At 74.5% G+C, this 105,124-nt stretch carries 73 protein-coding genes and 2 pseudogenes (1 of these 75 running past the window's edge); 26 read left to right on the forward strand and 49 right to left on the reverse strand.

Annotated features, from left to right (window positions below):
* A protein-coding gene (locus tag ACIRRH_RS16015) for a class I SAM-dependent methyltransferase (RefSeq protein ID WP_403067065.1) crosses the window boundary here: on the reverse strand, positions 1-372 show its 5' portion. Its footprint begins 303 nt before the window's first position; only the first 372 of its 675 coding nucleotides appear in the window; its start codon is at positions 370-372; its stop codon lies beyond the left edge, outside the window.
* Between the two features lie 315 nt (positions 373-687).
* Between ACIRRH_RS16015 and ACIRRH_RS16020 the strand changes: the two genes are divergently transcribed.
* Positions 688-3,024, forward strand: a complete 2,337-nt coding sequence (locus ACIRRH_RS16020) for a glycosyl hydrolase family 18 protein (protein WP_403067067.1) — start codon at positions 688-690, stop codon at positions 3,022-3,024.
* A gap of 72 nt (positions 3,025-3,096) precedes the next feature.
* On the opposite strand, the gene yidD is transcribed toward ACIRRH_RS16020, so the two are convergent.
* From yidD to ACIRRH_RS16055, 7 genes are all read right to left on the reverse strand, one after another.
* Positions 3,097-3,654: a membrane protein insertion efficiency factor YidD gene (gene yidD, locus ACIRRH_RS16025; RefSeq protein WP_403067069.1), complete on the reverse strand. Its 558-nt coding sequence runs from the start codon at positions 3,652-3,654 to the stop codon at positions 3,097-3,099.
* 98 nt (positions 3,655-3,752) lie between these two features.
* The gene (locus ACIRRH_RS16030; RefSeq protein WP_403067071.1) at positions 3,753-4,523 is read right to left on the reverse strand and encodes a hypothetical protein; all 771 of its coding nucleotides are present in this window, start codon (positions 4,521-4,523) and stop codon (positions 3,753-3,755) included.
* Between the two features lie 162 nt (positions 4,524-4,685).
* Entirely contained in the window at positions 4,686-5,537 is an 852-nt protein-coding gene (locus tag ACIRRH_RS16035) for a hypothetical protein (protein ID WP_403067073.1), read from the reverse strand.
* 250 nt (positions 5,538-5,787) lie between these two features.
* Positions 5,788-7,194: a family 2B encapsulin nanocompartment shell protein gene (locus ACIRRH_RS16040; RefSeq protein ID WP_403067075.1), complete on the reverse strand. Its 1,407-nt coding sequence runs from the start codon at positions 7,192-7,194 to the stop codon at positions 5,788-5,790.
* 580 nt (positions 7,195-7,774) lie between these two features.
* Positions 7,775-8,290: a hypothetical protein gene (locus ACIRRH_RS16045; RefSeq protein WP_403067077.1), complete on the reverse strand. Its 516-nt coding sequence runs from the start codon at positions 8,288-8,290 to the stop codon at positions 7,775-7,777.
* 169 nt (positions 8,291-8,459) lie between these two features.
* Complete coding sequence (locus tag ACIRRH_RS16050; protein WP_403067079.1) at positions 8,460-9,914, reverse strand: PLP-dependent aminotransferase family protein; 1,455 nt, start codon at positions 9,912-9,914, stop codon at positions 8,460-8,462.
* Between the two features lie 59 nt (positions 9,915-9,973).
* Positions 9,974-10,567, reverse strand: a complete 594-nt coding sequence (locus ACIRRH_RS16055) for a universal stress protein (RefSeq protein WP_403067081.1) — start codon at positions 10,565-10,567, stop codon at positions 9,974-9,976.
* 208 nt (positions 10,568-10,775) lie between these two features.
* On the opposite strand from ACIRRH_RS16055, the gene ACIRRH_RS16060 reads away from it, so the two are divergent.
* Complete coding sequence (locus ACIRRH_RS16060) at positions 10,776-11,171, forward strand: transglycosylase family protein (protein WP_403067083.1); 396 nt, start codon at positions 10,776-10,778, stop codon at positions 11,169-11,171.
* Between the two features lie 186 nt (positions 11,172-11,357).
* On the opposite strand, the gene ACIRRH_RS16065 is transcribed toward ACIRRH_RS16060, so the two are convergent.
* Positions 11,358-11,942, reverse strand: a complete 585-nt coding sequence (locus ACIRRH_RS16065) for a pyridoxamine 5'-phosphate oxidase family protein (protein WP_403067085.1) — start codon at positions 11,940-11,942, stop codon at positions 11,358-11,360.
* A 156-nt stretch (positions 11,943-12,098) separates the two neighbouring features.
* Here ACIRRH_RS16065 and ACIRRH_RS16070 point away from each other — a divergent pair, with 156 nt between their 5' ends.
* The gene (locus ACIRRH_RS16070) at positions 12,099-13,031 is read left to right on the forward strand and encodes a helix-turn-helix domain-containing protein (protein WP_403067087.1); all 933 of its coding nucleotides are present in this window, start codon (positions 12,099-12,101) and stop codon (positions 13,029-13,031) included.
* A 138-nt stretch (positions 13,032-13,169) separates the two neighbouring features.
* Here ACIRRH_RS16070 and ACIRRH_RS16075 read toward each other — a convergent pair whose 3' ends face one another.
* Positions 13,170-13,604 carry a CBS domain-containing protein gene (locus tag ACIRRH_RS16075; protein ID WP_403067089.1) on the reverse strand — a complete coding sequence of 145 codons (435 nt, stop codon included), beginning with the start codon at positions 13,602-13,604 and terminating at the stop codon, positions 13,170-13,172.
* Between the two features lie 331 nt (positions 13,605-13,935).
* On the opposite strand from ACIRRH_RS16075, the pseudogene ligD reads away from it, so the two are divergent.
* A pseudogene (gene ligD, locus ACIRRH_RS16080) lies at positions 13,936-14,805 on the forward strand (non-homologous end-joining DNA ligase); the annotation flags it as partial.
* Positions 14,806-14,871: 66 nt separating this feature from the next.
* A complete protein-coding gene (locus tag ACIRRH_RS16085; protein WP_403067421.1) occupies positions 14,872-15,726 on the forward strand; it encodes a DNA ligase in 855 nt (284 codons plus the stop codon).
* Positions 15,727-15,759: 33 nt separating this feature from the next.
* Here ACIRRH_RS16085 and ACIRRH_RS16090 read toward each other — a convergent pair whose 3' ends face one another.
* The 7 genes from ACIRRH_RS16090 to ACIRRH_RS16120 all read right to left on the reverse strand — a co-directional run bounded on the left by ACIRRH_RS16090 (position 15,760) and on the right by ACIRRH_RS16120 (position 20,647).
* The gene (locus ACIRRH_RS16090) at positions 15,760-16,344 is read right to left on the reverse strand and encodes a type 1 glutamine amidotransferase domain-containing protein (RefSeq protein WP_403067091.1); all 585 of its coding nucleotides are present in this window, start codon (positions 16,342-16,344) and stop codon (positions 15,760-15,762) included.
* A gap of 11 nt (positions 16,345-16,355) precedes the next feature.
* On the reverse strand, positions 16,356-16,652 hold the full coding sequence (locus ACIRRH_RS16095; protein ID WP_403067093.1) for a PRC-barrel domain containing protein: 297 nt from the start codon (positions 16,650-16,652) through the stop codon (positions 16,356-16,358).
* Positions 16,653-16,656: 4 nt separating this feature from the next.
* Positions 16,657-17,061 carry a DUF3040 domain-containing protein gene (locus ACIRRH_RS16100; protein WP_403067095.1) on the reverse strand — a complete coding sequence of 135 codons (405 nt, stop codon included), beginning with the start codon at positions 17,059-17,061 and terminating at the stop codon, positions 16,657-16,659.
* A 65-nt stretch (positions 17,062-17,126) separates the two neighbouring features.
* Positions 17,127-17,573: an HAD family hydrolase gene (locus ACIRRH_RS16105; RefSeq protein WP_403067097.1), complete on the reverse strand. Its 447-nt coding sequence runs from the start codon at positions 17,571-17,573 to the stop codon at positions 17,127-17,129.
* Between the two features lie 146 nt (positions 17,574-17,719).
* Entirely contained in the window at positions 17,720-18,319 is a 600-nt protein-coding gene (locus ACIRRH_RS16110; protein WP_403067099.1) for a GNAT family N-acetyltransferase, read from the reverse strand.
* Between the two features lie 136 nt (positions 18,320-18,455).
* On the reverse strand, positions 18,456-19,112 hold the full coding sequence (locus ACIRRH_RS16115; RefSeq protein ID WP_403067101.1) for a TNT domain-containing protein: 657 nt from the start codon (positions 19,110-19,112) through the stop codon (positions 18,456-18,458).
* Positions 19,113-19,324: 212 nt separating this feature from the next.
* The gene (locus tag ACIRRH_RS16120) at positions 19,325-20,647 is read right to left on the reverse strand and encodes a geranylgeranyl reductase family protein (protein WP_403067103.1); all 1,323 of its coding nucleotides are present in this window, start codon (positions 20,645-20,647) and stop codon (positions 19,325-19,327) included.
* A gap of 432 nt (positions 20,648-21,079) precedes the next feature.
* Between ACIRRH_RS16120 and ACIRRH_RS16125 the strand changes: the two genes are divergently transcribed.
* A complete protein-coding gene (locus tag ACIRRH_RS16125; RefSeq protein WP_403067105.1) occupies positions 21,080-22,147 on the forward strand; it encodes an LPXTG cell wall anchor domain-containing protein in 1,068 nt (355 codons plus the stop codon).
* A 381-nt stretch (positions 22,148-22,528) separates the two neighbouring features.
* On the opposite strand, the gene ACIRRH_RS16130 is transcribed toward ACIRRH_RS16125, so the two are convergent.
* The 3 genes from ACIRRH_RS16130 to ACIRRH_RS16140 form a co-directional block, all read right to left on the reverse strand.
* Entirely contained in the window at positions 22,529-23,629 is a 1,101-nt protein-coding gene (locus ACIRRH_RS16130; protein WP_403067107.1) for a calcium:proton antiporter, read from the reverse strand.
* Positions 23,630-23,719: 90 nt separating this feature from the next.
* Complete coding sequence (locus tag ACIRRH_RS16135; protein WP_403067109.1) at positions 23,720-25,243, reverse strand: serine/threonine-protein kinase; 1,524 nt, start codon at positions 25,241-25,243, stop codon at positions 23,720-23,722.
* Positions 25,240-26,001 carry a serine/threonine protein kinase gene (locus ACIRRH_RS16140; protein ID WP_403067111.1) on the reverse strand — a complete coding sequence of 254 codons (762 nt, stop codon included), beginning with the start codon at positions 25,999-26,001 and terminating at the stop codon, positions 25,240-25,242. Before ACIRRH_RS16140 ends, ACIRRH_RS16135 begins: the two co-directional genes overlap by 4 nt.
* A 75-nt stretch (positions 26,002-26,076) precedes the next feature.
* Here ACIRRH_RS16140 and ACIRRH_RS16145 point away from each other — a divergent pair, with 75 nt between their 5' ends.
* The 3 genes from ACIRRH_RS16145 (at position 26,077) to nagB (ending at position 28,417) form a co-directional block, all read left to right on the forward strand.
* Entirely contained in the window at positions 26,077-26,691 is a 615-nt protein-coding gene (locus tag ACIRRH_RS16145; RefSeq protein WP_403067113.1) for an SDR family NAD(P)-dependent oxidoreductase, read from the forward strand.
* 171 nt (positions 26,692-26,862) lie between these two features.
* A complete protein-coding gene (locus ACIRRH_RS16150; RefSeq protein WP_403067115.1) occupies positions 26,863-27,270 on the forward strand; it encodes a hypothetical protein in 408 nt (135 codons plus the stop codon).
* A gap of 364 nt (positions 27,271-27,634) precedes the next feature.
* Positions 27,635-28,417, forward strand: coding sequence for a glucosamine-6-phosphate deaminase (gene nagB / locus ACIRRH_RS16155; RefSeq protein WP_403067117.1), 783 nt, complete (start codon positions 27,635-27,637; stop codon positions 28,415-28,417).
* A 125-nt stretch (positions 28,418-28,542) separates the two neighbouring features.
* Here nagB and ACIRRH_RS16160 read toward each other — a convergent pair whose 3' ends face one another.
* The 3 genes from ACIRRH_RS16160 to ACIRRH_RS16170 form a co-directional block, all read right to left on the reverse strand.
* Complete coding sequence (locus tag ACIRRH_RS16160; protein ID WP_403067119.1) at positions 28,543-29,673, reverse strand: aminotransferase class I/II-fold pyridoxal phosphate-dependent enzyme; 1,131 nt, start codon at positions 29,671-29,673, stop codon at positions 28,543-28,545.
* A complete protein-coding gene (locus tag ACIRRH_RS16165; protein ID WP_403067121.1) occupies positions 29,670-30,326 on the reverse strand; it encodes a transcriptional regulator in 657 nt (218 codons plus the stop codon). The genes ACIRRH_RS16160 and ACIRRH_RS16165 overlap by 4 nt, the downstream gene beginning before the upstream one ends.
* Positions 30,327-30,439: 113 nt before the next feature.
* Positions 30,440-32,050, reverse strand: coding sequence for a beta-propeller fold lactonase family protein (locus ACIRRH_RS16170; protein WP_403067123.1), 1,611 nt, complete (start codon positions 32,048-32,050; stop codon positions 30,440-30,442).
* 297 nt (positions 32,051-32,347) lie between these two features.
* Here ACIRRH_RS16170 and ACIRRH_RS16175 point away from each other — a divergent pair, with 297 nt between their 5' ends.
* From ACIRRH_RS16175 to ACIRRH_RS16195, 5 genes are all read left to right on the forward strand, one after another.
* A complete protein-coding gene (locus ACIRRH_RS16175; RefSeq protein ID WP_403067125.1) occupies positions 32,348-32,809 on the forward strand; it encodes an RrF2 family transcriptional regulator in 462 nt (153 codons plus the stop codon).
* 73 nt (positions 32,810-32,882) lie between these two features.
* The gene (locus tag ACIRRH_RS16180; protein ID WP_403067127.1) at positions 32,883-34,064 is read left to right on the forward strand and encodes a globin domain-containing protein; all 1,182 of its coding nucleotides are present in this window, start codon (positions 32,883-32,885) and stop codon (positions 34,062-34,064) included.
* A gap of 185 nt (positions 34,065-34,249) precedes the next feature.
* Positions 34,250-35,014: a (Fe-S)-binding protein gene (locus ACIRRH_RS16185; protein ID WP_403067129.1), complete on the forward strand. Its 765-nt coding sequence runs from the start codon at positions 34,250-34,252 to the stop codon at positions 35,012-35,014.
* A complete protein-coding gene (locus tag ACIRRH_RS16190) occupies positions 35,011-36,471 on the forward strand; it encodes a lactate utilization protein B (protein ID WP_403067131.1) in 1,461 nt (486 codons plus the stop codon). The genes ACIRRH_RS16185 and ACIRRH_RS16190 overlap by 4 nt, the downstream gene beginning before the upstream one ends.
* Positions 36,468-37,178 (forward strand): lactate utilization protein C, encoded by a 711-nt coding sequence (locus ACIRRH_RS16195; protein WP_403067133.1) that lies wholly within the window; start codon positions 36,468-36,470, stop codon positions 37,176-37,178. Before ACIRRH_RS16190 ends, ACIRRH_RS16195 begins: the two co-directional genes overlap by 4 nt.
* Here ACIRRH_RS16195 and ddaH read toward each other — a convergent pair.
* Together ddaH and ACIRRH_RS16205 are read right to left on the reverse strand one after the other, a co-directional pair.
* On the reverse strand, positions 37,165-37,992 hold the full coding sequence (gene ddaH / locus ACIRRH_RS16200; RefSeq protein WP_403067135.1) for a dimethylargininase: 828 nt from the start codon (positions 37,990-37,992) through the stop codon (positions 37,165-37,167). The two genes, ACIRRH_RS16195 and ddaH, sit on opposite strands and share 14 nt — an antisense overlap.
* 218 nt (positions 37,993-38,210) lie before the next feature.
* Complete coding sequence (locus tag ACIRRH_RS16205; protein ID WP_403067137.1) at positions 38,211-39,104, reverse strand: 4Fe-4S domain-containing protein; 894 nt, start codon at positions 39,102-39,104, stop codon at positions 38,211-38,213.
* Between the two features lie 217 nt (positions 39,105-39,321).
* Between ACIRRH_RS16205 and ACIRRH_RS16210 the strand changes: the two genes are divergently transcribed.
* Entirely contained in the window at positions 39,322-40,104 is a 783-nt protein-coding gene (locus ACIRRH_RS16210; RefSeq protein ID WP_403067139.1) for an SGNH/GDSL hydrolase family protein, read from the forward strand.
* A gap of 7 nt (positions 40,105-40,111) precedes the next feature.
* On the opposite strand, the gene ACIRRH_RS16215 is transcribed toward ACIRRH_RS16210, so the two are convergent.
* A complete protein-coding gene (locus ACIRRH_RS16215; RefSeq protein WP_403067423.1) occupies positions 40,112-40,471 on the reverse strand; it encodes a DUF2809 domain-containing protein in 360 nt (119 codons plus the stop codon).
* A gap of 360 nt (positions 40,472-40,831) precedes the next feature.
* Between ACIRRH_RS16215 and ACIRRH_RS16220 the strand changes: the two genes are divergently transcribed.
* Positions 40,832-42,277: a DUF2252 domain-containing protein gene (locus ACIRRH_RS16220; protein ID WP_403067141.1), complete on the forward strand. Its 1,446-nt coding sequence runs from the start codon at positions 40,832-40,834 to the stop codon at positions 42,275-42,277.
* Positions 42,278-42,358: 81 nt separating this feature from the next.
* Here ACIRRH_RS16220 and ACIRRH_RS16225 read toward each other — a convergent pair whose 3' ends face one another.
* The 4 genes from ACIRRH_RS16225 to ACIRRH_RS16240 all read right to left on the reverse strand — a co-directional run bounded on the left by ACIRRH_RS16225 (position 42,359) and on the right by ACIRRH_RS16240 (position 45,763).
* Entirely contained in the window at positions 42,359-43,054 is a 696-nt protein-coding gene (locus ACIRRH_RS16225) for an alpha/beta fold hydrolase (protein ID WP_403067143.1), read from the reverse strand.
* A 28-nt stretch (positions 43,055-43,082) separates the two neighbouring features.
* Complete coding sequence (locus ACIRRH_RS16230; protein ID WP_403067145.1) at positions 43,083-44,618, reverse strand: MFS transporter; 1,536 nt, start codon at positions 44,616-44,618, stop codon at positions 43,083-43,085.
* Positions 44,615-45,178: a helix-turn-helix domain-containing protein gene (locus tag ACIRRH_RS16235; RefSeq protein ID WP_403067147.1), complete on the reverse strand. Its 564-nt coding sequence runs from the start codon at positions 45,176-45,178 to the stop codon at positions 44,615-44,617. The genes ACIRRH_RS16230 and ACIRRH_RS16235 overlap by 4 nt, the downstream gene beginning before the upstream one ends.
* A 189-nt stretch (positions 45,179-45,367) precedes the next feature.
* Positions 45,368-45,763: a hypothetical protein gene (locus tag ACIRRH_RS16240; protein ID WP_403067149.1), complete on the reverse strand. Its 396-nt coding sequence runs from the start codon at positions 45,761-45,763 to the stop codon at positions 45,368-45,370.
* A gap of 347 nt (positions 45,764-46,110) precedes the next feature.
* On the opposite strand from ACIRRH_RS16240, the gene ACIRRH_RS16245 reads away from it, so the two are divergent.
* Positions 46,111-47,361 (forward strand): DUF5685 family protein, encoded by a 1,251-nt coding sequence (locus tag ACIRRH_RS16245; RefSeq protein WP_403067151.1) that lies wholly within the window; start codon positions 46,111-46,113, stop codon positions 47,359-47,361.
* Positions 47,362-47,368: 7 nt separating this feature from the next.
* On the opposite strand, the gene ACIRRH_RS16250 is transcribed toward ACIRRH_RS16245, so the two are convergent.
* Complete coding sequence (locus ACIRRH_RS16250; RefSeq protein ID WP_403067153.1) at positions 47,369-47,566, reverse strand: hypothetical protein; 198 nt, start codon at positions 47,564-47,566, stop codon at positions 47,369-47,371.
* Complete coding sequence (locus tag ACIRRH_RS16255; RefSeq protein ID WP_403067155.1) at positions 47,559-47,702, reverse strand: hypothetical protein; 144 nt, start codon at positions 47,700-47,702, stop codon at positions 47,559-47,561. Before ACIRRH_RS16255 ends, ACIRRH_RS16250 begins: the two co-directional genes overlap by 8 nt.
* Before the next feature lie 346 nt (positions 47,703-48,048).
* Here ACIRRH_RS16255 and ACIRRH_RS16260 point away from each other — a divergent pair.
* From ACIRRH_RS16260 to ACIRRH_RS16270, 3 genes and pseudogenes are all read left to right on the forward strand, one after another.
* Positions 48,049-48,279 (forward strand): annotated as a pseudogene (locus ACIRRH_RS16260) (DUF1348 family protein); the annotation flags it as partial.
* A 129-nt stretch (positions 48,280-48,408) separates the two neighbouring features.
* The gene (locus ACIRRH_RS16265; protein WP_403067157.1) at positions 48,409-49,476 is read left to right on the forward strand and encodes a TolB family protein; all 1,068 of its coding nucleotides are present in this window, start codon (positions 48,409-48,411) and stop codon (positions 49,474-49,476) included.
* Positions 49,477-49,606: 130 nt separating this feature from the next.
* A complete protein-coding gene (locus ACIRRH_RS16270) occupies positions 49,607-50,674 on the forward strand; it encodes a trypsin-like serine peptidase (protein ID WP_403067159.1) in 1,068 nt (355 codons plus the stop codon).
* 59 nt (positions 50,675-50,733) lie between these two features.
* On the opposite strand, the gene ACIRRH_RS16275 is transcribed toward ACIRRH_RS16270, so the two are convergent.
* Positions 50,734-51,318, reverse strand: a complete 585-nt coding sequence (locus tag ACIRRH_RS16275; protein WP_403067161.1) for a hypothetical protein — start codon at positions 51,316-51,318, stop codon at positions 50,734-50,736.
* A 59-nt stretch (positions 51,319-51,377) separates the two neighbouring features.
* Positions 51,378-51,899: a MarR family winged helix-turn-helix transcriptional regulator gene (locus ACIRRH_RS16280; protein ID WP_403067163.1), complete on the reverse strand. Its 522-nt coding sequence runs from the start codon at positions 51,897-51,899 to the stop codon at positions 51,378-51,380.
* Here ACIRRH_RS16280 and ACIRRH_RS16285 point away from each other — a divergent pair.
* Entirely contained in the window at positions 51,885-52,883 is a 999-nt protein-coding gene (locus ACIRRH_RS16285) for an MFS transporter (protein ID WP_403067165.1), read from the forward strand. The two genes, ACIRRH_RS16280 and ACIRRH_RS16285, sit on opposite strands and share 15 nt — an antisense overlap.
* Before the next feature lie 15 nt (positions 52,884-52,898).
* On the opposite strand, the gene ACIRRH_RS16290 is transcribed toward ACIRRH_RS16285, so the two are convergent.
* Positions 52,899-53,783: an alkaline phosphatase family protein gene (locus tag ACIRRH_RS16290; protein WP_403067425.1), complete on the reverse strand. Its 885-nt coding sequence runs from the start codon at positions 53,781-53,783 to the stop codon at positions 52,899-52,901.
* 338 nt (positions 53,784-54,121) lie between these two features.
* Here ACIRRH_RS16290 and ACIRRH_RS16295 point away from each other — a divergent pair, with 338 nt between their 5' ends.
* Positions 54,122-55,384, forward strand: a complete 1,263-nt coding sequence (locus ACIRRH_RS16295) for a serine hydrolase domain-containing protein (protein ID WP_403067167.1) — start codon at positions 54,122-54,124, stop codon at positions 55,382-55,384.
* Positions 55,385-55,500: 116 nt separating this feature from the next.
* On the opposite strand, the gene ACIRRH_RS16300 is transcribed toward ACIRRH_RS16295, so the two are convergent.
* Both ACIRRH_RS16300 and ACIRRH_RS16305 read right to left on the reverse strand, forming a co-directional pair.
* Positions 55,501-57,870: an ATP-binding protein gene (locus ACIRRH_RS16300; RefSeq protein ID WP_403067169.1), complete on the reverse strand. Its 2,370-nt coding sequence runs from the start codon at positions 57,868-57,870 to the stop codon at positions 55,501-55,503.
* A gap of 267 nt (positions 57,871-58,137) precedes the next feature.
* Complete coding sequence (locus ACIRRH_RS16305) at positions 58,138-60,771, reverse strand: BTAD domain-containing putative transcriptional regulator (protein WP_403067171.1); 2,634 nt, start codon at positions 60,769-60,771, stop codon at positions 58,138-58,140.
* A gap of 282 nt (positions 60,772-61,053) precedes the next feature.
* Between ACIRRH_RS16305 and ACIRRH_RS16310 the strand changes: the two genes are divergently transcribed.
* A complete protein-coding gene (locus tag ACIRRH_RS16310) occupies positions 61,054-63,882 on the forward strand; it encodes a BTAD domain-containing putative transcriptional regulator (RefSeq protein WP_403067173.1) in 2,829 nt (942 codons plus the stop codon).
* Positions 63,883-63,959: 77 nt separating this feature from the next.
* Here ACIRRH_RS16310 and ACIRRH_RS16315 read toward each other — a convergent pair whose 3' ends face one another.
* Both ACIRRH_RS16315 and ACIRRH_RS16320 read right to left on the reverse strand, forming a co-directional pair.
* Entirely contained in the window at positions 63,960-64,598 is a 639-nt protein-coding gene (locus ACIRRH_RS16315; RefSeq protein WP_403067175.1) for a sigma-70 family RNA polymerase sigma factor, read from the reverse strand.
* A gap of 286 nt (positions 64,599-64,884) precedes the next feature.
* Positions 64,885-65,262 (reverse strand): hypothetical protein, encoded by a 378-nt coding sequence (locus ACIRRH_RS16320; RefSeq protein ID WP_403067177.1) that lies wholly within the window; start codon positions 65,260-65,262, stop codon positions 64,885-64,887.
* A 275-nt stretch (positions 65,263-65,537) separates the two neighbouring features.
* Here ACIRRH_RS16320 and ACIRRH_RS16325 point away from each other — a divergent pair, with 275 nt between their 5' ends.
* The gene (locus ACIRRH_RS16325) at positions 65,538-66,524 is read left to right on the forward strand and encodes a MinD/ParA family protein (protein WP_403067179.1); all 987 of its coding nucleotides are present in this window, start codon (positions 65,538-65,540) and stop codon (positions 66,522-66,524) included.
* 467 nt (positions 66,525-66,991) lie between these two features.
* Here ACIRRH_RS16325 and ACIRRH_RS16330 read toward each other — a convergent pair whose 3' ends face one another.
* The 4 genes from ACIRRH_RS16330 to ACIRRH_RS16345 all read right to left on the reverse strand — a co-directional run bounded on the left by ACIRRH_RS16330 (position 66,992) and on the right by ACIRRH_RS16345 (position 73,660).
* Positions 66,992-68,251 carry a S8 family serine peptidase gene (locus tag ACIRRH_RS16330; protein ID WP_403067181.1) on the reverse strand — a complete coding sequence of 420 codons (1,260 nt, stop codon included), beginning with the start codon at positions 68,249-68,251 and terminating at the stop codon, positions 66,992-66,994.
* Positions 68,248-71,613 carry a right-handed parallel beta-helix repeat-containing protein gene (locus tag ACIRRH_RS16335; protein WP_403067183.1) on the reverse strand — a complete coding sequence of 1,122 codons (3,366 nt, stop codon included), beginning with the start codon at positions 71,611-71,613 and terminating at the stop codon, positions 68,248-68,250. Before ACIRRH_RS16335 ends, ACIRRH_RS16330 begins: the two co-directional genes overlap by 4 nt.
* Before the next feature lie 72 nt (positions 71,614-71,685).
* A complete protein-coding gene (locus ACIRRH_RS16340) occupies positions 71,686-73,143 on the reverse strand; it encodes a hypothetical protein (protein ID WP_403067185.1) in 1,458 nt (485 codons plus the stop codon).
* Positions 73,144-73,222: 79 nt separating this feature from the next.
* Positions 73,223-73,660, reverse strand: a complete 438-nt coding sequence (locus ACIRRH_RS16345) for a hypothetical protein (RefSeq protein WP_403067187.1) — start codon at positions 73,658-73,660, stop codon at positions 73,223-73,225.
* A 155-nt stretch (positions 73,661-73,815) separates the two neighbouring features.
* Between ACIRRH_RS16345 and ACIRRH_RS16350 the strand changes: the two genes are divergently transcribed.
* Positions 73,816-74,250, forward strand: coding sequence for a DUF4259 domain-containing protein (locus ACIRRH_RS16350; protein ID WP_403067189.1), 435 nt, complete (start codon positions 73,816-73,818; stop codon positions 74,248-74,250).
* Positions 74,251-74,266: 16 nt separating this feature from the next.
* On the opposite strand, the gene ACIRRH_RS16355 is transcribed toward ACIRRH_RS16350, so the two are convergent.
* Positions 74,267-76,657 carry a hypothetical protein gene (locus tag ACIRRH_RS16355; protein WP_403067191.1) on the reverse strand — a complete coding sequence of 797 codons (2,391 nt, stop codon included), beginning with the start codon at positions 76,655-76,657 and terminating at the stop codon, positions 74,267-74,269.
* Complete coding sequence (gene eccCa, locus ACIRRH_RS16360; protein WP_403067193.1) at positions 76,657-80,619, reverse strand: type VII secretion protein EccCa; 3,963 nt, start codon at positions 80,617-80,619, stop codon at positions 76,657-76,659. Before eccCa ends, ACIRRH_RS16355 begins: the two co-directional genes overlap by 1 nt.
* Before the next feature lie 184 nt (positions 80,620-80,803).
* On the opposite strand from eccCa, the gene eccD reads away from it, so the two are divergent.
* Positions 80,804-82,162: a type VII secretion integral membrane protein EccD gene (gene eccD / locus ACIRRH_RS16365; RefSeq protein WP_403067195.1), complete on the forward strand. Its 1,359-nt coding sequence runs from the start codon at positions 80,804-80,806 to the stop codon at positions 82,160-82,162.
* A 66-nt stretch (positions 82,163-82,228) separates the two neighbouring features.
* Here the strand turns inward: eccD and ACIRRH_RS16370 are convergent, their stop codons facing one another.
* From ACIRRH_RS16370 to ACIRRH_RS16385, 4 genes are all read right to left on the reverse strand, one after another.
* Positions 82,229-101,608, reverse strand: a complete 19,380-nt coding sequence (locus ACIRRH_RS16370) for a hypothetical protein (RefSeq protein ID WP_403067197.1) — start codon at positions 101,606-101,608, stop codon at positions 82,229-82,231.
* Between the two features lie 97 nt (positions 101,609-101,705).
* A complete protein-coding gene (locus ACIRRH_RS16375) occupies positions 101,706-102,005 on the reverse strand; it encodes a hypothetical protein (protein ID WP_403067199.1) in 300 nt (99 codons plus the stop codon).
* A complete protein-coding gene (locus tag ACIRRH_RS16380; RefSeq protein WP_403067201.1) occupies positions 101,998-102,447 on the reverse strand; it encodes a YbaB/EbfC family nucleoid-associated protein in 450 nt (149 codons plus the stop codon). The genes ACIRRH_RS16375 and ACIRRH_RS16380 overlap by 8 nt, the downstream gene beginning before the upstream one ends.
* A gap of 173 nt (positions 102,448-102,620) precedes the next feature.
* Positions 102,621-104,999, reverse strand: coding sequence for a hypothetical protein (locus ACIRRH_RS16385; RefSeq protein ID WP_403067203.1), 2,379 nt, complete (start codon positions 104,997-104,999; stop codon positions 102,621-102,623).
* Positions 105,000-105,124: the final 125 nt, after the last annotated feature.

Consider the following 105,124-nt stretch of genomic DNA (forward strand, 5'->3'; position numbering starts at 1 on the left):
CCGGCCCAGCGCGGCCCGGCGGTCCGCGGCGGGGATCTGCAGGTAGGCGATCAGGACGAGGTCGTAGCCGGCGGCGGGGGCCTCCAGCGTGCGGGCGTCGCCGTGGCGCCAGGTGAGCCGGTCGGCGACCTCGTCGGGCAGGTCGGCGGTGAGCCGTTCGGCGCGTTCCAGGGCGACGGCGGAGAAGTCCAGTCCGGTGACCTCCCAGCCCTGGGCGGCCAGCCAGATGGCGTTGCGGCCCTCTCCGGCGGCCAGGTCGAGGGCATGGCCGGGGGCCCTGCCCTCCAGTTCGCGGACCACCCACTGGTTGGGCCCGGCTCCCCACACCAGCTCGCTCGCGGCGTAGCGGTCGTCCCAGTCCTGGCTGTCCATCGCGCCTCCTCCGTTCGACGGGCCTGCTCGTTCCGGCCAACCTACCGGGCCACCGTCACCCCGGCCGCCGATACCCGGGCCGCCGCCGCCCGGGCCGGAGGCGGTCCAGCGGGCGGACACCCTTGACGGCGAATATTGGTCCAGTCCAATCTGTTCAGTCGTGACGTGCACGGGTCGGCCGCCCGGCGTGTCCGCGCACCACTCGTCCCACGCGTCACCAGCCCGCGCGCCCCCATCGCGCCCGGGTCGGCTCCCCTCGGCCCGTCCGGGCCACCGCACCGCCGGAACCCCCCACACATCCGGAGGACCCACCGCATGCACGACCGTGTCCTGCCCGCAGCTCAGCCCGCCGGGGAGCGCGCCGGCCGCCGGGCCGCCCAGCGCAGAAGAGCCACCGCACTGGCCCTGGCCGCCACCCTGACCACCAGCGGCGCCGCCATCGCCCTGACCTTCGGCTCCGCCTCGGCCGCCCCGGTCAACCTGCTGGCCAACGGTGACTTCGAGGCCGGCACCCTGGCCGGCTGGACCTGCTCCAACGGGTCGGTCGTCACCACCCCGGTGCACGGCGGGAGCCGCGCGCTCAGCGGCGCCGCCTCGGCCGCCGACACCGCGCAGTGCCAGCAGACCGTCACCGTCCTGCCGAACACCACGTACACCCTGGCCGGCTGGGTCCAGGGCAGCTACGTCTACCTGGGCGCCACCGGCACCGGCGTCAACTCCTCGGTCTGGACGCCGGGTGGGACCGGCTGGAACCAGCTGAGCACCACCTTCACCACCGGCGCCACCACGACCTCCGTCACGGTCTTCACCCACGGCTGGTACGGCACCGGCACGTACTACGCGGACGACCTCACGCTGACCGGACCGGCCGGACCGACCGCCACCGGAAGCCCGACCGCCACCGGAAGCCCGACCGCCACCGCGAGCCCCACCGCGACCGGGAGCCCCACCGCCACCGGAAGCCCGACGGCGACCGGGAGCCCGACGGGCACCCCCACGACCACCACCCCGACCCCGACGGGCACCGCGAACGGCCCGGCCGGGGACGGCAAGGTCACCACCCCGACCGGGTTCGCGGTCACCAGGACCACCTCCAACGCGGTGGTGCTCACCTGGCAGCCGTCCACCCTCACCAGCGGTGACGGCCCGGTGGCCTACAAGGTGTGGTCCAACGGCCAGCTGGTCGCCACCTCGATGGGCACCTCGGTCGCGGTCAGCTCGCTGCTGCCGGGCAGGAGCTACACCTTCAGCGTCCAGGGCTACTCCGGCAGCCACGCCTCCGCCCAGTCCGCGCCGGTGAGCACCACGACCGCGGCCGCCCCCGCGCAACAGCCGATCCGCTCGGCCTACTTCGACCAGTGGGGCGTCTACGAGAACGCGTACCACGCGAAGAACGTCGACACCAGCGGCGCGGCGGGCAAGCTGGACGTCATCCACTACGCGTTCGCCAACATCGACCCGACCAGGTTCACCTGCTTCCAGGCGGTGAAGGCCTCCGACTCGGCCAACGAGTCCAACCCGAACGCCGGCGACGGCGCGGGCGACGCCTACGCCGACTACCAGGCCGACTACAACTCCGGCACCAGCGTGGACGGCAGCAGCGACACCTGGGAGCAGCCGCTCAAGGGCAACTTCAACCAGCTTCGCCAGCTGAAGGCCAAGTACCCGAACCTGCGCTTCACCATCTCGATCGGCGGCTGGACGTACTCCAAGTACTTCTCCGACGCGGCGGCCACCGACTCCTCCCGGAAGGCCTTCGTCTCCTCGTGCGTCGACATGTTCCTCAAGGGGAACCTGCCGACCGGCGTGGCGGGTGACGCCTCCGGCGGTCCGGCCTCGGCCGCGGGCCTCTTCGACGGCATCGACCTCGACTGGGAGTACCCGGGCTCGGCCGGCGGCCACACCGGCAACCACTACTCCGCGGCCGACAAGCAGAACTACACCCTGCTGCTCAAGGAGTTCCGCACCCAGCTGGACGCCCTCGGCGCCGCCCAGGGCAAGCGGTACCTGCTGACCGCCGCGCTGCCGAGCGGCCAGGACAAGGTCGCCCAGCTGGAGACCGACAAGATCGGCGCCTACCTGGACTACGCCGATGTGATGTCCTACGACATGCACGGCGCGTGGGACGCCACGGGCCCGACCAACCACCAGGACCCGCTGCACGACAGTCCGGCCGACCCGACCACGCCGATCACCCCGGGCACCCGCAAGTACAACGTGGACACCACGCTCGCCGCGTACACCACCGGCCTGCCCGAGTACGGGATTCCCGGCGGCTTCCCGGCGAACAAGATCGTGCTGGGCATCCCGTTCTACTGGCGCGGCTGGACCGGCGTCCCGGCCGGCACCGGCTACGGCCTGCACCAGAGCGCAACCGGCCCGACGGCCAAGAAGCCGCTGAGCCAGGAGTCCGGCCTGGCCGCCTGGAAGGAGCTCAACCCGACCGCGGCGCAGACCCACTGGGACCCGGTCACCGAGAGCAGCTGGGTCTACGACGGCACCAACTTCTGGACCGGCGACACCCCGCAGGCCGTCCAGGCGCGCGGGGCCTACGCCAGGAGCAAGGGCCTGGGCGGGCTGTTCGCCTTCTCCCTGGAGAACGACGACGCCTCCGGCACGATGCTCAACTCGATGGACAGCAGCCTGCGCTGACGATCCGCCAGAATTCCCCTCGGAACGAACTGCGACGGCCCGCACGGAACCTCCGCGCGGGCCGTCCGCGGCTCAGCGCGGCGGCACCGGGTCCGCCCCGCCCGCGCCCGGGCGGCAGCGCAGCAGCCGTCCAACCGTCAGCCCGGCCCCGCGCAGCGCGCCGTGCCGGTGCAGCGCCTGCACGGCGTAGGTCGAGCAGGACGGCGTGTACCGGCAGCAGGCCGGGCGGCGGGGGCTGACCTCGGTGCGGTAGTAGCGCACCGCGCCGTACAGCACCCCGGCCGCGAACCCGCGCGGGGCGGGGGCGGACGGATCGGCCGTGCGGCGTCCGCGCGCCCCGGTGAGGGCGAAGCGGACGCCGGAGACCATCATCACCGGGATCAGGGCGATCAGGCAGGGGTCGGCGAACTCGCAGCAGCCGTCGGCACAACAGTCCGCGGACTCGTTCCGGATGTGCTTCTTCCGCTGGGCCCTGGCGTGGTCCTCCTTGCGGTAGCGCTCCCGGTAGTCCTCCCAGGCCCAGCGCTGCTTCCTCCGCCGGAGCCGCTCCGAGGCGGGCAGCCACCACCAGGCGCGCTCCGGGCGGGCCGGCGGGAAGTGGGCGCCGAGATCCGGCGTCGGGTCGGACACGGCTGACGATCTCCTCGTTCGCTCCGCCGAGGGCCGACCCCCGACGATCCGGGCAAGATTATCCGAAGATCATCTGCCCGGATCCGCCCCCGCCCCGCTCAGCCGCCGAGGTTGAGCGAGGGGAAGAGGTCCTCGAACGGCTGGGTGGTCACCGAGACGGTCCGCGAGAACGGATTGTCGAAGTCCCAGATCATGAACAGCAGGAAGGCGATCAGCGCGCTGAAGCAGAGCGCCAGGATCAACTCCCGCGGCGTTCGCCGGATCTGGAGCGCGAACAGCATGCCGACGGTCACCACCGCACCGCCGATCAGGCCGAACCAGACCACCCCGGGCATCGTCGGCCCGGCGTTCTGCCCGCGCGAATTGCGGGCCTCGGAGGCCTGACTGACCCGGTCCATGATCGACTGGTAGGCCTGCGACTCGAGGTCGGAGGCGGGCGACCGGGTGGCGACGTCGTCGTGGAGCTTCCGGAGCAGCTGGTCACCCTTCTCGGTGATCGCGCCGTTCTCCTTCATGTAGTCCCACTCGGTGTTCACCACGTACGTGACGTAGGCGTCCACGTCGGCCCGGACCTGGTCACGGAACTCCACCGGGTAGATCACCGCGCGGTCGCTCACCTCGCGCAGCGACTGCGCCTCGCGGAACAGGTCGTCCTGGGCGGCGCCGCGCGCCTCCCAGACACCCGCGATGGCGAGACCGAGGACGATCGCGTAGACCACCCCGATCATCATCGTGATGTACTCGATGACGTCCGGGGTCTCGTCGGTGCTCCCCTCCACGATCGGCCGGCGCCGCCTCAGCAGCATCACCGCCACCACGACGGCACAGGCCGACGCCATCGCGATGATCAATGCCACCCACTCGGACACGGTAACTCCCTTCTCTGGCTTGGCTTGTGACGCAACGGACAGGTCGACGGGGCGAACCCCGGCCCGGTCCGGACCGGCTCTCCCGGGTTCTGCCCGGGCCGGGCGGCGGGCCGGGACCCTCCGCCGGCCGGGAAATCGGTCGGCGGCGCGTCGGGGGAAAGGTCAGGAGGAACTCGAACGGCCGCCGCGGCCTCGGCCACCACCGCCCGGACGCAGGGCCGCCGCCGCGATCACGGCGGGGACCGTGACCAGCAGCATCGTGGTGGTCATCGAGATGCCCTGCTGGTGCCGGGCCATGGGCATGGGTTTCGTCGCCGTGGCGTGGAACACCGGTCGCGCCGACGGGGTCGGCCGTAGCGGGCTCGGACGAGCCGGGCTCGGCGAGGCTGCGGGAGCGGACGCGGCCGGACTCTGGGCCGCCGGCGCGGGGGCCGCCGGGACCGGGGCGGGCGCGGCCGGCGCGGGGGCGGGCGCGGCGGGGGCCGGAGCTGCCGGGGCAGGCGGCGGTGCGGGCGATGCCGGGGGCGCGGGCGGCGGGGTGGGGTCCGGCGTCGTCGGGCTGGGGGACGCCGGCGTCGGTGACGGCGTGGGGGTGGGAGTCGGGGTCGGGCTCGGCGTAGGCGTGCGGGTGGGCGTCGGACTCGGAGTGGGCGTCGGGGTGGGCGTGTGGCAGGGGTGGTGGTGCCCGTGCGGGGGCCTGGGCCCGTGGTGCTCCGGGCCGGCGCTCGGCGCGACGCCGACCGCGACCTGGACGTCCAAGTCCACGCCGACGCTCACCTGCCCGCCCGGCCGTACCGACATCGACACGTCGGTCTCGCTGCACACGCAGGTGTCCACCACCGGGCCGTGCGGGTGTCCGCCGGGGTGGCCGGCGCCGGAGGCGGTCGCACCGCTGACCAGCGCGCAGATCGCGACCACGCCGAAAGTCGCGCCGGTCAGCCGCACCCGCCCCCAGGGGGCCGCGCCCCCACCACCGCCGGGCGATATCCGGCGGATCTGCCGACGCTGGGGCATGGGCTCCACACACCTCTCGGGTCATCCGGGGAGGACGGAACGGGCTCGGCCGAACGGCCGCGCGGGAAGGGGCAGAACGGGCAGGACCGTCGGATGAGGTCGCATTCCCCAGAGGGGTTCCGTCGGGTACGACCAGAAATGATCAGACATGGCCAGGCGGGCGACCCGCTCTCAGGGGCGGGCCGCCCGCCATCAGATCAAACGATCTTCGAGCCGACCGGTTACGGCCCGCGCTCGCCGTTCTGCGCGCTCAGCTGCGGCGGTTCGCGATCTCCACGTTCTCCAGCACGCCGACCGCGTCCGGCACCAGGATGGCGGCCGAGTAGTAGGCGCTGACCAGGTACGAGATGATCGCCTTCTCGTCGATGCCCATGAAGCGGACCGACAGCGACGGCTGGTACTCGTCCGGGATGCCGGTCTGGTGCAGACCGATGACACCCTGGTTGTCCTCACCGGTACGGATCACGAGGATCGAGCTCGTGTTGTCCTTGGTGATCGGGATCTTGTTGCACGGCAGGATCGGTACCCCGCGCCAGGCCGGCACCTGCTGCCCGCCGAGGTCGACGTGGGTGGGGTACAGCCCGCGGGCGTTGAACTCCCGGCCGATGGCGGCGATGGTCCGCGGGTGGGCGAGCAGGTAGTCGGGGTCGCGGCGGCGGCTGAGCAGCTCGTCCAGGTCGTCCGGGGTGGGCGGGCCGGACTGGGTCTGGATGCGCTGGTCGAAGTCGGCGTTGTTGAGCAGGCCGAACTCCGGGTTGTTGACGATCTCGTGCTCCTGGCGCTCGCGCAGGGCCTCGATCGTCAGCCGCAGCTGGTGCTCGGTCTGGTTCATCGGCTGGTTGTACAGGTCCGCGACGCGGGTGTGGACCTTCAGGACGGTCTGCGCGACGCTCAGCTCGTACTCGCGGGGCTTGAGCTCGTAGTCCACGAAGGCGCCGGGCAGTTCGTACTCGCCGTGGTGACCGGCGGACATGGCGATCTCCGCCTCACCGCGCTCGTTCTGCGCCTGGAGCGGCAGGGCCAGGAAGGCCTGGAGGTGCTCCTGCAGACTGGGCGCGTTGTCCCGGATGGAGGCGAAGTCCGCCCGGGTCAGCGTCAGGGCGACGCCGGCGGTGGCGGTCTTGGCCGTGAACTCCCAGGCGGCGTCCGGGTTCAGCAGCGCGTCCTCGCCGAAGCGGTCGCCGTCGCCGGCCACACCGACCACGGTCTCGTCGCCGTACTTTCCGGTGCCGATCTTGTTGATCTTGCCGTGCGCGATCAGGAAGATCTTGTCGGCGGCCTCGCCCTGGGTGGTGAGCACCTCGCCGGGGCCGAAGTCCCGCTGCTGGCAGCGGTCGGCCAGGGCGGTGAGGACGTCCTCGTCCTCGTAGCCGCGCAGCAGCGCCAGCTCGCCCAGCTCGGCCGGGATCACCCGGACCTGGGAACCGGTCTTGATGAACTCCACCACGCCGTTGCCGACCGCGTAGGTGAGCCGGCGGTTGACGCGGTAGGCGCCACCGGCCGCCTGGACCCAGGGAAGCACCTTGAGCAGCCAGCGGGAGGTGATCTCCTGCATCTGCGGTGCGGACTTGGTCGTGGTGGCAAGGTTCCGGGCAGCAGCCGTCGCAAGGCTCTGCTGCTTGGCCTGCGCTGCCTCCGGGCTCGTGTCCACGGTCATCGGCAGGGCTCTCCATTCCTGTGATCGGGTCACGCGTCCAGGGCCGTACCAGCCTGCCCTGACGAACGCATGCCATGACGGATCACCAGATCCGCTTATGGGTGGGGGCGTTGGCGAATTTCGCGAAGTGCGACCACCGTCTCCCGGCGGCCCATGCGGAACCCTAGATCACCAGGACCCGGCCGAGCCCGAACGGAGGCCGACTACCCCCCGATAGGGTGAATCTTGCCCGGTCCGCCCCCGCAGCCCCACAAACTCCGGGAACATCCGTTCGCCCCTGCGGGCCCCGCGCCGCCATCGGCTTTCCCACCCCGGCCAGGGCCCGGCCAGGGCCCTGGCCGGGCGGCCCGGAGGCCGTCGCCCGGCGTCAACCCGGCGCGCCGTCCCGGCGCCGCGGACACCCGCGCGGGGCAGCGGCCGGGCTCCGGCGACCGGCCACGGAGACACGAACGGCCCGTCGGGTGCCGGCACGGGGGAAGCCGGCACCCGACGGGTGAACGGGGGGTGCGCAGTGGGGGTCTGCGCCGGGGAGGGCGGCGCGCCTGCGGCCTCCGCCGACGGCACCGGCGGCACCGGCGGGTCAGGCGCAGGCGACCTGGGTGCCGGGGATGCCGACGATGCCCGAGTTGTTGGACTCACCGCCCCGGTACTCGTAGTACAGGTGGGAGTAGAAGTCGATCCGGGTGTCGGGGCCGCAGGCCGAATCGGGGGCGATGGTGTACGTCACCGTGAAGGCGCTGCTGGCACCGGGGGCGAGCGGCACGTCGTAGCGGGCGATGCCGCCGTGGACGTTGTCACTGCACCCGTTGGTCTGGGTGCCGCAGGCGGTCGCGGTGAACTTGAGACCGGTCTCCAGGCTGGTGCCGTAGGTCTCCTGGACGCTCTGGTAGACGAACTGGATCGGGGTGTCGTACGGGTTGGTGAGCGTCAGGGTGAGTGTGAACTCGCCGCCCCTCACGGTCGTCCGTTTGTCGGAGACGGCCGTCAGGGGCAGTCGGCTGTCGGCCCGGGCGGCGGGGGCGGCGGAGAGGAGCAGACCGACGACGAGGGCCGGACACGCGGCGAGCGCGGCGCGGCTCAGATGTGTTCTGCGCATGACCATGGAGCGTAGGCGCCGCCTCCGCCGGGGTTGTGTGCCTCGGCCCCGGTCCGTACCGACGCAGGAGCGGCGAGCGGACACCACGCACCCGCCGCTCGCGTTCCTCCCCCGCGGGCCCGCCCGGGGGCCTGTGCTTCGCCGCCCTCCCGACGTCCCGGATCCGTCCTCACGCACACGGCGGCAGGATGTCGCAGAGCGCGTCGAGCGCCGCCGGGTAGGCGTGGTCCGGTGGCGCGGCGTAGCCGACCACCAGGCCGTCGACGGCGGGCATCGCCTCCTCGCCGATCGCCGGGTGCCGGTAGTCGGCGAGCCCGTCGACGGCCAGGCCCCGGTACGCGGCGGCCTTGAGCACCGAGCGCTCGGTGCCCGGCTCCAGGCGCAGCACCGCGTGCAGCCCGGCCGCGATGCCGGACACCTCGACGTGCGGGGCGCGGGCGGCGAGCGCGGCCACCAGCTGGTCGCGGCGGTCCCGGTAGCGGCGGCGCATCCGGCGCACGTGCCGGTCGTAGCCGCCCGAGTCGATGAACTCGGCGAGGGTCAGCTGGTCCAGGGCGCTGGCCCAGCCCTCGCGTTCGCCCTTGGCGGCGAGCGCCCGGTCCACCAGGTGGTCGGGCAGCACCATCCAGCCGAGCCGCAGGGCGGGGGTCAGGCTCTTGCTGGTGCTGCCGAGGTAGACCACCCGTTCGGGATCGAGCCCCTGGACGGCGCCGACCGGCTGGCGGTCGTAGCGGAACTCCCCGTCGTAGTCGTCCTCCAGGACCAGCCCGCCGCGCCCGCGCGCCCAGTCGACCACGGCGGCGCGGCGGCCCGGATGCAGCGGGCCCCCGGTGGGGAACTGGTGGGCGGGGGTGAGCAGGGCCGTCCGGACGTCCGGACGCTGCGCCAACTCGCCCGTCCGGGCGCCCCGTTCGTCGATCGGCAGCGGCACGGTGGTGACGCCCGCGGCGGCCAGCAGCCCGCGGTGGAAGCCCAGCCCGTACGCCTCGACGGCCAGCGGGCCGTGCTCGGCGGGCGGCAGGACGGGCGTGACGCCGTCGAAGAGCAACCGCAGCGCGTGGGCGAAGCCTGAGCAGACCACGATCCGGTCGGGGTCGGTGCGCACCCCCCGGGCGCGCGCGAGGTAGTCGGCGAGGACGGTGCGCAGTTCGCGCCGGCCCTGGGGATCGCCGGGCCCGAAGGCCTCGTTGGGGGCGGCGACGAGCGCGCGGCGGGCGGCGGCGAGCCAGGCGCTGCGTGGGAAGGAAGCGGCGTCGGGCTGCCCCTGGCGCAGGTCGTGGCCGGGACCGGGACGGCGGGAGGGCCGGCGGGCCCGGGCGCGCGAGACGGGTTCGGCGCGTTCGGCGACGGTGGTGCCGGAGCCCTGACGAGCCGTCAGCCAGCCCTCGGCGACGAGTTCGGCGTAGGCCTCGGCGGCGGTGTTGCGGGCCAGGCCGAGGTCGGCGGCGAGGGCGCGGTAGGGCGGCAGCCGGGTGCCGGGGGCCAGTCTGCCGCTGCGGATCGCCTCGCGCAGGGCCGCCATCAGCGCGGCGCGGCGGCCGCCGCCGGCGGGGAGGTCGAGGTGCAGGTCGTTGCCGGTCGGGTGGGCGGGCTCGGAGGGGTGCGTGCCCCGCGTGTCCGTCATGGTCACGCACCCTACCGGCCGCCACCCCGGCCCCTTTCGGGCGGTCGCCCGGCCGCGGGCTACGGCACGACGGTGACCGGCCAGCGGCCTGCCTTCACCAGCCGGACCGCCACCGAACCGATCACCTTGTGCCCGGCCTGTTCGGAGACGCCGACCACCACGGCGTCGGCGCGCAGCTCGTCCGCGAGCTTGGCGAGGCCGGTGTACGGGTCGCCGCGCACGGTCAGGAAGCGCCACTCCACCCTCCACACCTCACGCACCCGGTGCTCGGCCTCGCGCAGCGCGGTCAGCAGTTCCTCGGCGATCTCCTGGGTGGTCTCCTCCACCGCGGCCCCGGCCAGGGCGGTCGCGGCGCCGAGGATCGGCTGGATGTACGCCACCGCGAGGACGGCGCCCTGGCGGCGGGCCAGCCCGGCGGCGTAGGCGGTGGCGCGCCAGGAGGAGTCGGAGCCGTCCAGACCGGCCAGGACCACCTTGGGGCCGTCGGTGCCAAGCTCGAAGCCCGTGGGCGCGGCCGCGGCCTCGTGCTCCTCGGCGCCGATCGGCGCCCCCGCCGCGGCAGCCCCTTCTCTGCCGGCGGCCGCCGCCCCACCCGTACCGGCGGCCGCCTCTCCCGCGTCCGCCGTGTCCGCTGCATCGCTGTCGTTGCTCATGGGGCCGAGGCTATGCCCGCCACCGGAAGTGGGGGCAGGGGGCACTCCGGGTGAGGGCTGTGGTGCGGGCCACCCGGGCCGGCGGAATCGGCACCGGCGGCCCCCGAGCAGGACGGTGCAGGACCACGCGAGTGGCTTGTCCCCGAAACCGACGGCCTTCCGAGGGCCTGGTTCCGCGCGCTCGCAGACCCCTCCGAAAGGAACCCCCATGACCTTCCGTAACGAGACTGCCGCTGCCACCACCACTGCCACCCCGAAGCGCCGCAACCGCGTCCGGATGGCTCTGATGGCCGGGGCGGTCACCGCCCTGCCGGTGGCCGGCCTCGTCACGGCCACCGGTGCCTCTGCCGCGCCGGCTTCGGTCTGGGACAAGGTCGCCGCCTGCGAGGCGACCGGCAACTGGGCCGTCAACTCCGGCAACGGCTTCTACGGCGTCCTCCAGTTCACCTCCAGCACCTGGGCCGCGTTCGGTGGCACCGCCTACGCCCCGCAGGCCCACCAGGCCACCAAGGACCAGCAGATCGCCATCGGCGAGAAGGTCCTCGCCGCCCAGGGCCCCGGCGCCTGGCCGGTCTGCTCCGTCAAGGCCGGTCTGGGCAAGTAGGACCGCGTGCCATGAGGCCGCCGCACCCCGCCACGGGGTGCGGCGGCCTCGTCGCGTTCCGCCGGGGGAACCCTGAACGCCCACGAGGTGTACGCCGGAGGGTTCGTACCGGTCCCCGGTCCGGAGGAGCCGGCGATCCTCGGCCCCGATCCGATCGGCTGACAGGCCATCGGGAAGGTACGACCGTCAGGACGGCCGCGGCGGGAGCGGCAGCGGGACGGCCGGCAGGCCGTCGATGCTGGTGCCGACCAGCGGCTTGCGCTCGCAGTAGGCGCCGAACTCCTCCTCGTCCTTGCGGTCGAAGTACTGGGCGTGCAGGTCGCGGTCGGCACGGTAGTCCATGAACGGCACCGCGTACCCGCAGGAGTCGCTGACCCGCTCGGCCCTGACCAGCACGATCGCCCGCAGGCCGGAGCCGTCCGCGGCCGGGTCGAAGTGGCCGAGCAGTGCGGCGAACCTCGGGTCGTTCCGGAAGACCGGCTCGCCGCGCCCGTGCACCCGCACCACGGTCGGCGGGCCCTCGAAGGCGCACCACATCAGGGTGATCCGGCCGTTCTCCCGCAGGTGGGCGACGGTCTCGGCCTGCGAGCCGCCGAAGTCCAGGTAGGCGAGGGTGAGTTCGTCGATCACCGCGAGCGTCCCGGAGCGCCCCTTGGGCGAGAGGTTGACGTGCCCGTCGGCGTCCAGCGGGGCGGTGGCCACGAAGTAGACCGGCTGACGCTCGATGAACTCGCGCAACCGACCGTCGATGCATTCGTACTGCTTTCCCATGTGCGCGATTGTGCCCGTATCTCGACTGGCAAGAAAGAAGGATCCGGCCCCTGAGACAGCCCGCCACCCGGGTAGCACGAGGCCTCCCGGAGGCCGACCGGCGCCGCCTACCATGGCCCGTGCATGCCACCCGCCAGGCCGAGCAGGGGAGTTGCGATGACCCGGAACACCCTCCTCATCACCTCGCCCGGGACGGTCGTCGGCACCCCCGCCGCACCGCTGCGCGGGTACGTCCTCGGCTACCGCGGCTACCGGCTGGCCCTGCGGCAGCCGCTGCGGCGGCTGGAGGTGCCGACGGACGTGGTCACCGTCGCACTCGCCTTCGAGGGCACGTTGAGCCTCATCGACGCCGTCTCCCCCGCGCCCGCCGCCGCCTTCGGCTCGGTCGCGGCCGGGCTGCGCCGCACCGCGACGATCGCCGAACACGCGGGCGTGCTGCACGGGTTGGCCGTCTCGCTCACCCCGCAGGGCGCCTTCCGGGCGTTCGGGCCGCTGGCCGGCGAGCTCGGCGGGCACTGGGCCGAGGCCGGGGACGTCCTGGGCCCGCGACTGCGGTCGCTGACCGACCGGCTGGCCCACACCCCGGGCTGGCCGGCCCGGTTCGCCATGCTGGACGGCTACTTCGGTGCGCTGTTCGCGTACGGGCCGGACTGGGACCCTTCGGTGCACTGGGTCTGGCGGCAACTGCGGCACTCGCACGGGCTGGTGCCGATCGGCACCCTGGTCAAGGGCAGCGGGTGGAGCCGACGCCGGCTGGAGCTGCGCTTCCGCGAGCACCTCGGGCTGGCCCCCAAGCAGGCGGCGGGCATCCTCCGGCTCCAGCGCACCCTCAACGTCCTGACCGCGCACGAGGACCGCCCCGCCGAGGACCGCCCCACCGAGGACCGGCCCACCGGCGCCGACCTGGCCGCGCGCTGCGGCTACTACGACCAGTCCCACCTTGACCGGAGCTTCCGCGCCATGGTCGGCTGCTCGCCACGCGTGTTCCTGGCCTCCCGTCGCACCGCCGCCCTGCCCCAGCCCGCCGGCCGGGTCACCGACCGGGTCACCGGGCGGGTGACCAGCACCGTCCTGGGCACCGGAGGCTGAGGCGTGCGCCCTCGCAGCCGTGCGCATTCGTACAAGACGCACCGGTGCCCCGCCCGGCACGCTCGAAGGGCCCGGCCGGTACGGGGGACCGGCCGGGCCGGAAGCATTCGCGGACGGGGCGCGCGGGGTGTCAGCCGGTCACTGCTTCATGTAGACGCTGTCCATGAACTCGATGATCTGCTGATCGGTCAGCCGCTGGCCCTGACGGTGGCCCATCGCCAGGTCCGCCTCGCTGATCATGCCCACCAGCCGGTCCCCGTCGATCACCGGGATGCGCCGGATCTGGTGCTGCTCCATCTTGCGCAGTACCAGATCCATGCTGTCCTCGGCGCGCACGCAGTGCAGATGGCCGGAGAGCTCCATGGCCGTCATCGTGGCCGGGTTCTTGCCCTCCGCGATACATCGCAGCACGATGTCGCGGTCGGTGATGATGCCCTTCAGCTTCTGGTCGTCGCCGCAGATCGGCAGCGCGCCCACGTTCTTGTCGCGCATCATCTGCGCGGCCTCGGCCAGCGTCTGATGGGCGCCGATGCACTGGGCACCGGTGTGCATGATGTCTCGGGCAGTGGTCACGGGGACTCCTTCGTCGATGGTTCCCCCCGGCTGGCCCCCCGCATCCCCCCGGCGGCGCATCCGGGCTCCCGCCGTCGGAGCGGAAGGCGTGTGACCGCGCCCTCACCATAAGCAACCCCGTCTCCGTCCGCGACCCCGGCCGGTCGCTCACCCGCGGGGGTGAGCGGTGCGCACGCCGGTGGAGCGGCTGCGCGCGCCGTACCTGGCGCTGCCGGACGTCGCGGAGCGGGGCGGCCACGGAGCGCCGGGCCCGGGGCGGGCACGCCCGAACCGGGGCAGACTGGCTGCGGGGGCCACCAACCGGAGGCATCGGAGGCGGACCGTGCCGCGGATGACGGTGGACGGGCGCACCCTCGCCCTCTCCCACCTCGACAAGGTGTACTACCCGCGCACCGGCACTCCCAAGGGCGAGGTGCTGCGGTACTACGCCGCCGTGCACACCGCGCTGCTCCCGCACCTGCGCGACCGCCCGGTCTCCTTCCTGCGCTGCCCAAACGGCGTCGAGGCGGAGGTGTTCGTCGCCAAGAACCCGCCGCCCGGCACCCCGGACTGGGTGCGCACGGTCGACGTGCCGAGCACCACCGGCGAGCTGCGCCAGGTGGTGCTGACGGACGGTGCGGCCCTGCTGGCGGTCGCCAACCTGGGCTGCCTGGAACTGCACGTCCCGCAGTGGCACGCCGCCGCGCCCGCCCTCGCCGACCGGCTGGTGCTGGACCTCGACCCCGGCGAGGGCGCCGACGTGCTGACCTGCCGTACGGTCGCGCTGCTGCTGCGCGAGCGGCTCGCGGCGGACGGCCTGGCGGCCTGGGCGAAGACGTCCGGCTCCAAGGGACTGCACCTGCTGGTCCCGATCGAACCCACCCCGAGCACTCGGGTCTCCGCGTACGCGAAGGCGCTGGCCGCCGCCCTGGAGGCCGAGCACCCGGACCTCGTGGTGCACACCATGGCCAAGGCCCGCCGCCGGGGCCGGGTGTTGGTCGACTGGTCGCAGAACAACGCCAAGAAGACCACCGCCGCGCCGTACACCCTGCGGGCCCGACCGCTGCCGACCGTCTCCACCCCGCTGGCCTGGGCGGAGCTGGAACGGGCCGGCCACGAGCAGGACCTGGTCTTCACCCTCGCCGAGGTGCCCGACCGGCTGGCCGCGCACGGCGACCTGCTCGCCCCGCTGCTGGACCCGGAACGGGCCCGGCCGCTGCCCGGCGTGCCCGCGGCGGCGCCGCAGCCGGGGCCCTCGCGCCAGGTGCTGCGCCCGCCCGTCGAGGTGATGCGTCCGGCCGCCGTGACCGCCGTCCCGCCCGCCGACGGCCTGGGCGGCGGAGGCGTGCAGTACGAGCTGAAGCTGGACGGCTTCCGCTGCGTCGCGTTCGCCCGGGGCGAGCGCCCCGCGTACCTCCAGTCCCGCAGCGGCCGCGACCTCGCCCCCGAGTTCCCGCCGATCGCCGCCGCCGTCGCCCGGCTGCCGGAGGGGCTGGTGCTGGACGCCGAGCTGGTCGCCTGGCACGGCGGCCGGTTCGCCTTCGGCGAGCTGCTGCGCACCCGCCGGGCCCGCGCCGCCGCTCCCGAGGTGGCGCTCGGCCTGATCGCCTTCGACCTGCTGGCGCTGCCCGGCCGCGACGTCCGCCGGCTGCCGCTCGCCGACCGCCGCCGCCTGCTGCTCGCCGCCCTCGCCGACGTCCCGCCGCCGATCCAGCCGGTCATGGCCACCACTGACCGGGCGGAGGCGCTGGAGTGGATGGAGCGGCTCGCCGACACCGGGGTGGAGGGCCTGGTCTGCAAGGCCGCCGCCGCCCCGTACCGCCCGCGCGGCGCGGGCCGCGTCTGGGTCAAGTACCGTCGCAACGACACCCTCGACGCCACCGTCCGCGCCGTCACCGGCCCGGCCGCGCACCCGCAGGCGCTGATCCTCCAGCTCGACGACGGGCGGGTGTTCCTGACCACCCCACGGCTCACCCCGGTCCAGTCCCGCGAGGTCGCCGAGGTCGCCCGCCCCCTGCTCGGCCCGCCCACCACGGACCCCGACCACGGCCCGGTCCACCCGCTGACCTCACCCCTCCGCGCCGAACTCACCCTCACCGGCCGCCCGCCCACCGCCACCTTCGTCCGCCTCCGGGGCGACTGACGGCCGATTGCGATCGCGCGGTGCCGCCGGCGTTCACGTCCGCCGCTTCGCCGCGGCGTGGGCGAACTCCGTCACGAAGGCGTCGTCGAACAGCGGCAGGTCGTGCGGTTTGCGACTGGTGACGAGCGGGCCGGGCCCGTCGCGGCAGACGTGGACGGGCTCGTCCACCCAGTGCGCGCCGGCGTTGACCAGGTCGGTGCGCAGGCTGGGCCAGGAGGTCAGGGTGCGGCCGCGCACCGCGTCGGCCTCGATGAGCGTCCAGGCCGCGTGACAGATCGCCGCGACCGGGCGGCCGGCGGCGCAGCAGGCGTGCACGAAGGCTACCGCCGGGCGGTCCAGGCGCAGCCGGTCGGGGTTGGCGACGCCGCCGGGAAGGACCAGCCCGTCGTAGTCGGCCGGGTCGGCGTCGGCGACCAGGGCGTCCACGGCGAAGGTGTCGCCCGGGGCCCGGTGCCGGACGGCCTGGACCCGCCCCTCGGCGGTGGACAGCAGCCGCGGGGTGCCGCCGGACTCGGCGACCGCCTGCCAGGGGTCGGTCAGTTCGACCTGCTCGGCCCCGTACGGAGCGACCAGGAAGGCGATCGTCCGGCCGGTGAGCGTGGTGGACGGCCAGCCCATGGCACGGTCGCTCAGCGCGGGTGCGGGGCGGTCAGGTCGACGGCCGCGGGCGGGGCCGAACTGAGCCTGGCACGCGGGCAGTCGAGGTGGACGGCTCGGTCGAGGTGGTCGAGCCGGGCGACCAGTCCGGCCGGAACGAGCACCCGGGCGCCCGGCACCCAGGGCTCGGCGTCGACCAGCAGGTGATCCCCGGCGTCCTGTTCGACCCGGCCGACCGGGCCGTCGGTGGCGTGCACCTCGTACCCGACCAGCGTGAGGTCGGCGGCGGGATGGGAGCCCGGGCGGTACTCCCACAGGTCGGTGGTCATCGCATCACGCCTCCGGACGGTCCCAGGGGCGCCGCTCCCGGCGCTCCCGTGTCTGCGCCGGGTCCGCCGCGTCGGTGGGGCTGCGGGCCGCGCGCCGGCGGCGCAGCAGCTCCGAGGTGGCGATCGCGGCCGTCACCGTGGCCACCCAGACCACGCCGAGCGCGACCAGCACGGCGGTGACCGGGGTCCGTACGCCCACGCCGAGGCAGATCGCCGTCATCACCAGGGCGGTCAGCACCACCCCGGCCGAGATCCTGCGCCCGATGCCGCGAACCACACCCCGGGCCCGGCTGGGCGGCTTGCCGCCCATCGTGCTCAGCTTCCGGTCGAGCCGTGTGTCCTGGCGCAGATCGGACTCGATCTCCTCGAGGAGCCGCCGCTCCCATCCGCTCAACGCGGGTCCGTCCATCTCGGTCACCTCCGACACTTCGGGTGACATGCTCACACCCGGCGGTTGCCCGGTACGGGCTGGTGCTAACCGTTCAGGGCGCCGCCCGTTGCGGCGCCGGCGGGCCCGAAGGCCCGGGGGCGGGCGAGCAGGCTGTCGTCCAGGACGCTCAGCAGTGCGGCGGCGTCGCGGTGCACCTCGACCGCGCCCTCCGCCCGCAGCTCCTGGTCGGTGTCCGGGCCGGCCGCCAGGGCCACGCACGGCACCCCGGCCCGCCGCGCCGCCCGTACGTCGCGCACGCTCCCGGCGACGGCCACGGCGTGCGAGGGCCTGCCGTCCACCAGCTCCAGCGCGGCCCGCACCGGGTCGCCGCCGGGATCGGCCACGGTCAGCGCCGGGGCGCCGGCCGGCCCGGGGCCGGTCAGCACGACCGTCCACCCACGGGCGGCACACTCGCGCAGCAACTCGGCACCGCCGGGCAGCGCGGGCTGCCACCAGTCGGTACCGAAGAGAGCCGCCGAGATCACCGTCATGGTCACCGCTCCGTTCGCGGGCGACGCACCGAAACGCTCCCCTCCAGGTTAGGTCGCTCCCCCGCCGCGCGCGCAGCCTGCGCCCGGGGCCCCGAAAGGCGCGACCGTCCGGGGCTGATCCCGCCCGCGGGCCCGTCCACGGGACCTCAGTCCGTGAACGGGTCCGAAGCCAGCCGGGCGTGCAGGTGCTCGTCCACGTAGACGCCCCCGCCGTAGGTGTAGGAGCCGCGCAGCGTGCCCTCGTACGGGAACCCGGCCCGCGTCGCGACGCGACAGGAGTCCTCGTTGGCGACGGCGTGGTAGAGCTCGATGCGGCGAACGTCGGCGTGGTCCACCGCCCAGCGGGTGACGGCGGTGGTGGCCCGGGTGGCCAGGCCCCGGCCGCGGGCGGCGGCGAGCAGCCAGTAGCCGATCATGGCCACGCCGTCGTCCCGGTTGGTCCACCCCAGGTAGGCGTTGCCGCAGAGGCTGCCGTCGGCGGCGTCGATGACGGCGAAGGACGCCGCGGTGCCCGCGGCCCAGTGCTCCTCGCAACGGCCGAGGTAGGTGTCGACGACCACCGGGCCGGCGGCGCTGAGCGGGCTCCAGCGGGCGACGGCCGGGTCCGCCGCGGCGGCGGTCAGGGCGGGCGCGATGCCGCCGGGCACGTCGAGGGCGCGCCCCCACGGGCGCAGCAGGACGTCACCGAGGTCGAGGACGGTGGGGCGGAAGACGCGCTGGTCGGTGCCGGGATCGCTGGTGGTCATCCCGTCTTCGTATCCCCCGTTCCCCGGTGCCCGCCAGCGAATATCGCGTTTCCGGCGCCGCACGACCGGCGCGACGGCGGCGTCCGGTGACCGGCCGGGGCCGGGCGCCGGGCACCGCCGTACGGGCGGGGCGGGGTCAGATCCGGGCCAGGTATCCGTTCTCCACCAGCCAGAGCACGTTCAGCCTGGCCGGACCGCCGGGCAGCAGGGCGCCGTCGAGCTGGTACTGGAGGCCCCAGCCGGGCTGGTTGAACCAGGGCGCGATCGGGCCGGCGTGCACTGTGAAGGCCTTGACCACCTTGTAGTCGTGGTAGTTGCAGGCGGCCGGCGGGTTGCCGTCCAGGCTCTGCGGCGGGATCGCGCGGTTGGCGTAGGGCAGGCCCTCGGGAGCGAGGAAGGCGCCGTACTCGCTGCCGTAGCGGTCGATGTTCTGGTTCGGGTAGAGCGTGAGGTCGAACTCGATCGGGCGGCCGTCGGGCAGGGTGACGTAGCCGTCGGCCGGCGGGTAGGTCCAGCCGCCCTTGCCGCCGTTGCCGGCCGGGTCGTAGTACCTGGCCAGGAAGTCCTGGTCGCTCGCGCCACCGGTGCGCTGGTAGCCGATGAGCTGGCGGCCGACCGGGCCGGTGGTGGGGAGGTCGGCGGGGCCGAGGCGGGCGTCGTCGTGGCGGAAGGCGGCGGAGCACTGGTCGGAGGGGGTGGCCGCCGGGGCCGCGACGGCGGCGGGGGTGCTCAGGGCGGTGAGGACGGTGGCCGCGGCGAGCGGCGCGACGAGCAGGCGAAGGCGAAGGCGCACGGTGTCTCCGTCGAACGGGTCAGCGGTCGAGAAAGGAGCCACGGAGGGTCGTCATGCTCACCCTCCGTGGCTGGTTCGACACCAGGCAATCGGATTGACTGATCATTCGTCAACACGATCCGTGCGACTGCGCGTTCGACTCCGTGAATTCGGCCGAACCCGGGACAGCGGGACCGTCCGTCCATCAGGATGAGCGGTCCGGCGCGGCCGGGTCACTTCCCCGGGGCGACCCTCCCGAGCAGGTGGAGCAGCCGGTCGAGGGCGTCCTTGGAGTTCGGCTCGGTCAGGTTGACCATCAGCCGGAACGCCACCTTCAGCAGCGCAGGGTGGCCGAGCCCGGCGGCCCCGGCCGCGCCGAGCAGCTTCGGGCGGCCCAGCAGTTCGGCGGCCAGGCGGCCGAGCACGAAGTAACCCGCGTAGGCGGAGCGCAGCGCCTGCGGGTAGGCGCGCAGGGCGAGTTCGCGGCCGCGGTCGGTGCGGCGGGCGAGGGCCTGGACGATGGTCTCGGCGGCGTAGCGGCCGGACTCCATCGCGTAGGCGATGCCCTCGCCGGTGCCCGGGCTGACCGTGCCGCCCGCGTCGCCGACCAGCAGCAGGCCGTCGGCGTAGTGGGGGCGGCGGTTGAGGCCCATCGGCAGGGCGGCGCCACGAATCGGCTCGGTGACCCCGTCGGGGGTGTAGCCGTACTCCGGCGGCAGGCCGTCGCACCAGCGGCGCAGCAGCTCCCGCCAGTCCACCTCGGCCTTGGCGGTGTCGAGGATCCCGAGGCCGACGTTGGCGGTGCCGTCACCCATGCCGAACACCCAGGCGTAGCCGGGCAGCAGGCGCCGGGCCGGGTCGGTGGGGCTGCGCAGGTCGAGCCAGGCCTCCAGGTAGCGGTCGTCGTGGCGCGGGGTGGTGAAGTACGTCCGGTACGCGACGCCCATCGCACGGTCGGTGCGGCGGTAGCGCTTCATCGCCACCGACAGCCGGGTGGAGTTGCCGTCGGCGGCGACCACGATCGGGGCCCGGTAGGCGACCGGCCGGCGCTCCTCCCCCAGCTTGGCGGTGACGCCGGTGATCCGGCCGGTCCGCTCGTCCAGCAACGGGCCCGTCACATTGGCGCGTTCGACCACCCGGGCGCCGGCCGAGGCCGCCTTGCGGGCGAGCAGTTCGTCGAAGTCGGCGCGGCGCCGGACCAGCCCGAACCCGGGGAAGGCGGAGAGCTCGGGCCAGTCGAACTCCAGCGAGCGGTGCCCGGAGATCAGCCGCAGGCCCCGGTTGTGCAACCAGCCGGCCTCCTCGGAGACGTCGATGCCGAGGTCGGTCAACTGCTTGACGACGCGCGGGGTGAGGCCGTCCCCGCAGACCTTCTCGCGCGGGAAGGCGGACTTCTCCAGCAGCAGGACGTCCAGTCCGGTCCGTGCGAGGTGGGCTGCCGCGGTGGAGCCGGCCGGCCCGGCGCCGACCACGATGACGTCGGCGCTCCCCCCGGCCTTCACGCTCTCCCCGGCCTCACCGGTCGGCTCCGGGACGGTCTGCTCTGGGCCGGGCATCGCACTCTCCCACGGGTCGGATCGGCTGTACACGCAGCGGGGGCCGCGGACTGGGCGGTCCCGGACGGACGATAGAGAACCCCGGCGCCGACCCGCCGCCCGACACGCAGTCCGCCGCCGTGAACCGGTCAATACCGGCCACCACGGCCATCCGGGACCACCCGCCGGACCGGGGACCGGAGTTGACCGCTCACCAGGGTCGAACGCACACGAAGTCCAGACAATCGGGTGATCGGATCGTTATGACGGACTAGTCGGACCAATCGCCTTCAGCGATGCATTTCGGCCAAACCTCCCTTGCGTCACGTTTCCCGCTGCGGGAACTCTTGTGCCCTCCCGTCGCACGACACCGGCTCCTGCCGAACGGCCGACCGGAGGCTCCCTCCCCGCCGCGCGGGCCCGCTCCGGCCTGCCGTACCCGATGGAACTCCGATGCACCTCCGCTCCACCGCCGCGCGCTCCCTGGTGGCCGTCCCGACCGCCGCCGCGCTCATGCTGCTCGCCCCCGCCGCACACGCCGTTTCGGGCGGCAAGGGCGGCGCCCCCGGCAACAACGGCACCGTCAAGATCCACGACGCCGCCACCGGCCAGGAGGACGTGCGCAACGAGCCCAAGGTCTGCACCTTCTACCTGGACTCCTTCGGCTTCGACGCCAACCAGGACGTGATCTGGGCGATCGCCACCGTCGGCCCCAAGGGCGAGACGCTCGCCGCGTGGGGCGACCTCCCGGTCGACCCGCACGGGCACGTGCGGACCGAGGACATCCACCTGCCGGACGGCCACTACAAGCTCTACTGGCAGTCGGTCGAGCTGGTGGACGGCAAGCTGCCCAAGAAGCCGGACCTCAACAACCCCAAGCACAAGGTGTTCAAGGTCGACTGCGGCGGGCAGCCCCCGGCCCCGACCGGCAAGCCTTCGGCGACCGTGACGCCGACCCCGGTGAAGACGCCGCCGGCGAGCCCGACCTCGGTGCCCTCGCACAGCCCGTCGACCCCGGCGACGCCCCCGGCCACGACCCCCGCCACGCCCCCGGCCACGACGCCCGCGACGACCCCGGCCTCGCCGAGCGCGAGCACGCAGCCCACCGAGACGCCGAAGCCCCCGGTGCCTCCGACCGCCACCCCGACCAGCCCGGCGGCAACCACTCCGGCCACCACCCCGACCAGCCCGGCGGCGACGACTCCGGCCACCACCCCGGCCACCCAGGAGCCGACCACCGCGCCCAGCGGCGCCCCGAGCCCGGCCCCGTCCAGCGCGCCGACCGCCACCGTGCCGGTGAACGTCCCGGCCACCGAGACCCCGGTCAACCCGGAGCAGCCGCTGATCATGCCCGACAAGGTCAGCGTGCCCACCCCGATCCCGGGCGCCGCCGCGGACGGCAAGAAGCTGGCCACCACCGGCAGTGACGGCACCCTGCTCTACGCCGGCGCCGGCACCGTGCTGCTGCTGGGCGGCGCGGGCGCGGTGGTCTACACCCGCCGTCGCCGCACCGAATCCTGACACTCCCGCCCGGGCCCTCCCGGGCGGCATGCCGCGACTGAGCCGCGGCGCCACTGAGCCCCTGGCCCGCGAGCAGCTGCGTGGCCAGGGGCTCCCCGTCGTTCCACGGCGCGCACCCCCTCGGGGGTTCACCGGCGGTCGCGCCGGGATCGACGAGGGGCCCTGGCCACGGGGGTCGGCCAGGGCCCTCACCCGGAACCACGGCCGGACACTCCCCCCGGGTTCACCGACCGCACCACCGGAACCGCCGACATCGCCGCCCCCATCGGTACCACCGCCCCCACCGGCACCTCCCGACCCGGCCCCGGGAACGCCGGAAGCCCCTGGCCGCGCGGGGGTACGGGCCAGGGGCTTCCACTCCCGACTACGGCCGGCGCGCCCTCACGGGTTCAACGCCAGCACCACGTACCCCGCCAGCACCGCCAGGTGCACCGCGCCCTGGAGCGGAGTCGCCCGGCGCGGGATGACCGTGAGGGTGAGCAGCACGATCGTCAGGGTCAACAGCACCATGTGCGCCGGGTCGAGCCCGAGGACGAGGGGGCCGGAGAGCCAGCTGGAGGCGATCGCGACCGCCGGGATGGTCAGGCCGATGCTGGCGAGCGCCGAGCCGAGGGCGAGGTTGAGGCTGGTCTGCACCCGGTTGCGGACGGCCGCGCGCAGCGCCGCGATCGTCTCCGGCAGCAGCACCATCATGGCGATCACCACGCCGACCACGGCGTGCGGGAGCCCGGCGTCGTCCACCGCCTTCTCGATGGTCGGCGACACGCCCTTGGCCAGGCCCACCACCGACACCAGGGCGACGGCGAGCAGCAGCAGGCTGACCCCGGCGGCCCGGAGGGTGGGCGGGGAGGCGTGGTCCTCCTCGTCCAGCACCCGGCCCTCGGGGGTGACGGGCAGGAAGTAGTCCCGGTGCCGGACGGTCTGGGTGGCGACGAACAGTCCGTAGACCACCAGCGAGGCGGTGGCCGCGAAGGCGAGCTGGGTGGTGGAGAACTGCGGGCCGGGCGTGCTGGTGGTGAAGGTCGGCAGTACCAGGCTGAGGGTCGCGAGGGTCGCGATGCAGGCGAGCGCGGCGCCGGTGCCCTCGGCGTTGAACACGGCGGTCCGGTACTTGACCGCGGCAACCAGGATGGACAGTCCGAGGATGCCGTTGCAGGTGATCATCACGGCGGCGAAGACGGTGTCCCGGGCCAGCGTGGCGGACTTGCCCCCGCCGTCGGCCATCAGCGTCACGATCAGTGCGACCTCGATCACGGTGACCGCCACCGCGAGGACCAGTGATCCGAAGGGCTCCCCCGACCAGTGCGCGATGACCTCGGCGTGGTGCACGGCGGACAGCACGGCGCCCACCAGGAAGCAGGCGACCACCGCCACCACCCAGCCGGGCAGCTCCTCGTGCCAGGTCAGGACGAGGACGAGGAAGGACACCACCGGAACGACGACGGTCCATTGCGCGGCACCCGCGCGGAGCTTCGTGATCATGCCGCCGAGGATTCCAGACCGGAGGCCGGTCACCCGGGTGCCCGCGCCGGGATACGTATGGATGTGGCATAACTCATCCCATTTCGTCGCTCACCCACCGTAGTCGTGAAGGTACCGAAGGACTTTGTCGACATGTATCCGAACGCGTTCCGGGACCCCTCCGGCGGCCGCCACGGTCTTGTCGCTGGTCCGGTAGGCCGCCGCGACCAGGGCGGGCAGGTCGCGGGTGAAGCCGCGGCGCTTTATCTGCTGGTCGAGCCAGCAGGCGTAGTTGCCCATCGCCGCGATCGCGTCGCCCGGGTCCCAGTACGACTTGGGTCCGGCGTGGGTGGCGGCCTCGCCCCACGCCGCGAAGACGGATGGCGTCCACATGGCGATGCCGTACTCGCCGGTCTCCGGTCGGGCGGCGTTCGGATCGAAGCCGCTCTCGGCCTTCAGCATGGCGGCCAGCAGCACCGGGGTGACCTCCGGCTCGGGGCAGCGCCGTGCCGTGCTCTCGATCATGCCCCGGTAGACCACCGGAACGTCCGAGCCGGCCGGGATCGCGCCGGACGGCGGGGGCACCGCGCGCGGGGCGGCGCCCGGCCCGCCGGGCTCCGGCCCGCCGGCCAGGGCGAGGACGGCGAGCCCGCAGGAGAGCAGGCCCGCACCGGCCCGGGCGGCGGCGCGTCGGCGCCGGGCCGGCCGGGCGGTGGCCCGGGCGACCAGCACCGCCGGCTCGGTCCGGGTCCGCTGCTCCCGCCCGGGGGCGAGGCAGGCGGTGACCACGGCCCGCCAGCGCACCGGCAGCGCCTCGTCCAGCCGCAGCGGCGCGGCGCCCCGCGCGTACGCCTGGGCGGCCAGCGAGCGGGCCCTGGCGGTGGCGCCGAGGAAGGGGTGCAGGCCGCCGGTGAGCAGCTGGTGGGCGATCACGCCGAAGGCCCAGACGTCGGCGCTGGGGCGCACCGCGACGCCGCGGGCGCCGGTGCGCTCGGACCACCACTCGGGCGGGACGTGGTCGGGCGAGCCGAGGGGCGGGGCGTAGGCGTGGGTGCCCTCCAGCTCGGCGGTGAGGCCGAAGTCGGCGATCTTGGCGGTGCCGTCGGGCATCAGCAGGACATTGGCCGGTTTCAGGTCCCCGTGCACCCAGCCGGCCCGGTGCATGTGGGTCAGTCCGGCGCAGACCTCGGTCAGGATGCGCTCGGCGTCCGGCACCGCCGTCCCGGGGCGGGCCTCGGCCAGCAGGTCCTGGAGGCTGCGGGCGGCGCGTTCCATCACCAGGGCCACGGCGCCGTCCAGCGCCGGGTGGTCCGGGTCCTCGACGGTGACCACGGCGAGGGTGCGGATCAGGTGGGGGTGGTCGGCGCGGCGGCTGAAGCACTGCTCGCTGCGGGCCATCTGGGCCACGGTCCGGCGCTGGCCGGGGCTGAACCGGGCCGCACCGAGGATCTTGACGGCAGCCGGGCTGCCGTCGGGGCCCTCGGCGGCGTGCACGCTGCCCCAGGCGCCCGCGCCGAGGAAGGCGCCGAGCCGGTAGCCGGCGATCGGGTAGCCCTCCGGGACCGCGAGGGGCGGACCACCGGGCGCCGGGCCGTCGCCGGGCGGGTCCGGCTCGGGTCGGGCGCCGTGCGTCACGGCCGGGCGACCGCGCGCCGGGAGGGGAGCAGGGCCAGGTGCTCCTCCCGGACGAGGTCGAACTTCAGCGCCAGCGCGACCAGTTCCTCGCGCTTGCCGCCGCCCGCCCCCTCCTCGTACGGCTCGCGCAGCCTCAGCTTGGTCTCCACCAGGTAGTCGATGTGGTAGTTCACCGCCGAACGGCTCAGCCCGCGGCAGCCGGGCAGGGCGCGCAGGCGGGCGAGCACCTCGGTCACCCCGGGGACGGCCGCGGCGGAGGGCGAGCGCAGCCGGGGCTCGCAGAGCGCGAGCAGGACCAGGAAGTACTTGGCGGTCGGGTCCAGGGCGAACGGGCTGACGGTGTGTTCGCCGTCGGCGCCGCCGGGACGGCCGTCGAGGTAGGCGTGCTGCGGGGCGAAGACCTTGAAGGCGGCGGGCTCGCCGAGGGCGGGCAGCAGCACCCGGGAGAGTTCGAACGGGACGGGCGCGCCGAGCCGGCCGGGCGCCACCTTGATGTGCTCCCCCGCACCCTCCAGGTTCTCCACCACGTAGGTGGACGTGGTGGAGAAGTTGGACAGCCGCCAGTAGTCCTCGGCCGCGGCCACCTCTCCCGCCCGGCGGGAGACGCCCTGGTCGGGCAGCGGGATGGGGACCGGCCGACCGGGCTCCCCGCGCCCGAACACCGCGGCCTCGCCCGGGCCCATCCGCAGCAGGCCGGGGGCTTCGCCCGGCGCCATCTCGGGCGCCGGGCCGGGTAGTTGCACGATGACCGTGTCCACGCAGCACCTCCGTGGGAACGGGTCGATGGTATCCGTCCGATTCGCCCCGGAGGCAAACCGCCACCCGGACGGGTGATGGGACACCGCCAACCCTGCCCGGCGGGGCCCGCATTGCGGTCCTCCCCGGGAAGGAGGGGGTTCCTCCTTCCGGCCGGCAGGTCCGGCCGACCGGACGAAGCGACCCCGGGCGGGCCCTTCCAGGCTCCCGCCGCGGGTACCAACTCCCCCGTCTCCTCCTCGACTTCCACCGCCGGACCGGCCCGGCGGGCACTGCTCGGCGCCTCCGCCCCGGGCCTCGCCGGGGCGGCCGCCGCCGCCCAGGGCGCCGGGCAGGCCCGGCCGAACAGCGGCGCGTACACAGCGAGCACAAGGGCGGTTCAAGGGCTGGTCAAGGCGGCGGCGTTGGCGTACGGAACGCGGGGCATCCGGGTCAACGCGATCCTCCCGGGCACCACGGACACCGCGTTCGTCCGTCCGCCGGGCATCCCGGACGCGGCCTGGGCGCAGTTCAGGAAGGCCTACGGCCCGTTGAACATCGAGGGGTTGGAGCGGCTGGCCGAGCCGGAGGAGATCGCCCGGGCGATCCTGGCGCCGACCTCGGACGACTTCGCCTACCAGTCCGGGGCCTCGGTGCCGGTGGACGGCGGGGCGACGGCCGGGCGGCGGATGGTGATGCCGCCCACGAGTTGATCATCCGTCAGACCTGGAGTTGTCCGTGCGCTGAACACATGGCGAACGATTGCAGGATGTAGTTGAACGGTCACCATGCGTGTGACGCAACGCACACGCACGACGTCCATGATGTGTGCAAGACTCATCTCACTCAGTGAGATTCCCTTAATTTCCAAGGAGGTTCGTATCATGCGCACTCGGATCGCAGCTGTGGTGATGGCGGCGGCAGGGATCACCGGCCTGGCGGCAGCCCCGGCCATAGCCGCCACCGCAACGTCCGGGACCGACACCGCGGCCTGCGCCGCGGTGCTCAACCGGCCCTGCATCTCACACCAGGTCGACGGCGGGGGCATCGTGGGCGTCGCCCAGGTCAGCGCCGACCCGGGTCAGTTGACGATGGTTCAGGTCGACGTCCGCACCCAGGCCACCTGGGGCGGCCCGTGGGAGACGGTCGCCAGCGCGACCACCGTGCAGTACGGCTCCGCCAAGGCGGTCACCCAGCGGGTGACCGCCACCGCCCCCCGCATGATCTGCGCGACTGCCGGCCCGGCACTGGACGTCACCAAGCAGGTCACCACCTGCACCAACCCGTTCTGACCGCGGGGCCGCTGAGGCACCGCACCCGCCACCCCCGTGCCGTCCGTACGACCGGGCAGCCGTCCGGACGACCGGGGAGCGGAAAGCAGTAAACGGCACGAGCACCGGGGCCGGGGGCCCCCCCCCCCCCCCCCCCCCGCCCCGGCCCCCCCCCCCCCCCCCCCCCCCCCCCCCCGGGGGCCCCCGCCCGCCCCCCCCCCCCCCCCCCCCCCCCCCCCCGACCGCCCCCACCAGGCGGAAGAGGCAGGAGCCGGAACGCACCCCTGGGCCGGACCCGGGTGGACCCGGGGCGCCCCTTCACGGCAAACTGGTCTAGACCTCGGAGGTCTAGACCTCAGACTCGCCTCAGAACGGTGGACCCAGTATGGAAATCGTGATCGTCCCTGACGCCCGTGCGGCCGGCGAACTCATCGCCGCGGCGATCACCGATCTGCTGACCGACAAGCCCGACGCCCTGCTCGGCGTGGCGACCGGCTCGACCCCGCTGCCGATCTACCAGGCCCTGGCCGAGCGGGTCCGCGACGGCCGGCTGGACGCCGCCAAGGCGCGCATCTGCCAGCTGGACGAGTACGTCGGCCTGCCCTCCGGCCACCCCGAGTCCTACCGCTCGGTGGTGCTGCGCGAGGTCGTGGAGCCGCTCGGCCTGACCGAGGACTCCTTCCTGGGCCCGGACGGCAACGCGTCCGACATCGCCGCGGCGGCCACCGCCTACGACCGTGCGCTCGCCGAGGCCGGCGGCGTCGACCTCCAGCTGCTCGGCATCGGCACGGACGGCCACATCGGCTTCAACGAGCCCTGCTCCTCGCTCTCCTCCCGGACCCGGATCAAGACCCTGACCCGGCAGACCCGCGAGGACAACGCCCGCTTCTTCGACAGCATCGACGAGGTCCCGCACCACGTCATCACCCAGGGCATCGGCACCATCCTGGAGGCCCGCCACCTGGTCCTGCTCGCCACCGGCGAGGCCAAGGCCGAGGCCGTCGCGCTCGCCGTCGAGGGCCCGCTGTCCGCGGTCGTCCCGGCCTCGGCGCTCCAGCTGCACCCGCACGCCACCGTGGTGGTGGACGAGGCGGCCGCCTCCCGCCTCAAGCTCGCCGACTACTTCCGCGACACCTACGCGGCCAAGCCGGTCTGGCAGAAGCTCTGACCACTCCCGCGCAGCAGTCATGACGGCCGGGACGCCGGCCGCTAATCCCTTGGGTGGCCGGGGCGCCGGCCGCCGAATCCCCCCGGTGGCCAGCGCCCCGGCCCTTCGCGGTGCGGTGACGCCGGTCAGCGCTTGCGGAGCCACTCGCCGAAGGCCGCCAGGCCCGGGCCCGGGTCGCGGCGGCCGAGGCCGATCCGGAAGCGGTCGGCCGGGGTCGGGGTCAGCTCCGAGCGGAAGATTCCGGCGGGCAGCAGCAGCACGCCGGCCTGCTCGACCAGCGCGGTGCAGAACTCCGCCACGCCGTCCGGGCCCAGGTAGCGCGGGTAGGCGACGCATCCGCCGTCCGGTGCGCGCCACTCGAAGAGGTCGGCGAACTCGGCGAAGAACGCGTCGAACAGCGGCAGGTTCTCGGCGATGATCGCGCGGTTGCGGGCCAGGATGTGCTCGCGGGCGGTGATCGCGATCCGGGCCAGCACCTCGCTCGGCGCCGAGTTGCAGATCGTGGTGTAGTGCTTGGCCCGCTCCAGTCGCGAGCGCAGCTCCTGGTCCCGGCAGGCGATCCAGCCGATCCGCAGGCCGGGCAGGCCGAGCGACTTGGACGTGACGTTGAGCGAGAGGGCCCGCTCGGAGAGGTCGGCGGCCTGTGGCAGGGTGCGGGCCTGGTCGCGCTCCAGGCCCCGGTAGACCTCGTCCGAGAAGAGCCGGACGCCGCGCTCGTCGCAGAGCTCGGCCAGCCGGACGAAGTCGGCGGCGTCGATCACCTTGCCGGTCGGGTTGTTCGGGAAGTTGACCGACAGCACCTTGGTGTTCGGCCGCAGCGCCGCCTCGACCGCGTCCAGGTCCAGCGCCCAGTCCCGCTCCGCGTCCAGCGCGACGCCGGTGACCTCGCACAGCGAGAGCGGGATGGTCTCGGCGGACTGGTAGTTGGGGGTCAGCACCACCGCGTGGTCGCCCGGTTCGAGCAGCACCTGCATGGCGAGGTTGAGCCCCTCCTGGGCGCCGCCGAAGCAGATCACCTCGTCCTCGCCGACCCGCTCGTACATCCCGGCGACGGCGCGGCGCAGCCCGGGGTCGCCGAAGGTCTCGGTGTAGCCGAGGGCCAGGGTGTCCCAGGCCTCGCGGTCCTCGGGGCCGGCCAGGGCGAGCAGCTCGGCCATCGTCATGGTCTGCGCGTCGGAGGCGGTGAGGTGGTGCCGGGCGGTGAACTCCCAGCGCGAGAAGTGGGTTTCGAGCCGGAAGTCGGGGAGCTGGGTCACTGGTGGCACTCCTTCGTCGGGCCTGCAGGGTGCTGCTTGAGCTCGGCGAGCAGGCTGTAGGCGGTGGAACGGGAGATCCGCAGCGCGGTGGCGACGACCGGGACGGCGCGCCGGACGGCGAACACCCCGGCCTGGTCGAGTTCGCCCAGGACGGCGAGCCGGTCCTCACGGGTGAAGCGCTCCAGCGGGCGGCCCCGGGCGCGGACGTACCCGCCGATCACGTCGTTGATCCGCTCGGTCCAGTCGCGCTCGAAGAGCGGTTCGGGGCGCGGCGCGGTGGGGGCGGCGAAGCCGGCCAGCAGGGCGGCGGCCTGCTCCAGCGGGCCCCGGTCGAGGTTGACGCAGAGCACTGCCGTGGGCTTTCCGGCCTCGTCGCGCAGCACGGCGCTGACCGAGGAGAGGCGCCGGCCGTCAGGCAGCAGCTTCTCGTACGGGCCGTAGACGTCGGGGGCGGAGGGGTCGAGCCCGTCCAGCTCGCCGAGCAGGGAGGGGTCGCCGGGGGCCCGGGGGGTCATCGGGTTCCAGATGGCGAGGACCCGGTCGGTCCCGGTGTCGTGCAGCACCACCTCGGCGTACGGGCCGAGCAGCAGGGCCACCGCGCGGCAGACCGGGGACCAGGTCCGCACGCGCGGGTCGGGGTTTTCCGCAGGCATGCCCGGACTGTACGTCCGCATCGGACACTTCGTCCAGGCGTTTTCATGCCCCGGGCCCCGCCGGAGGGTTTCGGCGGGGCCCGGGGCAGCTGCCCGTGCGCGGCAGGCGGGCGCTACTCGCAGGTGATCAGCAGCCCGAGCACCGCGCTGCAGCTGCGGGTGGCCCGGCTGGTCGCGGGCGACGGGTCGGCGGGCGCTCCGGCGGTGCGGGCCACGGTGACGTCCCAGCTGCGGATCAGCGAGAGCAGGCCGACCCCGACCGAGAAGTGCCGGGTGGTGCTCGCGCCCTTGGCCAGCGGCGCGGTCAGCGCGCAGCTGAGCTTCCCGGCGGCGACGGTGCAGTCGCCGGAGGTCGTGGTCAGCCCGGCGGGCAGGTCGGCGGTGACGGTGGCCGAGGTCACCGGGTCGGGGCCCTGCCCGGTGAGGGTGACGGTGTAGTCGACCCGGCTGGAGAGCAGCCCGGGCACCGGGGTCGCGGTGAGCGCGACGCCCAGGTGGGCGGCGGGGGCGGTGTAGGTGAAGCGGTCGGCGGCGACGGCCGCGCTGGTGCCGCCGGGAGCGGTGACCCGCACGTCCACCGGCCCGGTGACGGTGGTGGCGGGGGCGGTCGCGGTGCAGCTGGTCCGGGTGCAGCTGAACGAGGCAGCGGCGCCGGCCGCGCCGAAGGTCACGGCGGTGGCGCCGGCCAGGTCGGTGCCGGTGATGGTCACCGTGGTGCCGCCCAGCCCGGAGCCGCTGTTGGGGGTGATCGCGGTCACGTCCGGCACCGGCAGGGGGAAGTTCACCACGTCGACGGCGCTGCCGGTGAAGTCGGCGAGGTAGCCGCGCCGCCCGTCGGCGGTCAGGGCCAGGCTGTACGGGCTCGCGCCCACCGGGACGGTCGCGGTGACCGTCCGGCTCGCGGTGTCCACCACGCTCAGGGCGTTGTCGGCGTAGTCGGAGACGTAGGCCGTCGCGCCGTCCGGGGAGAGGGTCACGGCGTAGGGGCCGGAGCCGACCGCGACGGTGCCGAGGACCGTGCCGGCCGCGGTGTCGATCACGGCGGCGGTGCCGTCGTCGCCGTCGGCGGTCCACAGCCGGGTGCCGTCGGGGCTGAGGGCGAGGCCGAAGGCGCCGTGACCGACCGGGACGGTGCGGCTCACCGCGCCGCTCGCGGTGTCGACCACGGTGACGGCCTTGTCGCCGGAGGCGGCGACGTACAGCCGCGTGCCGTCCGCGGAGACGGCCAGTCCGTGCGGTTCGGCGCCGACCGGCACGGTCGCGGTCACGGTGTTGGACGAAGTGTCCAGCACGCTCACCGTGTTGGCGGCGGCGTTGCTCACGTAGGCCCGGGAGCCGTCCGGTGCGAGGGCGAGGCCCCAGGGCTGGGCGCCGACCGGCACGGTCGCGGTGACGGTGTTGGTGGCGGTGTCCACGACGCTGACGGTGTTGTCCAGGTGGTGCGTCAGGTAGGCCCGGTGCCCGTCGGGCGACACGGCGACGGCGTACGAGCCGGTCCCGGCCGTGAAGCCGCCGGACACGGTGTTGCTCGCGGTGTCCAGCACGCTGACGGCGCCGCCGCTCTGGCTGGTCACGTAGGCGTGGCCGCCGTCCGGCGTCAGCGCGATGCCCGCCGGGTAGGGCGCCACCGCCACGTGCGCGGCGACGGCCGGCGGTGGCGTGACGGCCTCGGCCGTCGCGGGCAGCGACAGCAGTGCGGCCGTGGTCGCGGTTATCGCGGCCACGGCCGTCCGGGTACGGGGTGAACGGGGCGTACGGGGTGTTCTCACGGATCCCTCCAGCTGCTCGGCACGTACGGGTGGTGCGGGTGTGGTGGTGTTCGGAGCAGGGGGAAGCGTAAGAGCCACCCTGACTTTCCGTCAGGGAGTGACTACTAATGTCGCCAAGTGTTCAGATTCGATCGCGGCGCGACGCGGCCACCGCCCTCGCTCCCGCCTCCCCGCGGGAAGCGCGACCAGGGTCTCAATCGAAGTCGTGCAGAAAATTGGAGTTGAAGAGTCGCATTCGATAGCGTTTCGAACGTGAGGCTGACCAAGAGCACCGACATCGCCCTGCGGATCGCCATGCGACTGGCCGTCCTGGGCGAGGGCGACAACCCGACCACCCGCGAGGTGGCCGAGTCGGTCGGTGTGCCGTACACCCACGCGGCGAAGGTGGTCAGCCGGCTGCAGCACCTGGGGGTGGTGGAGGCCCGACGCGGTCGCGGCGGCGGGCTGATGCTCACCTTCGCCGGGCGGACCGGTTCGCTCGGACTGCTGCTGCGGGAGCTGGAGGGAGTCGGCGACGTGGTCGGCTGCGAGGACGACCCGCCGTGTCCGCTGCGGGCCGCGTGCCGGCTGCGCGGGGCCCTGCGGAGCGCCCAGGAGGCGTTCTTCGCGACGCTCGACCCCCTCTGCGTCGCCGACCTGGTGGCCTCCCCCACCGGACCGGTCCTGCTCAGCCTGACCACCAGACCCACCGATACCGCCGGACCCACCGGCTGATCAGCCCACCCGGGGCCGCGCACCACCCTGCGGCCTTTAATGCGAATATCAGATACCACTTAGGAGCCTTCTGATGCTGTCCGCGAAGTCCGCCGAGGTCATCGAGGCCACCCTGCCCGTCGTGGGCGCCGCCATCGGGGACATCACCCCGCGCTTCTACGACCGGATGTTCGCCGCGCACCCGGAGCTGCTGCGCGACCTCTTCAACCGGGGCAACCAGGCCAACGGCAGCCAGCGCGAGGCCCTGGCCGGCTCGATAGCCGCCTTCGCCACCGCCCTGATCACCAACCCGGACCAGCGGCCGGACGCGATGCTCGCCCGCATCGCCCACAAGCACGTCTCGGTCGGCATCAACAACGACCAGTACAAGATCGTCCACGAGCACCTGTTCGCCGCCATCGTGGAGGTGCTCGGCGAGGCCGTCACCCCCGAGGTCGCCGCCGCCTGGGACGAGGTCTACTGGCTGATGGCCAACGCGCTGATCGCCATCGAGGACCGGCTGCGCGCCGAGGTCGCCGCCGGCGGCGACCCGGCCGACCTGTGGCGCCCCTACACCGTGGTCGCCCGGATCCAGGAGACCGAGACCGTCACCACCTACCTGGTCCGCCCGACCGACGGCCGTCCGGTGCCGGCCTTCCGCCCCGGCCAGTACGTCTCGGTGCGCACCGAACTGGCCGACGGCGCCCACCAGATCCGCCAGTACAGCCTCTCCGGCGGCGCCGACGGCGCGCTGCGCTTCAGCGTCAAGCGCGAGGACGGCGGCGAGGTCTCCGGCCACCTGCACGACCACCTGAAGGCCGGCGACACCATCGAGCTGGCGCCCCCGCTGGGCGACATCGCCCTCGCCGACGGCGACGGCCCGGTGCTGCTCGCCTCCGCCGGCATCGGCAACACCCCGATGACCGCCATGCTCGACCACCTGGCCACCACCGGCTCCACCCGGCGGATCGTCTCCGTGCACGGTGACCGCGACCAGCTGAGCCACGCCTTCCGGGCCGAGCTGGCGCAGCTCACCACCACGCTGCCGAACGCCTCCTCGCACGTCTTCTACGAGCAGCCGCTCGGCGAGTGGCCGGCCGAGCGCACCGGCCTGGTGGACCTCTCCACCGTCGAGGTCCCGGCCGGCACCACCGCCTACCTCTGCGGCCCGCTCCCCTTCCTGCGCGCCGTCCGCGAGCAGCTGCTGACCGCGGGCGTCCCGGCGGCGGACATCCACTACGAGGTGTTCGGCCCGGACCTCTGGCTCGGCGCCTGACCCCCGCCGCCCGGGCCGCCTGAGTTCCGGCCCGACGCCTGAGGCCCCGCTGTCGAGGTCCCACCACGGCACCGGTCCGCTCGGTACGATCACGAGCGCACCGGTGCCGTCCGGCGTCCGCACCTGCGGCGTCCGCACCTGCGATGTCCGTCCGTCCGGCGGAAGTTCGGCAGAAGGGAGCCCGGATGCGGGTCGCGCTGTTCGCCACCTGTGTCAACGACGCACTGTTCCCCGGCACGGCGGTGGCGACCGTCCGGCTGCTGGAACGGCTCGGCGTGACGGTGGACTTCCCCGCCGGACAGACCTGCTGCGGGCAGCCGCAGTACAACACCGGCTACCGCAGGGCCTGCGAACCGCTGGTCCGGCGGACGGCGAAGGCCTTCGCCGGGTACGACCACGTGGTGACGCCCTCGGGCTCCTGCGTGGCGATGGTCCGGGACAACTACCCCCGGATCGGTGCCCGGGCCGCCGCCGAGGGCCGGGGCGCCGAACTGGCCGACCTGGCCACCGATCTGGTACCCCGGGTGGTCGAGCTGACCGAGTTCCTGACCGACGTGCTCGGCGTCGAGGACGTCGGCGCCCACTTCCCGCACACCGTCACCTACCACCCGTCCTGCCACGGCCTGCGCCTGCTCGGCCTCGGCGAGCGACCGCGCCGGCTGCTGAGCGCCGTCGAGGGCCTGGAGCTGGTCGAGCTGCCCGGGGCCGAGGAGTGCTGCGGCTTCGGCGGCACCTTCGCGGTCAAGAACGCGGCGGTCTCGGCGGCCATGGCCGAGGACAAGATCGCCAACGCCCTCGGCACCGGCGCCCAGGTGCTGTGCGGCGCCGACAACTCCTGCCTGCTGCACCTCGGCGGCACCCTGCGCCGCAAGGGCGCGCCGCTGCGGCCACTGCACCTGGCGGAGATCCTGGCCAGTACCGAGGAGCACCCCTGGAGGCCGTCCGCATGAGCGAGCGGAGCGAACGAACCGGAAACACGGCCGGCACCTTCCTCGGCATGCCCGCCTTCCCCCAGGCCGCCGCCGAGGCCGTACGGAACGAGCAGCTGCGTGCCAACCTGCGGCACGCCACCCACACCATCCGCGACAAACGAGCCCGGGCCGTCGCCGAACTCGCCGACTGGGACCGGCTGCGCGCCGCCGGGAAGGCCATCAAGGACCACACGCTGCGCCACCTCGACCGTTACCTGGTCCAGCTGGAGGAGTCCGTCACGGCGGCCGGCGGCACCGTGCACTGGGCCGCCGACGCCGAGGAGGCCAACCGGATCGTCGCCGGGCTGGTCGAGGCCACCGGCCGCGGTGACACGGAAAGGCACGAGGTCGTCAAGGTCAAGTCGATGGCCACCCAGGAGATCGAGCTCAACGAGGCGCTGGCCGCCGAGGGGATCACCGCCTACGAGACCGATCTCGCCGAGCTGATCGTGCAGTTGGGCGACGACCGGCCCTCGCACATCCTGGTGCCGGCGATCCACCGCAACCGGGCCGAGATCCGGGAGATCTTCGCCGACCGGATGGCCGCCTGGGGCCGCCCGGCGCCCCGGGGCCTCACCGACTCCCCCGCCGAACTCGCCGAGGCCGCCCGGCTGCACCTGCGGGAGAAGTTCCTGCGCGCCGAAGTCGCCGTCTCCGGAGCCAACTTCATGGTCGCCGAGACCGGCACCCTGGTGGTGGTCGAGTCCGAGGGCAACGGCCGGATGTGCCTCACCCTGCCGCGCACGCTGATCTCGGTGGTCGGGATCGAGAAGGTCGTGCCGACCTGGCGGGACCTGGAGGTCTTCCTCCAGCTGCTCCCCCGCTCCTCCACCGCCGAGCGGATGAACCCGTACACCTCGCTCTGGACCGGGACGACGGAGGGCGACGGCCCGTCCGAGTTCCACCTGGTGCTGCTGGACAACGGCCGCACCGCCGCGCTCGCGGACCAGGTCGGCCGCCAGGCGCTGCGCTGCATCCGGTGCTCGGCCTGCCTCAACGTCTGCCCGGTGTACGAGCGGGCCGGCGGGCACGCCTACGGCTCGGTCTACCCGGGGCCGATCGGCGCCATCCTGACGCCCCAACTGCGCGGCACCGAAAGCCCGGTGGACGCCTCGCTGCCGTACGCCTCCTCGCTCTGCGGGGCCTGCTACGACGTGTGCCCGGTGGCGATCGACATCCCCGAGGTGCTGGTGCACCTGCGCGAGCGGGTCGCCGGGCAGGGCGGGCACCCGCTGGAGCGGGCCGCGATGGCGGCCGCCGGGTTCGTGCTGGACCACCCGGCCGCGCTCACCGCCGCCGAGCGGCTGGCCGGCCGCACCCGGTCGCTGCACCCGCGCCGGCTGCCCGGGCCCGGGCGGGCCTGGACCGACACCCGGGATCTGCCGGAGGTGCCGGCCGAACCTTTCCGCGACTGGTGGCGGAGGAACCGCACATGACCGCATCCGACCACACCCGGCCCGACGGCCCCCGGAACTCCAGGGAGTTGGTCCTCGGCAGGATCCGGTCCGCACTCGGCGACACCGCCGAGGTGGCCGGACAGCCCCTGCCCCGCGACTACCTGACGGCACACGTGCCGACCGACGACCCGGCCGCGCTGCTCGACCTGCTGCACCACAACCTGGCCGACTACCGGGCCCTGGTGCACCGCTGCCGCGAGGACGAACTGCCGCGGCGGATCGCCGGGTTGCTGGTCGAGCGGGGCAGCCGCACGGTCGTGGTGCCGAGCGGGCTGCCGCCCGCCTGGCTCACCGCGGCCGAGGCCGAGGGGGTCGAGCTCCTCCCGGACGACGGGACGCTGACCGCCGCCCGGCTGGACGCCGTGGACAGCGTGGTGACCGGCTGCGCGCTGGCCGTCGCCGAGACCGGGACGATCGTGCTGGACGCCGGTCCCGGCCAGGGGCGGCGGCTGCTCTCGCTCGTCCCCGACCACCACGTCTGCGTGGTCCGGACGCCGGAGCAGGTCGTCGCCTCGGTGCCGCTCGCGCTGCCTCGACTCGATCCGCTGCGGCCGCAGACCTGGATCTCGGGGCCGTCCGCCACCAGCGACATCGAGCTGGACCGCGTGGAGGGGGTGCACGGGCCGCGCACCCTGGAGGTGCTGCTGGTCACGGCCGCGGGAGCCGGCACCGTCACTCCGGCCTGAGCTCCAGGGTGCAGCACTTCGCCCCGCCTCCGCCCTTCAGCAGCTCCGACACGTCCACCGGGACCGGCTGGTAGCCGTGCTCGGCCAGGCGGCCGGCCAGGTTCTTGGCGGCCTCCGGCAGCAGCACCCGGCGGCCGTCCGAGACCGCGTTGAGCCCGAACGCCTCGGCGTCGGCCCGGTCGGCGAGGATCGCGTCCGGGTAGAGCGCGCGCAGCACCGAGCGGCTGTCGGCGTCGAAGGCCTCCGGGTAGTACATGACATGGTCGTCGGTGAGCACCGCCAGTGCGGTGTCCAGGTGGTAGAAGCGCGGGTCGACCAGGGTCAGGCTGACCACCGGCACGCCGAACAGCTCCCCGGCCTCGGCGTGCGCGGCGCGCGAGGTGCGGAAGCCCGTCCCGGCGAGCGCCCGTCGGCCCACCACCAGGTGGTCGCCCTCGCCCTCGTTGACGTGGCCGGCCCGGCGCACCTCCCGGTAGCCGTGCTCGCGGAACCAGGCCTGGTAGGCCTGCGACTCGGCGGCCCGCTCCGGGTGGCGGAAGGTGGCGACCAGGGCCCGGCCGTCCAGCACGGTGGCGCCGTTGGCGGCGTACACCATGTCGGGCAGGCCGGGCACCGGGTCGATCAGTTCGACGGTGTGGCCGAGCCGGCGGTACGTCCAGTAGAGCCGTTCCCACTGGCGCAGGGCAAGCGCGGTGTCGGTGGGCTGGGTGGGGTCCATCCACGGGTTGATCGCGTAGTCCACGGTGAAGTGCGTCGGCCGGCACATCAGGTAGCGACGCGGCCGGGCGTGGCGCTCCGGGGGCTGTGTGGGCATGGCTCAACCATCCTTGGGTCGCGGGGAGTTCGTCGCACGGAGTTCGGGGTTCACGGGGCCGAACACCTTCGTTCCCAAGGCGGCTGCCCCGGCGGCACCGTTCGCACACCCGGGCCGGCGCTCCCAGCGGTCGCACGCCCCCGCGCACCCGGCGCAGGCACCGGCGCACAGGGCCTCCGGCGCACCGGGCCCCGGCCGCTGCTACCGGCGGGCCGTCGCTACCAGCGGACCGCACTGAAGTCCACGGGCACGGGCCGCAGCTCCCGGCACCGCTCGGCCAGCGCCCGCAGCCGGCGGTCCGCCTCCTCGGCGGGCATCCGGCGCCGGTCGCCGTGGCCGGGCAGCAGCCACTCGAAGCGCAGCACGCCGAGGCCGCGCCGCAGCGAGGCGGCGAGCTCCTCGATCGAGTACCAGGTCACCGACTCCACCACCTCGATGTCCCCGGTGGTGCGGGACCAGTACATGCTGTCGCCGCTGAAGCAGTACCGCTCGTCCGCGAGGAAGAGCACGCTGCCCCGGGTGTGGCCGGGGAACGGGTGGGCGACCAGGCCGGGCGAGATCTCCGTCGGCCCGGTGCCGCGCAGCACCCGGTCGGCGTCGGGGGCGGCCTCCAGGTCGCCCTCGTGGATCCAGAGCCGGGCGCCGAACCGGTCGGCGTACGCCCGGCCGTGCGCAGCGTGGTCGCGGTGCGTGAGCAGGACGTCGGTGACCGGGCCGAGCGCGGTGTACCGGGCCGCGAGGGCCTCGCTGTAGCGCGGCGTGTCGACCATCACCCAGCCGTTCGGGCGGCGGCAGAGGTAGGAGTTGGCGCCCGCGGTGCGGCGGGAGTTGCGACCGAGCAGCAGCAGGTCGTCGGCGAGGGCCAGCGGGAACGGGTCCCCGGCCGGGTCCAGCGGCCCGGTGCCGGGGCGGATGGAGCGGGTCGGGCAGGCGTGGGCGGCGGCGAGCAGCTGCCGGCGCTCGGCCTGGTCGCGCGGCTGGCGGACCAGCTCGGAGCGGCCCCCGTGCTCGCGGATCAGGCCGGGCGCCAGCTGCCGGGCGACGTCACAGTTGGTGCACCGGTCGTCGATGGACCAGTTCTCGGGCCGTTCGGAGCGCGGGTCGGTGGTCATGGATGCCTTCCCCCAGAAGGACGGCGGCCGGAGCGACCGCTCCCTTCGAGCATCCGCCGGACCGGCCGGAAAGCGGAAGGGGGTGCGGATCTTGTGCTTTCCGGGGACGGGGCCTCTGTGGGCGGAAGCGGCCGACGAGGGCACGTGGCCCATCTCACGTGCCGCCGGGGTCACCTACGGTGGCGTAGGTCACTTGATTGGGTGAACTATCTCTTTCATGCCGAATCTCCAGGAGACCCTTGACCTTGATTCGTATGCCGCTCTCGGGGACAGCTTCACCGAGGGTCTGAACGACCCCGGCGTCGATGGCAGGTTCGCCGGGTGGGCCGACCGCCTGGCCGGAATACTCGCCGACGGGCGCCCGACGGGCGCCTTCCGCTACGCCAACCTCGCGGTGCGCGGCCGGCTGCTGGACCAGATCACCGCCGAGCAGGTGCCGCAGGTCCGCCGCCTCCAGCCCGACCTGGCCACCTTCTGCGCGGGCGGCAACGACATCCTCCGGCCGGGCAGCGACCCGGACGAGGTGGCCGAGCGCTTCGAGGCCGCCGTCGTCCAACTCGCCGAGAACGCCGGGACAGTGCTGATCTGCACCGGCTTCGACACCAAGGACGTGCCGCTGCTGAAGCACCTGCGCGGCAAGATCGCCACCTACAACGGGCACGTGCGCGCCATCGCCGACCGCAACGGCTGCAAGGTGGCCGACCTGTGGTCGCTGCGCGCGGTCCAGGACCGCCGCGCATGGAGCGAGGACCGCCTGCACCTGTCCCCCGAGGGCCACCAGCGGGTCGCCCTGCTGGCCGCGCGCTCGCTGGGCCTGCGCACCGAGCAGGACCCGGAGGCCCCGTGGCCGGACGCCCGCGCGCTCACCCCCGCCGACCAGCGGCGGGAGAACATCCAGTGGGCCCGCGAGCACCTGCTGCCCTGGGTCGGCCGGCGCCTGCGCGGCGAGTCCTCGGGCGACCACGTCGAGCCCAAGCGGCCGGAGCTGCTCCCGCTCTGACGGATCGTCAGGCCGATCCGCCGGGTGCCGCGGCCCGGGAGGTCCGCAGCACCCGGTGGAACACCCCGGCGCAGCCCGCGCCGACCAGGTACCAGAGCAGGTCCGGCGGGTTGAAGGTCGAGCCCAGCACCAGCCGGGCCGGCGTGCTGTGCCGCCCCCAGTCGTCCGGCAGGCCGGTGAGCTGGAACAGCTCCACCGCCCAGCTGAGCCCGGCGGCCAGGACGGCGGCGCGGCCGGGGCGCACCCTCGGCACGGCCAGCACGAGCAGGGCGTACAGCAGGACGGTGTAGAGCGCGTCCCCGGCGTACTTGGCGAAGTCCCCGCCCAGCACCGCCCGCACGCCCAGCCCGGCCGCCACGGTCAGCATCGCCGCCGAAGCGGCCGCCAGGCGCGTGCGCCGGTGCACCCGAAGACCGTTCCCCCCGAGATCGTCCACCCGCCCCACGCTACCCCTTCACCCCACACACCCCTCCCCGCCCCCGCGCCATGTCCGGCCCCGTGCACCACCCTTCGCGCCACAAGCGAACCCCCGCCCCCGGTCGTTCACCCACGCCACAGCGCCACCCCCACGCCCCACACGCCCCCCTTCGCCCCCGCGCCACCCCTTCGCGCCACAAGCGGACCCCCGTCCCCCGGAACCACCGCGCACCGCCGTACGTCACTCCCCCCGACGAACGTCCGCGCAGGTCGCGGGCGGGGTGAGGACCGGAAGGGACGGGCAGGGAAAGTGGCGCACGTGGGTGGGGCCGAGGCGGCCGAGGCGCAACCGCGGCCGACGGCGGGGCGGGACGGGCGGACCCGGCGCGGGTTCGCGGTGGCCGGGTTCGCCTCGGCGCAGGACGGGCAGGCGCGGGCGCGCGGCAAGGAGCTGCGGACGCAGGTGCCCCGGGAGCGGCACGCGGAGTTCTCCCCCGCGCCCGGCCGGCCGACGGCCGTGACCGCGCTGGAGGCCTCCAACTCGGGCCGAATAGCCCGACTGGTACCGATCCGGGTCGGCCGGATGGCCGCCAGTCCGTTCGCGTTCCTGCGCGGGTCGGCCGGGCTGATGGCCGCCGACCTCGCGGGCACGCCGGTGACCGGGGTGGGCGCGCAGCTGTGCGGGGACGCGCACGCCGCGAACTTCGGCCTGTACGGCGACGCCCGCGGCCAACTCGTCCTGGACATCAACGACTTCGACGAGACCGTCCCCGGCCCCTGGGAGTGGGACCTCAAGCGGCTCGCTGCCAGCCTGGTGCTGGCCGCCCGGGAGGCCGGGGCGAGCGAGAGCACCGCGCGCGAGGCCGCCCAGCACGCCGCCGGCTCGTACCGCCGGACCGTGCGCACGCTCGCCAAGCTGCCCGGGCTGGACGCCTGGAACGCCATCGCGGACGAGCAGTTGGTCTCCTTCGCCGAGGCGCACGACCTCGCCGACGTACTGCGAAAGGTCGGCGCGAAGGCACTCGGCAACACCAGCGCGCGGTTCGCCGCCCGCAACACCGCCCGGACCGCGGACGGCGGTTGGCGCTTCACGGCCGCTGCCCCGGTGCTCACCGAGGTCACCGACGCGACCGCCCGCGCCGTCGCGCACGCGCTCGGCCCGTACGTCGAGACGGTGCCGGCCGAGGTGCGCACCCTGCTGTCCCGCTACCGGGTACAGGACGTGGCGTTCCGGGTGGTGGGCACCGGCAGTGTGGGCACCCGCTCGTACGTGGTGCTGCTCACCGACCACCGGGACCAGCCGCTGGTGCTGCAGGTGAAGGAGGCCCGCCCCTCCGCCCTGCTGCCGTACCTGCCGAACGGGCCGCAGCCGGCGGACGGGCACGAGGGCCGCCGGGTGGTGCTCGGCCAGAAGCACATGCAGGTGGTCAGCGACACCCTGCTGGGCTGGACGACCGTCGACGGACTCCCCTACCAGGTGCGGCAGTTCCGCAACCGCAAGGGCAGCGTCGACCCGGCCGCGCTGCTGCCGGCCCAGCTGGACGACTACGCCCGGATCACCGGCACCCTGCTGGCCCGGGCGCACTCGCACACCGCCGACCCGGGCCTGCTGGCCGGGTACTGCGGCAAGAGCGAGGCGCTGGACGAGGCGGTCGCCGCCTTCGCGGTGGCCTACGCGGACCGCACCGAGGCCGACCACGCCGACCTGCTGACGGCGGTGCGCAGCGGGCGGCTGCCCGCCGAGCACGGCGTCTGACCCTTCCGGCAGAAGCGGCCCGGCAGCTCACCGGGGCCAGGGCGTGTCTGACAATTGGCGTCGCGCGCCCGACGGGAATTGTCAGACACGCCCTAGAAACGGCGCCACCGCGGCGACGAACTCGGCGGGCCGGGCACCGTGCACCAGGTGCCCGGCCTCGACGGTGACCAGGCGGCAGTCCGGGATCAGCCGGGCGAGTTCGGCGATCCGCTCCTGCGGGACGGGGCTGGCCGGGCCGCCGGCCACCGCCAGGGTGCGGGCGGTGATCCGGGCCAGCCCCGCCCGCCAGGCCGGGTCGGGAGCGTCGAACTGGGCCTTGACCGCCCGGACCATCGCCCAGTCGAAGTGCACGTCCTGCGCCGGGTCCTCGGGCAACACGCTCACCGGGCGCGGGTACAGCGCGGGGATCTCCTCCAGGACCAGCCGGTCGACCCGCTCCGGCGCGGCCTCGGCGAGCAGGTGGGCGACGGCGCCGCCCATCGAGTGGCCGACCAGGTCGACGCGGGCGAGCCCGAGGGCGTCGAGGAAGGACAGCACGTCGTCCCGCATCGCCTCCAGCGAGTAGGCGGCGGTGCGGGCGCTGTCGCCGTGGCCGCGCAGGTCGAGCGCGAACACCCGGTGGGCGGGGGCGAGGTCGGGCAGGACGGTGTCCCAGTCGGCGGCGCGCTCGCCGAGCGCGTGCAGCAGGACCAGGGGCGGTCCGTCGGGCCGTCCGCTCTCGCGGTAGGCGAGCGTCACCCCGGGCAGGTCCACGGTCCGGTTCCGTACGTCGGTCATGCCTGCCACGGTACGCACCGACCACCGCCTAGCGGACCGGCGTTCGCCCTCGGCTCAGCGCGACCGGTCCGTCTTCTCGCTGTTCCCGGGCCGTGGCTCGGCCGGCGAACACCGAGGCCAGGACGGCGAGTCCGGCCACCGCGGCGCACACCACGCTCGCGGTCAGGAAGGCGGAGCGGTGCCCGCCGCCCCCGGCGGTCTCCCGCAGATAGACCCCGGACAGTGCCGAGACCGCGACGGCCGCCGCGATCCGCTGGGCCATCTGCAGGATCGCCCCGCTCACCCCGGCCGCCTCGGCGGGCGCGTGGCGCAGCACGTACGCCTGGTTGGTGGAGCCCATCAGGCCGACCGAGGCGCCGCCGAGCAGTTGCAGCAGCGCCAGCAGCCAGGGCAGGACGGTGACGGGCGCCCAGAGCGCGAGCAGTCCGCTGAGCAGTATGGCGAGCGCGGAGCCGGTCATCCCGACGGTGACGGTGCGTCGGCCGTAGCGCTGGACGACCCGCCAGGCGAGCGCTGAGGCGACGCCCATGGCCACGGCGGAGGGCAGGGCGACCAGCGCGGCGCCCATCGGGGAGAGGCCCAGGCCGTCCTGGAGGAACATGGTCAGGACCAGCGAGGCGGCGAGCGAGGAGCCGAACTGGGCCATCGCGGTGGCCGTCCCGAGCGCGTACGGTGCGGAGCGGGTCAGGGCCGGGTGGATCAGCGGGTGGCCGCCGGTGCGGGCGTAGCGGCGCTGCCACCCGGCGAGCGCGCCGAGCAGCAGCAGGGCGGCGGCCGCGAAGGCGAGCCAGCCGGTCCAGCCGGGCGGCCGGACGAAGGGCAGCATCAGCGCCAGGGTGAGCGCCCCGACCAGCAGCAGGCCGAGGATGTCGAGGTCGGCGTTCCGGGAACTGGGGCGGGGCTTCGGCAGGTGACGGGCCGCCAGGGCGACGGTGGCGAGGCCGAAGGGAACGTTGAGCAGGAAGGTCAGCCGCCAGCCGTGCTCGGGGCCGGCCAGGGCCAGTACCGCGCCGCCGATCGGCGGTCCGAGCGCGAAGGCGAGGCCGCCGGTGACGGCGTACATGCCGAGGGCGCGGGCCCGCAGCTGGCCGTCGAAGACGTCCTGGAGGGTGCCGATCATCTGGGAGTTGACCAGGCCGGCGCCCGCGCCCTGGAGCAGCCGGGCGGCGACCAGCACGCCGGGCTCGGTGGCGGTCGCCGAGACCAGGCTGACCAGGGTGAACAGGGCCAGGCCGGTGACGAAGAACCACTTGCGGCCCTTGACGTCGCCCAGCCGCCCGCCGGGGATCAGCGCGAGGCCGAAGGCGAGCGAGTAGCCGGCGACGATCCACTGGAGGTCGGCGGGCCCGGCGTGCAGGGTCTCGCGCAGGGCGGGGATGGAGGTGTTGAGGACGGACTGGTCGAGCAGCGTGGTGAAGCCACCCGCGACGCAGACCAGCAGGACCCGGCGCCCGGCGGCGTCGAAGCGCTCCTTGGATTCCTCGGGCTGCTTGCTTTCCATGGGCTCCTCGGGCTCCTTGGGCTCCTCGGGCTCCTCGGCTATCGGGCCGGTGGCGGCGCTCACGGCTCGACCACCACCAGCGCGTACCGGGCCTCGCCCGGGCCGAGGCTGCGGAAGCGGCTGGTGCCGCCGACGTAGCGCAGGCAGTCGCCGGGGCCGAGCGGCTGCGCCGCGCCGTCCACGGTCAGTTCCAATCGCCCCTCGAACAGCCAGAGGTGATGCTCCCGGCCGGGCGTGCAGGCTCGGTCGTAGGCGATGTCCGCGCCGGCCGGCAACCGGCCCTCGATGATCTCCGCCCGCAGCGAGCCGTGCGGCGGCGAGACCGAACGGCGGACGAACCCGGTCGTCTCGTCCCGCCACACCTGCTGTTCCCCGGCCCGCAGCAGCGGGGCCGGGCCGGACTCCACCTCGGCGAGCAGCCGCGACATGGTGCGCCCGTAGACGGCGCACAGCCGCCCGAGCAGCGCGGCCGTCGGGCTGACCTCCGCCCGCTCCACCCGGGACAGCGTCGACCGGCTGACGTCCGCCAGCCGCGCCAACTCCTCCAGGGTCCACCCGCGTTCCAGCCTCAGCTCGGCGAGCCGTTGCGCCAGCCGCTCGTCGGCGGCCGTTTCGATTCCCATATTCGCGATGCTATCCCGGATGTGAGATCCACTCACCGAGCCGGGCACACGACTCCGCCTGGCCGGCGCCACCGAGTGGCGGGCGTCGGCCGAAACCGGCCGACCGCAGCCGCGGAAGGTGTGGAGTCACACCTCCACGACCGCGGCAGCCGCGTGGCAGGCGGGCGGCGGTTCGCTGTCCGGGTCGCGCTACCCGCGGACGACCAGTGCCACGAACGCCACCACTGCCGCCGCACCCGCCAGGGGTACGGCCAGCGCGAACCATGCGCCGGGCCGGTTGCCGCGGGCCGCGAAGGAGGCGACGAACAGCAGCAGGGCCGCCGGGATGAACACGAACATTCCCACGATGATGCCGATCAGCGCCCAGACCAGCAGGCCCGTCCCGACGGAAAGGCACACCCGGGCGAAGGTCTTCGGACTCTCCCGAAGGGCGAGCGGGGAGGCGGCCACCATCGCGGTGATCGCGAAGAGCGCGCCGAAGTACGTCGCGACGGCGATCCCCAGGCCCGCCCCGATCACCGCCACCACCACCGCGGCCACGGCCCACCCCCATTGGCAGGCCGGCACCCGCCGATACTCGGTCACCCGCGACACCCCCCTTTGAACGCGTTCAATTGAACGCGTTCAAGATACGCCATCCACGCGACGGCGCAAGAGTCGAGGAGCGAACGGGATCGTGGGGAGGAAGCCGAGTACAGACGCCTGCCGACTGTCGGGGGCGGGCCGCTCCACGGATCGGCGCCCGAGTCGGAGGTGTCCTGCCCGGCGCACCCGGCAGCCGGGGCGGGGCGCGCAGCGGTCGGGGCGGGGCGCGCGGCCACCCCTTCAGCCGGGTCGCGGCTTGACGGACCTTCGGCCCGGAAGGGGCGCCGATCATATGATGTGCGGCGAATCGTGGCCGGTCGGCGGCCCGTGAGGCGAGGGGGACCAGCGTGTTCGGCATCATCAGACCGTGCAGGCACCGATTGTCCGAGCACTTGCAGACCTCCTGGATGGCCCACCTGTGCGGGCTCTGCCTCGCACTGCGGGACGACCACGGGCAGCTCGCCCGGACGGCGACCAACTACGACGGCCTGATCATCTCCGTGCTGGTCGAGGCCCAGGCCGCCCGGGAGGACTCCTCCCGGCGCCGCACCGCCGGGCCGTGCCCGCTGCGCGGCATGCGGACCGCCTCCGTCGCCAAGGGAGAAGGCGCCCGGCTCGCCGCCGCCGTCTCGCTGGCGCTCGCCTCGGTCAAGATCCGCGACCACGTCGAGGACCGCGACGGCGTCTTCGCCCGCCGCCCGGTCGCCGTCGGGGCCCGTGCCGTCACCCGGCGCTGGGACCGGCAGAGCACGGGCAGCGCCTCGACCGTCGGCTTCGACACCGCCGTGCTGCTCGACGCGGCCCACCGGCAGGGCGAGTTGGAGCGCTCGCTGCGGCCCGGCGGGTCCGTCCTGCTGGTCACCGAGCCCACCGAGACCGCCACCTCGGCCGCCTTCGCGCACACCGCGGTGATCGCCGGGCGCCCCGGCAACGCCGCCCCGCTCGCCGAAGCCGGCCGGCTGTTCGGCCGGCTCGCCCACCTCCTCGACGCCGCCGAGGACCAGGCCGCCGACGCGGCCTCGGGCGCCTGGAACCCGCTGACCGCCACCGGCACCGACCGCGCCGAGGCCGAACGGCTCTGCCGCGACGCCGTCCACGGCATCCGGCTCGCGCTGCGCGAGGTCGAACTGACCGACCGCGCCCTGGTGCACGTGCTGCTCGCGCACGAGACCGAGCGCGCGGTGGAGCGGGTCTTCGGGCACTCCCGGCACACGGCGAGCTGCCGCCGCCCCGAGGCGGCGGGCACCGCCAGCGGCGAGCACCCGCACCAGGCGCCGCCGCAGCAGACGCCGCCGGACCAGGCGCCGGTCCCGCCGTGGGTGCCGCAGGGCCCGGGCTTCACCCCGCCCGGCGAGAAGCCGCCGAACCCGCGCAACCTGCTCGCCGGGTGCGCGATGTGGGCGCTGATGGCCTGCAGCTGCCAGCTGCTCTGCTGCGACCACAACGACCCGTTCAGCCGTGAGCGCCGCAAGGGCTTCTGCGAGCGGCACGACGTCGACTGCCCCGACTGCTGCGACTGCTCCGGCTGCTGTGACTGCTGCAATTGCTGTGACGGATGCGACTGCTGCGACGGCTGTTGCTGCGACTGCAGCTGCTGACGGACGGTCAGTCCTCCGGCGCCGCGCCGGCCCTCCCGCTCCGACCGCCCGGCCCGCCCTGACCGTCCGCCACCGGCCCGGGGTGCCCCCGCAGCACCCCGGACCGGTCCGCGTTCCGGTGGCCCTCGGCCTCGGCCCGCCGCCAGAGCGGCAGGACCGCCACCGGCCGCACCGCCACCGGGCGTAGCTCGGCGCACTCAGGCATTGCGCCCCGCCACCTTCCGGTCCACCGCCAGCGAGTCCTCCAGCCGTGCCAGCAGCTGCCGGAACCGCTCGGTGTCCTGCTCCGTCATCCGTCCCTCGGGCAGCGCCCCCGGCCGTTCGACCACTCTCTCGTCCATACGCCCGAGGCTAGGCGGAGGTGATCAACAGGCGATAAACGCGCGTTCGGCCGAAAAGCACCTGCCCGGGACGGTTCGGCCCGCGACGATCGCACCTCATGACGCCCCATCGGGACCACCCGACGCCGCAACTCCCCCGCCCGGTAGCCCTGGTGACGGGAGTGGGCCGGACGGTCGGTATCGGCGCCGGGATCGCCGGGCGGCCGGCGGCCTCCGGGTGGGACCTCGCCTTCACCAGATCTATCCCAGGATGCCCCCGGTTTCAGCCGGGGGAGGAATGGGGGACTCGGAGCCGCGCAGCGGCGGAGTTCTCTGTGTGGCTATTCTGGCCTGCACTTTCTTTCGTTACGGCGGCGACCGCATCGCGGTGCGCTTCGCTTACGAGTGGCACGACGACGCCGGCCGCTGGTACCGCTCCTACGGCAACGAGAACTGGGAGTTCGACCGGAACGGCCTGATGGCCCGCCGGTACGCCTCCATCAACGACCTGCCGATCGGCGCCGAGGAGCGGCTGTTCCACTGGCCGCTCGGCCGCCGCCCCGACGACCACCCGGGCCTCACCGAACTCGGCCTCTGAACGACACCCCCGCGGGGCCACGGCGCACCCGCGCTGTTCCACGGCTGTGACGCGGCACGCATCCACCGCTGACCTCGCCCTGCGAGGCTCCCCGTCGGAAGCGAACAGCACCCGAGGGGGACCTGGAAGATGTCCGTGCACAACAGCTCCGCGCGAAACCGGTTCGGCACCACCGCGGCGATCGCCCTGGTGGTCAGCGTCGGCGCCGTCCTGGTCTCCGCCTGTGGCCCCGAGAACGGCGACTCCGCCCCCACCGCCGCCCCGACCGGCACCTCCCCCGGGACGGCGGCGCCGGGGACGACCGCGCCCGGCGCTCCCGCCCCCTCCGGCAGTGCCACGCCCGGCGGCAAGGTGGTCAACGGCACCTCGGCCGCCAACCACCTGACCATCTCCACCGGCACCAGCACGGTCGCGCTGAACGGCGCCACCGTCGACTTCGGCACCGTCGTCCGCGACCTGGCCTGGTCCCCCGACGGCAGGAAGGCCGCCTTCGTCAACGGCAACGGCGACCTGATGACCGCCAACCCGGACGGGAGCGGCAAGGTCCTCCTCGCCAGGAACCCCGGTGGCGAGACCTGGTCCCACCCGACCTGGCAGCACGCCACCGCCGACCCGAGCGTCACCGCCGGCGCCGAGGCGCTGGAGCGGTACGCCGCCATCGTCTTCACCTCCGAGAAGGGCGGCACGCTGCGGCTGGCGAAGGCCCTCACCAAGTCCCCCGGCGCCACCCCCGAGGTACTCACCCCGCGCATCTCCGAGGGCGGCGGCGATCCGCTGCCGCAGCCGCCGCAGACCGGCAACACCTGGGCCAACGCGGGCGGCCACCGGGGCGAGATCGTCTACGCCAACACCCCGGCCAACGAGGTGTACCTGTACGACGACTACATCCGTCCCGTGACCCGGGACCTGGGCAAGGGTTCGCAGCCGGCCCTCTCCCCGGACGGCGAGCACGTCGTCTTCGTCCGCTCGGTGAACGGCCACGACCACCTGTTCACCCGCTCCGCGCAGAGCGACCAGAAGGCCGAGAAGGACCTCACCCCGTCGGCCACCACGGACTACACCGAGCCCGCCTGGTCCCCCGACGGCAAGACCATCGCGGTCCGCACCCCCGACGGCATCAGCACCCTGCCCGCCGACGGCTCGGCCGCACCGACCCAGGTCTCCACCATCAAGGGCCTGCCGTCCTACAGCCCCTGATGGCCGGTCAGCCACGGTGGCGGTCACCGATACGAGGCCGAAACGCCGTTACCGGAACCTGATCCTTTCGACGGCGGACCGAAACCCGCTCCACACGGAAGCCTGACGTCCCGCGCCTACGGTGCCGCACATGCCGAAGACACCTGGAACGTCAGCCACCGACCGCACACTGCCCCGCAGGCTCGCCGCCGTGGGCGCCCTCCTGCTGAGTGCCGCCACGGCGGCGGCGCTGCTGCCGAGCACGGCCCTCGCCGCGGAACGGGAAACCGTCACGACGCACGCCGGCGCCGTCACCGCGCAGGAGCGCGACCGGATCGACGCCTACTGGACGCCCGACCGGATGAGGCTGGCGGGCGCCATGGTCCCCGAGATCACGCCCGTCCCCGCGGACGACAACACGCCCGACGACCCGCGGCCGCTGCCCGCGGACACCCCCGACCCCGGGGCCGTGTGGACCCACGGCGGAGCGGTGAACCGGAGCGTCGGGCGGCTCTTCTTCACCTTCTCCGACGGCTACGACGGCAGTTGCACCGCGACCGTCGTCAACAGCTCCAACCGCAGCACCGTCGTCACGGCGGCGCACTGCCTGCGGGGCGTCGGGGCCCCCACGGCCGACGACACCTGGAACCACAACCTCTACTTCGTGCCCGGCTACCGCAACGGGACCAAGCCGCTCGGCGGCTTCAGCATCAGGACCATGGCCACCTCCTCCCACTGGGACGCCGCTCCGGGCGGCACCGGGTCGGACGACGTCGCCGTGGCCGGCCACGACACCGGGGTCCTGGTCGCGAACCGTTCGGCCGAGGGGCGGCGGATCGCGGACGTCACCGGTGCCCAGCGGATCGCATTCACCCCGCCCGCCGAGGGCGAGTTCGTCCACGCCTTCGGGTATCCGAAGGACCGGCTGAACGATCCCGACGGCAAGTACACCGGTTCGCGCATGATCCACTGCGCCGGACCGGCCCGGCCCGGCCCTCTGGCCCCGCTGCTGTGGGGCGAGCCCTGCGACATGTCGCACGGGGCCAGCGGCGGCCCCCACTTCACCGGGTTCGACCCCGGCACCGGGACCGGCACCCTCGTCGGCGTCACCACCACCTCCGAGGAACTCGCGGGCGGCCCGGTCAAAACGGCGTACGCCACCCGCCTAGCGGACGGCGCCCACCGCCTCTACGACTGGGCGCAGACCCGGGCGGTCTGACCCCCGACGCCCCGCCCGTCGGCCCGGTCGGCGCTTCCCGCCGGCCGGGCCGGCGGGCCCTACGAGGGCTTCGCCAACTCGGCGCGCAGCTCGGCCAGGTGTTCGTCGGCCGACTCGTGCGGCAGGAACTCGACCACGTCGAGGAAGCGGAACAGCACCCGGGTCTCGGTGACCGCGTACTCGTAGTCGCCGAACCCGACCACCGCGCCCGCGCCGCCGCGCGCCGCACCCCGGACGGCGGCCGAGGTCAGCTCGTCGGCAGGGCCCTCGGCGCTCGCCCGCCGCCGGGCGTTGGGGCGCGCCAGGTACGGGCAGACCATGGCGGCGTAGAGCATGCAGGCCCGGTGGCCGGGGCCCTCCATGGTGGGCGCGAGGTTGCGGTACGGCTGCCCGGCCGCGAGCGCCCCGGCGATCGCCTCGCTCTCGGCGGCGCCGACCACCCGCCACACCGGTCCGCGTTCCATGAACCGCCCGCACACCGAGCACCGGCGCTCCAGCGCGCAGTCGGCGCTGCGCCCGTGGTCGGTCAGCGCGAACTGCGGCACGTCGCCCTGCCACGGTGTGATCGCGGGCACCGGGTAGCCCCGCCCGTCCCGGGGCCGAGCCCCCACGCCCTCCGGCACCGGCACACGTTCGAATCGCACGCCCCATCGATACCAGGGACGGGCACCACGGGTCGACCCCGGCGGCCGGGACCGGGGTCCTACCCCTCGCCCTCCTGAGCCAGCATCACCTTCCGCAGCAGGTCCGCCAGGGCGCGCCGCTCCTTCTCGGACAGCACGCCCAGCAGCCGCAGCTCCTCCCGGCCCACCACGTCCAGGGCCTCGCGCCAGGCGGCCCGCCCGGCCTCGGTCAGCACGATGTCGACCTTCCGGCGGTCCTCGGTGGACGGCGTGCGCAGGACGAAGCCGCGCCGCTCCAGGGTCTCCAGCCGGCCGGTGACCGAGGCCGGGGCGAGGTTGAGGTCGGCCCGGAGGTCGGAGGGGGCGGCGTGGCCGCCGCGGCCGGCGAGCACGTGCAGGGTGTCGAACTCGTGCTTGTGCAGGCCGTAGTCGGCGACGCCCTGTTCGCGGACCCGGCCGAGGTGGCGGGTGAGCCGCGACATCCGGGTCACGGAGGCCTCGATGTCCGGGTCGAGGCCGGGCAGTACCGGTTGCCAGCGGTCGACGTGGCCGTCCGTCCAGTCACGGGGCGGGGTGTCCTGCTGGTGGTGGTGCTCGGCCATGGAAGGAGTCTACAAAGCCTGAAGCGACGGCAGCAAAATATTCGTTGCCAAAATGTCGCGGCCACCGTCCGGGGCGAGCTGCGACTGCGGGCCAACGCCCTGCTCGGCGCCGCGACCGGCGCCGCGCGCCTCGGCGGCCCCGCGCTGGCCGGGCTGCTGGTGTACACGGCGGGGCCCGGCTGGGCGTTCGTGCTGGACGGCGCCTCCTTCGCGGTGAGCGCCGCGCTGCTCACCCGGCTCACCGTCGACCGCGCCCAGAGCGCTGAGAGCGCCACCGCCGAACCGCGCTCGCTGCTCCGGGACCTCGCCGAGGGCTGGAGCGAGGTGCGCTCCCGGGACTGGTACTGGACCAGCCTGATCGCCCACGGCGTGTGGAACGGCGCGAGCGCCGTGCTGCTCACCCTCGGCCCGCTGATCGCCACCACCCGCCTCGGCGGCGACGGCGCCTGGGTGGCGCTCACCCAGGCCGGGGCGGTGGGTCTGCTGGTCGGCTCACTGATCGCCGGACGCGTCCGCCCCCGCCGCCCGGTGCTGGCCGGCAACCTCGCGCTCGCGCTGTACGGGCTGCCGCTGCTCGCGCTGGCCGTCCCGGCCCCGGCGCCCCTCGCGGTGGCCGCGCAGGCGGTGGCGATGGCCGGGCTGGGCTTCCTGAACCCGGTGTGGCAGACAGTGGTGCAGCAGGACGTCCCGGCCGGGGCCCTGGCCCGGGTCACCTCGTACGACTGGCTGCTCTCGCTGGGCGCGGCCCCGCTCGGGTACGCCCTGGCGCCGCTCGCCGCCGACGCCTGGGGCAGCCGGGTGCCGCTGCTGGCGGCCGCGGCGCTGGTGACGCTGGTCTGCGCGGGCACGGCGGCGGTGCCCGGGGTGCGCAGGCACAGCGCGCGGCCCGCGACCGGGACCACCTCCGACACCGCGCCCGAACCGATGGCCGAGCGGCCACCGGCCCGGGCTCGGGCTCGGGCTCGGGCTCGGGTCAAGCCCTGATCACCGTGACGTGGCTCAGTTCCAGATGCCGGTGATGTCGGCGGCGGAGGCCGCGTTGCCCGCGTGGCCGGCGGCGCCGGCCAGGTCCTCCAGGGTGCGCAGCACGTTGTAGTGGTTGTAGGTGGTGGAGCTGCTGCTGCCGGGCGTCACGTGGGCGCCGTAGATCACGGTCGGGATCCGGTTGCCGGACAGCTTGTTGTCCTCGTCGAAGGTGACGACCAGCAGGCTGTTGTGGGTCTGGGCCCAGGCGGCGTACGCGCCGAGGTTGTTCTTGATCCAGGTGTCGCCGGTGCCGACCGAGCAGTCGTGCATGTCGCTGCAGAGGTTCGGCACCACGAAGGAGACGTTCGGCAGGGTGCTGTAGTCGGTCGGGAACTGGGCGAAGGTCTTCGCCGAGCTGAGCGGGACGTTGCCGAAGCCGAACCACGGGTTGTGCTTCTGGGCGTAGCTGCCGCTGCTGCACACGGTGCTGCCCTGGCTGGGCAGGGACTCGTTGTAGCTGGCCCAGGTCTTGCCGGCGGCGATGACCTCGGAGGCGAGGTTGGCGGCCTGGAAGCCGCCGACCGTCACACAGCTGTCGTCGACGGTGCCCTGGGTGGAACCGGAGAACAGCGCGTAGTAGTTCGGCTCGCTCGGGTGGGTGATGCCGAAGGACTGGGTGAGGTTGGCGCCGCCCGCCTTCAGGGTGTTGTTGATGTACGGGGCGCTGCTGCTGCCGATGACCTGGGTGTAGGCGTGGTTCTCCATCACCACGACGACGATGTGGTCGGGCGTGGGCAGCGCGGCGGCCTGGGCGGTGGTGGCGGTGGCCGCCCAGAGGCCGGCGGAGGCGGCGACCAGGGCGACGGCGGAACCGATCGCGGTCGCGGTGCGGCGGGAGCGGGGGTTCAGGGGCTTCATGGACGAAGTCATGACAATTCCTCGGGTAGCAGACGGCCCGGCGAGCCGGGCCCGGGACGGGAGGTGCCTCCGCGGCCGGCGAGGGGAGCACCGGAGCGCGCCGGAGTGCGCGAAAGCGCCCGAACAGCATGGGGCGCGTCCGTCGACGCGGGTAGACGACGGCAGGTGAAACCTTGGCCCCGGAGCGGGAAACGAACGGTGCGACCGCCGAACTCGCCACCGACAACGGGAAATACGGGCGAACCGGTTCACATTGCCATCAACCGCCCGGGCTGGTGATAGTGATCTCCGAACGACGCGGTCCGACACCGCGTCAGCTGACGAGAGAACCGAGGAACATGGCGAAGACCAGCCTTCTGCGTCCGCTCGCGGTGGCCGCCGCCGGCGCCGTCCTGGTGGCGACCGGTGCCCTGCCCGCCGCGGCGGCCGGCCAGGCCACCACCGACGCGCCCGCCCCCGACCTCGCCGGTGTGCGCGCCGCCCTCCAGGCCACCACGACGGCCGGTGCCCCGGGCGCCTTCGCGGTGATCCGCGACCACGGCGGCGCCGACCGGACCCGCTCGGTGAGTGTCGGCCTGGCCGACCTGGACGGGACCCCGATGAACTCCTCGTGGAGGTTCCGGGTCGGCAGCAACAGCAAGATGTTCGCCGCCGTTCTCGTGATGCAGCTGGCGGAGGAGGGCCGGATCGACCTCGACCGGCCGCTGCGCGAGTACCTTCCCGAAGGCACCCTGCCGGAGGCCTGGACCATGACGGGCCGCCAGGTGCTGGAGCACCGGGCCGGCGTCTACGACCACACCAACGACCTGCTGGAGCAGGCCGGTGAGGAGACCACCAGCGCGTTCGAGGCGCGCATCCGCACCAAGGTCTACGACCCGCGCGAGCTGGTGGCGATGTCGGTCGGGCACGGCGTGCAGTACACCCCCGGCAGCCGCTACTCCTACTCCAACACCGACTACGTGCTGATGGGCCTGGCGGTCGAGCACCTCACCGGCCGGCCGTACCCGGAGGTGCTGGACGAGCGCATCATCCGGCCGCTCGGCCTGCGCGGGACCTCCTTCGTGGTACCCGCCCAGGAGATCCGCGGCGCCCACGTCACCGGCTACCTCACCAACGACGACCGCGGCAAGCCGCTGCTGGACTCCACCGAGCAGACCGGCTCCTGGGTGTGGGCCGCCGGAGCCGTCATCTCCACCGCCGGGGACCTCGACCGCTTCCTCGGCGCGCTGATGGCCGGCAGCAACGGCGGGCTCGTCTCGGACGCCTCGCTCCGGCAGATGACCGCCGCCCTGCCCACCCCCACCCCGAAGATCGCCTACGGCCTGGGCCTGCGCCGCGTCTCGCTCTCCTGCGGGGACGTGTACGGCCACGGCGGCATCGTGCAGGGCTTCAACAGCCAGTCCTTCACCACCCCGGACGGGCGGCGCAGCGTGGTGCTCTTCGCCAACGCCTCCAACAACGGCTCGGTGACGCAGGGGCTGATGAACACCCTGGAGCCGGCCTTCTGCGGCAAGCAGCCCGCTGCCGCCCCGCGGACGGCCTTCGCGCCGGCCTCCGTCCCGGTCGGCTCGCTGCCGGTGGTGGAGGACACCCGGATCTGACCGGCCGTTCGGCCCGTGCCCGCTTCCGGTTCGACCGGGGCGGGCGCTGTCATGGCCGGGCACGGGTCGCTACCGGACCGGGCCGGCCACCGGGCGCGGTCCTCGTCGAGCGCCGCTCAGTGCCGGCCGGCGCCCGCCGAGCGGGGGCCCTCCGCGCTCAGGTCGGTGAGCGCCTCGGTGAGCAGCTCGCGGGCCTCCTCGGCGCGGCCCTGCTCGATCAGCGCGGTGCCCAGTTCGGTCAGCGTCTTGGTCATGCTGTCCGGGCGGCCCACCGCCTCGAAGTGCACCAGGGCCTGCCGGTAGGCCTTCTCGGCGGCCGGCCAGCGCTTCGACGCCGCGCGGTCCAGACCGAGTTCGTGCGCGGTCATGGCCGCCAGCAGGTGGATCAGCGGCGAGGACCAGCGCTCCACCAGCTCCAGCGCCCCGGCCAGGGCCCGCCGGCGCGAATCCGCCGCCTCCTCGGCCCGGCCGGACTCCCGCAGGCAGTTGGCGGCGCCCCGCAGGGTGACCAGCCGGCCGATCATCGCCGAGCGGTTGGCGACCTCGGCGAAGGCGTCCGCCGCCCGGTGGAAGGCGTCGGTCGCCTCGCGGTAGCGCTGGAGGTAGCGCAGGCCCGAGGCGAGGTAGGTGAGCGCCCAGCCCTCCTGCTCCCGGTCGCCCACGGCGCGGGCCAGCTCCAGCCCCTCGGTGGCCAGTTCGACACCGCGCTGGTAGCGGTGCAGGCAGGTGACGTACGTCCAGGCCAGGTAGTTGACGTGCACCGCCTCGATCTGCCTGTCCCCGATCGCGCGGGCGGCGTCCACCGAGAGCTGGAACACCTCGGCCCAGATGCCCCAGCTCAGCAGCCGGTCGGAGAACCAGTGCATCGCCTCGGCGGTGTCCACCACCTCCTGGTACCGGCCGGCCCGCTGCGCCTGGTGCAGGGCGGCCAGCCACTCCGGGTACTCGTACTCCAGCCAGGCGGCCGCCTCGGTGAGGTGCGCGGTCGCGGAGCCGCCGGAGCCGGTCCCGTCCGTGGCGTGGTCGGGGTCGAAGCGCAGTCCGTAGGCGGCCGCCCGGCCGAGGATCCGGCGGCCGGCCCCGGTGCGGGCCTCGGCCAGCTCCTGGGCCGTCTCGTCGGCGGCCAGCCGCTCGCCCGCGTAGAGCCGCACCAGGTCGTGCAGGCGGTAGCGGTCCGGGGTGGCCGGCTGCACCAGTCCGGCGTCGACGAGCTGCTCCAGCACCAGCTCGGTGCGGGCCGCCGACCGGCCCGCGTAGGCCGCGGCGATCTCCGCGGTGAAGTCCTGCCCGGCAGTCAACGCGCAGCGCCTCAGGACGAGTTGGGACTCGGCGGGAAGCCGCCGGTAGGACAGTTCGAAGGCCGGGCGGACGGCCAGGTCGCCCGTCTCCAGCAGGTCCAGCCGGTTCTCCTCGGCGGCGAGCTGGCGCACCAGGTGGGCGACCGGCTGCTGCGGGCGGGCGACCAGGCGCTGCCCGGCGATCCGCAGCGCGAGCGGCAGGTAGCCGCAGAGCCTGGCCAGCTCGGCGGTGGCGTCGGGTGCGGCCTCGATCCGCTCGCGGCCGGCGATCCGGGCCAGCAGGACGGCCGCCTCGGCCGGGGACAGCACGTCCAGGTTCAGCCGGTGCACCGACTCCAGGCCGGGCAGCACGTTGCGGCTGGTCAGGATGGTCACGGCCGGGCCGGAACCGGGCAGCAGCGGGCGCACCTGGCTCTCGTCGGCGGCGTTGTCCAGCACCAGCACGAGCCGCCGCTCACGGACCAGCGCCCGGTAGAGGCCGGCCCGTTCCTCCGTCCCGGCGGGCACCGCGGCGTCGGCGACGCCCAGGGCGCGCAGCACCTGTCCGAGCGCGTCCCGGGCGGACAGCGGCTGCGGGGACATCCCGCCGAGGTCCAGGGAGAGCTGGCCGTCCGGGAAGCGCGGGGCCAGGGCGTGGGCGGCGTGCAGGGCGAAGGAGGTCTTGCCTAGGCCGGGCTGACCACTGATCAGCACCACGCGCGGGTGGGCCGGCTGCTCGTCCTCGGCCAGGCGGTCGAGCAGGGCGAGGGCGTCCTCCCGGGCGGTGAAGTCGGCGATGTCGCGGGGCAGCGCGAGGGCGCTCTGGCCGGCCTCGGCGGGGGCCGTGGCCGGGACATCGGCGCGCGGCGCGTCCTGGTGGGCGGCTTCGCGCGGGGCGGACCGGCGGGGCCGGTCCTGGCTCCCAACGGGCGCCGAGCCCGGCCGTGCCCCGCGCGGGCGGCCGGACTGCGCGGCCCGGTCCAGCGCCTGCGCCTGCGTCCCGCCCAGCCCGAGCGCCTCGGCCAGGGCCCGTACGGTGCGCCGCTGCGGTCCGCGGGTGCGGCCGCGCTCCATGTCCCCGAGGGCGCGCAGGCTGACCCCGGCGGCCGCGGCGAGCTCCTCCTGGGTCAGGCCCGCCGCCACCCGGTGCCCGGCCAGCAGACGGCTGAACTCGTTCGCGTCCGTGTCCGTACCGCCCCCGGCCGCCATGCCCCGCCCCCAACTCCGTCGGTCCTGCGCAGTTCCGCACTTCCGCCTGGAGTCGCCTCCGGCGGTTCGTTCCAGGCAGAAGTATGCCCCGGTCGAGGAGTTCCTCCTACTCCGCTCGTCGGCAGGGTATCCACCCAGGTCAGAGCGGATGTGCGCGGGCGGGGCGGCCGGGCGGGGGGCAGTTGCACGGGGGAGCGAACCGCCGATAGTTCCGCCTGTGGTTCCGCTGGTCGAACAGCGGTTTCCCGCCACCGGCCCGGCGGATCCCTACGCGAGCCGCCTCTCCTGCGCGCCCTCGACCGTGCGCCCGAGGGCGTCCAGCAGGTCGGCGAGCAGGCCGTGGGAACGGGCTTCGAGGGCCGGATCGCCGACGGTGCGGCCGAGGGCGACGGCGAGCCGGGCCGAGGAGAGCGCGGCGTCCCGGCGGCCGAGGGCGTGCAGGGCGCGGGCCCGGCTGTGGGTGGCGAGGACGGCCTCGGCGCCGCCCGAGCGGGCGGTGGCCGCGCGCACCGCCTCGTCGGCGCGGTGCAGGGCGGGCCCGGGGTCGCCGGCCAGGACCAGCGCGTCGGCGAGGTCGGTGAGCGAGCGGACCAGCAGGTGGTCGGTGGCCGGAGTACGGGCGGCGGTCACCAGGTCGCCGAGCATGGGCACCGCCCGCTCGTACCGGCCGACCCGCAGCAGGGCGGCGGCCACCCGGCTGCGGCAGTGGTGGCGCAGCGCCGCGTCGCCGGCCCGGCCGGCGGCCCCGACGGCGAGCTCCAGCTGGTCGGCGGCGGTGCGGTGGGCCCCGCGGTCGATGTGCAGGACGGCGAGGTCGGTGGCGAGCCGGGCGACCGCCGCCTCGTCCCGGTCCGCGTGCGCGGCGCGCAGACCGGCCTCGACCACGGCCCGCCAGTTCGTCCGGTCGTGGCCGGTGGTCTCGTACAACAGGCTGGTCCGGTGGGCGAGTTGCCAGGCCTCGGCGGTCCGCCCGTACTGCTCGGCGCAGACCACGACGGCACGCAGGACGCTCTCCTCGCGGCGGAACCAGGCCGCCACCCGGGCGTCACCGCCGGCCTGCGCGCTCGCAGCCGTCCGGCCGGCGGTGACGTCGAGGTAGTGGGCGATCAGCCGGTCGAGGGCGAGGAACCGTTCGTCACAGGTGAGTTCGGCGGCCTGCGCGGCGGCGTGGCGGCGGACCAGCTCGGACCGGGCGTACCGGCCGGGGCTGGTCTCCTCCAGCAGGTGGACGGCGTCGAGCCGGGTCAGCAGGGTGCGGGCAGTGGCGGGCGGGAGATCGGCGAGGGCGGCGGCGGTGTCGGTGCCGATCTCCGCGCCGGGGTGCAGGCCGAGCACGGTGAACAGCCGGGCGGCGTCGGGCGCCAGCGTGCGGTACGTCCGGTCCAGCGCGGTGGTGAGGCCGAGCGGACCGTGGCCGGTGCCGGTACCGGTGCCGGAGAGGGCGGCCAGGCCGGTCTGCTCGTCGGCGAGTTCGGCGGCGAGGTCGGCCGCGGACCAGTCGGGCCGGGAGGCCAGGCGGGCGGCGGCCAGGCGCAGCGCGAGCGGCAGATGGTCGCAGCGCTCGGCGAGTTCGGCCACCGCCTCCGGCTCACCGGCCGTGCGGTCCGCGCCGAGGGTGCGGGCGAGCAGGGCGGCGGCCTCGTCGGGGCCGAGCCCGCCCAGCGGCAAAGGGATGCCGCCGGTGCGGACCAGCAGGTGGCGCAGCCGGCTGCGGCTGGTGACGATCGCGACCGGGGCGGGCTCGCTGTCGGTGGCCGGCGGGTCGGGCAGCAGCGGGACGAGCTGCTCCGGGGAGGCGGCGTCGTCCAGCACGACCAGCATCCGTCGGCCGGCGATCAGTTCGCGGTAGCGGAGGGCGCGGTCCTCGGGTTCGGCGGGCAGCGCGTCCGGGGCTTCGCCGAGGGCGGTGAGGAACTCGCCGAGCACCTCGGCGGGTTCGCGCGGCCCGTCCGGGTCGAAGCCGCGCAGCTCGGCACGCAGGACGCCGTCCGGGAAGTAGGCGTCGCCGCACCGGGCCGTCCACTGCCGGACCAGGCTGGTCTTGCCGACCCCGGCAGGGCCGGTGACCAGGATCGGGCGGCCGTCCCGTGCGGCGGGCACCACCTGGTCCAGCCGGGCGAGTTCGGCGCTCCTGCCGACGAACCGGCGGTCGGCGGCGAGCCGGGCGCCGGACTGCTCGCCGGCCCGGCGCAGTTCCGGACCGGGCGGCCAGGTGAGCCGGGCCACGGCGCGCTCGTAGCACTCCCGCGCCTCGGCGCTCCGCCCGTCCTGCTCCAGGCAGCGCACCAGCCGGGCGGCCAGCGCCTGCCGGGCGGGGTGGCCGTCGGCGGCCTCGGCGAGTTCGGCGGCCAGCTCGCCGCCCCGGCCGGCCCGGAGAAGGCCGTCGGCCAGCCGCTCCAGGGCGCCCAGCCGCAGGTCGGTCAGGTACGGGAGCATCCGCTCGCGCAGCAGGGCGGAGCCGCAGTCGGCGAGCGCCGGGCCGCGCCACAGGTCCAGCGCGGCACGCAGCAGGGGCAGCGCCGGGTCCGGCGAGGTGCCCTCCGGCGGGGTGGCGGGCTCGGGGAACAGGACGCCCGCCTGCTCGCAGAGCCGGCCGAAGCGCAGCACGTCGACCCGGTCGGGCTCGCCGGCCAGCAGGTAGCCGGACCCGCGGGTGCCGAGCTCCAGCCCGGGGCCGTCCAGCAGCTGGCGCAGCGCCGCGACGTGGCCCTGCAGAGCGGCCCGCGCGGTGGGCGGGGCGCAGCCCTCCCAGACCAGCTCGATCAGCTCCTCGGTGGCCACCGTCCGGTTCAGCTGTACGGCGAGCGCGCTCAGCAGTGCCCGGCGCTTGGGCGCCGAAGGCGTCACCGCCGTCCCGTCCTCCCGCCGCACCACCACCGGTCCGAGCAGATCGATGTGCACGCGTCCGTTCCCCTCCCCCACCGACGACTCCCCGGCCGGTTCGAGGATAGGGCCGACCGGCCCCTTCACACCGGGTCGGGCCCACCCCGTACCGTACCGACGGGGGACGACACGGCGCGCCCGTCCACCCGCGCAACCGCCGGCCGCGTTCGCCGCGTCCACCGAGGGCAGGAGCAGCCGAGGGCCGGACCGGACATGTTCTCGCACTACACTGCTCCACCCCGAGGGCCGATGGGCGCTTCGGGTGTGATGCGCGGTTTGCGGTGAGGTGGGGGGGTACTGGTGCGGATTCGACTGCTCGGGCCGGTGGAGTTGCGGGTCGGGGCAGACGGCTTCACCGGCGTGGCGGGCGCTCAGCGGCGGGCCGTGCTGGCACTGCTGGCGCTGCGGCTGGGGCACCTGGTCACCGTGGACCAGCTGTGCGAGCTGCTGTGGGACGAGCAGCCGCCGCCGAGCGCACGGGCGGCCGTGCAGGGGCACGTCGCCGCGCTGCGGAAGGTGCTCGCCGACACCCCCTTCGAGCTGCACACCCGGGACTCCGGCTACCTGCTGGACGGGCCGGCCGGCACGGTGGACGCGCTGCGCTTCGAGGAGCTGACCGGCGCGGCCGACCGGCAGGCCGGGCTCGGCGCCTGCACCGCGGCGGTCGCGTTGCTGGAGGAGGCACTGCGGCTGTGGCGCGGCGAGGCGCTGGCCGACCTGCCCGACACCCCGTTGCGCGCCGCCGCGGTGGACCGGCTGAAGCAGTCACGCACCGCCGCCCTCCTCCACTGGGCCGGGCTGCGGCTGGGCCAGGGCGCCGGGGCGTCGGCCGTGCCGCTGCTGGAGCAGGGCGTACGGATGGACGGGCTGCGCGAGGAGCTGGTGGCGCTGCTGATGCGCTGCCTGCACCAGGCGGGCCGGCCCGCGGAGGCGCTGACCGCCTACCACCAGGCCCGGGTGCGACTGGACGACGAGCTGGGCATCAACCCCGGCCCGGCGCTGCGGGCGGCGCTCGCCGTGGTGCTGGCCGACGACCACGCGGTGGAGCCGCCGCCCACCGCTCCCCCGCTTCCCGAAACGGCGCCGCTGCTTGCGCTGGTCCCGCGCCAGCTCCCCCGCCGCCACCCGGACTTCGTCGGCCGCACCACGGACCTGGCCCGCCTCGACCGGGCCTGCGGGCCCGGCCGCGCCGGGGACGGCCCGGTGCTGGTGGTCGGCCCGGCCGGGGTCGGCAAGAGCGCGCTGGTCACCGCCTGGGCCCACCGGGTCGCCGACCGCTTCCCGGACGGCCTGCTCCACGCCGAGCTGCACGGCCTCGCCCCGGACGGCCCGGCCCGGACGGAGGCCGTCCTGGCCCGCTTCCTGCGCGCGCTCGGCGTGCCGGAGGACGACGTCCCCGCCGAGCGCGCCACCCGGGCGGCGCTCTACCGCGAGCGCACCAGGGGCCGGCGGCTGCTGGTGCTGCTGGACGACGCCGCCGACGCCGACCAGGTCGCCGACCTGCTGCCCGCAGGCCCGGCCGGCACCGCCGTGGTCACCGGCCGGGGCTCGCTGGAGGGCCTGGTCACCCTTGAGGGAGCCACCCTGCTACGCCTGGCCGCGCTGCCCGAGGACGACGCCCTGCACCTGCTGGAGCGCGCCCTGACGCCCGAGCGGCTGCGCGCCGAGCCGGAGGCCGCCGCCCGCCTCGCCGGGCTCTGCGACCACCTGCCGCTCGCCCTGCGGATCGCCGCCGCCCGGCTGGCCGCCCGGCCGGACTGGACGGTCGCCGAGCTGGTCGCCGAACTCACCGACGAGCGGACCAGGCTGGCCGTCCTGGACGCCGACGGCACGCTCTCCGTCGCGGGCCGGCTCCGGCTGACCCACCGCCGGCTCTCCGAGCCCGCGGCCGAACTGCTCACCGCCCTGGCCGCCCACCCCGGCCGCGAGGTGGACACCCCGGCGAGCGCCGCACTGCTCGGCAGCGACACCGCCGCCGCCCACCGGGCGCTCGGCGAGCTGGCCTCCCACCACCTGCTCACCGGCACCGCCCCCGGCCGCCACGCCCGCACCGACCTGGTCCGGCTGTACGGCGCCGGGCTGCTCGCCGAACGGCCCGAACAGCACCGGCGGCTGCTCCGCGAGCGCCTGGCCGACCACTACCTCGCCGCCCTGCGGCACTGCGGCTTCTTCCTCGACCCCGGCCAGGAGGACACCGCCCCACCCGCCCCTGCGGCGCAGCCCCGGCCGGCCGCCGTCGACATCCGCACCGCGCTCGACTGGTTCGACGCCGAGGAGCCGGCGCTCTCCGCCCTGATCGCGTCCCCCGACACCGATCCGGCGCGCGCCTGGCGGCTCGCGCTGACCTGCGGCTCGCTCTACTACGGCGCCAGCCGCTTCACCGACTGGCTCGCCTGCGCCCGGCTGGGGCAGGCGGCGGCCGAACGGTGCGGCGACCCGGTCGCGGTCGCGCTCCTGCTCAACTGCCGGGCGCAGGCCCTGGTCGCACTGGAACGCCGGCAGGAGTCCGCGGAGGCCGCCCGGAAGGCGGTGGCCGCCGCCGAGTCCGCGGCCGGCCCCGCGGCCGCGTCCGCGCACGTCCGGGCGCTCGCCACGCAGGCGCTGGTCACCGCGATGCTCGGCCACTGCGCCGAGGCCGAGCGGCTGGCGGCCTGCGCCACCGCGCTCGCGCTGGAGTCCGGCGACCGCCGGCGGCTGGTCGACGCCAAGGTGCACCAGGGCTGGGTGAGCCTGGCCGTCGGGGACCTGGAGGGCGCCCGGCGCCGGTCCCGCGAGGCCCGGGAACTGTTGCCGGCCACACCGGTCACCCAGGTCCACCTCTGGTCACTGCTGACCGAGGCGCAGGCCCTCCCGCCGACCGTCCGCGACGACGCCGCCGACCTGGTCTGGCACCGGCTGCTCGCCACCTGCGAGGAGGCCGGCCTGCTGTACCTGCACGCGGTCGCCGAACAGTCCTACGCCGCCCACCTGTTGGCCCGGGGGCGGGAGCCGGAGGTGCGCGGCCGGCTGCGCACGGCGCTGGACCGCTTCCGCTCGCACGACCGGCAGGCGGGCTACCTCAGCGAGTTCACCACCAGCCTGGAGGAGTCGCTCAGCCTCCGCGCCGGTCAGCGGCCGACGGACGGCTGAACCGAGCGGGCCGGGCGGCGGGACGCGCAGGCGACGCGGACGGCCCGGGCGACGGGCTGCCGGAACAGGCCGGCCCGTCAGCGGGCGGCCGAGGCCGCCCCGTGCTCCGCCGGGGCGTACCCGTGCTCCGCCGCCAGCACCGGGCGCAGCGCCCGGATCGCGTAGAAGTTGCGGGACTTGACCGTCCCCGGCGGCACCCCCAGCCGGGCCGATGCCTCCAGCACCGAGCGGTCCTTGAGGTGCAGCTCGACCAGCACCTCGCGGTGGTGCTTCTGCACCCGGCGCAGCGCCAGCGCGATGTCCCGGGCCACCACCACCTGCTCGTACGGGTCGTCGGCGACCGGCCGGTCCTCCGTCGGCTCGCCGATCACCTCCTTGGCGCGGGCGGCGGCCATCCGGTAGTGGTCGATCGCGATCCGCCGGGCGACCGTGAACAGCCAGGGCCGGCTCGCCTCCGGCCCGGCCGCCAGCGCCTCCGGGTGCTGCCAGGCACGCAGCAGGGTCTCCTGGAGGATGTCCTCGGCCTTGCCGCGGTCTCCGCCGGTGGCCCGCAGCAGCGCGCGCAGCAGGTACCCGCCGTGCAGGCGGTGGATCTCGGCGAGCGTGTCGGGGTCGAGGGTCGGACGGGCCTGGACGGTGGCGCCTTCGGGCGCGTCCGCCGGACCCTCGGACGGCGGGGTGACGGACGTGGGCTGGGCGACGGACGGCTTCGACACGCGCTACCTCTCAGGTCGGGCGGGGGGCGCAGCACGGGCAGGGCATGCTGGGCACCGGCCGGACATGCCCGGCGGTGGCTGCGACAGCACACTGCCGGAGGCCGCCAAGTCCGCACCAAGGATCCGCCAACGCCCCCGTCCACGGCACTCGGTCCGGCCCCGAGTGCCGTCGTTGGCGGGCGCCGGCCGCTGTTGGCCGGCCGTTAGCGGCCGTGAGCCGCGGCTGTTCCGCCGCCGCCCCGCTCGGCGCCCGGCCCCCCGCCGAGCGCCGAACGGCCCGGCGGCGTCAGCCCTCGGTGAGCGCCCCGAGCAGCTCCTGCACCCCCTCCTCACCCCGGTGCTCGATCAGCACCGCCACCCAGGTCGCCAGCCGCTGCCGCTCCGCCGCCGACCAGTGCGGTGCCGACGGGTGCTCGTCCACCACCAGTGCCGTCGCCAGGCCCAGCAGCCCCGGAGCGGGCCGCGGCTGCCACCAGCCCTCCGGCACCGCGCGCAGCGCCAGCCGCCGGGCGACCGTGATCACCTCCGCCGCCGCCGCTTCGGGCACCGCCAGCCCGGCCGGCCCGGACACGCTCGGCGCCCCCGCCCGCACCAGGGCCGCGACGAACGCCCGCGCCTGCGGCCCGTCCGCCGCCATACCGCGTCCCTCCCCCGTCCCGTTCACGGGACTCACGCTCCTTCCGACTCGATGGCACTCGGCGGACGCCGGGTGCCACCGAACGACGGTACCGATCGGTAGCCGGTCGGGCAGAGGGTTTTCCGATGAGGCGCCTCCCGACGTGACACGGGGCGCCCCGTGCACCCTGCCCCGCTCAACGGGCCCTGCGCCGCACGTGGTTCACGTGAACCGGAGGGACTCCTTCAGCCGTAGTCCCGGCTGTACGGGACGGCCGGACCGGAGGCACCGGTCCGGCGGACCATGGACCGGGAGGTCATCCGATGGCTTTCTCCGACGGCACCGCGGGCGCGGGCGGCACCACCCCGGTCGCACCCGACTACTCGCCGGCCTCCTGGCCCGAACCGGTCACCCTGCTGCCCCGCAGCCCGCTCGACCCGCTCGGCACCGTCCTGATCCCGCCCGCCGAGCGGCAGTTGTTCACCCGGGCCCTGACCGTCGAACCGCCCTCGGCGGCGCCGCGACCGGCCGTCCCCCCGACGGAGCCGCCCCCCGACGGCCAGGGCGCCTGGGCGGCACCCGGCCTGCTGCCCGCCCCGCCCGCCCAGCGCCCCGGCACGGACCGCCCGCGCGCCCGGCTGCTCCCTCTGCCCGGCGGTGGGGAGGCACGGCGGCGGCGCCTGCTCGAACGTGTCCGGGTGCCGCTGCGGGCCTGCCACCGGATCGCCGTCCTGGGCGGCCCCGCCGAGGGGGCCGTCCCCCTCCTCGGCGCGCTGCTCGCCGAGCACCGGGCCGACCCGGTGCTCGTCCTCACCACCGCCGGCCCTGCCGGGAGCGAGTGCCGCCCGGGCGGCCGGCTCGTGCTGCGGTCCGTACGGCCCGACCCGGCCGCCCTGCGGGAGGCCCTCGGCGAGTCCGGCGGCCACTACCCGGTGGTCCTCGCGGACACCACCGGCGCCGGGGCCGAGGTCCAGCTCGCCGCCGTCGAGCACGCCGACCAACTGGTCGTCTGCGCCCAGGCCTGCGCCGTCGGCGCCCGCACCGCCGACGCCCTCCTCGACCACCTCACCGCCCTCGGCCGCGACGGCCTGGTCCGCGGAGCGGCCGCCGTGTTCACCCCCGCCCCGGCCACCGACCGCCCGATCGCCGACCGCGACCTCCTCCCCCACTTCCGCACCCGCTGCCGCGGCGCCCTCACCGTCCCGGCCCACCCGCACGTCGATCCCGCCGCCCTGCGCTCCCGGGCCCGCCTCGACTACCTCGAACTCGCCGCCCTCATCGGCGACGGAATGGCCGACCGCCAGGGCTGACGGGCGCGGGAGCCCCGCGCCACCGACCGGCCCACCCCGGCGGGCGACCGGATGCGGTTGTCCCCGTGCTCGGCTCGACGGGGCACGCAGTCGACGTCGCGCTCGACGGTGAGGCCGGGAACTCCTCCTTCGTCGAGGGCCCCTACGTCGGTTAGCTGGTCCCGCTGCCCGACGCCCCCGGGGCACCGCGCCGGGTCCGCGTCGCCGCAGTGGACGACGGCAGCGCCCCGCCCGACGAGGAGGTCGGTCAGGGGGAGGGCGGGGTGCTCACCGAAGCCGTGGTCCCGCTGTGGGAGGTCGCCGAACGCCACGGCGCCGCCACGGAGCCGACCCGTACGTGGGCCGAGGCGCACGACGAGGCCGAGGTGGCGGAGGTGCTGTCCAGGGGCTACCGGTACGACGCGTCGGACCCGCGTTTCACCCACTGCCCCGGCCTGCGGGCCCGGGCATCCGCCGACGCCGCCCCGTCAGCCCTCCTCCGCCCGACCCGGGCGCCAGCCACGGGCGCGGGCCCGGGGCGCCACGGCGCCGGCCGCCGCCACCAGGGCGATGACGGCGAGCGAGGACAGGGCGACGAGGCCCGCTCTGGCGCCGGCGTCACCGGGGGGTGGGACGGGAGGCATGGTGGGGGCGGCGGCCGCGGTGGGCGGCGACGCGGTGGCGGGGGCGGCAAGGCGGGTGACGGCGGCGACCGGGTCGACGGTGCCGTGGCCGTACTGCGGGTCGGGGCTGCGGTAGGCGGTGGTTTCCAGGCGTTGGGTCAGCTGGTCGACGGTCAGGTCCGGGCGGTAGCCGAGGACGAGGGCGGCGGTGCCGGCCACGAAGGCGGTGGCGAAGCTGGGCCCGGCGCCGGTGTAGTAGCCGCCGGGGGCGGGGCCGGGGCCGGTGACGGCGTCGCCGGGGGCGGCGAGGTCGATGCGGCCGCCGACGGGGACGGCCGAGGCGCCGTCCGGGAGCGCGCCGCCGGGGGCGAGGTCGCGGACGGCGAGCACCTCGGGGTAGGCCGCCGGGTAGGCCGGGCCGGGTTTGGCGGTTCCGGAGGCGTCGGACTGGGCGGTGTCGGGTGCGGCCGGGGCGACGATCAGCGCGCCCTTGCCGCGCGCCGCGCGGACCGCGGCCGCCAGGGCGTCGGTCCCGTTCGGCAGCGCCACCCCGACCGCGATGACCCGCGCGCCCCGGTCGGCGGCCGTGGTGATGCCCTGGGCCAGCAGGTCCGCCGAGGCGGTTCCGGCGTCGTTGGTGACCGAGACGGCAAGGATCCGGGCGCGCGGCGCGAGGCCGGCGAAGCCCGCGCCCCCGCGCTGGTCGGCGGCGATCAGGCCGGCCAGGAAGGTGCCGTGGCCGACGCAGTCCTGGGCGGGGTCGGGGCCGCCGGGCAGCGGGGCCAGGTCGAGCCGCCCGGCCAGCAGGCCGCTGCCGTCCTTGACCCCGGAGCCGAGGACGGCGACGGTGACGCCCTCGCCGCGGCTGAGCGGCCAGACCCGGTCGGGCCGCAGGAAGGTCTGCGGCCAGGGGGTGAGCTGGGTGCCCTTGGTGGACGGCGCCAGGCAGCCGGCCGACCGCCCGCTCGCGTCGCGCCGCTGCTGGCTGACGCCGGGCAGGGCGTCGGGGGTGTCGGCCGCGGCCGTGCCCGCCGGGAGCAGCAGCCCGGAGGCCAGCGTCCCGACGGCCAGCATCCCGACGGCCGACACCCCGGCCGCCGCCCGGACGCGGGGCGTCGGCCTCACGCGAGGCTGCCGATCCGCTCGACCGGGATGTCCTGCGGCAGCAGCAGGCTGAGTTCGTCGAGGTCCGCCACGTCCAGCCGGGACAGCCGGCCCGCCTGCCGGGTGATCATCGCCTCCAGCACCTGCCGGGCGAACCGCCCGTTGCCGAAGGACCGGTCGCGCGGGACGGCGCCGAACAGGGTGCCGAGCGCGGCCAGGGTCTCCGGGGTGCAGGTGTAGCCGGCGGCCTCGGCCTGCACCCGGACGATGGTGACGAGTTCCTCGTCCGCGTAGTGGTCGAAGGTGATCTCCCGGGAGAACCGGGAGGCCAGGCCGGGGTTGGAGGTGAGGAAGCCTCGCATCTCCTCCTGGTAGCCGGCCACGATCACCACGACCTCGTCGCGGTGGTCCTCCATCAGCTTCATCAGGGTGTCCACCGCCTCCTGTCCGAAGTCCCCGCCGGTGCCGTTGCGGGGCGTCAGGGTGTACGCCTCGTCGATGAACAGCACGCCGCCGCGGGCGCGTTCGAAGGCGTCCCGGGTGAGCTGGGCGGTGTGGCCGATGTAGCGGCCGACCAGGTCGGCGCGGGCGGTCTCGATCAGCTGGCCGGAGGGCAGCACGCCGAGTTCGGCGAGGAGTTCGCCGTAGAGCCGGGCGACGGTGGTCTTGCCGGTGCCGGGCGGGCCCGAGAACACCAGGTGGTGGCTGATGGTGGCGGCGGGCAGCCCGGCCTCGATCCGGCGCCGGGTCTGCCGGGTCAGGTTGACCAGGTCCTCGACCTGTTCCTTGGCGGCGGCGAGGCCGACCATGGCGCGCAGCCGGTCGAGCAGGCCGGGTTCCTCGGCCTGCTCCTCGCCGGCGGCGGCCGCGGCGGCCTGTTCGCCGACGTCGGCGGGCAGCAGCCGGGTGAGCGCCTCGTTGTCGAAGTGCTCCAGTTCGGCGAGCCGGGAGGCCTGCCGGTCGACCATCTCCTCGAACACCTTGCGGGCGGCCCGGCCGTTGCCGAAGTCGGCGCCCTTGGGCATCCGGTCGAAGTGCGCGACGAGCGCCTCCCGGGTGCCCTCGGCGAGCTCGTAGCCGTGTCCGCCGGCGGCGTGCTCGACGATCGTGGTGAGCTCGTCGACGCTGTAGTTCCGGAACTCGACGGTGCGGCTGAACCGGGAGGCCAGGCCCGGGTTGGAGGCCAGGAACTCGCGGATCTCCGCCTCGTACCCGGCGACGATCACCACCAGGTCGTCGCGGTGGTCCTCCATCAGCTTGACGAGGGTGTCGATGGCCTCCCGGCCGAAGTCGGGGCCGGTGCCGCCGGAGCCCGCCGACAGGGCGTACGCCTCGTCGATGAACAGCACCCCGCCGAGGGCCTCCTTGACCACCTCGGTGGTCTTCAGGGCCGTCCCGCCGATGATCGAGGCGACCAGGTCGGCCCGGGCGACCTCGACCAGGTGGCCGCTGCGCAGCACGCCGAGTTCGGCGAGGATCGCGCCGTAGAGCCGGGCGACGGTGGTCTTGCCGGTGCCGGGCGGGCCGGCGAAGACGAGGTGCCGGCTCATCGGCAGGGCGGGCAGCCCGGCCTGCTCGCGGCGGCGGGCCAGCTTGTTGAGGTTGACCAGGGTGGCGACCTGCTCCTTGACGCCCTCCAGCCCGACCAGGGTCTGGAGGACGGCCTGCGGGCCCTGCGGTCCGGCCGGGGCCGGGCCGGGCCCGGCGGTTCCCTCGGCCGGGGCGTCCGCCCCGTCGACGGCCGGCACGGCGCCGGGCTCGACGGTGGCGACCGCCGCCGAGCCGTGGACGTCCGGCGAGCGGTTGTCCCGGCTGTCGAGGTTCTGCACCGCCAGGCGGTCGGTCGGCTCGGTCTGCCGCAGCCCGGAGCCCTGGTTCTCGGCGGCCACGCAGTCGGTGAGCCGGACGGGCTCCACGGTCTCGGAGCGCAGCCCGTCCACGGTGTTGTCGCCGAGCTGGCAGGAGGTCAGGGTGGCGCGGGCGCCGGACAGCAGGTGCAGCCCGTGCCGCCGGTTGGTCCGCAGCCGGGTGCGGGTGGCGGTCAGTTCGCCGCCGCACTCGACGCTCGCCCCGTCGAAGGCGTTGTCGGTGGACTCGACGTCGCGCAGGGTGGCGACGCCCTCGGCCCCGACCGAGATCCCGCAGGACCCGCTGCCGCGCACCAGGCTGCCACCGAGGTAGGTGTTGGCGCCGTCGGCGATCCGCACGCCGTGCTTCCCGGCGTCGATGACGGTGACGTCCTCCAGCCGGCCGCGCCCGTCGCGCAGCGCCTCGATCCCGTGGCCGCCGGCGGCGGTGACGGTGCTGCGGCGCAGCAGCGGGTTGGCGCCGTCGCGCACCACGACGCCGACGCCGGCCGCGTCACGGACCTCCAGGCGGTCGAACTCGGCGGCGCTCTCCCCGGTGAGGTCGACGCCGTCGGTCCCGGCGTCGCGCACCACCGCCCGCACCAGGCTGGGCCCGGCCGACTCGCCGACGTGGATGCCGGCCTGGGCGGGGGCGGTGACCTCGCAGTCCTCCAGGGTGCCCCGGGCCCGGCCGGCGATGTGCAGGCCGTGGCCCTGGGGGCGGACGGCGCGGCAGCGGCGCAGCAGCGGGTCGGTGCCGTTGGTGAGGACGTAGCCGTGGCCGCGCACAGCGGTGACGGTGCAGTCCTCCAGCACGACCCGGGCGGTGGAACCGACGAAGACGCCGAGCGCGCTGTCCCGGATCTCGGTGCGCAGCAGGCGCGTGCTGCTCTGCTCCTCCAGGGCGACGGCGGGCTTGTCGGTGGCGGAGATCTCGCAGTCCTCGACGACGCCGCGCGACTCGCCGTTGGCGCACAGGCCGTTGCCGCGCGCGTCACGCAGCACGCAGCGCCGGACGGTCGGGTTGGCCCGCTCGCCGATGACCACGGCCGAGGTGCCCAGGTGTTCGATGACGCTGTCCTCGATCACGCTGGTGCCGGTGGAGGTCTCCACCAGCCCGGCGCCGGCCGGGTTGGTCACCCGGCTGCCGCGCATGGCGAGTTCGCCCTGCTGGCGGGTGAGCACGGCGGTCCACGCGCTACCGATCACCTCGCAGTCCTGCATGGCGAGTTGGCCGCGCGGGACGTCGACGGCGGGCAGGTCGTCGTCCTGCCCCTGGAGCACCAGGCCGGTGAGCTGGACGGCCTCGGTGAGCACCTGGACCACCGAACCGCGCCGGGGACTGATCCGCACGCTGCCCCGGACGTCCTCGGCGGTGATGCTCACCACCTTGGTGAGCACCAGGTTCTCGTCGTACCGGCCGGGGCGGACCGAGATCACCGCGCCGCTGCGGGCCGCCTGGAGGGCTTCGCCGATCGTGCGGTAGGAGCCGGGCTCCCGCTGCTCCGCGCAGACCGTCAGCACCGGGCGCGACATGCCTGGGGTTCCCTTCGTCGTGGGGCGTTGTGGTTCGGTGGTTCTTCGGTGGTTCGGAGGGTCGGACGGAGGTCAGGCCGTGCAGGTGGCGCGGACGGCGCCGGCGGCGTGGTGGGCGTAGGTCTCGGTGCTGCCCGACCAGTCCAGGCCGCGGCTGTGCAGTGTGACCGAGATCGGGCCGCGGTAGGAGAACGGACCCTGGTTCACCCAACTTCCCCTGCTGGCCGTCTGGTTGATGGAGAAGGAGCCGACCTGGCCGCCGCCGCTCTGCACCGTGTAGTAGCTCGGGTTGCCGCCGACCTGCTTCACGTCGCCGCTGGCCGGGATGTAGACGGACAGGGTGCAGCTGGCGACCTTGTCGACGGTGAAGGTCCAGACCACCGAGTTGCCGCTGTCGTCCTTGTTGGCGTCGCCGGACATCGGCATCGAGGCGTACGTGCCGTTGCAGCCGTCGCCGCTGTAGCCGCCGGAGTTGTTGCGCCAGCCCTTGGCGCCCTGGTCGAACCAGCCGTTGGTCTTGTACACGCCGCCGCCCGTGCAGTACGGGCCGGCGATCACGGTGACCGGCGCCGGCGGCTTGGCGGCGGCCGGGGGTGCGGGCTGCTGGGGCGCCGGGTGGTTCGGGGCCGGCTGGTTCGGCGCGGGCTGGCTGGGGGCCGGGTTGGCCCCACCGCCGCCCGCGCCACCGGCGGCCGAGCCGCCCGCGACGGAGCCCGAACCACCCTGGGAACGATCGGCCCCACCGATCGAACTCCCGCCGCCCGCGGCGGGGTTGGCCACGCCGCCGGGACGGGCGGCGGTACCGGCGCCACCCGCGCCGGTACCGTTCGGGGCCGAGGCCGCCTGGTCGCCCTGCGAAGGCGCGGCCGAACCGTCGGTCAGGGGGATCGGCAGGCCCGGCTGCCCGTCGGGCGCGGCGCCGCCGGCGGTGCCGCCGTGCTCGTCGAAGCCGGGGACGTAACCGTTGCCGCCGTCCCCGCCGCCCTGCCCGTAGCCGGGCGGGACGTCGGCCTGGGCGGGCCCGCGCTTGGGGTCGTTGCCGCCGATCCGGGTCACCACCACGGAGGTGCCGACCAGCACCAGGCCGACGGCGACGGCCGCGGCGATCATCGGACGGGAGACCCGGCCGGGACGCGGCCCGGGGTCCACGGCACCCTCGCCGACCGGCTCGGTGGCCGCGACGGCGGCGAGCGCCACCGCTTCGGGCGCCGCGGGGGCCGTCGAGGCGCCCGAGGCGGTGGCGGGGGCCGGCAGGGGCGCCGGCCCGATACCGGTCCTGGCACCGGCCCCGGCCCCGGCCCCGGCCTCGGTGCCGGCCTCGGGCTTCGGCGCGGTCCGCGCCCCGTTCGCCGCGGCGCCCGCGGCCCCCGCAGCAGCCTCGGCGCCCGGCTGGGCGGGCAGCACCGCCGTCGCGGCGCTCGCGGGCTCCTCCACCGGGTCTGCCTCGGCCGCCAACGCCCAGTTCACCGCCGGGAGCCGGAAGCCGCCCGGCCTCCGCTCCGGCTCGCCGCGCTGCTCCTCGCCCACCATGCATCCCCTGCGCTCGACGACACTCCTGTGGGGAGCTACGGACGGCGTGGCCGAACCGGTTCAACCGGATCGGCGCGGTTCAGGACCCGACCGTCCAGACGGGCTCCGCGGCCGCCTCCGGCGGGGTCAGCACGAAGGACACGGCCTGCTCCAGCACCTCCGCCGTCGGCTCCGCCCACGGCCCGTCACCCTGCTCGCGCACGTGGGCGAGCAGCTCCGGGTCGGGCGCCAGCCCGTACTCCTCCAGGTAGTAGGTCACGGTGTCGGTCCAGATCCACCGGCCGTCGGTGCGGAAACCCATCGGCACGACGCCGCGCCGGCCCGGGTCGACGACGTCGTCCATCAGCATCGGCGTCAGCAGCACCGCCGCCCCGGCCCGCAGGTACCGGGCGACGGCCTCGCGCTCCGCCCCCGCCGCCAGCCGCGGCCGGTCCGGCGCGAACCCGGGCCCGGTCAGCGGATCCACCGCGTCGAACACCGCCGCCAGCCGGAACCCGCCCTGCACCGTCTCGGCCATTCCCGTACTCCTCCCGCCGGCCACGTCCCTACGCTCCGTCCGACGGACGGCCGGCCCCGCGGGGTTCACCGGGGCGGGTCGGACCCACCGTCCGCATGACACACCTGTCAGTGGCCGTTGCGATGATCGCCGCACAGTGACGCGAGGAGATCATCATGGGCGCCTGGGCCGTCGGCCCTTTCGACAACGACACGGCGCTGGACTTCACCGATGCCCTGGACGAGGCCGCCGAGCACGAACGCGAGGGCCTGGTCCGGGCGGCGCTGGTCCGCACCGTCCAGGCCTGGGACTACCTGGAAGGCCCCGAAGGAACAGAGGCCGTCGCCGCCGCGGCCCTCATCGCCGCACAGTGCCCGGGCGGTGAACCGATCGGCACGAGCCATGGTCCCGACCAGGCCCTTCCGGCCCTCGCCTCCGATCTTCGGTCGCTCGCCGTCGAGGCACTCGACCGCGTGGTCGCCGAGGCGTCCGAGCTCGCCGAGCTCTGGGACGAGACGCCCAGCGGTCCGACGTGGCGGCAGACCGTCAGAGGCCTGCGCGCCGTGCTCGACCCCGAGCCCGAGCCGCAGGACGCACTGTTCGAGCTCTGACCGGCCCCGGCCACGGTCACCCGGCACCGAGGGCGAGGGCGTAGCGGGAGGGGTCGGCGGGGCGGACGCGGTCGGCGGGGGCGACGGCGTCGCGGCGGGCGAGCCAGGTGCGCAGGCGGTCGGGGCCCGGGCGGACGCCGCCGACCTCGTGGAGCAGCACCCGGGCCGGACGGTCCTCGTCCGGGTCCGCCGGCTCGACCTCGACCACCTCGAACTCCGTGCCCGGGGCGAAGATCACCGTCGGCTGGTCGCCGGGCTCGCCGAAGGCCGAGCTGCGGCGGCCGCTGACGGACCAGATGGCGAACTCGATCCCGACGTCCTCCCCCAGGTCCGCTCCGGGCGCCGCCAGGCCGGTCACCGGGGCCCGCTCGGTCAGCACCGTGCCCGGGGCGTACGCGGCGAGGTCGCACTCCTGCGCCGGGCCCGCGACCAGCACGCCGCCGTAGTGGCTGGGCAGCCGCCGCAGGCCGGCGGCCAGGCAGCGCAGGTACGGACCGTAGGGGCCCGGCGCGCCGGAACGGGCCGCCGCGAGGAGTTCGGCGCGCGGGGCCAGCGGGCCGCAGTCGCCGTGCTGCAGCAGGACGGCGACCAGTTCGGGGCCCTGCTCGCTCTCCTCCGCCCGGGCACGCAGGGCGGGCAACCGGGTGGCGACGTCCTCGGCCCGCCGGGTCAGGCGCCGGTAGCCGGGGCCGAGCTGGGCGGCCAGGGCCGCGCCGTCCGCGGCGGGGGTGGAGGGCGCGGCGGGCGTCGACGGTGCCGGAGGCGGGGGCGTCACGGCGGGCGCCACGGGCTCGGGTTCAGGCTCGGGCTCGGGGACCGGCTCGGGCTCAGGGACCGGCTCGGGCTCAGGGACCGGCTCGGGCTCAGGGACCGGCTCGGGCTCAGGGACCGGGTCGGGCTCGACGGCCGGTGCCTCGACGGCCGGCTCCTCCACCTCGGGCTCCTCCACGCCGACCTCAGGGGCCGACATCGGCCCGTCGTCAAGCTCCTCAGGAGCCTCCGCCGTGAACGCCCCACCCGACGTCGCCACCGTGGCGGCGGGTGCCGGAGCCGTCACCGGCTCGGGTTCGGGTGCGGGCGTCGGCTCCGGCACAACCACCGGCTCCGGCTGCGGCTCCACCGCAGCCTCGACCTCGACTGCCACCGCGGCCTCGACGACCGCCTCGGCCACCGCCTCCGCCCCGGCCGTCTCCGTCCCGACCCAGTCCAGCCCGTACATCCGCGCGCAGAACCGCCCCACCGCCGCCGACCCCGCGTCCAGCACCCCCGCCACCGCGAGCGCGAGCCGGGCCGGCCCGGCCGGGAGCGAGCCCAGCACCGCGCCGAGGTGGTCCCAGAGCGTCTCGGGCACCGGCCGGCCCGGCGTGCCCACGACCAGCACCGGCTGCGCCGGGTCCGGCCGGCGCAGCCGGGGGCCGCGGTCCGCGGTGGCGGCCGGGCGCAGCCACAGTCCGGCCGCCACCGCCTCCACCTCCCAGCCGGGGAAGGCCGGGTAGCGCGCGGCTCCGGGGGCCCCGGGCAGGTCGGGGCGGGTACGCCAGCCGGCGGCGGTGACGGTGCGCTCGCTCGGGCGGGCGACCAGCTCGGTGAGGTACGGCTCCCAGCCCTCGCCGCCGTCCGCCGCCGCGTGGACGTGCCGCGCATCGTCCCTGGACGCGCCCGCAGGGCCCACCGGTACGCCGATCGCCGCCCGCACCTCCTGCCCGAGCGAGGCCGCCAACACGGCCGCCAGCTCGATGAGTTCGACCGGCGCGGCCCACGGCGCGCTCAGCACCAGGTGCTCCCGCCGGACCACCGTCTCCCGCAGCAGCGCCGCCGCGTCGGCCAGTTGGGCGCCACTGGGCAGCGGTCCGGCCGGTTCGCCGATGACCAGCAGCAGCCCGTCCCGCGGTGCGACGGCCCGGTCCAGTACGGCCGGACGGGCCGGCCCCACCGCCGCCTCGGTGACCCAGTACGCCCCGCCGGCCAGCGGGGTGATGGTCGCGGCGGCGGGCCAGCGGCCGCCGAGCGGCTCCGCTCCGCCGCCGGGCCGGCAGCGCCACCACGTCCCGTGCACCGCCGGCAGGGTGCCGTCCGCCTCGACGCTGACCACCGCGTCCGGCGCGACGACCGTCAACCCGCTGCGCCTGGCGAGCAGTTCGGCGGGCCGTCGGCCGTCCGGGCCGACCGCCGCCAGCCCGGAGGCGGCCAGCACCAGCGTGTCCGCGTCGCGCTCGCGCGCGGCCCGGGCGAGCTCGTCCAGCGAGCCGAGGAGGACGGGCGCCGCGTCCGCGGCGGCGGCGAGCAGCAGCAGCGCCCGCGGCTCGGCCCGCACGGGCGCCAGCGCCTCGGCCAGTCCGTCCGCCTCCGCACCGGGCGGGGCGATCACGTAGTGCGGGCCGAGCGCCCGCAACGTCGCGGCGCCCATCACTCCCCCTCCGCCAGCTGCGCGGTCTGCACCTGCACGGTGCGCCGCCGGGTGATGTACAGGCCGCGGCCGGTCGGGAACGCCTTCGGCCTGACGTTGCCGAACAGGTAGCCCTCCGACGACGGGCAGGACATCAGCAGTGCGGGCGAGTTGACCTCCTGCAGCTTGCGCACCAGCGGGTCGCCGAGCGCCCGCCCGATGCCGTTGGCGCCGCGCGCGACGACCAGGTGGAGGCCGATCTCGGCACCCTGCGCCAGATCCTCCAGCAGGGCGGCGAAGGGGTGGCTGCCGCCGCCCGAGCCGACCAGGTCGTAGTCGTCGACGAGGATGAACAGCTCGGGGCCGGTCCACCAGTCGCGCTCCCTGAGCCGGGAGGGCGCGATGTCCGCGGGCGGGATGCGGTTCTTCATCGCCCGGGAGGCGCCGTCCACGATCTGGCGGAGCTTGTCGACGGCCACCGCGTAGCCGAGGCGGTACTCCTCCGGCACCGCGTCGTACAGGCCGCGCCGGTAGTCGACGAGCATGATCCGGGCCTCGGCCGGGGTGTAGGCGGTGGTGATGGCCTTGATCATCAGCCGCAGCAGATTGGTCTTGCCGGCCTCGCTGTCGCCGACCACCAGCAGGTGCGGGTTCTCCTCGAAGTCGTGCCACAGCGGCGAGACCTCGGTCTCCTCCAGGCCGATCGGCACCCGCAGCCGGCCCTCGGGGGCGGGCAGCCGGGCCGCGTCCAGGGTGAGCGGGAGCATCCGGACCTCGGGGGCGCGCGGCCCGGTCCAGTGCGCGGCGACCGCGTCGACCAGGTCGGCGACGCCCTCACCGAGGTCGTCGGTGCGCCCGGAGCCGTCGATCCTGGGCAGCGCGGAGAGGAAGTGCAGCTGCTCGTCGGTCAGGCCGCGGCCGGGCAGCTTGGGCACCTTGGCGGCGGCCCTCATGTTGATCACGGAGTCGACCGAGTCGCCGAGGCGCAGCTCGAAGCGGGTCTGCAGCTGGTCGCGCAGACCGCCGGCGATCTCGCCCCAGCGGGTGGTGCCGATGACCAGGTGGACGCCGTAGTTGAGGCCGCGCTGGGACATCAGGGTGAGCGGCTGGACGAGGTCGTTGAACTCCTGACGCAGGGTGTTCCAGCCGTCGATCACCAGGAAGACGTCGCCGTGCGCCTCGTCGGGCAGCCCGCCCGCGGCCCGGCGGCGGCGGAAGGACGCGACGGAGTCGATGCCCAGCTCGGCGAAGTACTGCTCCCGGCGGGTGATGATCCCGTTGACCTCGGCCACGGTCCGCAGCACCCGCTCGCCGTCGTGCCGGCCGGTGACCCCGCCGACGTGCGGCAGGCCGCGCAGCGCGGAGAGCGTTCCGCCGCCGAAGTCCAGGCAGTAGAACTGGACTTCACGCGGGGTGTGGGTGAGCGCCAGGCCGGTGATCAGGGTGCGCAGCAGGGTGCTCTTGCCGCTCTGCGGGGCGCCGGCGACGCCGACATGGCCGCCGGCGCCGGAGAGGTCGGCGGTGAGCAGGTCGCGCAGCTGGTGGAAGGGGCGGTCGACCACGCCGACCGGCACGCCGAGGGCGCCGTGGCGGGCGCCGTCCTCGGTGGTGAGGCCGCGCTCGGGGTGCGGGACGAGCGGCGGCAGCAGCTCGTCGAGGGTGGGCGGGACGTCCAGCGGCGGCAGCCAGACCCGGTGGGCGGGCGGCCCGGCGTCACGTAGCCGGCCGGCCGCGATCTCCAGCAGCGAGCCGGCCGCGGTCTGCTCCTCCTCGGGCTCGGTCTCCGCCACCGGCCGCTGGCGGGGCATCACGTAGTCCGTGCCGTACGCGACGACCTGCCCGGCGATGGCGGCCTGCTGGGCGGCACGGCGCTTGGGGCGGTACGGGCCGGAGACGTAGGCGGCCTTGAACCGGGTGAGGGTGGAGATGTCGCTGCGCAGGAAGCCGTTGCCGGGCTGGGAGGGAAGCTGGTAGGCGTCCGGGACGCCGAGCACGCCACGGCTCTCCATGGCGGAGAAGGTGCGCAGGCCGATCCGGTACGACAGGTGGGACTCCAGCGCGCTCATCCGGCCCTCGTCGAGCCGCTGCGAGGCCAGCAGCAGGTGCACGCCGAGCGAGCGGCCGAGCCGGCCGATCATCACGAACAGCTCCATGAAGTCCCGGTGCGCGGACAGCAGTTCGCTGAACTCGTCGACCACCACGAACAGCGTGGGCAGCGGGCGCAGCGCGGTGCCGGCGGCGCGCGCGGTCTCGTACTCCAGCAGCGAGGCGTAGCCGGCCTCGCGCAGCACCTCCTGACGGCGGACGAGTTCGCCGTGCAGGGCGTCGCGCATCCGGTCGACCAGGGAGGCCTCGTCGGCCAGGTTGGTGATCACGGCGGAGGTGTGCGGCAGGGCGTCCAGGCCGAGGAAGGTCGCACCGCCCTTGAAGTCGACCAGGACGAAGTTGAGCACCTCGGAGGAGTGAGTGACGGCGAGCGCCAGCACCAGGGTGCGCAGCAGCTCGGACTTGCCGGAGCCGGTGGCGCCGATCAGCATGCCGTGCGGGCCCATGCCGCCCTGGGCGGACTCCTTGAGGTCCAGGTCGACGGGCCGGCCGTCCGGGCCGAGGCCGAGCGGCACGCGCAGCCGCTGCGGGATGCCGCGCTGGGCCCACAGCGCCTCGACGTCGTGGGCGTGCAGGTCGGGGATGCCGAGCAGGGCGGTGAGGTCGAAGTCGGTGGCGAGCGGCTCGGCGGCGTCGACGCCGTCGGCGATCCGGTAGCGGGCGAGCCGGGCGGCCAGGCGGGTCACCGCGGCCAGGCCGAGCGCGTCGGGCCGTCCGAGGTCGGTGACGACGTCCTTGCGGTTGCGGTCGGCACCGACCATGGTGAGCCGGCCGTCCTCGATCCGCAGCCGCAGGGTGGTGCGGGCCGGGCGCCACTCCAGGGAGTCGGCGAGGTCGATCAGGACGGCGTTGCGGTAGCCGGTCAGCGCGGCGCGGCTGCCGGTGTGCGCGCCGGGGCCGTCCAGGACCAGGACGGTGAACGGCTCGTCCCGGTCGGGCACGGCGTCCGGCTCGTAGCCGGGGCGGCCGGTGAACTCCTCGCCGAGCAGCTGCTCGACCTCGCCGAGGCTCCCGGCGACCAGCCGGACCGGGCCGGCGCCGTCGGTGTCGGTCGGGTGCAGGGCGTGCGGCAGCCACTTGGCCCACTCCCACTCAGCCCGCCGCTCGGCGTCGGTGACGACGGCGACGCGCAGCTCGTCCGGGCCGTGCACCACGGCGAGCTGGGCCAGCACCGCCCGCACCAGCGCGCGGGCGGCCTCGGGGTCGTCGGAGCGCAGCAGCAGGTGGGCGAAGCCGCGCAGGTGGATCGCCATCGGCTGGTCGGCGAGCGTGCCGTAGGCGTGGATGAAGCGGCGCAGCGCGTGGGCGCAGAGCGGCTCCAGGTCCTCCACCGGCTTGGTGGCCAGCGGAGCGAGCGGGGTGGCCAGGCGCTGGGCGCCGAGCGCGATCCGGACGTCGCTGAAGTCGGGGTGGGCGGCCCGCCGCTCCCACAGCCGGGTGGTGCCGACCAGCGCGCCCAGCTCGGCCGGCTCCGGGTGCCGCCAGGCCAGGGCCTTGCGCTGGGCGTCGATCGAGCGGCGCACCTGACGGCGCATCTGGGAGAGGTAGCGCAGGTAGTCGCGCCGCTCGGCGCGCAGCTGCTGCTTGCGGTCGCTGGAGCCGCGGATCAGCTGGGTGACCAGCATGCCGACGGCGGACAGCGCCATCATGCCCATCGCGACGTAGCTGAGCATGCCGCCGCTGCCCTCGCCGCCGCCGGGGTGCAGGAACATGAACACCATCGACAGCGAGCCGAGCGCCATCGGGGCCATGCTGATCACACTGGCCATGCCGCTCTGCTTCTCCGGCAGGCCGGGCGGCTCCTGGAGCTGGACCTCGCCGTCCGGCATCTCGGGCCCCGGGCGCCGGGGCGTCCGGTTGATCAGCTCCACGCTCACTCAGGGCTCCTTCTCACCACGGCCGTTCCCTCTGGCTCACGGACGGCGCGGCACCGGAGGTTCAGCGGCGGTGCGCTTTGAACGCGCCGCGCCGGGCAGGCCGTTCATCCGGGCGGAGAAACGGACCACCCCACCGAACCGGAGGACCGGCGTGAGCAGCAGTGTCGTGGCAGGACTGTGCCGATTGAGGTTCCACGCACCGGGGACGGCCTTCGAACTGGCCGTCCCCGCCGACGTGCCGCTGGCCGACCTGCTGCCCGCCGTCCTCGGGCACGCCGGCCCCGAGCTCGCCGAGGAGGGTCTGGAGCACGGCGGCTGGGTGCTCCAGCGGCTCGGCGAGGAGCCGCTGGACGAGGAGCGCACCCCCGAGGCACTCGGCCTGCACGACGGCGACGCGCTGTACCTGCGGGCCCGCCACGAGGCGCTGCCGGCGGTGCACTTCGACGACCTGGTGGACGGCGTCGCCACCGGCATGCACGAGCGCGGCGACACCTGGCGCCCGGCCCTCACCCGGGTCCTGTCGCTGGCCCTGGCGCTGACCGCGCTCGCGGCCGGCTGGGTGCTGCTCGCCCTGCCCGGTCCGGCCGCCCCCCGCCAGGCGGCCGCCGCGGCGGCCGCCGTCCTGCTGCTGCTCGGCGCGGCCAGCGCCTCCCGGGCGATGGCCGACGCGGGCGCGGGCGCCGCGCTGGGCGCCGCCGCCGTCCCGTACCTGGCGCTCGCCGCGCTGCTGCTGCCGACCGGGCCGGGCGGCTCCGACGGGGGCGAACTGCTCGGCGCCCGGATCCTGGCGGCCTCCTCGGCCGGAGCCGGGGCGGCCGTGCTGGCGCTGGCGGCGGTGGGGGCGGCGGCCCCGCTCTTCCTCGGGGTGGCGCTGGTGGCGCTGCTCGGGGTGCTGTCGGGGGTGCTGGTGCTCGCCGGGATGACGCTCGCCCACCTGGTTGCGGTGGTCGCGGTGGTGGCCGTGCTGGTCGGCGCGTTCGTGCCCTCGCTGGCCTTCCGGCTGTCCGGGCTGCGGCTGCCGATGCTGCCGCGCAACGCCGAGGAGCTCCAGGAGAACATCGAGCCGGTCCCGGCCTCCGCGGTGCTGCCCCGGGCCCTGGTCGCCGACGACTACCTGATGGCCCTGCACACCGCGATCGGCGCCGTCTGCGCCGCCTGCCTGGCCGTGCTGCCCTTCACCGACGGCTGGGCCGGCCCGGCCGAGGCCGCCGCGCTGAGCCTGCTGCTCCTGCTGCACGGACGGGCCGTCGGCAGCATCCGCCAGCGACTGGCGATCCTGCTGCCCGGCGTCCTCGGCGGCCTGGTGCTGCTCGCCCGCGCCACCGCCGACGCCACCACCACCGACCGCCTGCTCCTGCTGGCCGCCCTGCTGACGCTGACCGCCGCACTCCTGGTCGCCGCCTGGACCGTCCCCGGCCGCCGTCTGCTCCCCTACTGGGGCCGCATCGCGGACATCCTGCACACCCTCTGCGCCCTGTCGCTGCTCCCGCTGGCCCTCCAGGCCTGCGGCATCTACCACACCCTGCGCGGCCTGGGCGGCTGAGCCCGCCGCCCCGCCTCCACGGGCCCCGGCCGGACTGATCCGGCCGGGGCCCTCGCGTCGGGCGAGTCAGTTGGTCCCGGACAGGGCCGGCAGCACGTAGTAGAACTTCCTGCCGTCGGTGACGGTGATCACGGTCTCGCGGTCCTTGCCGTAGCCGTACCGGATGTCGACCGGCACCGAGACCCGGCCCATCGACAGGTCCCGGCCCACCAGCTGTCGCCCGTTGTCGGTGTACTTCCCCTCCTGGGGCTTGGCGTAGACGACCACGACCTCGACGTACGGCAGGTGCGTGTTGAAGGACTCCACCACGAACTTGCAGCTGTCACAGGTCCCTTGGGAGGAGGCGACGATCAGGGTCCCTCGCGCGTGGACGCCCAGCTTGCGGTCGAATCCCCAGGACAGCAACTTGTCGTAGACGCCGTCCATCAGGACGACCTCGGCATCGTTCATCTGGTGGGCCATCGTGCCGTGCCGGGTCGACTCGCCGATCACGGACTTGATCTGCGTCGCCATCGACTTCTGGTCCGTCTCGAGCTGATTCAGCGCGTCCATGACCGTCTTGGCGTTCAGGGCCACGTCGGCAGTGGCCTTGTCGATCGCCTCGGGTGCCGCGTCGGACTCCGTGAGCTGCGCCAGCTTCCGGCTCGCCCCGGCCAGACCTTCCATGGCCGTGCGGGCTGTCTGCGCGTCCGTCACGGCGCTTTCGAACGGCTTCGGATTGATCTTCTTGCCGTATTCTCCGGTCGGGCTGAGCACTGTCCCGCCGTGGGAGCTCTCGGCCGCCTCGACGGCCGCCGTCACCTTCTGCGCGACGAGCTCCAGCTTCTTGCCCCAGGAGGGGAGCTCGTCCTTGCCGACCGACCCCCATCCCAGCGCCGTGTCCACCTCCTCGCACAGGCCCGCGGCCTCCTTCAGCAGCGTCCCGGCCTCGCCGTACGCCTTGACCAGCGGGTCGAGCACCTTCGCCGTCGTGTCCGTCCGCCACTTGTTCGCCGCGTCCCCGGACGCCGATTTCACCGGGTTGGTCCGGTCGGTCGGCCGCACCTGGGCGGAGCCGTTCTTGACCGGGGCGAAGGTGTGCGACCGTCCGTGCAGGGCGGTCTTCCCCTTCTCCGTGAACGGTGACTTCACCGTCAGTTCGGCCGCGGCGTACGTCACGCCCTGCATCGTGGTGTCGAGCTTCGCGACCAGCTCGCTGATCCTGGCCGTGAGGCGGTCCCCGCCCAGGAGGGCGTCTCCGTAGCGGTCGAAGGTGGTCGCCTGGACCAGGGTGTCCGCGCCGAACCCTTCGGGCCGCCGGCCGTCGGAGGCGGGCCACAGCTCCCGCCGGTACGCATCGGCCCAGTGGAGGCCATCGCTCATGTCGTGGACCAGGGCGACGACGCGGTCGCCCCCGAGCACGACCATCCCGAAGCTCCCCGGCCCCGCGAGCCGGACCTGCCGCGTGAGCGCGCTCAGGGCCTGCTCCCCGGTGCCGTACGTCCGGAGGTTGTCGGACAGCGGCTTGGGCAGGCCGGACCACTTCGTCAGATCCGCCACCGTCGCCGCACCGGTGAACGAATGGTAGAGCGCGACCGTGGCCGAGGCGCTCCGACCGAGTGTCGGGGCGGCCTCGCCCGGGTCGGCGGGGTTGACCAGTTTCAGCAGTTCCTCGGTCGGGGCCGCGCGGGTGGTGCCCAGGCCCTTGAGGTGGGCGTCCAGCTTCTCCTTCGGGGTCGGGACCTTCTCCTCGCCGCCGAGCCGCACCGGGGCGGGCTGGTTCGGGTCGATCGGGTCGTCCTCGGTGGCGTGGGACAGCCGTTCCTGGCCCTCATGGAGGAGTTCCTGGCCGAGCGCGGTGGTGCGGACGTTCCCGTCCTCCAGGTGGAGGCGCAGCCAGTCGCCGGGGCCGTCGACCAGGGGGCGGCCGTCGGCGGTGAAGCCGACGTTGCGGGCCACGACGGCCCGCGGGTCGTTGCCGCCGGTCAGGTAGACGGAGCCGTTGCCGGCGAAGGCCACCAGGTCGGTGAGCCGGGCCAGGTTGGGGCTGAGCGGCTGTCCGGTGCGCAGGGCCTCGGCCTGGCGGGCGGCGACCAGGTCGTGCAGGGCCTTCATGGTCCTGCCCGCGAAGGAGTCCGCCCCGCCGACCGCACCGTTGCAGGACAGGAAGCGCAGTTCCTCGCCCTGCCACTGGCCGCCTTCGGCGAGCCGCAGCAGCGCGCCCGCGAACTGCTCCGGGGTCACCCCCTCACCGTTCAGGACCGGGGCACCGTCCTGCGGCCGGCCGTGGAAGACGACGGTGAAGTACGGGTCGTCGTGCGGGAGTGCGCGCAGTGCCTCCAGCAGGTCGTGGTGGGCGGGCGCGTTGCGCTCGGTCGGGCCGGCCAGCAGGTGCACCCGGTTCCCGGCGCCCGCCAGCGGGGTGGCGAGCAGGTCGGCGACGGCGTCGGAGACGGAGTTCCGGTGGATCGTCTCCCCTTCCGGGTGCAGGGCCGTGAAGAGCACCCGCTGATGGCCGGCCGAGTTCAGTTCGGCGGTCTCACTGATCGGCACCTCCATCTCGATCGGGACGAGACCCTTCTCGGTGAGGGTCCGGTCCCCGTCGCGGAAGGTGAGCTCGACCTCGGCGTAGCCGGTGTAGCGGGCGGTCGGGGTGGGGAACTTGGCCCCGGCGACGATCTTGCCGGCGGCACCCGTGCTGGGCCCCTCGCGCCACCGCTTGCCGTATCCGACGGTGAGCAGGCCGGTCAGGTCGACGCCGCCCTCCAGTCCCGCCTTCGCCCCGGCCTGGAGCTGGGCGTTCCACTGGCCCCAGTCCAGCCGGGTGTGCCGCCCGCCGCCGCCCGCGTCGTTGGCGGGGCTGATCGCGGCGGCCGTGTTGTCGCGCTGGTACTCCAGCTGGACGATCGAGACGCTGGCCGTGATGTCGGCGTCGTCGACGAACAGGCGCTCGCCGACCGACGGGGTGGTGATGCTCCGGCCGCCCGGCACCAGGACGTCGCGGTCCGGCCCGTCGTCGAAGTGCTGGACGTCCCGGCCCCGGGACACCGAGCCGAACAGCGCGGACAGCTGGGCGTGGCTGTGGGTGTTGCGGGCGACGGACTCCAGCCAGGACCAGGTCCCCTGCTTGAAGAAGCGCGACCCGAACACGGTGAGCAGGTCCCGCACGCCGGAGGTGTCGTCGATCCAGCGCAGGATCCCGGTGTCCCGCATCCCCTCCCGGAACAGGGACTCCGGCGGCCTGCGCAGCACCTGCGTGCCGACCGCCTCGGGCGGACGCAGCGACGGGAACCCGGTCTTCGGGGCACCGTAGCGCGACGGCACGACAGCCTCGTCCCGGCCGGTCTCCATCAGCACGTCGGCGTGGATGGTGGCCTCGACGAGCGTGCGCCGGTAGCGGCCCAGCCCGGTCAGCTGGTCGCCGAGGTGGGTCAGGCCCCGGTTGACCTTCCCGAGCACCGAACGGTCGCCGTCCGGGGCCTGCGGTGCGCGGTCCGGGCGGATGGCGTCCGCCGGGTGCAGCAGGACGGCCGGCTTGTGCTCGAAGCGGACCTTCAGCACCACCGCGGCCTGGTGCGCCACGGCCGCCACCTTGCTCTTGACGGCGGTGCCGCTGACGCTGGAGTCGCTGCCGTGCTCCAGCCGGTCCACTCCCTTGGCGTAGGTGAAGGTGGGACCGCCCACCGGTCCCACCCCGGTCCCCGCCGGGTCACCGGTGACGTACAGGCCGCCGGTGTACGCGTTGCCGTGGCCGCCGCCGGTGTTGGTCCCGCCGTCGGAGCTGGTGAGCGAGGTCTGGTGGCTGTTCCCGATGTTGAACTCGACCTGCGGCGGCCGCCCGGTCGGGGTCAGCTGGACCACTTCGGCGGTGATCAGCGCCTTGCTCCGGCCGTGTTCCACCACTAGCGGGTGGCCGGCCATCACCGACTTGAGGTGGATCTGGAGCCGGTCGAAGTCCAGCGCGGCGGACAGCTTCTCCGCCGTGCCCGCCCAGTTCTTGCCGAGGAACTCGGCGGCGGTGCGGCCCCCGTTCCCGAGCAGGCCGGCGCCCAGGTTGCCGACCAGGTCGTGCACCGTCCCGCTGCGGTCCTGGTTCAGGTGGACGGCGGTGATGACGTCGGAGGAGCCGAACCGGTGGTTCGGCAGCATCCGCGGGACCGGCTCCCGGACGCGCTGGGGCGCGGCCACCACGGCGGACGCCGTGACGGGGGCGGGCGGCGCGATCGCGTGCGTCTGCCGGGTCGTCTCGAAGGTGATCGTGAACACGGTGTCCACGTCGGTGAGCCGGGCCGGTTCGACGCTCTTGCCGCGGCTGTTGGTACCACCCACCCGGTCGATCGAGATGCCCTTGACGAGGTCGCGGGTGCGCACGTGCTCGCCGGTGAGGTTGACGTACGGCAGGGTGAGCGCCAGTCGGGTGCGGAGCCGGAGCCGGGTGCGCAGGTCCGCGGTGGTGCCGGTGGTGGTGCGCTGCTGGTTGCCGACCTCGAACTCGAAGCCGTTGAGCAGCGTCTCGCGGTGCCGCGGGCGCATCAGGTCGCCCCCGACCACGACCGTGCCCTTCCAGCCGTCGAACTCGACGGGCACCCGGATCCGTCCGCCCCGGCTCAGCCGGGACAGCGCGGACTTGAGGCCGTACGCGTCGATCGACCGGGCCAGCCTCGCCTCGACGTTCGCGGGCACCGGGCGGCCGGTGTGCGCCTGGAGCGTGTCCAGGACCGTCCGCAGCACCGCGGTGTCGCCGCGGCCGAGGCTGAGCACCACGTCGGACTGGCCGAGGCGCAGCGGCGGCCCGGCCTGCTCGTCGGCCTGGTGCGTGACGTGCTGCGGTACCGTCAGGGCCTGCTCGTGCAGCCCCGGCGGCACCACGAAGCCGTGCCGCTCGTTCTCACCGATCGTGTGCAGCGCCGTGTGCACCTGCTCCAGGCTCAGCTCGGTGCTGAGCAGGACCGGCCCGTAGTCCCGGCCGTTGACCTTCAGCAGCACCTCGAACTCGGCCCGGTACAGCTCCTGCGGGCTGAGGTACTTGCCGTTGGCGTAGCCCTTGTCGGACTCCCCGCTGCGCCAGCCGTCGCGGATCCGCGACTCCACGGTGGGGACGACGGTGCCCTGCAGGACGTCGTCGAAGGGCTTGCCCGAGGCCTTCAGCACGTCCTCATGGGTGAACACCGTGCCCTTGGCGGCCAGTTGGACCTGGCCGTTGAGGGTGTCGGAGCGCAGGTGGCGGACCGAGTCGAAGGTGCTGGTCTCGCGGACCGGGTTCAGCTCGGCGGTCCCCTGGCTGCGCAGGTGGGTCATCCGGTGCAGCCGTACGGTCGTGGCCAGGTGCAGGTCCTTCAGCGGGCCGGCGGTGACCTCGGGGCCGCGCAGCGCGGAGCCGCGCGACATGCCGACGAGGTGAGCGCTGACCGCGCTGTGCGAGTAGGCCTGCAGGACGTCCTCGCGCACCTGCTGCCAGGTCTTCTCACCGAGCAGCACCCTGCCGACGCGGTCGAGCTCCGCGTGCAGCGGGGTGATGTCGCGCAGGTCCCGCACGACGGTGGTGTCGGGCAGGCCGGACCACACCTCGTCCAGCGGCGCCCGCACCACCGCGCCCGCCTCGTGGGCGGGGGCGACGGGCGGGGCCGGCACGGTGGGCGGCACGGGCGGAACGGGCCGGGGGGCGGCGACGAACTCCGGCGGCCTCGTGCCCTCCACGGTCTGCTCGGCCGTCGTGACCAGGACGGCCTCGTCCTGGTCGATCACGGCGCGGAAGCCCAGTCCCACGTGGGCGGTCTCGTCGGCGGGCCGGTTCAGGACCCCGCCGCGCCAGCCGAAGGTGACGGTCAGGTCGGCCGCCCCCTCGAACAGCACCGCCGGCCGCTTGACCTTGGTGCCGTTCCCCAGGTCGGAGCCGGTGCCGTGCAGCCCGACGCCGTCCCGCCCGGCCTTGGCGCCCAGGCCGCCACCGCCGAACGGGGTCGTGTCCGTCCTGTTGGCGATCGACGACGGCAGCACCTGCCACTCGTGGCTCTTGGTCGTCTGCTCGACGTGCGAACGGGTGGTGGCGGTGGAGATGTTGACCTCGGTGCTCGGCAGGGTGTGGACCTGCTGCATCCGGGAGACCGTCCCGCTGCCGATGGTGATCACCGCGGCCGCCCCGACCAGGCTGTCGTCCACGATGGTCAGCTTCTGACCGGCCATCGTCCCCTTGAGCTCCTGGTGCAGGGTGCCGAGGTCGAGCTCCGTCAGGAGCCTGCGCCGCAGCTCCGGCCAGCGGCTGCCGAAGTAGCGCTCGGCCGCTTCCTCGAAGCCCGCCACGAACTTCCCCATCGGCGGTGCCGCGGGCTGCTCGTCCGGGCCCTGCATCTCGATCTCGCCCTGGTCGTTCTCCACCGCCTGCCGCCGGGGAGGTTCGAGCGGCCACACGTCGGTGACGATGTGCGAGCCGGCCAGCCGCCGGTGCTCGGAGACCTCCAGGGGCACCGCGTAGTGGGCCTCGACGACCGGCGGCACGTTGGCGGTCTCCCGCTTCGGCACGGCGACGTGGCCGGTGACCGGGAGCTCGACCGGCTGCGGCGTGTGCCACGGGCCCGGCGCGCCCCGGAACTTGGCGTCCAGGAACTCCACCGTCAGCGTGAACCGGGTCTCGAAGAGGTCCGCCGGCTCGACGGTCTTGCCCCGGGCCGACGTCCGGCTCGCCTCGGCGGAGGTGCTGCCGGTCATCGAGCCGTACTGGTAGCCGAGGGTCTCGGTGAGGTCCCTGGAACTGCCGAACTTCGTCCTGAGCTGTACGCCCAGGCCCTTCTGGGTGAGCCGGTCCGCGGAGACGCCGACCGTGCTCTGCTGCTCCGATCCGTACTCGAACTCGAAGTTGGGCAGCGTCCTGAGGTGCCGGCCCTCCCCCGTGGCGGCGCTGATCCTGATCCGGCCGGACCACCGGCCCGCCTGGAACGACACCTCCCGCACGTCCCCCCGGGACAGCGCGGACACCGTCGGACGCAGCGTCTCGCCGCCGAACAGGCTCTCCGCCAGAGTCCGGGCGGCCTTTCCGTCCCCGTGCAGCGCCGCGGTGAACCGGCCCACGAGGCTGTCGAAGTCCTGCCCCCGGAGGTTCTCCAGGTGCACCAGCACGTCGTACGCGGACAGCCCGCGCTCCTGGACACGGGTGGGCGGGACCGGAACGAGGGGCTGCTCCGGCGGCGGGACGACGGTCGGCGCGGCGACCACGAGGGGCGGCTGCTCGGTCACGGTCTGTTCCGTCACCACCGGCTCCGTCACGGTCTGCTCGGTCACGACCTGCTGCGAGGAGCCCGGGTTCAGGGCCCGCTCGATCTCCTGGTCCAGGGTGAGGTGCTCGGGCTCGTCCTCCGTGTGCTGGACGGACTCCTCCTGCGTCTCGACAGGCTCGGGCTGTTGCTGCGCCTCGACGTGCTCCGGGACGGACTCGACGTGCCCGGGCTGCTCCTGCGGCACAACGTGCCCGGGCTCCGGCTGGACCACCGGTTCGTCCGTCCTCGTCGTCACGGTCTCCATGAACTCCCGGAAGCCGTCGAACAGTTGCTCCGCATCTTCCGCCCGACTCACCTGGTTGGCCGCCTCCGGGTGGCCCGCCCGCGGGTCGGGCCCGAAGAGCTCCTCCAGCAGCGGCACCAGTTCGGGCGCGTGCTCCCGCACCCAGTCGGCGCCGTTGTTGCGGGGCTGCCCGGTGGACGGGTCGTTGCCGTGGTTGTGTCCGAAGTACGCGGTGACCAGCTGCGCGAAGAACTCGTGCTCGTTGCGCGCCGAGTAGTTGCCCGCCAGGTTGCCGTCCGGCCAGGCCGTGACGGCCTCCTCGCCGAACAGCTCGGCCAGCGCGTCGGCGACGCTCCGCTCCCGGAACGCCTGCTCGACGAGGTCCTTCTGCGCCCTGGTGAGCCCGAACTCGTGGATCGCGTGGGCGAGTTCATGGGCGGAGGTGGAGTACCCCTCGGCGTACGACAGGTGCGGCCCTACCGTCGTCCGCACACCGAGCAGGTTCTCCTCCGTGATCAGGACGAGGCCGTTCCCGCTGGAGCCCCGGACCACCGTCCAGTCCCGGCCGTCGCCCGTGCCGTGCTCGGACGCCGTGAAGCCGGGGACCTCCGTCATCGGGACGTCGCGCGGCACCACCCCGACCCGCACGCCCGCCGCAAGCAGCCGGTCCGCGAGCTCCTTGTTCGCCAGCATCCGCGCGACCAGGTCCTCGGCCGTCCGGCGGGCGGCGACCGGCTGGTGCGTCCGGGGGTCGACGTCGACGAGCAGCCGGGCCGTCGCCTGCGCGAAGTCCTCCGGCCCGAGTTCGGTGCGCAGGCCCTCCAGGAAGGCAGCGTCCGACGCGAGTCGACGCCGCTCCTCCGAGGACAGGTGCTCCAGCGCCTGCACCCGCTCGTGCAGCGGCCCGGGCACCGGCATCCCGCCCCCGCCCAGCCCGATCGGCGCGTGCGCGGCGACGACCTGCCCGTCCTGCCCGGTCGACGCCGGCGGCGGCAGTGTCGACTTGGACTTCTTGCTGGTCTGCTCTTCGCCCTGCCCACCGTCGTCATGGTCCGGCTGCGACCGCTTCCCGAGGTTCTCCGACCCTCCCGGCCCCCCTGGCCCACCCGGCCCGTCTGCCCCGCCCGGTGCGACGTCCCGCACGAGCGGCCGGAAGTGCCCGTCGGCCAGCCCCAGTTGGAAACGCCCCCCGTTCCACGTGCCGTCCAACGGGCTGAGCAGCTGCCATGTGTTCCCGTCGTGCAGGTCGATCTTCACGCCCAGCGCGGAGGCCACGATGCGCGGGACCATCACGCCCGCGTTCCCGGCCCAACGACCGTCGGTGCCGACAGTCGTACGGAGGTACTCATAGGTGGTCCCGAACCTCCCCGCGTACTCCTCGACGAGCTGCCGGTTCGCGTCCATCCAGTTGACGGCCCAGTCACGCAGCGTCCTCGGCTCGCCGGCCGTTCCGGACCAAGCGGACACGGCGTGGTAGAAGTCGTCCCCGTTCCGCGGCACTTCCAGCAGGACGCGGTACTCGCCGAGGTGGCCCATCGCCGTCAGGTACGGCTCGCGATAGGCGCGGGAGCCCCACAGAAGGTCGGGCATGTACCCCGGTGTCTCCAGCAGAGGGGTCATCTGCTGGTACCAGGCCAGGCCCGTTCCCGGTTCGATCTCTCCCCGGAACTGCCCGTCGTAGTGCGTCAGGGACGACTCGACGTCCGCCCCGTTCGCGTGGGTCACGAAGTCCGCACGGAGCTTCTCGTACCGACGCTGGAGGTACCGGACGCGGTCGGCCCAGAACGTGTCCTGGTCCACCCGCATCCCCGGGTCCGAATGGCTCAGCCCTTCCCTGATGTCCACGAGGGCCTGGTAGTCGAAGCCCCGCTGGTGGGTGTAGACGCCCGCCGGTTTGCGCCACAGTGCGGATTCCTCCGGCGTGAACGTCAGGTGACCGTCCCGCTTGGCGTCGTACGGTGTGGCGTGCTGTCCGGACGCGGTGGGCGGTGCGGAGACCTGCACCCGCTCGTAGCCCACCGGATCGCCCCCGAGCGAGGTCTTGCCGGTCATGGTGTCGACGTGCCACCTCGTCATCCGGTTCGCTCCGGTCGCGTCGAACTCCTCCAGGTAGGAGACGTTGTGACCGATCAGGGCGACGGACTCCAGGTTGCCGGAGCGGAATCCGAGGTGGTCCAGCTGGTTGCGGCGGTGAAAGTAGTCGTACAGCCGCAGCTGCCCCACCCTGGTGTCCTCCGTCCATGCTGAGACGCTCTCGTCCCTTCCCCGCCAGAACCCGGTGACGTGGTGGATCTGCTCCTTCCCGAGTTCGTGGCGCATCCTCGCGACCAGTTCGTTCCACTTGCCGTTCCGGGTGGGATGGGGATCACCCGTGATGATCACCGTGTGGTAGTCGCCCGCGAACTCGCGCAGCAGCTGCCGCATGCCTTCGAAGCTCGTGTCGTGCTCCATCCGGCCGGACACGTCGGACCACTGGGCCGCCTTGCCGCTGAAGCGGGACCAGAGCACGAGAACCTTCGCGCCGGCGGGGGGAGGCTGAATGCCCTGCTGCGCCAACCAGACACCGATCTCCGGGTCGAACCGGTCGTTCATGCCCCAGGCGGCGCGAATGACGTCACGGTGTTCCGCTTCCCTGAACGCGCCGCCGAGGTAGTAGGTGCCGTCCGTGACTCCCCTGACCACCTGCTCCCAGGTCCGTTGCTCCCACTTCTCCCCCCACCGGTTCTCCGCGATCCCGGTGGCTTCGGTCCTCAGCGTCCGCCAGAGGGCACCCTTCTCCATGCTCGGCGCGGTCACGACGTGGATGCGGAGGTCGGCGTTGGGAATCCCGGCGGAACGGTAGAACGCCTCGATCTGCGCGGACTTGTCCAGGACCGGGTCGTGGCCGGCCTCCCCGGGTCCCGGCCCGCGCGCGACCAGGACGTGCAGCCGGCTGTTGATGAGCATGGCCGCCGCGATGCCCCACTGGTCGCCGGAAGCGTAGGGAGGATGCATGACGATCCATTCGCCCTCCGCCGGCGGATCGATCCATCCACCGTCCGCCATCAGTGGGGCGACCTCCTGCGGGCCGCCGTCGTGGCCGACGGTGCCGGGCTTGGACACCGGGTCCACCCAGACGTGGTTGCGCTCCTGCGGTGCCGCCGCGTCGCGGGCCTGCTGCCAGGTCAGGTCGTGCGGGCCGGAGGCCGGGGGGCGTTCCAGGTCGCCGACGACCCGGGAGATCAGTGACAGGTGGCGTTCGCGCAGACCGCCCTGGCGGAGCCCGCCGGGGGCGGGGGCGCGGTGGTCGCCGAGGAGGCTGCCCTTGACGTCGGGGCGGTGGGTGAGGTCCTGGGTGCGGTACTCGTCGCGCAGGCCGAGCTGGTGGCCCACCTCGTGGGCGTAGTCGATCGGGTCGGCGTCCGGCCGCCACGACTGCTGGTCCATCGGCCGGTCGTGGCCGACCAGGTCGACGGTCAGGTGCGGCTTCTGTCCGGGTTCCACGGGCAGCACGGTGACGTGCATCAGGTCGCCGTTGGTGAGCCGGTAGCCGGGCTTGTTGAGGTACTCCTCCACGCCCTGGACGACCTTGTCCCAGACCGCGCCGGTGTCGTGCCCGCCGCCGTCGCGGAAGGCGATCCGCACCGTCAGGTCGGTGACCGGTCCGCCGTGGTCGAAGCGCCGGGCGTCGAAGGAGGACCGGACGACGAAGCGCGGCGTGCGGTCGGGTCCGGGCCGGGGCACCAGGGGCTGCGGCTCCGGGGTGCCGTGGCTGACCGTACGGATCGGTGTGGGGAGCGGGAGCTGTGCGGGGACTTCGAGCGGGGTGGGCCGCGGGGGCGGCGCGGGGGCCTCGGAGTCCGCGCCCTGCCGGAACCACGGGCCGGGCCCGAAGTCGGCCTGCATGATCAGGACGTCGTCGAGGGGGGCGACGGAGACCTTGTCCGCGCCGAAGTTCCCGCTCTCACTCTCCACGCCGAAGCTCAGCACCAGCGGCACGCCGTCCGCGTTGGTGCGCCCGGTGGCGAGGGCCACGTGGCTGAGGTCCTTGCTGGTGACGACGATGTCGCCGGCGCGCGGCAGCGGGCTCTCGGGGTTGGCGGAGTCGTACGAGGTGGGGCCGTGCGGGAGCAGCCTGCCGCGCAGTCGGGCCTCCCACCCCGGCACGTCGTGGTCGGCGTAGGCGTCCCGGATCCATTCCTCGGACAGCAGCCCGGCGTGGTGGGCCGCCAGCAGGACCGACTCCCAGCAGTTGAGCGTGGTGTCCTCGGCCAGTGGCGGCGCCTCCTCCCGCTTGCCGGTCGCCCAGTCCTGGAAGTGGCTGCCCGTGCCGGCGACCTTCCAGGACATCGTCAGGTCGGGCTTGTCCATGGCGGCCACCAGCCGGTGGCCGCTGTCCGGCGCCGACAGGTCCAGCCGTCCGGCCAGGTGGTCGGCAACCAGCTTCAGCGTTTCCTCGTGCAGCGTGGTGAGAGCCTCCGCGTCGGCCGGGTTCTCCGTCAGCCGCGCGCGCACGGCCTCGGAGAGCCGGCCCCGCCCGTGCAGGCTGGCGGCGAGGGCCTGGACGTCGTCCGGACGGTTGGCCGCCCCGGGACCGACCTCGTCGCCGATCCGCACACCCAGCCGGTCCGCGTGGGCGGGTCGGAGCGGGCCGCCGAGGAGGTCGGCCGCCGCGTCCACCACGGGCTTCGCCAGGTCGAACACCTGCTTGCGCAGCTTCGGGGGCACGTAGTCGGCGGACCTCGGCCTCCCCTTGACGGGCGCCGGGGCGGCCGATGCCTGCTCCGTGTGCAGGGCGTCCACCGCGGCCTTGGCCACCGGGTCGAGGGCCCCGAGCTCGGTCAGCCGGTCGGACAGCGCCTTGACGTCGGCGAGCGTGGTGTGGCCCGGCGCGTTCAGCCCGACATGGCGGCCGGAGGACATGTGCAGGCCCGGCCGGCCGTCAGGCCCTCCCATCAGTTCGTTGACCCGCGCGAGGACGCCGGTGCGTGCCTCGGGGGCGAGGGCGATCGGCGGGACGGCCACGGGAACGGCGACCGGCGCGGCCGGCGCCTCGTGCTGGACGGTGATGTCCGAGGAAGCGTCCTGTGAGGAAGCGACCTCCGAGGACGGCTCCTCGACGACCGACCGCTCCTGCCCGGGCGCCCGGAGGTCGGACCGGTCGGGGGCGTTCCGGGGGGACAGGGCACCGGCGACCAGGTCAAAGACCTCGTCGCCGCGCTCCCGGACCGGCTGGGCGGCGGCCGTCCTGTCCACGACGGTCAGGGCGCCGGCCTCCGCGGGCTGGTCGGCGGTCTCCTCGGGCCGTGGTTCCGTCCTTCGGCCGAAGGCGTTCTCGTGGGCGCGTTCGTGGCTGCGCCAACCGGCCGCGTCGAGGTGGGCGAGCTTCCACAGTTCGCGGTAGCGGGTGAAGAGCTCGTCGCCGTACTCGCCCTTGTGGTGGTCGGTCAGTTGCTCGTTGAGGGCGTGGCGCGCGGCGATGCCGTCGAAACCCCCGGCGGCCTCGCGCAGGGCGGGGGCGGCCTCGTGCTCGAAGGCGACGTGCTCGGCCAGCTCCTCGGTGAGTTCGCGACGGCTCTGCTGCCAGTGCTCGTGGCGCTCGGCGGTCGCCTCGCGCGAGCGGAAGGACTCGTCGAAGGCCCGGGCGACCCGGTCGCCGTGGCCTTCCGTCAGGCGGTCGACGGTGGGTCCGGTGAGCCCGTGCTCGCGGGCGGCCGTCTGGGCCTCGGTGGTGGCCTGCCGGCGGACGGCGAGGCGGGCGGCCTCGTGGGTGAGCCGCTCGTTCAGGGCGGCGGGGTCGGTGAGCCGGTCGAGGGCGCCGCGCAGCCCGGCCGGATCGCCGACGCGCTCCGCGGCCGCCCGGTCCAGTTCCCCGGCGAGTTCGCGGAGCACCGTGGCCTTCGCCCGCAGGACGTCGGACTCGTCGCCGCCGAACTTCTCGACGAACTCCTTGCGCGCCTCGTTCTCGGCCCAGGAGTCGGCCGCCTTCTCCGCCTCCTCGACGGCCCGGCGGATCGCGGCCTCGCGCACGGCCTGGACGGCGAACTCGTGCGGCAGCGCCTCCTCGCGTTCGGCCAGCGAGCGGGTGAACAGCTCCACGGCCTCGTCGCGGTCCCGGCGCTTGCCGGTCGCCTCGTCGAGCGGACCGACCGCCCGGTCGAAGTCGGCGGTGACGCGCTCGCGCAGCCGGTCCCGGATCGCCTGCAGGCTGCTCGGGGACAGGTCCGGCCGGTCCGTCACCCCGGCCGCCGCAAGCAGTTCCCGGTCGGCCGGGGACAGCCGGTCGTACCAGTCGGTGCCGGCGCGCTCGACCAGCTCCCTGGCCCCGGCGAGGGCGTTCGCCCGGTCGGTGTGCAGGACGAGCTCCGCCCGCACGTGCTCGGTGAGCCGCTGCAGGGCCTGTCCGGCCCGGGTGTTGCCCGCCGCGTCGAGGCTCTCCGCGTCGGCGTGGATCCGGGCGACCTCCGCCTCCGCGCGCACCGTGAAGTCGTGCCGGACGAGGTCCACGACGGGCTCGGGGATGCGGTCGGGGGTGTGGGCGGTGCCGGTGTCGCCGTAGGTGATCCGCGGGGCGCTCCAGGCGCCCACCGTCCGCTCGAAGTGCTGCACCGCGACCCGGACGGCCGCCTCGCGGACGGAGGCGACCCGCACCAGGCCGTCGAGGTCGCCGAGGATCCGCTCGCGGTCGCCCGGGCGGGCCTCCAGCTCCGTGTACATCATCGCCCGGGCCCGCTTGGTCACCGCCTCGCGCAGGTCCGCCGGGGCTCCCTCGGGGAACCGGTCCGGGGCGTCGAGGGCCTCGCTCAGGCGCCGTTCGGCCTCCTCCTCGCGCCGGTGGCCGCTGCCGTCCGGGTCCAGCCGCAGTTCCTCGGCCGCCTCGGCGAGCTTCGCCTCGTACCTGTCCTGGAGGTCCCGCTGGGTCTGCCGCCACTGCTCCGCGCGGGCGCCGTCCGCCTCGGCGCGGATGTGCGCCGGGGCCTCGGTGTAGTGGTACGACTGCCCGGGCCCGGTGCCGTCGCCGTGCGGAGCGGCCGGGGTGGCCGGGTGCGCGGGCGGCTCGGCGAAGGCCACCGCCCCGGGGAGCTCCCGGTTCGGGTCCAGCTCCTCCTTGGTCGCCACCGATCCGTAGCCCTCGGGCAGGGCGCCGTCGTGCCCGTCCGGCCCGAGGTGCGCGCCGAGTGGGACGGGGGCCGGCTGCGGGTCCTCCTCGGTCGGCCGCCGGAACTCCAGCCACTCGCCGCCCGGGACCAGCACCGGCCGGCCGGCCGTGTCGTAGCCGACGTGGGAGGCGACCACGAGGTGCCCGGTGCCCCCGACCACGGAGGTGCCTTCGACCTTCGGGACGAAGAAGACCTTCCCGTTCGCGGCGATCGCCGTGGTGCCCAGGCCCTTCTCGCCGAGCAGCCGCATCACCTCGGTGGCGTAGCGGCCGTCCATGCCGCCGGCGAGGTCGCAGACGACGAAGTTCAGCGCGTCCTTGCCGTTCCAGATCCTGCGGTCGGCCAGCTCAGTCAGGGTGTGGGCCATCTCCTCCGGGGTGATCGGTGATCCGGCCCGGGTCGGCTGCCCGTCCACCCCGCCGTGGACGGCCACGGTGAAGGTGTTCTCCCGCACCGGGAACCGCGAGAACGCCTCGGCCAGGTGCCACCGCTGGGAGGCGTCGAGCTTCACGTCGCCCATCCAGCGGCCCGGCACGGCGCTGCCGAAGTCCCCGAGCGGCTCGCCGTGCTCCCGGCGGTCCAGGTAGTCGCGAAGTTCGTCCCGGAGGACGTCGTACGACTGCTGTTCCGTCATGGCGTGGTCGATCATGGTCCTGGCGCGCTGCTCGGACGCCTCGGGCGTCTCAGCCGCGGCCCGGTGCTCGTACGCCGCCACGAGCGCGTCGGTCAGGGGCCCCTCCTGGCCCCTCTTCTCGGTCCGCAGGGCGTCCCGGAAGGCCGTTTCCAGCTCGGTGCGCAGCGCCTGCGGCACCGTCCGGTCACCGGTCCGGTTGTAGTGGTCGGCGAGGGTTCCGGAGAGGATCTCCCGCAGCTGGCGGTCGGTGATGGTGAAGTGGCCGTCCGGCAGCTCGACCTGGCGCACCGCGCCCTCGACCCACTGCGCGTCCGCCTCCAGGATCTTGAGCGACTTGAACTGCGCGAAGCCGTCGAAGGCCTCGTTCTTCAGGAGCTCGCCCAGCTTGACCCCGGACTCCCCCACGGGGCCGCTCTCGGTGAGCGGCAGCAGGTGGAACTTGTCCAGCCATTCCTGCCGACGGTTCACCATCTCCGTGGGCGCCCCCACGAGCTGCCTCCAGAGCGTGCGCTCCTTCGGGTTGGCGATGGCGTTCACTATCCGGCCGACGGACGAGGTGTTGATCTCCTGGTGCATGGCCAGGGCCTCCACCACCGGGGAGTCCAGGTCGGACCGGCTGCGCAGGTACTCCTGCACGTAGTGCTGGGCCGCCACCAGCGACTGCGCGCCCTGCACGTAGTCGATCATCAGCACCTTGCGGCCCCGCAGCACGTCCGCCGTCAGCGAGCCGAGCTCCGTGTCGAACGCCAGCTTGAGGTGGTCGAGCTGCCGCTCGCTCGGGACCGGGTTGGGCCGCCCCAGACCGTCGACCAGGCCCCATCCGGCCACCGCCATCGGATCCTGCGGCCTGGGCCGGAAGCTCGACAGCGGCATCGACATCGCGCCGTGGTCCGACTCGTGCAGATACGCGACGACACCGGCCGGGCTGCGCCCCAGGCCCAGGTAGAAGTACTCCGTCGGCGGGTACTTCTCGACCACCAGCCTGGCGGTCCGCTCGACCGCCTCCATCGCCTCCACGTGCTCCCTGCGCCGCTCGTACGAGGCGAAGCGGTGCACGTCGGCCAGGAAGTCGTCCTGCTGGCCGTGCTGGTAGTCGGTGCGCGGGGCGTCCTCCAGGAAGCGCTGCACCAGCTTGGCCAGGTCCCCCTCGACCAGCGGGCGATCGCCCTCCCTGAGCCAGTCCTCGATCGCCTTGGCACCGCGCCGTTCGCCGTCCACGCTGACCCGGTCGTACGGGACCGGGCGGTTGACGAAGGTGCCGTCGACCTCCGTCCACCGGGTCATCTGGAGGACGTCGGACTTCGGCTCCCCCTCGCCGAAGCGGGCGGTGCCCGGGATCGGCTCCGCGACCCGGCCGGAGGCGTAGCGCTCCGGCAGCTTCGAGCCGGACACGGTCACGATCGGCGCACCGTCCGCGGCGGGCGAGTGGGCGAACTCGACCCAGTTGCCGCGGCCCTGCAGCACCGGTCGGCCGTCCGCGTCGAAGCCGACGTTCTCGGCGACGACCAGGTGGCCGGTGCCGGGGCCCGTCCGCATCGTCGTCGGGCCGTCGAACCCGGGCACCACCCAGACCGGTCCGTCCGCCGCGACCGCCTTCAGGTGGACCAGCTTCGGGTCCTTCCAGACCTGCTCCATCACCTCCAGGACGTAGTCGGTGTGGGTCGAGCCGACCAGACCGCACGCGACGAAGTCGATCGTCGTCCGACCGTCCAACTGCCCGTTGCGGGCCAGCGCGCCGATGGCGCCGGCGAGCTTCTCCGCGCTCAGCACCTCGCCCTGGTGGACGGGCAGGCCCTCGGCGTCGGTGTGCATCACCAGGGCGTAGCGCGAGGAGTCCAGGGGGCGCAGGTCCAGGGCCTTCAGGGCCTCGGCGGAGGGCGGGTCGCCGACCACCCAGCCGCTCCGGTCATCGGCGCCGGTCAGGCGCCGGCCGTACGTCGTGGCGTCGCCGAAGTCCTCGCCGGACAGCGGGTGCTGGACGGGGGCGTCCGGCTCGACGTGGTGGATGGTCTGCTGGTGGACGCCCGGCTCCTGGTGGACGCCCTGCTGCTGTGACGGCTCCGGGTGCCCGCCGGTCGTCGGCACGTGGACCGGCGTCTCCGTCCCGGGAGGCGTGGTGTGCGCGGGCGCCTGCGCCGGCGCCGTCGCGGCGGTCGACTCCGACGTCTGCTGCGGCGTGTGCTCGGGCGTGTGCCCGGGCTCCTCCTTCAGGCCGCCGACCGTCGTGCTCCGCTTCGGCGGCTCCGGCGTGGACGTGTCCGAGGAGGACTTCGACGATGCGGACGGCGCCTTCGCCTCGTCCCCGCCCGTCACCTTCACCGGGGTGTTCGCGGCGGGCTTCGCGGTCTTGTCCCCGGACGACGCGGCCGAGCCGTCGGAGTCCAGCTTCAGGTGCTCCGGCCGGGTGCCCTCCGGCAGGCCGGTCCCGTGCACGCCCCCGGCCCCGGCCCCCTCCGGGCGGGAGACCCACAGCGAGGTCGGGTGGCCCATCAGGGTGGACACCACGGCCAGCGGGAAGCGCGCGTAGTTGGGGAGGTTGACGTCCTGGAGCTTCAGCCGCAGCGGGCCGCCGGCGATGTGCCCGAGGTGGCCGAGCGCCCCCATCGCGACGCCGCCGTAGAAGCTCTCGACGCTGACGGTGAACGTGTGGTCCTCGCCGAAGGTCAGGTTGTAGGCCCCCTCGCTGAGGACGTTCTGGACGCCGCCCTTCAGGTAGCCGCCGATCCCCTCGCCGAGCCGGTACAGGACCTGCCCCGCGGTCTGCGGGTGCAGGCCGTCCATCAGGCTGACCGCGCGCTGCGCGAGGTCCTGGGTGGCCCGGACGGTCTCCTTCAGCCCGCCCTCCAGCGAGCTGCCGCCGAGGTGCTGCATCTCCTTCTGCAGGGGGCCGATGTTCCTGACGAGGCTTCCCACCTCGGTCCTGATCGAGCCGGACTCCACCTTCCCGCCGGCCTCGACCAGGGTCGTCACCAGCTTGTTGAAGGCTCCCAGGTCGATGGCGTACCGGGCGCCCTCGCTGGCGAGCCGTGCCGCCATCAACCTCCCTGCGGCGTTGGAGAGTTCCTTGTCGACGCCCAGCTGGACGAGGTGCTGCTCGAACGCGTCCCCCATCTGCCGGGTGAGCTTCTCGACCTTGCTGAGCTTCTGTGCGACGTTCTCCACGGCCTCCTTGCCGGCGCCCTTGAGGACGCTCTCCCCGCCCTCCCGGGCGAGGTTGTTCCTGACGCCGTCCGCGATCTCCTTGAGGGCGTTGTTCTGGACCTTCTTCCCGACGTCCTTCGCGACGTTCTTCCCCACGTCCTTCGCCAGGTTCTCCCGGGCCTGCGCGATGGCTTCCCGGACGGTGAGGTTGGTCTCGTTCCTCCGCAGGAGGTTGAGCGTCTCCTTAAGCTCGGCGCCGCTCAGCGACTTGAGCTCGTTCTCCGACAGCTTCTTGAACTCGGAGCCGGCCAGCGCCTTGAGGTCGGCCTGGAGCTCCTTGCTGAGGCCCTTCCCGAAGATCCGTCCGAACATCTTGCCGACGCCGAAGGTGAGCAGCTCCAGCGGGCCGGTGAGCACGCCGTTGATCGCGCCCATCTCGACGGCCTGGATGAAGGACTCCTTCTCCCAGTGGTCCTTGTGGCCCTGGCCGATCTGGATGCCCTGGATGATCCCGTCCATCACCATGGCGGTGGTGATGGAGAGGAACTCGTGCAGGAGGAGCTGCTTGAACAGCCAGATGAAGACCTGCTTGATCACCGCGCCCGCGGTCTCGTAGGCGACGAAGATCTCCGCGAGCGAACCGCCGAAGGTGATCGGCGCCATGGCGATCGCCCAGGCGATCTGGGCCACCAGCTGGATGAGCTGGGCGATGATCATCCACTTGGCGTACTCGACCTGGTTGGCCACCTTGTGGGCGAAGTCCCCGAGCTGCTTCGCCATCAGGCCCGCCGCGGTCACGTAGTCGGTGCCGCCGGTTCCGCCGATGAGCGGCAGCACGCGCTCGTAGAACCGGTCGGCCGCCTCACCCGCGAACTCGTCGTTGTCGTGGACGGTGCTGAGCAACCGCCGCAGCCATTCCCGGAGTTCCGGAACCTCCTCGGCGATGGCCAGGTAGTCGTCCCCGGCCGTGCGCAGCCGGTCCTCGTCGGCCTCCGGCCACTTCATGCCGGTCACGATGCTGAAGAACTTCGCCAAGCCCGGCGGCAGCATGATCGACACGGGGGCGCACTCCTGGCGTTCGGGGAGCTCGGGCGGCGCACGGCCGCGGACGGGAGCCGGTACGGGAGGGGAAGTGGGGAGGGAGCGGGGAGGCCGGTCAGACCTGGCGTTTGGCGTCCTCGTCCGCGTTGTGCAGCATCACGGAGGTCCGCCGGCCCTTGAGACCGAGCTTCTCCACCTCGGTGCTCACCGTCGCGAACAGCTTGACCAGGTCGACGGTCGCGCTGTCCACGTTCTCGTGGTAGGTCTTGCCGATCTCGTCGTTCCCGGCCGACTCCTTGTTGAAGGTGTTGATCTCGTCGCTCCGGCGGCCGATGTCGTCGAGAATCTCCGAGACCCGCTCGAACTTCTTGAACTTGTTCTCCAGGTCCGCGGACGCGTTCAGCTGCTCAGCCACGGAACTCCTCCTGCCGGTCGCGCTTGCGCCGCTCCTCCGCGGCCGCTTCCTCGGCGTAGCCGGGGCGCATCTCCCGCAGCGGCGCGAAGAGTTCGTCCAGTTCGGTGCCGCCGGTCATCGAGGCCCGGAGGGTCTCGCCCAGGCTGCTGAACGCCCCCATGGTCTCGGCCATCCGCTCGCCGAGGTCGGCCCGGGCGGTGTTCAGCACGTCGGCGAGCACCGTCCCGAGCTGGGCCGGAGCCATCGACCGGTACGCGGTGGTGTGGAAGACCAGGGACACCACCTGCCCCTGTGCGCCGACCGTGGCGGTGACCATCCGGTCCTTGGAGGTCGCCGAGGCGGTGGCCGCCTGCAGCTCCTTGGCCGCCGCGGCCATCCTGACCTGTTGTTCCGCCAGAGCGGCCATGGCCTGGTCGATCTGCTCGGCGTACGAGAACGTCATCCGCCCGCGCCTCCCGTCTGTTCCCGGTGTCCCCGTGGCACGTCCCGGGCCCGCGGGGGTTCGGGCCCGGGACGCACCGCTCGTGGGGTCGTACGGTTCTCTCTACGGCCGGGGCGCGGCCCGCGGTTCGACGCCGGGCCGATCGGGCCGGCCACCGCGGAGCGGTCGGTCCGTCAGCGGCCGATGACGCCCGTCACGGCGCCCGAGTCGGTGCCCCAGACCTCCTCGTCCTCGGCCAGCCAGGTGGTGCGCTGGCGCTCCTTCTCGCCCTGGCCCGGCGCACCGGCACCGGCACCGGCACCCGCCCCCATCGGGGGAACCATCGGTCCCCCCATGCCGCCCGTGGTGGACATGCCGCGGCCCATCAGCTGGGCCTCCTCGGCGGCGGTGGCGGCCGCGGCCCGGCCGGCCGCTGCCCGGCCCGCGGCGGCCTCCTCGGCAGCCAGCTCGGCCGTCGGCTTGACGCCCATGGCCGAGGCCATCCGGCCGCCGACGCCGAGGTTCGCCGGGCCGGAGGCGGTGCCACCAACGGTCTTCGGCCCGGAGCCCGCGCCGCCCAGCGGCTCGCCGAACAGGTCGGACCCGCCCCTGCCGGAGACGGAGCCGGAGCCGCCCGAGCCGAAGGAGATGCCGCCACCTCCGATCGAGCCAGGCAGCCCGCTCCAACTGCCGCCGCCGGTACGGATGTCCCCGCCGCCCCTGGAGAGGGCGTGCTCCGTGTCGGTGAGCAGCTGTTCGAACTGCGAGACCGGCCGCCCGTTCGCGTCCCGGACGGTGCCGTCCTCGGCGATGGTCCGGTCCTTGCCGAGCACCACCGGGTTGCCGTTGGAGTCCCTCACCAGCGTGCCGTCGGGGCCGGTGACCGTCCCGTCGTCGTTCTTCTTCGAGCCCGGCGGCACCTTGAACGGCGCGCCCGAGCCGGTGCCCGTGCCGCCCGACCCGGTGGTGGAGCCGCCGGAGCCCGTGCCGGGCTGGCCCACGACGGTGCCCGGCGGCACGGTCCGGGGCTTGCCGTCCTTGTCCAGCAGTGGCTTGCCGTCCTTGTCGACCAGCTGGCCCTTGTCGTTGACGCGGGTGCCGGGCGGGACCATCTGCGGCTTGCCGTCCTTGTCGAGCAGCGGCTTGCCGTCCTTGTCCAGCAGCGGAACCATGCCGGTGGGGCCGCCGCCACCCGTACCACCGATACCGCCGATGCCTCCGGTCTTCCCGCCCTTGCCACCGGTGCCGCCGCCCGTACCGCCCCCGATCCCGCCGGTGCCGCCGCCACCCGTACCACCGCCCCCGGTGCCACCGCCGGTGTCCGGGGGCCCCTTGACGTCGGTCTTCGACCCGTCGCCGTCCTTGCCGTCCTTGCCGTCGGGGGTGTTCTTGGTGTCGACCTTGTCCTTGGGCAGGTCGAGCGTGATCGGCCTGATCGGCAGCAGGAGCCTGCTCGCGTCGTCGTAGGCATCGGTCAGGAGCCGCCCCGCGTTGGTCGCGGCCGTGTCGAGCTTCTCCGCCACCCAGGCGTTCCACTTCTCCTTCGCCTTGGCCTCCAGCTTGGCGACGAAGGCGTCCAGGGCGCCCTTGTCGACGCCCTTGTCGTTGGTCGCCAGGGTGACCCCGTTGCCCGAGACCGTGGCGTCGGCCGAGAGGCTCCCGTCGTCGTAGCTGATCGTGGTGAGGGTGAGGACCGCGGTGAGGTCCTTGACCAGTTCCGTGAACGCGAAGTGCACGCACACGTACGGCGAGGCGAAGCTGCCGCCCTTGGAGCCGTCGGTGTACTGCCAGTGCTCGCCCTTGTCGTTGCTGGCGCTGGCGCTGACCAGGTCGGAGTTCCCCATCCAGGCCTCGTAGCCCAAGGTGTACATGTTCGACTGCTGGAGCTTCAGGGCGTCCCCGGCCGCCTTCAGCTTCTCGGAGATGGGGTTGCTCTTGGGCGCTTCCCCGGGCTTCTCCTTGTACGCGCCGAGATCACCGCTGAGGCCGAAGTGCATGGCCATGAACTCGTTCTCCAGGCCGTACAGGACCTCCTTGTACCGGCCGGCCGCGCTGCCCTGGAACTCGCTGTCCGAACCGCCCACGTCGTTGAACCAGGTGTTCACCTTCTTCCGCTGCTCCACGAAGAAGGTGTCGACCTCACCGATGATCCGTGCGGCGTCCCACAGCGTCGGGGGCGCCGTGACCTCGTTGCCGGTACAGCTGCCCCAGATCGACGGACCGAGGATGTCCCCCGGGTTGGACTTGAACCGGCTCCACAGGCTCGGCGTGGCGTCACCGGACTTGCCGTCCCAGAACGGCCAGTTGCAGGTCACGCCGAGGATCGTGCTGTAGGTGCCGCCGCCTTCGACCAGGTACACCCACTCGGCCCACATGTCGTAGCCGGCGTCGCCCTTGGACATGCCGTCCTGGACCTTGCGCTTGTCGTTGTTGGCCTTGGTGTCCGTGAACAGGTAGCGGGCCTGGATCCACTCGGATCCGGTCACGTCGGTCCGCTTCACGACATCGCTGTGGTCCGACCCGGCGAACACCTTCAGCATCTGTTCCCAGGTGTAGCTCGTTTGGTCGGCCATGGTCATCCTCCGGGCGGGGTGGAACGGTTCTCGGGCAGCGGTGTGCCGGGGGGGGGGGGGGGGGGGGGGGGGGGGGGCGGGCCCCCCCCCGCGGGGGGCGGGGGGGGGGGGGGGGTGGGGGTGGG

Source organism: Kitasatospora sp. NPDC101235 (assembly GCF_044767505.1).
Lineage (GTDB): Bacteria > Actinomycetota > Actinomycetes > Streptomycetales > Streptomycetaceae > Kitasatospora.

Excerpts from the sequence above, each read along its gene's own strand:
- ddaH (WP_403067135.1), bottom strand. The coding sequence starts at position 37,992 with ATGCCCACACAGCCCCCGGAGCGCCACGCCCGGCCGCGTCGCTACCTG.
- ACIRRH_RS16145 (WP_403067113.1), top strand. The coding sequence starts at position 26,077 with ATGGGACACCGCCAACCCTGCCCGGCGGGGCCCGCATTGCGGTCCTCC.
- ACIRRH_RS16045 (WP_403067077.1), bottom strand. The coding sequence starts at position 8,290 with ATGCGCAGAACACATCTGAGCCGCGCCGCGCTCGCCGCGTGTCCGGCC.
- ACIRRH_RS16235 (WP_403067147.1), bottom strand. The coding sequence starts at position 45,178 with ATGGGAATCGAAACGGCCGCCGACGAGCGGCTGGCGCAACGGCTCGCC.
- ACIRRH_RS16325 (WP_403067179.1), top strand. The coding sequence starts at position 65,538 with ATGGCTTTCTCCGACGGCACCGCGGGCGCGGGCGGCACCACCCCGGTC.
- ACIRRH_RS16225 (WP_403067143.1), bottom strand. The coding sequence starts at position 43,054 with ATGACCGACGTACGGAACCGGACCGTGGACCTGCCCGGGGTGACGCTC.
- ACIRRH_RS16195 (WP_403067133.1), top strand. The coding sequence starts at position 36,468 with ATGACCGCATCCGACCACACCCGGCCCGACGGCCCCCGGAACTCCAGG.
- ACIRRH_RS16110 (WP_403067099.1), bottom strand. The coding sequence starts at position 18,319 with ATGACCACCAGCGATCCCGGCACCGACCAGCGCGTCTTCCGCCCCACC.
- ACIRRH_RS16345 (WP_403067187.1), bottom strand. The coding sequence starts at position 73,660 with ATGGCCGAGACGGTGCAGGGCGGGTTCCGGCTGGCGGCGGTGTTCGAC.
- ACIRRH_RS16215 (WP_403067423.1), bottom strand. The coding sequence starts at position 40,471 with ATGCTGACCGTGGCGGCCGGGCTGGGCGTGCGGGCGGTGCTGGGCGGG.
- ACIRRH_RS16040 (WP_403067075.1), bottom strand. The coding sequence starts at position 7,194 with ATGACCGTGGACACGAGCCCGGAGGCAGCGCAGGCCAAGCAGCAGAGC.
- ACIRRH_RS16185 (WP_403067129.1), top strand. The coding sequence starts at position 34,250 with ATGCGGGTCGCGCTGTTCGCCACCTGTGTCAACGACGCACTGTTCCCC.
- ACIRRH_RS16085 (WP_403067421.1), top strand. The coding sequence starts at position 14,872 with ATGCGTCCGGCCGCCGTGACCGCCGTCCCGCCCGCCGACGGCCTGGGC.
- ACIRRH_RS16090 (WP_403067091.1), bottom strand. The coding sequence starts at position 16,344 with ATGGGCTGGCCGTCCACCACGCTCACCGGCCGGACGATCGCCTTCCTG.
- ACIRRH_RS16165 (WP_403067121.1), bottom strand. The coding sequence starts at position 30,326 with ATGCCTGCGGAAAACCCCGACCCGCGCGTGCGGACCTGGTCCCCGGTC.
- ACIRRH_RS16190 (WP_403067131.1), top strand. The coding sequence starts at position 35,011 with ATGAGCGAGCGGAGCGAACGAACCGGAAACACGGCCGGCACCTTCCTC.
- ACIRRH_RS16250 (WP_403067153.1), bottom strand. The coding sequence starts at position 47,566 with ATGCCTGAGTGCGCCGAGCTACGCCCGGTGGCGGTGCGGCCGGTGGCG.
- ACIRRH_RS16335 (WP_403067183.1), bottom strand. The coding sequence starts at position 71,613 with ATGTCGCGCCCGGTGCTGACGGTCTGCGCGGAGCAGCGGGAGCCCGGC.
- ACIRRH_RS16070 (WP_403067087.1), top strand. The coding sequence starts at position 12,099 with ATGACCCGGAACACCCTCCTCATCACCTCGCCCGGGACGGTCGTCGGC.
- ACIRRH_RS16020 (WP_403067067.1), top strand. The coding sequence starts at position 688 with ATGCACGACCGTGTCCTGCCCGCAGCTCAGCCCGCCGGGGAGCGCGCC.
- ACIRRH_RS16095 (WP_403067093.1), bottom strand. The coding sequence starts at position 16,652 with ATGACCACCGACCTGTGGGAGTACCGCCCGGGCTCCCATCCCGCCGCC.
- ACIRRH_RS16210 (WP_403067139.1), top strand. The coding sequence starts at position 39,322 with ATGCCGAATCTCCAGGAGACCCTTGACCTTGATTCGTATGCCGCTCTC.
- ACIRRH_RS16265 (WP_403067157.1), top strand. The coding sequence starts at position 48,409 with ATGTCCGTGCACAACAGCTCCGCGCGAAACCGGTTCGGCACCACCGCG.
- ACIRRH_RS16125 (WP_403067105.1), top strand. The coding sequence starts at position 21,080 with ATGCACCTCCGCTCCACCGCCGCGCGCTCCCTGGTGGCCGTCCCGACC.
- ACIRRH_RS16050 (WP_403067079.1), bottom strand. The coding sequence starts at position 9,914 with ATGACGGACACGCGGGGCACGCACCCCTCCGAGCCCGCCCACCCGACC.
- nagB (WP_403067117.1), top strand. The coding sequence starts at position 27,635 with ATGGAAATCGTGATCGTCCCTGACGCCCGTGCGGCCGGCGAACTCATC.
- ACIRRH_RS16205 (WP_403067137.1), bottom strand. The coding sequence starts at position 39,104 with ATGACCACCGACCCGCGCTCCGAACGGCCCGAGAACTGGTCCATCGAC.
- ACIRRH_RS16150 (WP_403067115.1), top strand. The coding sequence starts at position 26,863 with ATGCGCACTCGGATCGCAGCTGTGGTGATGGCGGCGGCAGGGATCACC.
- ACIRRH_RS16100 (WP_403067095.1), bottom strand. The coding sequence starts at position 17,061 with ATGGACGGACCCGCGTTGAGCGGATGGGAGCGGCGGCTCCTCGAGGAG.
- ACIRRH_RS16290 (WP_403067425.1), bottom strand. The coding sequence starts at position 53,783 with ATGAAGCCCCTGAACCCCCGCTCCCGCCGCACCGCGACCGCGATCGGT.
- ACIRRH_RS16035 (WP_403067073.1), bottom strand. The coding sequence starts at position 5,537 with ATGCCCCAGCGTCGGCAGATCCGCCGGATATCGCCCGGCGGTGGTGGG.
- ACIRRH_RS16380 (WP_403067201.1), bottom strand. The coding sequence starts at position 102,447 with ATGACGTTCTCGTACGCCGAGCAGATCGACCAGGCCATGGCCGCTCTG.
- ACIRRH_RS16270 (WP_403067159.1), top strand. The coding sequence starts at position 49,607 with ATGCCGAAGACACCTGGAACGTCAGCCACCGACCGCACACTGCCCCGC.
- ACIRRH_RS16280 (WP_403067163.1), bottom strand. The coding sequence starts at position 51,899 with ATGGCCGAGCACCACCACCAGCAGGACACCCCGCCCCGTGACTGGACG.
- ACIRRH_RS16120 (WP_403067103.1), bottom strand. The coding sequence starts at position 20,647 with ATGCCCGGCCCAGAGCAGACCGTCCCGGAGCCGACCGGTGAGGCCGGG.
- ACIRRH_RS16350 (WP_403067189.1), top strand. The coding sequence starts at position 73,816 with ATGGGCGCCTGGGCCGTCGGCCCTTTCGACAACGACACGGCGCTGGAC.
- ACIRRH_RS16300 (WP_403067169.1), bottom strand. The coding sequence starts at position 57,870 with ATGGCGGCCGGGGGCGGTACGGACACGGACGCGAACGAGTTCAGCCGT.
- ACIRRH_RS16385 (WP_403067203.1), bottom strand. The coding sequence starts at position 104,999 with ATGGCCGACCAAACGAGCTACACCTGGGAACAGATGCTGAAGGTGTTC.
- ACIRRH_RS16180 (WP_403067127.1), top strand. The coding sequence starts at position 32,883 with ATGCTGTCCGCGAAGTCCGCCGAGGTCATCGAGGCCACCCTGCCCGTC.
- ACIRRH_RS16255 (WP_403067155.1), bottom strand. The coding sequence starts at position 47,702 with ATGGACGAGAGAGTGGTCGAACGGCCGGGGGCGCTGCCCGAGGGACGG.
- ACIRRH_RS16105 (WP_403067097.1), bottom strand. The coding sequence starts at position 17,573 with ATGACGGTGATCTCGGCGGCTCTCTTCGGTACCGACTGGTGGCAGCCC.
- ACIRRH_RS16355 (WP_403067191.1), bottom strand. The coding sequence starts at position 76,657 with ATGGGCGCCGCGACGTTGCGGGCGCTCGGCCCGCACTACGTGATCGCC.
- ACIRRH_RS16130 (WP_403067107.1), bottom strand. The coding sequence starts at position 23,629 with ATGATCACGAAGCTCCGCGCGGGTGCCGCGCAATGGACCGTCGTCGTT.
- ACIRRH_RS16065 (WP_403067085.1), bottom strand. The coding sequence starts at position 11,942 with ATGGGAAAGCAGTACGAATGCATCGACGGTCGGTTGCGCGAGTTCATC.
- ACIRRH_RS16340 (WP_403067185.1), bottom strand. The coding sequence starts at position 73,143 with ATGGTGGGCGAGGAGCAGCGCGGCGAGCCGGAGCGGAGGCCGGGCGGC.
- ACIRRH_RS16060 (WP_403067083.1), top strand. The coding sequence starts at position 10,776 with ATGACCTTCCGTAACGAGACTGCCGCTGCCACCACCACTGCCACCCCG.
- ACIRRH_RS16295 (WP_403067167.1), top strand. The coding sequence starts at position 54,122 with ATGGCGAAGACCAGCCTTCTGCGTCCGCTCGCGGTGGCCGCCGCCGGC.
- ACIRRH_RS16055 (WP_403067081.1), bottom strand. The coding sequence starts at position 10,567 with ATGAGCAACGACAGCGATGCAGCGGACACGGCGGACGCGGGAGAGGCG.